This window comes from Rickettsia hoogstraalii (assembly GCF_000825685.1).
In the GTDB taxonomy this organism is placed as follows: domain Bacteria; phylum Pseudomonadota; class Alphaproteobacteria; order Rickettsiales; family Rickettsiaceae; genus Rickettsia; species Rickettsia hoogstraalii.
The window spans coordinates 1-115,343 of sequence record NZ_CCXM01000001.1; the positions used below are offsets into that span (position 1 = coordinate 1).

Consider the following 115,343-nt stretch of genomic DNA (forward strand, 5'->3'; position numbering starts at 1 on the left):
TTTAATTCTTTTATTTTTTTATCATTCTCTAGAAATTCTTCTTTTAACTCACTAAACGTTCGATAGCTTAGCTGACTTAAATCCCCTTCATCTAAAATTTCGGTTAATTTTGTCATAATCTTATTGATTCCTTGCGGAATAACAAAACCAAATTCATGTAATAATCCCCTGATCTCATTAACAAGAGCTGTACGATTTTTTACCAATCTCTGTCTTACCCTATGAATAAATAAAATATCTTGTTGCTCTACAGTTTTGATAGGCACAAACCTCATATTAGGTCTTGCTACTGCCTCACATATTGCTTCTGCATCAGCTTGATCATTTTTATTAGTTTTAACATAAGGCTTAACAAATTGTGGAGCCATTAGTTTTACATTATGACCTAATTTTGTTAATTCTCTTGCCCAATAGCTAGAACCACCGCAAGCTTCCATGCCTACTAGACATCTTCTTGGTAAATTAGCCATAAAAGTTATAACCTGCTCTCTCATTAATTTTTTTTTTAATATTGTCTTACCATTTTTATCTACACCGTGAATTTGAAAAATTCTTTTTGCAATATCTATACCAATTGTGGTAACTTCCATATGGACCTCCTTATTGTTGTTTAGGATTCATTTCCTATCCTAGAAGATTAGCTTCTGCTTCTCATTCTGTATATAGGGTAGGTCCATACCATTATTTTGGAACATAAAAGGAGCATATGGATTTTTTAGAAAACGAAGAGAAACCCCGAAACCCTGAAAGGGCTTGGCGAGAGTGACGGGACTCGAACCCGCGACCTTCTGCGTGACAGGCAGACGCTCTAACCAACTGAGCTACACCCCCTTATACATAAGAGATAACAATATATATAACAATTCTTCTATTTCTACAAGAGTAAAATTATCTTATTTTATCAAAAAATATACAGCACCTAAACCTCTAAACATTCCTGCTTATTATTAATCCAAATTAGTCACTATTAGTTGAAGCCTTGAAAATTATTATACTTTTTAAGGACTTTGTTAAAAAAGAAAAACCTATTGGTTACATTTATATTAACAAAATCTTATTTTATTAATAATTATTAGAGGTTTTATATGACTAAACCATATGTCATTAAATTAACTACTCCTTTTGAGCGTATTAAACTTTATAATCCTATACCCGATATTGCTCTTAGAAGTGCTATTATTATGCAGGCAATAATAGATGCAACTAATACTTCTACCAAGAAAGAGGCAACAAAAGCAGAATATAACGCTAAAAAATGGCTTTTTGAAAATAATGAAAATTTTAATGCTACTTGCTTAGAAATAGGCATTGAGCCTAATTATGTAAGAAAGACTGCTAAAAAACTAATTAAATCGCAACAAAATAAGGATAAGCGTCCTAAACTCTACGGCTAAAGTTTAAATTAAATTAATTTGTAATAAAACTTGAAATTACTCTAAATATAAATTAATTATATAGGTGTTACTTAGTAACGCCTATATATTAATTATTTCAGATTATAAAGGTTATTTATGATTATTTCAGTTTCAGCTCAACATATTTCGATCGGTAATAGCTTACAAGAATATTCCAAAGAGAGGGCTACGCAAGTCGTTAAAAAATATTTTACCGATATAATAAATATAGATATACATTTTTCAAAAGAGGGAATTAACTTTAAATGTGATATTATAGTAAAATATGGCTCAGGTAAACATAATATAGTCAAAAGTAATGATAGTTGTAGCGATATATATGTAGCTTTTGATAAAGCTATGTCAAAACTAGAAAAACAGCTTAGAAAATATAAATCAAAATTCAAAAATCATCATGCTGGTAAAGTAAAAATATCAGAAATTGCTTACGAAGGTACCAAATATATTATTAATCCGCAATCTGATAGTGACACCTCTAACTCCGAAGATAATGATAATCCGGCAATTATCGCTGAAAAGCCTGTAGAAATATTAAAATTATCAGTAAAAGAAGCGGTAATGAAAATGGATTTAGAAGATTTACCTGCGGTAGTATTTAAAAATATCAATAATGATCGTATCAATATAGTTTATTATCGTAAAGACGGTAATATTTCCTGGGTAGATTATAATTAATGATTATTATCCCTTATAAGGAGTTACGCCAAGAATCGATAAAACTGCATATATTGCCGAAAGCAGCTCTTTAATAGGAGATGTTGAAATAGGTAGTAATTCAAGTATTTGGTTTAATACGGTTCTTAGAGGCGACGTTGAATCGATAAAAATAGGAAATAATACTAACGTACAAGACGGTAGTGTAATTCATACTTCAAGATTTAACAGACCGGTAGAAATAGGCGATAATATAACTATCGGTCATCTCTCTCTTATTCATGCCTGTACAATACATAATAATACTTTTATCGGTATGAGTACTACAATAATGGATTATGCAGTAATAGAAGAATATGCTTTTATTGCAGCAGGAAGCCTAATCCCCCCAAAGAAGATAATTAAATCTAAAGAATTATGGATGGGATCCCCTGCAAAATTTGTTAGATATTTAACTGATCAAGATTTAGAATATATGCAAGATAATGTAAGAAATTATGTAGAACTTGCAAATGTTTATAAAACTGGATCTCACTACAAGCTTCATAGTACCAACAGTTTTTGAAAATTCCTCGTCATTGCGAGGAGTTGCGTTAGCAACGACGCAGCAATCTTATGAGATAATATAAAAAAACTCCTAAGATTGCCACGCCAGCATAAATGCTGGCTCGCAATGACGATTTAGAGAGCTATAGAATCCTTAAATGCCTTAACCGTATTTTTAAGTAAAAAAGCAATAGTCATCGGTCCGATACCGCCCGGAACAGGAGTAATATATTTTACTTTAGATTTAACATTTTCAAAATCAACATCACCGATAATCTTATTGCCGCTAATTCTATTAATTCCTACATCAATTACTATAGATTCAGGATTAAAATATTCGGTAGTGAATTTTAAAGGTGACCCAATAGCCGCAACAACTATATCGGCTTTAGAAGTGATAGAGCTTAGATTTTGCGATTTGGAATGGCAAATAGTAACACTGCAATCTTCTTTTAACAATAATGCACTTAAAGGTTTACCTACTATATTCGAGCGTCCGATGATTACGGCATTTTTACCGCTTAAATTCGGTTCATATTTTTTTATAACTGCAAGACAACCAAGGGCAGTGCAGGATATAAAACCTTGACTATAGTCAAATGATTTGAATTCACTTACATCGTCACTCGTCGCTCTCCTATTAGTTATAGGCTTCGCTCCTTGCTCCTTGTAATTAAATCCAACTGATTTGACTATAATCCCGCTATGTAAGTAACCGACATTTAAAGGATGAAAACCATCTATATCTTTAGAGGGTGATACTGCTGATAAAATTTTATTTTTATCTATGGAGCTTGGCAAAGGAAGCTGAACTATAATTCCCGAAATCTCGTTATCAAGGTTTAACTCATTGATTTTCAATATTAAATCATCAGTATGAATAGTAGTAGATAGATTTACTAATAAAGTATCAATTCCTATTTTATGTGCATTTTTTATTTTATTTTTTACATAAATAATGCTTGCTGGATTATCGCCTACTAGTACTATAGCAAGCTTTGGTGAAGCGTTGGTTTGACTTTTAAGTTCTTGAATTTCTAGCTTTAAGTCTGCTAGTATCTCATTTGCTAACGCTTTACCGTCAATTATATTGTTCACTCTTATTTTTTTCTCCGTTCAGTTTTAATGTCATTGCGAAAAAATTACGTAAGTAATTGACGAAGCAATCCAGTTAAAAATTCTGTAAATCAGAATTTTTTTAATTATTTTCTAGATTGCCGCGTCGCCTACGGCTCCTCGCAAGGCATTGTTGCGTGGACTGGTTTATCCGTCATTGCGAGGAAAAACTGTAAGTTTTGACGAAGCAATCTCAGGATATTTGACGAGATTGCCACGCTCCTTACAGTCGCTCGCAATGACGGCTCGGTGTCACCCCGTGGCTTGACTACGGGATGACAGAGGTGAAATTGATCCACACAACAATACCTCCTCGCAATGACGATCTGCTCCTACTTCCTTTCCCCATACTTAGTGGTAGAATACTCAAAATGTAGAGCCTTGCCGTCAAATACTCTACTATAAGCATGATGAAGGCTGCTTGCCGCTTCAGCAAAACCTGTAAGAATCAGCTTAAGTTTACCGGCATAATGAGCAATATCGCCAATAGCGTAAATACCTTCTATATTAGTTTGATAATAGGAATTATCTACCTCTATATGGTGAAGCTTAACATTTAAACCCCAATTTGCTAAGCTACCTAAATCTTGTTTTAAACCAAAAAACGGTAGTAATATATTGGCATCTAATTTGCGAGTATTATTTTGTAGATCTTTAACTATAACCGATTGAAGTTCACTATTATTACCATCTAAAGCATTTAATTGATAACCGATTACTAACTCGATTTTACCGGTTTCTGCAATATGCCTTAATTGCCTTACGCTTTCAGGAGCTGCCGTAAATTTATCCCGCCTATGTACTAAATATATTTTATTTGCAATCTCCGAAAGAGAAATAGCCCAGTCAACAGCCGAATCCCCGCCGCCTGCTATAACTATATTTTTACCTGCAAATTTGCTTTTATCATTGATGAAATAAAAAACCGACTTGCTTTCAAAATCTTCAATATTTGCAAGGGGAGGTTTGTTTGGACCGAATGAACCTGCTCCTGCTGCAATAATAATAACTTTGCTTTTAATAAGAGTGTTTTTTGAGGTTTTAATTTCAAAAAAATCATCTTGTTTATTTAGCTCTATAGCTTGCTGATTTAAGTGATATACAGGCTTAAAAGGAGCTGCTTGAAGCTCTAATTGTTTTATTAGCTCTTCTGCTGCAATTTTAGGATAAGCCGGTATATCGTAAATAGGTTTTTCGGGATATAAGGTAATACACTGACCGCCAATAACTTCTTGTGCATCAATAACATGACATTTCATGCCAAGCATTCCAGCTTGAAAAACTGCAAATAATCCAACCGGACCGGCACCTATTATTACAACATCAGTATTATACATTACTTTTTATATTTAAATTTTAAAAAGGATTTTATTGGATATTGAGGAAATAATCAAATAGATATTGATTTAATATGTCCTAACTTAGCCCAATTAAGAATTTTTTGATCTCTAGTAAGTAGGGTGACTCCAAGGCATTTTGCTGTTGCTACAATAATTCTATCAGCCGGATCACCATGAAAATCATCCATAAGAGAAACGCTTTCAGCAGCAACCTCCGGAGAAATATCTTTAATAGATAATCCGTTGATGTTTGTTATAGAATTTAGAAAATCCTTTATAGGTTCATAAACATTAATACGCTTTTTAAAGTTAAGCATAGCTATTTCCCATAATGAAATAGAACTTAGGAATAATTGTGAACTTTCTTGAGCTAAATTGATTTTGTGTTTCGTTTGTTCTGATAGCTCTTCAGGTTGTAATAATGACCACAATAAAACATGGGTATATAATACTAAACCATTATTAATGTTCTGCATTCCATTTTTTCTTCTATTTGTTCTAATATATCCGCTTTTATTTCGGCTTTGTTTTTTAGCATACCAAATATTGAGATCTTTTCAGTATTTATAGGTAATATTTGTGCTACTTCTCTATCTCTTTTGGTAATTATAATAGATTCTTTATCTGTTTGTAATTTTTCTATTATCTCAAGACAATGAGATTTAAATTGACTTATTGCTATTTTAACAGCCATTTTTATACTCTGAAAAAATAAAACTATCATTATACTATAAATAGTCAAATAAAATAGTCAATTATATTTCTATTTATAACAAGCTAATTTGGGTTAGTGATATTAATTTTTTTTGTGGGGAAAATAATATCATAAACTCATATTTAAATATGACTATTTCTTAAACTAGCCTTGTAAAATCGTTAAAATTTGTCAAAGATTAATAATGAATATTAATTATTTTTATTAAAATTATGAAAAATAACTTTAAAATTCTACGAAATATTATCGGTTTTATTATCTTAACTATAAGTGCAGGAAATAGCTTCGCTTCATCTGCTAATGCTTTTTTCCTTGTTAGTGCAACAGTTTTACCGTCTTGTATAGTCACGGCTACACCTTTAGCTTTTGGTACGTATGTTCCAACTGCTGATTCTTTGCAAACAAACACACTTACTATAACTTGTACTTTAGGTACTAATTATACTGTTTCATTAAACGCTGGTACTGCACCTGCCGCTACAACAAATACTCGCAAAATGACAGGCCTCGTTAACACTACTAGCTATTTACCTTATAATCTTTATTCTAATGCAGCAAGAACTCAAAATTGGGGAAATCAATCAAGCGACTGGGTACCGGGAACAGGTACGGGATTACCTCAAACGCTCACAATATACGGAAAAATACCTCAAGGGGCAAATGTTCCTTCTGATACTTATAACGATACAATTACAGTAACCGTAGCATATTGATATTATGAAAAAATATTTTTTAAGATTTCTACCTATTCTATTTATATTATTTACTTTTAATGTTTTTGCTAGTGCCACTATCGTGCCTGTCAATATAGAGATAAGTAAAAATAATAAAATAGCAACTATGACGGTACAAAATAATGATTATACACCTAAAAAGTTTCAGCTACTTCTTTTAAAAACGTGTGTATGAAAACGGTACAGAAGAATATAAAGAAACTACGGATTTAGTGGCAACTCCGGTAACATTTACCTTGCATGGCGGTAAAACGCAATTGATACGCAATTGATACGGTTAGCTTTAAAAAATACACAGAATTTTTCTACTAGAGAAAAAGACTATAGAATCATATTAAGAGAATTACCTCGTAGAGTGAAGATAGAAAATAATATTAGCTCTACAGTAAATCTTGTTGTTCAACATAGTATACCTATAACAATATCAAGGTAATATCAATAGCAAATTATCTTTAACTTTAAATAAATAAGCTAATGTGCTTTTTAAATAAAATAATATCGGTTTTTATAGGTATTATTTTATTTATACCGCTAAGCTTTGCAGATGAAATTATCTCCGAATCTCTTGAAGACAATTTACCTCAAACCACAGCGGATACAAACGTGCATGAAGATAAAATGTTAGGACCATTGCCTAAATTGCCTCTAGAAGTAGAATTTGAGAATAGCTCTAATGAAGTTGCGGGTGACAACGAATTGATTGTTTCGCTAAAAGTTAATTATACCGAAACTGATATATTCCCAACTATAGTGCAAAACGCTCAAGGTCATTATTTAATTCCTCTTGAAGATATAGAACATTTTAATGTTCAAGAAGATTATCTTAAACAGGGCCTCGTGAACTATCACGATACTGCATATATTAATCTAGATTTGCTCGAAGATACTAAATATGATTTAAACTTCGAGAATTTAGATTTAAACATTACTTTTCCAGCGGAAAAAATGCAACCTCAATCATTTGATGCTTCAGGTGGTCCTATGCAAAATGTCGATACTAAACTTATTAGCGGTGCATATCTTAATTATGACATAACTCTTAACCAAAATGATGATATTAATTATTTAGCCGGAGTAGAGGAACTTAATTATTTTACTGAAAACGGCGTATATAGCTATAGTTTTTTATTTCAAACCGAAGCCGTTAAATCAAATTTTTCTAAAGTCAAAAATACTGCAAGAAACCAAAATAAATTTACACGTTTAGAAACAAATTGGATATATGAGAATGTAGATAAAATGACTAATTGGCGGGTAGGGGATAGCATAACTAAAGCATCTTCTTGGTCTAATTCAACTAGATTTGCCGGTATTCAGTATACTACTAATTTTGCGGTTAGACCGAATTTAGTTACTTATCCGTTACTGGATTTTAGAGGGAAATCAGAACTTCCAAGCAGTATAGAAATATTTTCAAATAGTGTGCCTATATATAATGCTAAAGCTCATATGGGGGATTTTGACGTAACAAACATTCCGGTTATTACCGGTAGAGGTGACTTAATAGTTAAAACTCAAGATATAACCGGTAAAGTTCAAACAATCACCATTCCTTATTATGCCTCACCGAGTTTACTGCGCGAAGGGCTTTCAAATTTTTCTTATGAAGCAGGATTTCAAAGACAAGATTTTGCGATATATAGCAATGATTATAAATATTTAGTTCTAAATACCGATTATATGCTTGGTATGAATGATTATTTAACAAGCGGCGGACATTTTGAATTTTTAAAAAATAATGGAGCAGTAGGGGTAACTAATAACTTAAAAATCGGAAATTTTGGAATTATAGGCATTTCAGCTGCAAGTAATATCAAAAATTTCGGTCGTTCTCAAAGAATTAATTGCGGTTATACTTATGAATCGGAATATTTTGACATTAATAGTAATTTAGATTGGAATAATAAAAATTATAAAGATGTATATATTTATCCCGATAAAACTTTCTCAAGTTTAAATTATCAGATTTCAGTTAGCTGCGATAATACCGATTTTGGTAATATAAGTGTTAATTTTTTGTCTTTTGTCGTAAATAACACAATAACAACAAGGTAAACGTACAAATATAATATCATCGACTTATCAAAGGAATATTACTAAAAAAGGTTTCTTAAGTTTTACTATAGGTACTGATTTAAACAGTAAACGTAAAAATAATTTTGCCTATATGTCATTTAACTTCAATTTAGACGGTAACAAAAGTATTTCAATCAAAATAAATATCATACGAAGCAACTTGGTATTTCTTCACCGGTTACCTCAAATATGGGATGGGGATATATGCTAATATAATTAAAGCTAAAGCTACAAACTATAACGTACAGCTTAATCGTAACGGTAAAAATAACGATATTGGAATTTATCTGCAGAAAAATGATATCGAAACAATGAAACAGTTTAATATCAAAGGAGGTATTGTCTCTATTGATAAAAGCTATTATGTGACGAGACCGATTACCGGAGGTCTTGCTTTGATTAAAGTAAATAGTTTTAAAAATGTCGGAGTTTATAATAACAATCTATTAGCCGGCTATACTGATGATAAAGGTAAAATGCTTGTACCAAACGTAACACCCTATGTTCCTTCTGAAATAAGATTAGATGATGAAAATCTACCTCTTAATACCGAGTTTGAGGAAATTGCTTTGAAAGTTGCTCCAAAAACAAAATCAGCAGTATTATTAGACTTCAATGTTAGAATGATTAAAAGTGTTGAAATGACTATGTTTGATAGTAATAAACATTTTATTTTGTTTGATAGTACGGTTAATATTGAAGGTTTAGACGAGGAAATATTTGTAGGTTATGATGGTAAGGTTTATATCAATGATATTAAAAACCTTGAAGTATTAAACGGTTCTATTTGTGATGAGAATGAAGAGAATAATAGATGCTGTCATTTTAGTGTACCGGTTAATAGAGACTTAAACGACCCTGTAATTGATTTAGGCGAAGCGATATGCAAATGAAGACTTTGTTGTACGAATACCAAATCGTCATTGTGAGGAGGTGTTGTTGCGTGAACCTATTTATCCGTCATTGCGAGCGCCTGCAAGGAGCGTGGCAATCTCAGGACTTTAGCATGAGATTGCTTCGTCAATTACTTCGTAATTTCCTCGCAATGACGATGATGCTTATTATACCGGGAAATGCTACGGCTTTGCTTGCAACATGTAATCCGTCAGTTCCAACCGTAAATTTCGGTACTTTTAATGCAGGGGTAGTGCGAACAACTTCCGTTACTGCCTCAGTTACATGTAGTGCTTTATTATCGCTGCTTGTTAGCTATACCGTAACTTTTAGTACTGGTTCCGCTAATATTTATAATCCAAGAAATATGGTTAACGGGGTACGTAAGCTGAATTATAATTTATACAAAGATGCAGCTTTTACTCAAATACTCGGTAACGGGACTAGTAGTACGGTAACATTTACCGATAGCTATACGTTAGGTCTTGGACCGGTCACAAAAAACTATACCGTATATGCACGCCTGCCGTCACAACTTCTTGCCGCTGCTGGGACGTTTCAAGACACTATTACCGTAACCGTAACCCAACCATAGCTATATAATAAAAAATCTTTAAAATCAAAATTCTTCAGCCTAGATTCTAACTTTGTTGCTTGCACAAATTGATTCACAGGATGCTGGACATTACCATCCGGTATTAGGAAGTTGTATTTTTATTATAACATCAAAAACAATTTAAGTTTTATATTACATAATTATTAATTTTAATTAATAATTATAATAATGTTATTACTATAACTACATCTAGTATTTTGTAGTTACTTAGGCTCTGTACATTTTTGATAGAATAATCTTAATTATGGTTATTTTTTGCTGCAAATTATAAGGTTTTTTTGAAATATGAATAACTATTTCTGCAAAAAAAGCAAAAGTACACAGAACCAATATTTTTAACTTAAATAAAGGTCGAATTTATGAAAAATGAAAAACAACAAAATCAACCAGCTCCAAAACATGGTCGAATAATATTCCCTCTTTACACAATGGGAAAAGTTTGTGTAGATAAGAAGCTAATAAATGAAGAGTGGAAACTTAACGGATTTGAAACAGGGAAAGGAAGTAATGAGCGTTTTGGAAATGATGTTGTAGGGGAACCGCTACCATTAGATGGGCATATCCTTAATGGTGGGCGTACAGATGATACAGATTGGGTAAATGCTACCAATGAAGAAATAGAGCGGAATTAAAAGATTCAACGTTTAACTGGATAAACTTTGCTATACCATTAGAAGGTGAGAAAAAGCTTACAATAGAATGGGATTATACTGCATCACATAAAACTCGCGGTTATATAGTGCAAATGACAAAGGCAGAGTTTACCTTTGAAAATAGACTGAAACACGATGATTTAGAAGAAATTTATAGTGAACTTTCTGATAAATTCCCTTACTGAGATCACACATTAGCTCCTTCTAAAACGATTGAAGTAGCTTTTCCGGACAGAGACCCAGGATATTATGTTGTAGAAGTTGATTGGATAGTAGCCGATACACCACGTAAATTTGTTTCATCGTTTATTGTTGAATATAAGGATGAGGTTTCACCAATAGGTCTTAATACGAATGATGGAGAATGCCTTTAACGTTATTCCTGCGTAGATAAGGGCTTGTTGCATGGATACTCAAGTCGTCATTGCGAGGAAATTACGAAGTAATTGTACGTCCGCAATCTCAGGAGTTTGTTATTATTTCATGAGATTGCCACGCAAGTACTACGACTGCTCGCAAGGCATTGTTGCGTAGACCGATAAAACCCACTGTGTCACCCCGTGGCTTGACCACGGGGTCCATAAAAACAATAAAAAATACTAATAATTTTAGTATTTTTAACTGGATCCCGTGGTCAAGCCACGGGATGACAGAGGTGAAGTTGGTCCACGCAACAACGCCTGCTCGCAATGAAGGGGCGGTATCCACACAACGTTGCCTTACTTCCGCATGATAAGACTGCGTGTGCCTTAAGAAAGCATAAATAGTAATCAAGAGTGATTTGTGTCAAGTCAAAAATCTAAAAAAAAATAAATATTTATATTGAATAAATTATTATTCTCGTGTCTACTTAGGTGAAGATTCTATACACTAAATATGGTGTCATTTTTTCAAAATAAGCATTATAAATAACGCCTACAACCCCATTAGTACCTATAATGAACACGCTTAAAAAAAATAAATTTCAAATAACTATAAACAACAACCATAATAATTTACTTACTCCTTTCGGTAAAGCTATTCTGCGAGATCGATATCTTATGAAAGGTGAGGATTTTCAAGATTTATTTGCAAGAGTTTCTAGTTATTATGCCGAAAATAAACAGCATGCTCAGAAGCTATATGAATATATGAGTAAAATGTGGTTTATGCCGGCAACACCAATCTTAAGTAACGGCGGAACGGATAGGGGGCTTCCTATTTCATGCTTCTTAAATGAGACCGATGACAGCTTAGACGATATAGTAAATTTATGGACGGAAAATGTTTGGCTTGCTGCACGCGGCGGCGGGATTGGAAGTTATTGGGGTAATGTTCGTTCTATTAATGAAGGGATTCGTGATAAAGGTCATTCATCCGGTATTATACCGTTTATTAAAGTAATGGATTCTATGACTCTTGCTATTTCGCAAGGTTCTATTAGACGAGGTTCATCAGCTGTATATCTGCCTATTAATCACCCTGAAATTGAAGAATTTATTGATATAAGACGTCCGACAGGTGGGGATGTTAACCGAAAAGCTCTTAATATTCATCACGGTATAGCTATAACCGATGAATTTATGAAAGCCGTTGAAAACAATACAGATTTTGACCTTATTAGTCCTGCTACCAAAAAAGTCGTAAATAAAGTTAGAGCAAGAGATTTATGGGTTAAATTATTAACTACTAGAATAGAAACGGGTGAGCCTTACTTGTTATTTATCGATAGTGTTAACAAATCCGTACCTGAGCATCATAAAAAATTAGGGCTTCAAGTTAAAATGTCCAATCTTTGTAGCGAAATTACATTGCCGACGGGAATTGACCATTTAGGAAAGTCAAGAACTGCCGTTTGCTGCCTTTCTTCTTTAAATTTAGAGTATTATGAAGAGTGGAAAGATGATAAAGAATTTATCCATTCTATTATGTTGTTCCTTGATAATGTTTTAGAAGACTTTATTAATAAAGCACCGGATACTATGGCAAGAGCTAAATATTCGGCTTTGCGTGAGCGAAGCGTTGGACTTGGCGTAATGGGATTCCACTCATTTTTGCAAATGAAAAAAGTACCGATAGAATCGGTTATGGCAAAAGTTTGGAATAAAAAAATATTTGAATATATATCTGCTGAAGCTGATAAAGCCTCAATAGAAATCGGTAAAGAAAAAGGAGCATGTCCTGATGCTCTAGATGCAGGAAGTAATGAACGATTTAGCAATAAAACTGCAATAGCACCCACCGCTTCAATTTCGGTAATAGCAGGTAATGCCTCACCCGGAATAGAGCCGTTTGCCGCTAATAGCTTTGTACAAAAGACTTTAACCGGTTCTTTTAACGTGCGTAACAAACATTTAGAAAAGTTATTAGAAGAGAAAGGATTTAATAATGATCAAGTTTGGTCTTCGATTGCAACACATGAAGGATCAGTACAACATTTAACATTTTTATCCGAAGAAGAAAAACAGGTTTTCAAAACCGCTTACGAAATTGATCAGAATTGGCTAATTGAACTGGCAAGCGATCGTACTCCTTACATTACGCAGGCACAATCTTTAAACATCTTTTTACCGGGAAATGTTAGTAAGAAATATTTAAATAACATTCATTTTAAAGCCTGGAAAAAAGGAGTAAAAAGTTTATATTACTGTAGATCGACATCAATACAGCGAGCCGATAAAGTGTCGCATGATGTATTAAAAGCAGATTTTAAAGATTTAGAGAAACAAAACGATAAGTTAGCAGAAGCCGGTAATTACGAAGAATGCTTAGCTTGTCAGTAAGTATACTCGGTGAATTTCAAAAATTGGCTACGTCGTTCTACAAGAGCTGTGGCACTCACGTATTAAGTATACGCTCTGCTCCTCGCCTTGTGAACTCCTTGCTCTTTTTGAAATTGACCTTCGTCTACTTTTTACTTTGGAGTATATAATATAACTATGCAAAGATATTTAGACCCAACGAATGATGTAGCATTTAAAAAGTTGTTTACGGATAAAACAAGGTTAATAAGCTTTCTTAATAATATTATGAGGCTACCTGAAGAGTTAAATCAAAAAAGTAAGTATAAGCAGGGTAGAGAAGATGAAAAATTTGAAATAGCAAAAAGCTTATTAAATGAAGCAGTTGATATAAATATTATATCAAAAACAACAGGATTATCTGTAGAAGAAATTGAGCGATTAAAGGAGAACAATTTAAAATGACAGAGCAAACAATATTAGAAAAACATAAAGAAACAATTGAAAAAAATATAAACATATTATTGCTACAAAACAAGATTGATGATGAAACTGAAATAAATTCCTTTAGGGAAAAATATAAAAGAAATTTTGTTAAAGGCTTTATTGAAGGATATAAGGAAGAAGGAGAACGAATAGCAAAAAAAATGCTAATTAAAGGAATGTTGCTAGAAGATATTATTGAGCTTACAGAATTATCTCCAGAAGAAATAGAAAAAATAAAAGAATCAAAATAAAAGAAAAATTATGTCACTACTTGATGCAAGTCCAATTTATAAACCGTTTTCATATCCATGGGCGTATGAAGCTTGGCACACTCAACAAAAAATTCATTGGCTACCGGAAGAAGTACCGCTTGCCGACGATGTTAAAGATTGGAAATATAACTTAACTCCAGGGGAAAAACATCTATTAACGCAAATATTTCGTTTTTTTACACAGGCAGATATTGAAGTAAATAATTGCTATATGAAGCATTATTCACGAGTATTTAAACCGACTGAAATATTAATGATGTTATCGGCATTTTCTAATATGGAAACGGTACATATTGCAGCATATTCACATTTACTTGATACGGTAGGTATGCCGGAAGTAGAATATTCAGCATTTCTTAAATATAAGGAAATGAAAGACAAGTATGATTATATGCAGCAATTTGGAGTGGATACCAAAGAAGATATAGCAACTACACTCGCAGTATTTGGAGCTTTTACTGAAGGATTACAGCTATTTGCTTCTTTTGCGATTATGCTTAATTTCCCTCGTTTTAATAAAATGAAAGGTATGGGTCAGATTATTGCTTGGTCAGTGCGTGATGAAACACTTCATACTAATTCAATTATTACTCTGTTCAAGACTTTTGTAAGAGAGAATCCTGAAGTTTGGACGGAAACTTTACGTAAACGTATTTATGAAGCTTGTACGACTATTGTGCATTTTGAAGATGCCTTTATTGAACTTGCTTTTGAAGTCGGCGGTATTGAGGGGTTAACGGCATATGAAGTAAGACAATATATTCGTTATATTGCCGATCGTCGTTTAATGCAGCTAGGACTCAAAGATGTATATTTGGTAAATCATAACCCGCTTCCTTGGCTTGATGAAATGCTAAATGGAGTCGAGCATACGAACTTTTTTGAAAATAGAGCGACTGAATATTCAAAAGCAGCGACTACGGGTTTATGGGAAGAAGTATTCACTGATATGGACGCCAAAAGCGGAGGCTAAATAATATACTCAGATAGAACTTAAAAAAATTGGTAGCCATGTCTTCGTAAGTCCTCGGATGCTGAACATGTTGTGTCGAAGTATACATATTAACAACAAGAATAAAAAAAATTAAAATACCTAATCTTTATTTTTAAAAATTTCGAGTAATTTTATGGCTGTTATAAATAATAAAAACTATCAAAAAGTTGTAGAAAAAGTTTTATCTTCTTCTAAAGCTAATAAAGTATTAAAGAGTGCAATTAAGGACTTAACGTCTTCAAAGAGTATAAGTTTAAGAACGATGTTACTCGGAGCAAGGTTTGTTTTAACTAATCCTGTAAATAGTTATAATCTTATTAAGCTTGCTAAATCCTCTAATATATATCTTGATCCGGAATTTCAAAAATCACTTCTTGAAAAATCTCCAATATGGGAATTTTTAAAAAAACATTCAGATGATTTGCCTAAAATAGGTCAAATCTTAGCAAATGCGGGCTTTAGAGAATTTCAAGATAAGAGTGCTTTAGATGAAAAGGGACTCGAAATACTAAAAGAATGTTTTAAAAATGAAAAAGTACTTAAAAAACTTCAAGAAATTGCAGTTGAAGTAAAGCAAGAGCTACCGGACTGGAATAAAGTGACTTCTAGAACTTTAGATATGCTGGTTACCGATAAAAATTTCAAAAAATTCTTTAATGAAAAGAGCGAAGATATTACAAATTATATACGCACCGGAGCAACTGAAATACTTTCAAGCGATTATATAAAAACTTTTGATGATATATTACAAAAACCCGAAAAGAAAAATTTATATTCATTAGTTATCAAAATATTTAATGAACATCCTGATTTTAAACAAGAACTAGCTGAAAATATAAATAATACTCATTCTCTAAAAAGATTTAATAAGTTATCTCCTGAAAAACAAATAATTATTGAAAATTTCTTAGCAGAAGTAAAAGAACAAACTAAACCTTTCTTAAAACAACATTTTGAAAGCTACAAAATTGATCTTAAAATTTTAGATATTATTCCTACTTTATTAAATAAAATTCCTGAGACAAAAGAGATTTTTGATACTCTTAATGCTCCAAATCAAGGTGTAATGATATCTCTTGAAAAATCCTTAGAAATGGTAGCGGGTGATGATAAATTAAAAAGTTTTTTTGCTAATAATAAAACAATCTTACCAAATATTGCTTTAGGTATTATTGAAAATGCTCCTAGCGTACAAAGCATAACAAAAGAATATAATTTTGATAAACAAATGCTTAGTATAGTAGGCGAAGTTATGTCAAAGCCGGAAATTGCTCATGAGATTATTGCAGACTTAAATAAAGGCGATTATATGAGTTTAACCGGTAATATAATCTCTGCCCTTAATGATCATTCATTTAAATTAAAAGATATATTAGTAGAGCAAAGTAAAGAAGGTCTATTTGATAATTTAATTACAGGAGTTTTAGAACAAGATGAAAAAAATAGCCAAACTATAAAACAACAACTTATAAATTACGGTCTGGAAGCGAGTGATATTACAAAGCTAACGAGCATAATGCCTATATTACTTGATAAACCTGAGTCATTAAAAAAGGTTTTTCGAGATTTTATTAAAGGTGATTATACGGGAATGGCAAAAGAGTTAATAATTTTAACTAAAGACAATCCTGAAATTAAAGAATATTTAAACAATAATAGAGAAATATTTGCAAGTATTTTAGATAAAACTTTAGTGGACATACCCGGTATAAATAACCTTGATAAGAAAGAATTATATAATGTACTTCCATCAATGTTAAACCATCCTGATGAATTAGTTAAAGTTATAGAAGAGGTTGAACAAAGTAATTATCGTGGGGCCGCTAGTGCTATATATAATCTAGCTCAAAAAACCAATTATTTTGAAAGGCAATTGCCGAATATTATAAAAGCAGGTTTTAACTATTATGCTACTGAAAAAGTAAAAGACGTATTTAGTCCATCACAAGATTTTAAAGATAAAACTATAGATGAAATTACTCTTAGAAATAATTTAAATAAAATACAAAATGGAAAATTTAGCTTAGAGGGAGCTATATTAGTAGGTAATTTATCTAATATTGACTTCTCAGGCGTATCATTAAAAAATGCAGATTTAACTAAAGTAACTTCTTTAAAAGATTGTAATTTTAAAAATACTAATTTAGCAGAGGCTAAATTACCCGATAATTTAATACTACTTACTGATACTTACAATCTCGATAAGGCTATCCCTCCTTTAGCACCTGAACTAATTAAAGAACAACAAGCAAAATTAATTGATAAGGCAATTGATAAAGTATTTTTACAAGTACGAGCCGAAGAAAAAAGAAATTTACTTAGTAAAAAAGAATTTGCTCAACAGGTAAATATATTATGCGAAGAAAATCAAGCTGTTAAAGACTATATTATAGAAAAACTAAATTCGCTACCTATGAATATGGTTACTAACCTAGCTACTCCTAAAACAAATCAATATAAACATATTACAAATCATGTAAATTCTCCATTACAAATATTGAACCCTTTATATGAAAATATTGCAAATAAACAAGATATTAAGAGTAATTTATTGGCAAATATTTTAAGCGAGAAAATATCACAAAAACTTTTTGATAAAGGTGATAATAGAGGTGAAGATTTTTACATGATTAATCAGATGCTAAAACCTATCGTTTCTGAATATTCTAAAGAGAATCCCGATAATATAAATAATTTTTTAGAGCTGAAAAATCTCGAAAAGTTAGCAAGTAATATTGCCTCTACTTTAAATTCTAAATCTAAATATACTTGGGCAGGCACTATTACCGGTGGAATTTATTTACCAAAAGAAATCTTCAATGAACAGTTAAAAGATAATTTTAAAAATGAGTTTGAAAATATTAATAAATTAAACGTTTTAAAAGAAGCAAAAAATATAGTTTCAAATTTAGATAGTAAAGTGCATATAGTAGATAATCACGATAAATCACATACTTACGAATCATTACCTACAAAAAATAAAAAAAATACACAGATAACTCCATAAATCTTAGACCAAATTGATTTAATTATCATATTATGAAATAAAAATTAAACTATTTAAGTAGTTCTTAATTTATTTCTTTGAATCAATTTTAAGATAATTTAATGTTTATGTAATTAAATACATTTCATTATTTTTATGGCAGTTACAAATTCCATTAAAGATATTAAATTAAAGAATTTTAGTAAAACTGTTAAAAGGACATTATCTTCTCCTGATGCAGACAAGGCATTTACAAGCTTTATTTATGACCTCGCATCTCCAAAGAAAAAAATATTACCCGTTAGCATAGGAGCATTATTAAAAGGTGCGAAGTTTGCTTTAACTAATCCCGTAAATAGTTATAATCTTGTTAAACTTGCAAGCTCCTCTGATATATATCTTGATTCAAACTTTCAAAAATCCGTTCTTGAAAAATCTGAAATATGGGATTTTCTAAAAAAACATGCAGATGATTTACCAAAAATAGGGCAAATCGTAGCAAAAGCAGGTTTTAGAGAATTTCAAGAAGGTAGTTTTCTAGATCAAAAGGGCCTTACAACATTAAAAGAATGTTTTAAAAATGATAATGTACTTAAAAGCATTAAAGAAATTGCAATTGAGCTAAAGCAAGATGTACCTGACTATAATAAAGTGACTTCTAAAACATTAGAAATGTTATCTACCGATAAAAATTTCTTGAAATTTTTTAATGAAAAAGGAAAATATATCGCAGATTATATACGTACCGGAGCAACAGAAATACTTCCAAGCGACTATATAAAAGCTTTTGATGATATATTACAAAAACCTCAGGGTAAGGATACATATGCAAAAGTTATAAAAATATTTAATGAACATCCTGAGTTTAAACAAGAGCTGGCTGAAAATATAAACAATCCTACTGCTCTAAAAAGGTTTAATAAATTATCTCCTGAAAAACAAATAATTATAGAAGGTTTCTTAATAGAAACTAAAGAACAAGCTAAACCTTTCTTTCTTAAAAGAATATTTTGAAAGCTATAAAGTTGATCTTAGTATTGTAGATACTATTCCTACTTTATTAAATAAAATGCCTGAAACAAAAGAGATTTTTGATACTCTTAATGCTCCAAATCAAGGAGTAATGGTAGCTCTTGAGAAATCTTTAGAAATGGTAGCAGGCGACGATAAATTAAAAAGTTTTTTTGCTGATAATAAAACAGTCTTACCAGATATTGCCTCAGCTATTATTGAAAATACTCCGAATATACAAAGCATGACGAAAGAATATAATTTCGATAAACAAATGCTTAGTATAGTAGGCGAAGTTATGTCAAAACCGGAAATTGCACATGCTATTATTACAGATATAAATAAAGGCGATTATATGAACGTAACAAGCCGTGTAATTACTGCTTTTAACGAGCTTCATTTAAGTTAAAATATATATTAGTAGAGCAAAGTAAAGAAGGTTTATTCGATAATTTAATTAAAGGGGTTTTAGAACAAGATGAAAAAAATAGCAAAATATAAAACAACAGCTTGTAAATTATGGGTTAGAAACAAAAGATGTTACAAAACTTACGAATGTAATGCCTATATTACTTGATAATCCTGAATCATTAAAAAAGGTTTTTGATGGATTTGTTAAAGGTGATTATACGGGACTAGCTAAAGAATTGGTAATATTAACTAAAGATAATCCCGAAATCAAAAAATACTTAAACGATAATAAAGAAATATTTACAAGTATTTTAGATAAAACTTTAAAAGATGTACCCGGTATAAATAAGCTCGATAAGAAAGAATTATATAATATACTAACACCTATGCTCAATCAACCGGATAAGCTGGTTCAAATCTTAGAAAATATTGAAAATAAAAAATATATTAATGTCGTTACTAGTATAGGTAGTTTAGTTTAGAAAGAAGGTCAAACGCTGAATATTATAAAACAAATACCAAATGTCGTTAAAGCGGGAGTTGGTTATTTTAAATCTGATAAGGTACCTGTAGAATTAGAAAATAAAGTTCCGGCTGATGTATTAAAAGAAGCACAAAACATCGTCTCAAATTTAAATAGTAAGATTAATATTGTAGGATCTAAAACAAATACACTTTCCATTACTCCTATTTCTAATAATAAAAAGAAAGAAGAAATACATAGATAAACTATACTCGCTGAATTTGAAAAATTGGCTTCGTCTACCAACTCTTATAGTACCCTACGTTTTTTAAAAAGCCCTCGATGTCACCCCTGCGAAAGCAGGAATCCATGCTAAAAAAGCTTTATTTAAGTAGATTCCCGCTTCTAGCTAAGAATGACATAAAATGAAAATCGTAGGGTACTATAACCAACTCTTCATTTACCAAGAGTATATATATGAAAGTTTCCTAATATTTGTGCAAACTCTTCTTGGTTAGAATATTCTAATGTAGTTTTATCTTGTATCTGATTTTTAAACCAAGTAACTTGTCTTTTAGCATAATGACGGGTTCGTATTTGAGCTGCACTTAAAGCCTCATCTAAAGTAAGGTTACCGTCTAAATAAGCTAAAATTTCTTTTATCCCTACAGCTTTTAAATTCGCATAATCTTTAGGAGCAAATTGTTTTTTTATTAAAGCTATTTCGTCAATTGCTCCTTCTTTGAATATCTTTTGCAGACGCTCATCACATGTTTTATATAGAAATTTTCGCTCAGAATTTAAGAAAATAATTTTGAAATTAAAATCAGATAAGATTTGTTCTTTTGGTAAATTTTGAAAAGAAAAAATAGATTTACCGGTTTGCATGAATACTTCATAAGCTCTAATTAAACGCTGAGTATCATTTTGGTTTATTTTAGAGGCAGCAAGCGGGTCAAGCTTCTCTAATTTATTCCATAATTCTATATTGGCTATTTCAGCATGTAAGTTTCTTACTTGTTCTCGTAAATCTTCTGATATATCAGGAATATTATTATAGCCGAAAACTAAAGAATTGATATATAAACCAGTTCCACCTATTAATATAGGTAGCTTGCCCCTAGCAGCTATTTCTTTTATTTTTTCTGTCGCAAGTTTTAGATATTTTATTACTGAGAAATCTTCCGTAATTGATAGAAAATTATATAAATGGTAAGTAACTTCAGCTGTATAGCTTTTCGGAGGGGAGGCGGTAATAATAGGGATTTCTTTATAAACCTGCATTGAGTCGATATTAATAATTTCGCCATTACAAGCTTTAGCAAATTCATGCCCTAAATAAGACTTTCCGCTAGCAGTCGGTCCACATAATATAATTATTTCTTTCTTTGTCACTGATATATAGTTTAGTCTATAATTATTGGGTTGTTGCATGGCTCGGTTTTCCGTAATTGCGAGAAGAATTACGTAGTAATTCGACGAAGCAATCCAGTAAAAAATTCTGATTTACAGAATTTTTTTATTATTTTTCTGGATTGCCACGCAGCCTACAGCTGCTCGCAATGGCGGGGTGGTATCCACGCAACAACACCAGCTCATGACGATTCAGTATTTCCGCAGGAATGATATCGCACAATTAAACGTTTTCAGTTTCATCGGTATTAGCATTTCCTAAAGTCTCAGTATTAACATTACTATCTGCCGGTTCACTAAATGTTATGCTACCAAGTTGGTTATTATAACTAATAGTTGGACCACTAAATAAGCTGCATCACTGTAGTCAATGGTCAGACTATTTAAAACCGTTAGATGCTGCTACATCACTATCAAGTTCTAAAACATTAGGATTATTAGTAGGTTTCAGGTCTTCATACTTTATTACTAATGGTGCCTTGTTGTTAATGTTAATATTTAATGTATTTGCACCTGTTGGCATTACTGTAACTAATTTATTATCAGTATCAACAGGTGATATATTGACGGAGTCTATTTGATATGAGGTTTTTGACATATTATTTTTCCTTATATTAATTTAATGTGAGAAAAATATATAAAATAATATTTTAGAAAGCAATAATTTTTTAATAATTAATTAGGTATTGCTAACTAAAGATAGATATCGTCATTGCGAGCGACCGTAGGGAGTGCGGCAATCCAGTAAAAATAACAAAAAAAATGCTAATTTATAGCATTTTTTACTGGATTGCTTCGTCAATTACTTCGTAATTTTCCTCGCAATGACGTTAAATTCTTAATTAATCTACCTTTAGTTAAATTAATAGTCCATATTTTTCAAGATATTTATTAATTATAGCTATTATTTCCTCTAAACCTTCTTTACTAGCTGATTCAGCTCTTGCAACTATAATAGATTCGGTGTTAGAACTACGCAGTAACCACCAACCATGCTCAGTATTTACCCGTACACCGTCTATATCATTAAACTCTATTTTCTCTTCTAATAATTTTTCTTTAATCTCTTTAATAATTTGTAATTTTAACCTAGACGGAACAAAAATTTTAATTTCCGGTGTACTATAGCTTTTCGGTAAATCTTCTATTATTTCATCTAGCGTTTTATCCGATTTGCTAAGTAAATCTAAAAATCTAAGGGCTGCATAAATTGCATCATCAAAGCCAAAATATTTATCGGCAAAGAATATATGCCCGCTCATTTCACCGGCGAGTAAAGCTTTTGTCTCTAGCATTTTGCTTTTAATAAAAGGGTGACCTGTTCGCCATATTATAGGATTTCCGCCGAATGATTTTATTTTATCAACGATAAACTGACCGGCTTTTAAATCAACTATTATAGTTGCGTTTGGATTTTCCTTTAAAATATCCTCAGCAAATATACATAAAATTTGATCACCGAATAATATCTTGTCGTTCCCGCTTACAATACCGATTCTATCACCATCACCGTCAAAAGCTATACCAAGGTCACAATTTTGTTCTTTAACTAATTTAATTAGCTCTTGTAAATTAGCAGGGTTGGTAGGGTCAGGGTGATGGCTTGGAAAATTTCCGTCAATCCTACTATTTATGATTATGTTGTGATTAGTTAAATGCTTTTTTAACTCTTCAATAATATTGCCCGTTGCTCCATTGCCGCAGTCCCAAGCCACTTTTAACTTTGGATTAATATTTATTCCCTCTAAAATACGTTTTAGGTATTTATATTCTATATTATGTCCATAATCTATGTCATTCCCGCAAAAGCGGGAATCCATGTCTCCACTTGTATTAATCTGGATTCCTGCTTTCGCAGGAATGACATAAGGGGTGGTGGACATGACATGACTATTCAAAACCTTTGCTAATAAATCCTGTATCTGATCACCGAAAAAAGATTTACCGTTTTGTAGTATTTTAAAGCCGTTATCGTCACGAGGGTTATGCGATCCCGTAACCATAATACTACCGGCAGGCATAAATTGTTTATCGGCAAAATATAGTACGGGAGTCGGAACTACGCCAATATTTATGATTTCAGCCCCTGCATCAGTTAGTCCTAATTCTAAAGCTTTACAAAGGGTAGGGGAGCTGAGCCGACCGTCTAAACCAATACAGATTTTGCTATTATCTTTTGTTATAGTCATCTCGGCGAAACAAAAGCCGATTTTATAAGCTACTTCTTCTATTAAATCCTTAAGGCTATTGCCTCTTATATCATAAGCTCTAAAAATTTCTTTGTTAATTTGCATAAAAAAATTGTCTTAAGTGTTGTTGTATGAATCAAGTTTTCTGTCATTGCGAGGAAAAACTGTAAGTTTTGACGAAGCAATCTCAAGATATTTGACGAGATTGCCACGTCGCTTCGCTCCTCGCAATGACGACCTTCAGTATCCACGCAACAATACCTCCTCGCAATAACGGGTGGCGGTATCTATGCAACAATACCATATAGGAAGGACATCGGAATCTAAAAACTAAAGCTTTCACCTAAATACACTTCCTTAACTTTTTTGCTGTTTGCTATTTCCTTAGCACTTCCTTCTAATAATACTTTACCTTCAAAAATAACATAAGCACGGTCGACTATATCTAGAGTATCACGTACGTTATGGTCGGTAATTAATATGCCTATATTAAACTCACGTAAATAAGTAATTAGATTTTTGATATCGGAAATAGCAAGCGGATCAATACCGGCAAGCGGTTCATCAAGCATGATAAATTTAGGATCTATTGCAAGTGAACGTGCAATCTCAAGCCTACGCCTTTCACCGCCTGATAAGCTAGCAGCGGATAAATCTTTTAAATGTACTATCGAAAATTTCTCTAGTAAATTATGGGTTTTTTGTTCAATTACTTCTTTATCATTTTCAGATATCTCAACTACAGCCTTAATATTATCCTCAACCGATAATCCCCGAAATATCGAAGGTTCTTGAAGAAGGTAGCCGATTCCAAGCCTTGCTCGTAAATAAATAGGTAGGTTGGTAATATTTATATCGTTTAAAAGTAATTGTCCTGAGTCCGGTTTCATTAAACCGATAATAATGTTAAAACAAGTTGTTTTACCGGCTCCGTTAGGACCGAATAAACCAACTATCTCTCCTTGTTTTATATTCAGAGATATATCAGTTAATATATTCCTTTTTTTGTAGGATTTTGATATATTTTTAACTTGTAAGCTGTCCATCTTTTTTATTTGCATTTTTTTGTGTGGATTAATTCTCAACGTCATTGCGAGCAGCCGTAGGCTGCGTGGCAATCTCGTCAAATATCCTGAGATTGCTTCGTCAAAATTTTCAATTTTTCCTCGCAATGACGTATTAAAGAACTCTATTTCTTAACAATATCTACATAATAGATTAGTTTATTAGTTTTTAAGATATTATCATCACGCTGTAATATTACATTACCGAGTAGAATAAGTTGTTTGTCATCAAAAAAATATTTAGCACTATCTGCAAGTAATAATTCATTATTTATTTTTCTTTCTACAGTCAATTTGGTCGGAATAACTATATAATCAATAGTTTGTTTATCATCTATTGTTTTATAAAAAATATATAATTCTTTCGTTCTAAGTATCGCATTATCGAAGTAAACAACAACATTTCCAAGATATTCTGCTTTTTGTTTGATTCTATCAATAATTAAAGTATCAGATGTTATATGTAAATTTGAAATATTTTTATCATTAGCATATATAGATATACTAATAGTAAGAAATACTACAAGTTTAATAATCCGATAAATCGATGATTGTAGAGACATTGCCTTTAAAAATTATAATATTATTTTCATCCTTCGTATTAAAACTATCTGAAGTAATTGAAGAGTTTTTATAAAGTAATTTAGCAGAGGAGTTGCCGGTTATATTTTTATTTACTAAATCAATCCTTGCATCGTTAGTGTTAAATATGATCTCATCAAAAAAAAGTTTTACATCGTTTTTTAAATCTAATATGTTTGATTCTTCATCTAAAAAGCCTTCTTTCGCATTGATAATAAGAGTTTGGTCTTGATTTACGTTATAAATAGCATTTATTATGTCTAGTTTATATTTGTTATCCGACTCTTTTATAGCTCGCTCAGTTTTAATTTTATACGCATTTAAATTTTTATTTACTCCTTCAAAAATTGAATCTTTCAATATAATATTATATTTTAAATCAAAATTTTTAGTATCTTTTAAACTTTTTTTTGTAACATTAATATCGTTTTCTTCATTAATATAACCGCTTTTAATTAATATATATCCTATATACAAAATTCCAACTATTATTAAAAGATATACAGATTTCCAAATTTTTTTTCGCCGTTTATAAGAAGAGGGCATAGATTTTAGCTAACTCCCATGCGTAGTAAATCATGAATATGAATAATGCCCATAATAATATTATCATCAACAATCGGTATATTAGTGATATTTTTGGCTTTCATTAAATTTAAAGCCTCTTTTGCAAATATTTCCGATGAGATATGAATAGGGTTTTTGGTCATAATGCTTGATGCTGTTTTTAAGTGAATTTGATCGTTAATATGACGACGTAAATCCCCGTCGGTTATAATCCCTATCAAATTTTGGTTTTTATCCGTGACAAGTGTACAACCTAAACGTTTTTTATTCATAATAATTATAGTTTCGGCAAAGGAAGTATCTTCATATACTAAAGGTATTTCATCACCGCTACGCATTAGGTTTTTAATTTTTGTTAAATTAGCACCGATTGTACCTCCCGGATGATAAATTTTAAAATCATCTTTAGTAAAGCCTCGTTTTTCATGTATAACAGTCATTAAAGCATCACCTAGTGATAACATTATTAAAGATGATATAGTAGGAGCTCCAATTACAGAAGCTTCCGGGTATTCAGGTACTATTAATAAAAAATCGCTTCTTTTAGCTAAAGTGGAATTTTTATTCATTGTCATTGCAGCAATTTTTATGGAAGAGTTCTTACAATATTCAATTATATTAAATAGCTCTTTAGTTTCACCGGAATTAGATAGCATAATTACTAGATCATTTCTCGTCACCATACCTAAATCGCCGTGACTTGCCTCTGCCGGATGTAAATAAAAAGCAGGCATACCGGTTGAAGAAAAGCTAGCAGCTATTTTTCTTGCAATATAACCGCTTTTGCCTATGCCGGTTAGGATTATCCGTCCTTTGAAAGATAGTAAAAATTCTATAATTCTGTTAAAGTCTTCAGGGATATTTTCAGATAATTTTTCTAAAGCACTTGCTTCACTAGAAATAACCCTCTTTGCGATGATTTGGTAATTATTTATGTCGGTCATTTATTTACTCATTGTCATACCGTGACCCCGCCACGGGATCCAGTAAATTATTAGTATTATGAGTTATTTTGTGGATACCCGAACTGTCATTGCGAGCAGGTGTTGTTGCGTGAATACCTAATCGTCATTGCGAGGAGCCGTAGGCGACGCGGCAATCCAGAAAATAATTAAAAAAATTCTGATTTACAGAATTTTTACTGGATTGCTTCGTCAAAACTTACAGTTTTTCCTCGCAATAACAATTAAGCTTCATATCAATTAAAATACTTACGTTCTGTAATTACTTCAGCAGTTTCAGCATTATTATCTTCATTCCAAGCTCGTTTTTTACTAGAATCACGTCGCTCAGGTTCTGAATTTTCCTTAGCATTATTAACATTATTTTTTGGCTTTGGATTATTTGAAGATTTATCCTTATTGGCATTTTTAATAGTTAGTTTTGCTTTGCCTTTATTATCAAAGCCTATCAGTTTAACTTTTACTATATCGCCTTGTTTTAAAACACTGCTAACCGTTTCTATTCTTTCTTCTGAAATTTCACTAATATGAACAAAGCCGTCTTTATTACCTAAATAATTAATAAAAGCACCGGAATCTAAGACTTTCATTACCGTACCGTTAAATATTTCACCGATTTCAGGTTCAACGGCAATAGCTTTAATTTTATCTAAAGCGACTTTTAGCTTATCTCTATCTGAAGCATAAACAGAAACCGTACCGTCATCGCTTATATCTATTTTAACACCGCTAGTCTCACAAATTTCCTTTATTACTTTACCGCCCGGTCCTATAATATCTCTAATTTTATCCTTATCTATTTTTATAGTAGTAGTAGAAGGAGCATTTTTACTTAGTTCGCTATTTGGTTTACTAATAACTTTATTCATTTGCTCAAGTATATGCAAACGACCTAGTCGTGCTTGCTCTAAAGCTACTTTCATTATTTTAAAATCTACTCCGGATATTTTGATATCCATTTGTAATGCAGTAATCCCTTCACTAGTTCCTGCAACCTTAAAGTCCATATCACCGAAATAATCTTCATCTCCAAGAATGTCGGATAATACCGCAAATTTTTTGCCTTCCTTAACAAGCCCCATAGCAATACCCGCAACCGGTGCTTTTATCGGTACGCCGGCATACATTAAAGCAAGAGAACTACCGCAAACAGTTGCCATTGAAGAAGAACCGTTAGACTCCGTAGTTTCAGCAACTACTCTAATAGAATAAGGAAATTGTACCTTATTAGGTAATATTGGATTAATAGCACGCCATGCTAGTTTACCGTGTCCAACTTCACGACGACTAGGTGCTTTCATCGGCATTGCTTCATTTACAGAGTAGGGCGGAAAGATATAATTAAGCATAAAACACTCTTTATACTCACCCTCTAAACTGTCAACTATCTGCTCATCTAAACTAGTACCGAATGTAGTACTAACTAAGCTTTGCGTCTCGCCTCTAGTAAATAAAGCTGAACCGTGTGCGGAAGGTAATAAACCTATTTCACAAGCAATTTGTCTTATATCCGTGGTACTTCTTCCATCGATACGTCTATTTTTTTCTAAAATCTCGTTACGTAATATATCTGATTCAATAGATTTTAAAGCCGATTCGATTTGATAATTACTATATTTTTTATTTTCTATGTCGCTTACAAAATGTGTAAGAACTTTTTCAGGTATTAAATCTAAATTAGTACTACGTTCCTGTTTAGATTTAATCGCAAAAGCTTGTTCAATTTCTTTTACAAATAACTTCTCAATTTCTTTCTTTAATGAGGCAGGATATAAATCTTGCATTTCAAGCTTTGGTTTTTTAGCTTCTTCTGCTAGTTCTTTAATTATCTTTATTACCGGCTGGAAGCTTTCAAATCCAAATTTTACGGCTTCTAACATTTGTTCTTCAGCGAGTAAATGAGCTTCCGATTCAACCATCATTACTGAATCTGATGTTCCTGCAACTACTAAATCAAGCTGACTTGCTTTTAATAATTCAAGTGTCGGATTTAAAACAAATTCACCATTGATTAAACCGACTTTACTTGCAGCAACTATTTCTAGATAAGGAGCAGGGGATAGGCTAAGGGCAGCCGATGCACCAATAATTGCAAGTATATCTACCGGAGTTTCAGGATCATATGAAAGAACACTGCAAGTTACATGCGTTTCATTCACAAAAGCCGGATGAAATAATGGTCTAATCGGTCTATCTATTAAACGAGATACTAAAACTTCTCTATCTGATGCTTTTCCCTCACGTTTAAAAAATCCTCCGGGGATTTTACCAGCAGCATATGCCATTTCTCTATAATTAATCGTTAAAGGAAAAAAGCCGATACCTTCTTTTGCTTTTTTAGCTACTACTGCTGTACATAATAAAACGGAATTACCCATTTTTACCGTAACTGCTCCGTCAGCTTGCCTTGCTATCTTACCTGTACTAAGCTCAAGAACTTTCCTGTTCCATGTAACACTCTTAGTTATTTCGTTAAACATCTATTTATCTCATTTCATAATTTATATTTTTTGTATTCTATCCCGTCATTGCGAGAAGAATTACGTAGTAATTCGACGAAGCAATCTCAGGATATTTGACGAGATTGCCACGCAGCCTACGGCTGCTCGCAATGACGGTTATTTAGCTACTTAATCTTTCTAATTCCTAGCTTACTTATTAAATCTAAATATTCTCTAACATTATTCTTTTTAATATAGTTAAGTAATCTACGACGGCGTCCGACTAAAATTAATAATCCACGTCTTGAAGTATGATCTTTATGGTTAGATTTAAAATGCTCGGTTAAATTGTTGATTCTTTCAGTTAAGATAGCACATTGCACCGCACTTGAACCGGTATCATTTTCCGTTATAGCATATTCTTTAATTAATTGTTGTTTACGTTCTTGTGTAATCGACATCGATAATTTCTCCTTAAATTGTTATAATAAATTAAATACTCGTAAAGAATTAAAGCAACTCTTGTTTAAGCTACCTATTGCAAGCAGAGTGCCTTTATAGCGAACCCATAAAAGACTAACGTCTTCTTCATAATCGAATTGGCATTTCTGCCCATATCTGATTTTTTGTGCTTGGCTGTCAGTAGCATCAAGAACCAGGATGTCGTCCAGTATTGATTCTATCTTTATGCTTTTTTCCTCTAGGAAATTTTTGGTAATTTCGTCAGGTGATTCAATTTGGATAACATTTTCTTCTTTAAATATTCCAACCTGAGTACGGCGTAATTCTATCACAAATCCTAAACTTTGCAAGGACAATGCCAAATCTTCTGCTAAAGTCCTTATATAAGTACCTTTTGAGCATTCCGTATAGTATGTAGCGGTAGCATTTTTCTCATCAAAATTTAAACATTTTAGATTATAAATAGTTATATTTCTTGGCTTTAATTCTACTTCTTTCCCCTCTCTGGCCAATTTATAAGCTCTTACACCGTTAACTTTAAGAGCAGAAAAAGCCGGCGGTATTTGTGTTACGTTATCGATAAATTTAGAACATACGGTATAAGCCTCTTCTTGAGAAGGGATATAATCTTTCGTTGCTATTACTTTACCGGTATAATCGCCGCTATCGGTTTGTAGTCCGAATTTTACGGTAAAAATATAGGTTTTTCTAGCATCAATTAGCAGCTGTATCAGCTTTGTAGCTTCACCTACGGCAAGGGGTAGTATCCCTTCCGCTTCAACATCTAAAGTACCGGCATGTCCTATCTTAACTTCTTTACCGAGTATTTTTTTTACCATACTAACCAGTTTAGCAGAACTTATACCTCTTGGTTTATAAATATTTAACCAATAACTATTCATTAATATACTTCCATAAAATGAAGGGTTGATAACTTGAAACTTTTTCGTCATTGCGAGAAGAATTACGTAGTAATTTGACGAAGCAATCCAGTAAAAAAATGCTAATTTTAGCATTTTTTATTAATTTTTCTGGATTGCCACACGAACTAAAGTTCGCTCGCAATGACGATATCAACTCTTTTTAGTTAATACCTCAAATTAAACGAGTATATCCTTGACTTAAATTTAGAAAATCTTTAATATATAATTCTAGCCAATAGCAAGATATAGGTTAGACCAAATAATGACGATTAACTCCAGTAATATAGAAAATCCTCCCTCTAAAATCAATAGCCGTTTTTCCAAACTTACCGATTATATCTGGCCTATAAAACGCCACGAAGTTTCTAAATTTTTATTCATCACCTTATTAATGTTCTGTATTTTATTTATCCAAAATCTAATCAGAGCTTTAAAAGATAGTATTGTTACTACTATGATAGGTGCCGAGACTATCTCGTTTTTGAAGTTTTGGGGAGTGATGCCGTCAGCTTTCTTAATGACTGCTATATATGTAAAGCTTGTTAATAGGATGAAAGCAGAAAATATATTTTATCTTATTATATCAATTTTTTTAACATTCTTTGCTTTATTTGCCTACGTTATTTTTCCAAATCATGAAATGCTGCATTTAAGCCCTGTAACTGTTCAAAATTTAACGGCAAGCTTACCTAATTTAAAATGGTTTATATTGCTTTTATCAAAATGGAGTTTTTCGCTATTTTATATAATCGCCGAATTATGGCCAAACGTAGTTTTTGCATTACTTTTTTGGCAGTTTGTTAATAACATTACTACCGTGGAAGAATCTAAAAGATTTTATCCGTTATTCGGTTTACTTAGTCAAACAGGTATTTATTTAGCAGGGCAGTTTTTAGAAAATCTAAGTAATATTAATGATTACGTAACTAATAAATTTGCATTGCAATCGTCTTTTCATACACTTTCTATACAAATTATTCTAACTATAGTACTAATTTTAGGTATAATAGCTATTAAAACTTTTTGGCTACTTAATCATAAAGTACTAGATAAAGAGCATATGGCGTTACTCAAATTTAAAGCAAAGAAAAAATCTATGACTATTGCCGAAAGTTTTCAGATGATTCTATCGTCAAGGCATATTAGATTAATTGCAACTTTGCTTATCTGCTATGGCATTGCCATTAATTTAGTAGAAGGTCCTTGGAAAGCAGCAGCTACTAAAATTTATAAAACTCCAACCGAATATGCAGCTTTTATAGGAAGTTATTTGAGCTACACCGGAGTATTTACTATTTTATTTGTCGTACTTGGTTCAAATATAGTTAGAAGACTTGGCTGGTTTACGGCGGCTGTTATCACACCTTTAATAGTTTTTATTACCGGTATATTATTTTTTGCTGTTAATAACTTTGAAGGATTTGCCGGCTTAATAATAGCAAATTTTATTCTAACTGATCCTGCTTTAATTGCTATAACAATAGGTGCTATTCAAAATGTGCTTAGTAAATCAAGTAAATATACCTTATTTGATTCAACAAAAGAAATGGCTTATGTTCCTTTAGATCCGGAAATAAAAATAAAAGGTAAAGCTGCTGCCGACGTGATAGGTACAAAACTCGGTAAATCCGGTAGTGCATTTTTACAATCATTGGTATTTATAATATTACCTTCCGCTAGTTATCAATCTATTTCCATCTGTTTAATGATTATATTTATAATTACTTGCTTAACTTGGCTTTGGGCAACTAAAGAACTCAATAAAGAATATAAAAATTCTATTAAATTTTCTCAATAATAATATCAGTTTTTTCTTGATATTACTAAAATCTTTATATACTATCTTTTCTTTATATACTATCTTTGACAGTATAACACAAACTGTGAAAAGGACGGTGTTATTTGTTTTAACGTCATTGCGAGAAGAATTACGCAGTAATTCGACGAAGCAATCTCAGGAAAATTCCTGAGATTGCCACGCTCCTTTTAGTCGCTCGCAATGACGGCTCGGTATTCACGCGGGCAATGACATAATTATTTACAGTTTGTGCTAATTAATTTTTGGTTAAATTAGAGGTTTTATGAGTAAAGACGGTAATCCAGATACAAGTGAATTTGATCCTTTAAATAGAGAATTTACAGAAGAAGAAAAACAGCAACAAATGAAACAAGAACAAGAACTTTTTTCTCAACCTACACTAGATACAGCTGATGATGGTTTTAGCTTTACTCCTGCATCTTCTACTCAATCTACTCCTTTAATTAGTACTTTATCGGGCAGTATTTCCCCTGACGGTCAGACATCAGACCCAATAACTGAAGCTATCAGAAGAGAAATCCTAGAGAAACAAAGAGATATATTAAGAGAATATTTTGCTAATACAAATCCGGAATTAGCTGAACAAATAGCAAAGGAAGAAGAAGATAGAAAATTCCGTGCTTTTTTGAGTAACCAAGATAATCAAGGATTAATTAATAAGGCTTTTGAAGATTCGGAAACAAAAAAGCGGCTAGAAGCAGCTGAAATAGCCGGTTATAAAAATGTTCTCTCAACATATAGTGCCGCTAATGGATACCAGGGTGGATTTAAGCCGGTACAGTGGGAAAACCAAATAAGTGCAAGCGATCTTAGAGCCACGGTAGTTAGAAATGATGCAGGCGATGAACTCTGCACCTTAAATGAAACAACTGTTAAAACTAAGCCTTTTACTGTAGCTAAACAAGACGGTACTCAGGTTCAAATCAGTTCATATAGAGAAATAGATTTTCCTATAAAACTTGATAAAGCCGATGGGTCAATGCATTTGTCGATGGTAGCATTAAAAGCTGATGGCACAAAACCCTCTAAAGATAAAGCAGTATATTTTACCGCTCACTATGAAGAGGGCAAAGACAGTAAACCTCAACTTAAAGAAATAAGCTCGCCGCAACCTTTAAAATTTGCCGGAGACGGACCGGATGCGGTAGCTTATATTGAGCATGGCGGAGAAATTTATACACTTGCGGTAACACGCGGTAAATATCAAGAAATGATGCAAGAGGTAAAACTAAACCAAGGGCAGAGTGTTGATTTATCACAAACTATAGCTGAAGATTTAACAAAGGTACAAGGTCGATCTCAGGAAACACCGCAACCAATAATAACTCCGAATCAAGAATTAAAATCATCTATTGAAACGCCTACTACTACACAAGTACCGCCTGAGACTTCACAAATGCCACAGCCGCAACAAGTGAATCCAAACCTCCTTAATGCAGCTACAGCTTTATCAGGCAGCATACAAGATTTATTAAATTATGTAAATGCAGGTTTAACAAGAGAAAAAGACAGTAATAAACAAATTGATTTAATTAACGAAGCAGCCACGGCAATTCTTAATAATGAGAAAAGTGATATTGCTGAAAAGCAGAATAATATCATTGCTTTAACTAAAAATACGGTCAATAATAATGACCTCACACCGGACACAAAAGTAGGTGGAGTAAATGCGGTATTAGAAACCATAAAAAATGATCAGAATACCCCAGACCTAGAAAAATCAAAAATGCTTGAAGCTACAGTAGCTATAGCTTTAAATTCAGAGAATCTTGAACCGAAGCAAAAACAGCAGATGTTAGAAAAGGCAGTAGATGTCGGTTTAAGTCTTAAAGATGATGCAAGTAGAGCTGCGGCAATTGACAGTATTACGGATGCTGTAATAAAAAGTAACCTTTCTACTGAAGATAAAGGGACAATGCTTATAGCAGTAGGTGATAAGGTTAATGCCTCTGAATTAAGCAATGCGGAAAAACAAAAATTATTAGGTTCTGTATTAAAGAAAGGTGTAGAAGCCCAAGTTCTCAGTCCGGAACAACAACAATTGATGCAGCAGAATTTAGATAAGATTACAGCAGAACAAACTAAAAATGCCCAAATAACAGAGGTACAAGGTATTTTAGCTAACCCTGCATTTAATACTATCGCTAAAACTGAGGCAATACAAAATGTTACTACAAAGGTTTTAGATAGTCCGATTAAAGCAGAAATAAAAGGTGAAACGCTTGAAAGTATTACTAAGGTAGTTGCTGAGAGTCCTTTGAACGGTCAAGATAAAGCAGACATTGTTAAAGGTATGGGAGAAGCTATAGCTAGTCATAAAACTATGGCACCTACAGAAAAAATTTCTGCTATAGAATCCGTAGAAAAAGGGGTAGCCGAAAGTATAACAGATTTGGAAGATAAAAAGTTAATGACTAAAGGGTTAGTAGAGGGTATTTATGAAGGCAAAGCAAATCCTGAAATAACTAAAGCTGTTTCTAGAGGGATTGATAAGAGTACTGCTATACCGGAAGATAAACAAGCTCTTAAAGATGCAGCGAGTGAGGTAGCTTTAGATAGAGAAACTCAAAATTTAACTGAAGGGTTAAAAGGACAGGAATCTAAGCCTCGCGATGATATATATAACAAAGCCCAAGATGTAACTGATGCATTAAAAAATGTTATTACCCCTGTTTTAGATGCTCATCCTGAAAAACGTAAAGTCTCAGAAGAAGAAGTTGTGAAAAAAACTTCCAGTATATTAAATGATATCTCTAAGCTTGCAATTGAGAAAGTCAATAATTTTCGTGCTATGCTCTCTCCAGATGGTGATCTTAAAACTCTTGAAGAAAAAAAAGCTGAATCAACAAAAAAAGTAGATGAGCTGGTAAAGGAATTTGGTACTAAATCTTCTACTGAAGAACAGCAAAGTTTCATTAAAGCTAATTTAATTGATGATAAAACTTTATCTAAAGAAGTACGTTTACAAACTATAGATAAGTTATTACAAGAACAAGCACAAAAACGAGCAGAAGCAATTGAAAACCCTAGTGTTAAAACGGAAGATGTAAGGGTAGTATCAGGACAGTCTGAATTAAAACCTATAAGTAAAGATAAGCCGGATATTGAAAAAGCTAAAATGGTAGTAGGAAGAGATAGAGTTAATATTAAAGATAATATAAAAATTATGGGAGCATTAATGAATGCAAGAGATAGCATTATTCAGTCGGAAAATTTAAATAAATTAACACCTATTAAAAGAGAGTCTTCCTTTCCACCACGCTGATCAAGACTTGTATTCTGTATATTATAAAGGCAAGCGATGTCATTCCTGCGAAGCATTGTTACGTGGATCGGTTTTACCTCTGTCAATCCCGTGGACAAGCCACGGTATGACACCGAATGCGTTTTGTGGTCCACGCAACAATACCTTTCTGCGAAAGCAGGAAGCATGTTTTTTATATGGTTATTTTATCAATTAAGGTTGCTTTTTCTAGAGATTCCCGCTTTCGCGGGAGAATACATTGAGAGAGTTCCACAAAGCTGCTTTTAGCTAGGAAATAATTATAGGGACTATTTGGTCGAAGCTTGTTCCCTATAATGAGGGCCACAAAAGCATAAATTAAATATTTTACGAGCTAGCTTTTAGCTTATCTTTTCTGGCTAAACATTTTACTAGATTATTAACAGCTTGTTGTTCTTCCGTGCTATTAATTTTCATAAAATTTCTTGAAACTTCAATGCACATACGTTGATGTTGAGTATGTACAGGCTGCGGTTTATTAGCTTCTTCTAAACCTTCAAAGAAATAATCAATATTCCTATCTAAAGCTTCTGCGATTAGTACTAACCTTCCTACAGAAATTCTATTAATTGCTTTTTCGTATTTTTGTAATTGTTGATGAGTAACATCAATTACTTCAGCAAGTTGTTGACGAGACAACCCCTTAGCGAGTCTTAAAGAATAAATTTTCTTACCGATAAAACTATCGATTTTTTGTATAATATCGTTTTTTCTACCCATTATCTTCTCCTTAGTTACTAATTATGTCTATATTTAAAAATTTTCTTTGAACAAAAATGATATTATCCTATATTATTATAAAACATGTGGTTATTAATAATTTTATACCATTAAACTTATCCAATTGTAAGTAGAAATAATACCATAAATTAATATTATAAGCAACTATAAAATAACATTTTTTAAGTTTTTTGTAATCATTTGATAAATAATTATTAAAGAATCGTGCAAAATTATTTCTTATCAAATAAAAATATCATAAGAGCTTTAAAATTATTTTAAAGCTAAAATATGAATACCTTATGTTTTAAAAACTTATTTACTGAGATATAAATTACAATTTATAAAAAAATAAAATTTTGGTGTATTATAGAAAAATATAAAACTAATGCAAGGGAAAATTTCATTTCTATGTCAATATTTCAAATCAAAGATAAAATATAGTTTCATTTTAATTATAAATTAATTATTTACAGCGAACTTATTTAAGGTTAAATATAAAATTAATAATAACAACTAAAGCTTATAATGAGAAAAATTTTTAATTGTCTTTACGTAGCCTTATTTAGAACAATAGAAGATGATGGCGTTGAACATTCGGGATATATGTCATTCATGATACTTTTATCTATTTTCCCTTTCCTAGTATTCTTATTAGCTTTAACAAGCTTTTTAGGAGCTTCAGAACTCGGTCAAAATTTTATACAAATTTTTCTAGAGAGTCTTCCGGAACAAGCAACGGAATCAATAGAAAAGAGAATACGAGAATTACTAAGTGCTCCTCCTCAAAGTTTAATGAATCTTGCCATAGTAGGCAGTATTTGGACTGCTTCTTCTTTTGTAGAATGTTTAAGGACTATTTTAAATCGTGTATATCAAATAAAATCTCCCCCCCCTTATATAAGAAGAAGATTACTTAGTATTATACAGTTTCTTATAATTAGTGCCTTGATTACCTTTACTATGTTTCTTTTAGTGGTGATTCCAATAGTATTTACAAAAGTTCCAATAATATTAGAGACTATTGAAAAATATAAGATCATTTTAAATTTTATAAGATATTCTTTAATTTTAATTTTGTTATTTTTAGGTGCCTCATCTTTGTATTATATATTACCTAATGTAAAATTAAATTTTGTTGATGTATTTCCAGGAGCTTTATTAACTGTGATATTATGGATAATAAGCGGCTATTTACTTTCAACATATATAGTCTACTATAATCAACTAAATCTAATGTATGGTTCCCTTGGTAGTATAATAGTTACATTAATATTCTTCTATATTATAAATATGATATTTATTTATGGTGCGGAATTTAATTATCTAATGAAAAATTATGAAAATATAGAGTGAAGTGCGGCTTAAAGCACTTCATAAGTTATTTAGTTTTACAAAAATAAAATAATTAATTGAAACAATTTCGGCAGTTTTATATTTAAAACTTTATATCAATCTTTATTTTAGTTGTAAAAAAACAATTATTTTTTAGTTTTTAGGTTTTACGAACAAAATACAAATTATTTAAAAAACTCCGGTTTAAATAACATAAAGCTATCCTGAGATGATGTAGGTAATGGAGTTAAATCATATTGCGGATCGAAAGCGTTCCCATAAATTTTTTCTATTTTTTGGAGCGAACTTGGAGATTTTAAAGCCAACAATATTGATTTTAAAATAGTAAAAATTGCTATATACGGATCGGTTTCAGGAGAAGATAAGCGATGTTCTAAACGTTTGGGAAAAGAATTTGGAATTCGTACGGCTACGCTTCTATTATTTCCACCGTATGATATATGCGTAGGAGCCATAAATTTTTTATTTATCCGTGAATAATCTAGAGTAGTCGGCATAAAAGCGAGTAGGGTGTCTAACATATAGTGACATAGCCCTTGTGCTGCTAAAATTATATAATAATCATTAAACTCGGAATTAAAATTAATATGAAAATGCATACTATTACCATAATCATCCAAAAACGGCTTAGGAGAAAAATCTATATAACCGTTTAACTGCTGTGCCATTTTTTTTAAAATAGTTTTAACCTCTAATATATTTTTTATATATTGTATTAGGTTTACAGAAGGAGGAAGATCTATTTCAAATTGATTATTGCCTTTTTCTTTTTTTATTTTAGAAATTTTAAATCTAGCTAAGTATTTTCTTGAAAGTATTTCAAATTTAGCTATATCAATATTGTGACTTAAATAAAACTCTATTTCTACGCCGATAATAGGGATTAGGTTATAGTCTTGATGAAATTGTGCTATTATTTTTTCTAGCTGTTTATTTTTTTGTAAACGACCGGATAAAGTATTAATAAAACTATTATAATTAATATAGGGTATTTTCATGGAAGGATTAATAAACGGATCAGTTTATTATAAAATTTTTGATAAAACATTCAATAATTCAAGTCATAGATATATAAAAAAAAATAACTCTATAAATGAACCAGAAATAGTTGAAAACAAAAAATCTATTACTACTTATTTTAAAGCACAAGATATTTTAATTTTAAACCAAGTACATAGCAATCAAATTGTTAATGCTGATGAGTCCATAATAGCAGTACCTGAAGCAGATGGAAGCATTACAACTAAGAAAAATTTAGTATTAGCGGTACAATCGGCAGATTGTGTACCGGTATTACTTGCAAGCGGCGACGGTAAAATAATCGGAGCGGCACATGCGGGGTGGAAAGGAAGTATAAATAATATTATTAGTAATATAGTTACTAAAATGACAGAAAAAGGAGCAAAGAATTTAATAGCAGTGATAGGTCCTGCTATAGCTCAAAGTTCATATGAGGTTGATGATGAATATTATAAAGCTTTCTTAAGTAAAGATATTAACAATAAACAGTTTTTTATAAACTCGATAAAAGAAAATCATTATATGTTTGATTTACCTAGCTTTGTAGAATTAAAACTTAAAGAAGCAGGCGTTAAAGATATAAAAAATATTGCTGAAGATACTTACACAAATCCATTAAAATATCCAAGTAAAAGACGCTCATATCATTTGCAAGAACCTTATAATCAGAATATATTATCAGCTATCGTAATTAAATAACGGCATTGCTAAATAAATATTGATGGTTTAAAAAAATTACATCATTGCAAGCGGGTAGGCTACGTGGATACCACTCCGTCATTGCGAGAAGAAACTGCAAGTTTCGACGAAGCAATCCAGTAAAAAAATTCTGTAAATCAGAATTTTTTTAATTATTTTTCTGGATTGCCACGTCGCTTCGCTCCTCGCAATGACGATTCGGGTGTCCACGCGGGTAATGCCCTCTCACAATGACGATATCTATCTTTATTTAGCAATGCAAAAATAACTCTTCATTTATCCGGAGTATATTAATGAATCAAGAGAAACATTACTATCAAATAGTTTATGCACCAAACGATATTTTTAAAAAACAAGCAGAATATATAGACATTGTTGATGATAATATTCGTACTATTGTCGACAAAATGCTTCAGACTTTACATATAGAAAGGGCAGTGGGCTTGGGTGCTAATATGGTAGGAATATTAAAGCGTATAGCGGTAGTTGACCTACATGAAAATAATAAATCATCGCCTATAGTTTTTATTAATCCGGAAATAACTTATTTTTCGGAAGAAAAACAAACTTTTATTGAGGGTTCTTTATCATTTCCAGGCATTGAAGCCTCTATTACACGATCAAAAGCAATCAAGGTAAAATATCTCGATTATGACGGTAATAAACAAGAACTAGAAGCAGAAGGCTTTTTAGCAACTGTAATTCAGCATGAAATAGATTATTTAAACGGCAAAACTTTCTTAGATTATGTATCAAAACTTAAGCGTGATACGCTTGTTAAAAAGATGCTAAAGCATATCAAACTCCATCCTCCACATGTTCACGGTAGCAGTTGTCGGCATTAGATATATTTAGTTTGATATAACAGTTTAAAATGAAAAACAAAATTACAATCCTTAATACTAAAAAGTTAAAAGAGCAAGACAATAAAGTTAAAGAAATTAGAAAACTTGCAAAAGAAATTAATTTACAACCATCGGATTTAGAAGTATGGCTAAATTACAAAAATGGGTAAGAAGTAAAAAATATGTTATAGTACTCTATGATTTTCACTTGATGTCATTCCCGTAGGGCATTGGCGTTGTTGCATGGCTCGTTTATGTCATTCCCGCGTAGGCGGGAATCCAGTTCTTTGTCATACCGCGACTTGATCGCGGTATCTAATTTATTATTTTTAGATCCCGTGATCAAGCCACGGGATGACATCCCAAAGCCTTGGATTCCCACCGTTGCTAAGAATGACATTGTACGCTTTTTTCCGAGCCATGCAACAACGCCTCGCAGGGATGACATAAAGTGAAAATTGTCCGGTACTATAGTTGTGATTACATCTTTACAAGTCGTATCCAAGCTTCCCAGTCACGTTTGCCTAAATCTTCTTCAAACGATAATAAGTCTTTTACCGTCTGCTTACATATTTCTACGGAAGGGGTTATAATCTCTTGTTCTTTTGTGGAATTTAGCAAACATTGTGTTTTACAAGCTTGTTCTAAATGGTAAGTATAAAACATAGCTTCATGAATAGTTTTGCCGCAGGTAATAGCACCGTGATTACGAAGTAACATCACATAATTTTGTTTAAGGTCAGTAACAAGTCTACTACTCTGTTTGTCAGCATCTAGTACTAGAGAATTATAATCATGATATGATATTCTGTCGTAAAAATGTAATGCCCATTGACTGAGCGGTAAAAGCCCGCATTTTAAAGCAGAAACTGCTATGCTTGCGGGAGTATGATAATGAAAAACGGCAGAAATATCAGGGCGTACTTTATAAATGCTACCATGAATAAAGTAACCGGTTTTATTATATTGATATTCTTCCCCTTCTAAAATTTTTCCGTCTAAACTAACTTTTAAAAGATTCTCCGTAGTTACTTCTTCAAACCTTAGTCCAAAAGGATAAATATAGTAAAAATCGGCATTTTTAGGTCTTGCGGATAGATGCGTATAAGTATGATCATCCAAGGATAAATATGCCATTATTCGGTAAGCGGCAGCTAAATTATATTTTATATCCATAATTGTTAAAATCTATATTGGTTTTATGTCATTCTTGCGTGGATGGGTTTTCTATTGTCATCCCTCGACTTGATCGCGGGATCCAGTTAAAAATACTAAAATTATTAGTATTTTTATTGTTTTTTTGGATACCGTGGTCAAGCCACGATATGACACCGAACGGATTTTTGGGTTCACGCAACAATGCCTCCTCGCAATGACGATTCGATGCTATTTAAAGGGAGCGTATACCGTTTCTTCCTCTGTTTCTATAATCGCTTCTTTAGGAGCTTTTATACATTCTTGTAAGGATTTCTTACCTAAATACGGTGCTAGATTATAATTTAATATATAACATTGTAAATTATCTTTCTTACCGCCAAAATTAAATTCAATTTTATTGCCTTGCTCCAATAGCTTTTTAACTTCTGTCGTTTGCTGGATAAAATTCTTTTGTTCTAGGTTTAAGTGTTTGATTCTTAATATATTTTTTACTACGGAAAACGTAGAAACAGCAAGAAGCAGAAGGAATATAAATAATTCTTTATTACTTTGCTTATTTAAGAAAATACTATTTTTAACATATGAAGCTGCAATCATTCCGATAGCTATAACATAACACCCTAGATATCTAAGTAATGATGCTCCTCTAATTGCTTCCTCATAACTAAAATTAAAGAAATATAAATATAATCGCCACAAGGCAAAAATTATAAAACAAGCAAAAATACTTATCAGAAAAAATTTATATTCTTTCAGCAAATCCGGTTTATATTTACGAATTCCGTACCATGATGCTATACAAATAGTATATACAACTAAACTTCCTTCTTTTACTAAGAATAACAAGAGAAATTTACCGTAATTTAGTAATAATGCTCTATGCTGTTCATTAAAATTTTCAACAATATATATTAAATTGCTAAAACTATGTTCGCCTCTGTCAAAAAAATCATGAGTATTTTTAAAATAACTCATCCAAATAAAATTACACAAAATTGGTAAGGTAAGTAGTATCATATATACAATATAATCACTTGATTTTTTAGGTTTCTTATAGAAAATTGTATAATGAGCTATAAGAATTATCGAAGCAAAACTAGCAAACCATGTTCCAATTTCTCGGAAAGAGGCAAGCAATATCGTAATAGGTAAAATAAGCAATAATGCTTTTTTCTTGTCTTCCTCAAGTATATAAATCGTAAAAATAGCTCCGAACATCAAGCCGATAGTACTGTCATTATATATAGAGCGAATTCCGGTTGTATATAATACTACGCTGCAAAGTAAAAGTGAGAACAACACACCGGTTTGCCACAATTTCTTATTTGCGGCTAAAGGAGCTAGAAATGCTAAATGTAATAAGAAATGAGCAAATAATACATTACCGTCCGAATAACCTGAAAATGAAAGCATACAGTAATGATAAACGGCAGCACCTCTTGGATAATGGGCATGAGTAGTAATAATGGAAGTTAATGAAGACTGATTCTCAAAAACACCGAAATATAACAATTCTTTAGTAAATATCCCCCAGTGCGAAAAATCATCATAAGCATGCAGCGATGCCTCTCTTGTATAAAGAAAAAATATGAAGATTAGTAAAGCGAATATGATGATTTCAATTATATTTTTTCTAGATTCCTGCTTCCGAGAGGATGACATGAAGTAGGTATTATTACGTAGATCAAGAAATGCGCGCGGTGTCATACCGTGGCTTGACCACGGGGTCCAAAAATATAACTTAAAAATACTAAATATTTTTAACTGGATCCCGCGATCAAGTCGCGGGATGACAGGAGCGTAGCCAACTCCTGCAACAACGCCTATGAAATGCAGGAATGACCTGAGAGCTAAAAATATACCGATGAAATAACTTACATATGTTGCTGACGGTAATAGCTTTAACATAGCAAAACAATATAAAATCGGTACTAATATGCTGATTGTTACGGGAATAGTGAAGGTCAATTTTGTTTTGAAATATTTGGCAAAAAAAGACGAAAACCCAAAAATGCTTAATATAGGTATTATGATCATATTAATTTGTAAATAATTTTTTGGTCATTGCGTGGACCGGTAAAACCCACTGTGTCAGCTAGTTCGCTTGACCACGGGGTCCATAAAAACAATAAAAAATACTAATAATTTTAGTATTTTTTATTGGATCCCGTGGTCAAGCCACGGGATGAACAGAAGTGAAATTGATCCACGCGGGCAACGCCTACACGGGAATGACATAGAACGAAAATGCCTAGTACTATAGGTATTAATACCCGCTCGCAACAACGCCTTTATCACTCGTGTTTAATCTTAGCTTGTGCTGCGGCGATTCTTGCTATAGGGATACGGTATGGAGAACAAGAAACATAGTTTAAATTCATTCTATGAAAAAATTCTATAGAGGCAGGGTTTCCTGCATGTTCTCCGCAAGCTCCGAGTTTCAAATTAGCATTACTGCTTTTTCCTCGTTTTATAGCAATTTCAATTAATTCTCCTACACCTTCTTCATCTAGAGTAGTAAATGGATCGGATTCAAAAATCTTCTCTTCTAAATAATATGGGAGGAAAGATGCAATATCATCTCTAGAAATTCCGTATGTAGTCTGAGTTAAATCATTAGTCCCAAAACTAAAATAGTCAACTTCCTTAGCTATTTTCTTACTGCCGAGTGCTGCCCTTGGTAGTTCTATCATAGTACCGAGCGTAAAAGAAAATTTATATCTATAACGTTGCTCTAATTCCTCTATTACCTCATAAATATCCATTTTAAGCTTTTTTATTTCACCTACATTGCTAATTAAAGGAATCATTAGTTCTAAATTACATTCTATATGTTCTTTTTTATGTAGCTCAAAAATAGCCGTAAAAATTGCTTCAATTTGCATTTGGTAAATTTCCGGTGAACATATACCAAGTCTACATCCACGGTGACCGAGCATAGGATTTACTTCATGCATAGCATGAAGACGTTGATTAATCATGGATAACGGTAGATTTAAGCTATTTGCCAAATTCTTTTTATCTTCTTCGGTGGTAGGTAAAAACTCATGTAACGGCGGATCAAGTAATCTAATATTTACCGGTTTGTCTTTCATTACTCTAAATAAAGCTTTAAAATCCTCAGTTTGCAGAGGTAATAATTTCTGCACGGCAAGCTTTCTACGTTCTATATCAGGAGCAATAATCATTTCCCTTACTAAAGGAATTTTATTTTTATCAAAAAACATATGTTCGCTACGACACAAACCTATACCTTGAGCCCCAAATTTTATAGATACTAAAGCATCGTTAACTGTTTCGGCATTTGCACGAACTTTTAAGCTACTAATCTCGTCTGCCCAATCTAAAATTAATTTTGATTCCTCACTGAAAGTAGGTTGAATTAACGGCATTTCACCTAAGAAGATTTTGCCGCTACCTCCGTCAATCGTTATAATATCACCTTGTTTAATAACTATGTCGCCTGCTGTTAATATTTGCTTTTTCTCATCTATAGATAAATTACTTGTACCGCAAACACAAGGCTTCCCCATACCTCTTGCCACAACTGCGGCATGTGAAGTCATTCCCCCTCTAATAGTTAAAATACCTGAAGAAACATGCATTCCGTTAATATCCTCAGGGCTAGTATCATGGCGTACTAAAATTACTTTATGATGATGAGATAATTTTTCGGCATCATAAGGTGAGAATACCGCAATACCTGTTGCAGCCCCAGGAGAAGCAGGTAGGCCCTCGGCAATAGAAGTAAGCCCCTTACTGTAATCAATTCTTGTATGTAATAATTGATTTAATGATTCCGGATCGATTTGCATTAAGGCTTGTTCTTTAGAAATAAGCTTTTCTTCTACCATTTGTACGGCAATATTAATAGCAGCGATAGCTGTTCTTTTTGCAGTACGTGTTTGTAAGATATATAGCTTATTATTTTCTATAGTAAATTCTATATCCTGCATATCTAAGTAATGTTCTTCAAGCTTTTTCGCAATTTGTGATAATTCCTTAAACACTTCCGGCATCATTGCTTGCATAGAATTTGAATCATTTGCAATAATAGGCATAGGTGTTCTAGTTCCCGATACTATGTCTTCACCTTGAGCATTTATTAAAAACTCTCCAAAGAGCTTTTTTTCTCCTGTAGAAGGTGATCTAGTAAAAGCAACTCCCGTAGCTGAAGTTTTACCTAAATTACCGAAAACCATTGCTTGGATATTAATAGCCGTACCGAAACCCTCCGAAATATTATTGATTTTTCTATATATAACCGCTCTATTACTCATCCAAGAATGTAGCACCGCTTTAATTGCCGATTCTAACTGTTCATAAGGATCATTAATTAGTTGCTTAGTATACTTAATATGCAACCGTTTGAAATCCTCAATAATTTTTTCTAATAATTCTACGGTAATATCACTATCTTTATGAATATCGGCTTGAATCTTGTGCTTTTCGTAAATTTGTTCAAATAGATCACTAGGTATAGATAATACCGTTGAACCATACATTTCTAGAAATCTTTTGTAACTATCAAGAGCAAATCGTTTATCACCACAGGAATCCGCAAGAGCATTACACACTTCGTTATTCATTCCAAGATTAAGGATAGTATCCATCATTCCAGGCATTGAAACCGTAGAACCCGAACGCACCGATAATAATAGGGGATTGCTTGTGCTGCCGAAAATTTTACCGGTAGTTATTTCAAGTTCGGTGATAGCTTTTTTTAAGTCGTTTTGAAAATTTTTAGGAAAGTTATTATTGTGGGTGTAAAAGTAATTACATAGCTCTGTAGTTATTGTAAAGCCATCAGGAATAGGTAGTTTTAGATTAGACATTTCAGCAAGACCGGCACCTTTGTTACCAAGTACATTCTTCATGCTAGCGTTTCCGTCACTACCATTACTGCCAAAATAATAAATTAATTTTTTCATATCATATATCAAAATTTGCTAACAATTTATGTGTTTAGAAGCATTAAATACATATTTATACAGTATGAAAAAAATAGTAGCAATGTTAAATTAAGAATATCTTTAATAAAATAGTTGAAATTTTAAATTTGTTATTATACTTGTTAATTTAATTATATTCTGTGTACAAAAGTCAAATTTTCAAAAAAAATCTTATTAATTTTTGCTAAAAAATATCTCAAAATAGCAAATCAATTAGAAACTTTCACAGAACTTAATAAGTTAATTGAACTTTTTCTAAATGTTATTGACTAATTTAAGAAAATTGACCATAATTCTAAACGGTCGTGCAGTTGCGTGATGATATAGCAAAGCTATAGATCACGAGGAAAGTCCGGACTCTATAGAGGTATGGTGCCGGTTAACCTCCGGCAGAGTATTATTACTTTAGGGAAAGTACCACAGAAAATATACCGCCGAATTGTACGTAAGTACTCGGTAAGGGTGAAAAGGTACGGTAAGAGCGTACCGGTAAGTTGGTAACAAATTACGCATGGTAAACCCCACCAAGAGCAAGATCAAATAGGCGTTACAGAACTTATCAAGTTCCCGGGTTATCTCTAGCCGGCTTGTAATGCGGGTAGATCGCTTGAGGTAAACGGTAACGTTTATCCTAGATAAATAACTGCAATGAATTTATATTCATACAGAATCCGGCTTATAGACCTTATTGTTATCCCGTGGCTTGACTGGTGTTGCCCGTATGGCTCAAAAAGCATTCTATGTCATTCCCGCGTGGGATTATTGCGTGGATCCATTTCACCTCTGTCATCCCGCGACTTGATCGCGGGATCCAGTTAAAAATACTAAAATTATTAGTATTTTTTATTGTTTTTATGGACCCCGTGGTCAAGCCACGGGGTGACACAGTGGGTTTTACCGATCCACGCAGGAATGACATAAATGTGTTATGCAACAACCTCTGTCAAACCATTGGATGACCTAGAACTTACTATGACACAAATTTAATGAAAAAGTTATATCATTATCCTATTTGTCCTCTTTCAAGACAAGCTCGTGTCTTCTTAAAAGAATTAGACATAGAATTCACTACGATTAAAGAAGATTATTGGCAATTCAATAAAGATTTCTTAAAAATAAATCCTGCCGGAACTTTACCTATTTTAGAAGAGCAATACGGTTTATTTGTAGTAGGTATTTATCCTTTTGTTGAATATCTTAATAGCAAATATCCGAATTTTAATTTTTTAGATGAAGATATTGATATTTGTTGCGAAATTAGACGATTATTCTTTTGGTTTAACGATAAATTTTATCGTGAAGTTACTAAGATTATTATCGATGAAAAAGTTATAAGATCAATTGCTAAAATGAGCAGCCCACGAACCGAGTTTTTACGTGCTGCAAAAAATAATTTAAATTATCACTTAGAATATATAACTTCTTTACTCGAGAAAAGAAGTTATCTTGTATCGGATTCACTAACTATTGCCGATATTGCCGCAAGCTGTCACTTATCGGTACTTGATTATTTCGGTGAGATTTATTGGGATAAATGGACGCTTATCAAACATTGGTATTCACTAATTAAATCAAGACCGGCTTTTAGGTTATTATTACAAGATAGAATCCCTAGTTTTACCCCTCCAAGCTATTATACAGATTTAGATTTTTGAATATATAATTTAATAATTTGATTCTTTCCTTATCATGAGCTTTTAGTATTTTACGAATATTATTAAGAGATTGATTTTTTATGAGTGCAGGCTCATATTCAAGATGAACTCCACTTAAAATAGCTGTCCCGTCACCGCAAGTACATTTTATTATTGCAGGTTTATTATCTTCATAACTTGCTATTATTTCAGTATCTTTAGTATTTTCTGCATCAACAAAATATCCACCACCATTATAAAAAGCATAACAATCCTTAATATTTAAATTAAGTGTTGGATTTATTTTTAGGTAAGCGGCTCTTGCTCCTTTATTTGAATTATAGTAGTAAGGAGCAAGCAATGGTCCTCTAACCGTTCCATTGAAAATCTTTAATTCTCTTTCACCTATAACCTCTATATTTGTTCCTTTAGCAAATTCTAAATAATTGCCGCTATAATAACTACCGGCACATATTCCAAGAAAATTACCGCCATTTTTTAAATAATTTTTTATATTATCATTTCCTTTGCCTTGCAATTTTTGTACATAGTATAAATCTCTTCCACCGAGTAAAATAAGTAATAAGGTGTTTTGAAAACACTTTTCGTCTATAATTTCTTGTGCAGTAATATAATCTACCTCATACTTTGGAGCGTAAAGTTTTAAGGTATGCACGCAATGCTTAATACTTTCTTTTGAAACTCCTAAATCATTATAAATTTTTATTTTCATTTTTATATTATTGACAAGAACATTATATAATTCTATTTAGTGTAATTACTTAAAAATAAATTATGAGGTAATTTTATGCAACTTAATTCAATCTCACTACCGTTAACCAAAAGGCAAGCAATAGAAATAGTTTTAGGAGTGGCATTACTTACTATTTGTTCACAAATATTAATACCTATGAAGCCTATATTTATTTCATTGCAAACCGTTGCAGTGATGTTCATCGGACTTACATATAATAAGACTACAGCACCTTTAACTATACTATCTTACATAACTCTTGGAGCAATGGGAATCCCTGTGTTTGGAGAGTTTTCGAGCGGGTTACGAATATTATTCGGTCCTACCGCAGGATATCTAGCAGGTTTCATAGTTGCCGTATATATTATGGCTAGTTTAAAAGATAAAATTTTTACTTCTAATAAATGGTTAAATCAGATATCTTTATGTTTGATCGGTAATATAATTATTATGAGTTTTGGCTGGATGTGGCTTTCTAAACTTTTAGGACCAAGCGGTGCATTTTACGGTGGTGTATTACCTTTTATAATACCCGGAATAATTAAATCAGGCTTATTAATAGGACTTATCAATGTAGTAAAACCAAAAACTCGATGAACTTCAAAATTTGACTGTAGTGAAATACAAGTATAATATAGATTATAACATATTATGTTATAATCTATATTATCAATATTGTTGTGCAGGTATAAAATGACAAAAAACACTCCAACTATATATACTTAGAAACCAATTTAAGTGAAAAAATTACATTGATAGCTGCAGAATTACATTGTCGTCCAAACGATTTAATTAATGAAGCTGTACGTTTATTTGTCGAGGGACAGGAACGTATTAAACAATTAAAAGCAGAAGATGTTAAACGGCAATCTTTGTTATCTAGGGAACAAAAAAAATTAGAAGAAGAATGGGAAAAAAATCAAGATTACACAGATTGGATTTAATAAATGGACAAAATAGAAATTAAAAAAGGCGACATTGTAGTTTGTGTATTAAGGGAAATTACGGCAAACCTCGTCCTGCTGTTGTTATTCAATCTAACTCGTTAAATAAAACTCTTGCCAGCATATTAGTTTGTCCTATAACAACCTATTTAATAAATACTGCAATTTATCGTCTGCTATTGACTCCTACAGAGTTAAATGGTCTTAAATCACAATCTTGTATTATGGTTGATAAAATTAATGCTATATCAATTGATAAAATCGATACAAAAATTGGCAAACTATCCTTTGACGAAATAATAGAATTGAATAAAGCCTTAAAATATTGCCAAGATTTGGATTAATCGCTAAAAAAGATTTTCTATCCTAATTATTCATGAAAAAAACAGTAACAAATGCTAATGCCGCATTTTCCGGTGCCGACCTGGAAAAATAATATTAAATATGATCTTGAAAATATAGCAAGACTTTTAAAAGCCTTAGATAACCCTCATTTAAGGCTTCCTCCCGTCATACATATAGCAGGTACAAACGGTAAAGGTTCAAGCAGTGCTATGCTTAAAAGCATCTTTACGCTTACCGGTTATAAGGTACATTGCTATACATCTCCTCATTTATTAGAATTTAATGAACGAATCGTAGTAGCAGGTGAGAAAATCTCGGATAATGAATTATGGCAGGTTTGTGAGGAGGTGAGGGTAGCAAGCGAAAAATTTAATATCGAACCTAGCTTCTTTGAAGGTACTACGGCAGCAGCATTTGTAGCATTTGAGAAAACAAAAGCCGATATATTAATTTTAGAGACGGGACTAGGCGGTCGGTTAGACGCAACAAATATAGTAGAACGACCGTTAATTACTTTAATTACACCTATTTCATATGATCACATGCATATGCTGGGTAATACATTACCCCTAATAGCAGTTGAGAAAGCTGGTATTATGAAGCCTTGCGTTCCTTGTGTTATAAGTATGCAAGCTTTGGAAGTTTATGAAACATTATTTGCAAAGGCTGAAGAGTTAGAGGTACCGAGTTTTTGTTATGAATATGATTTCGGTATTAAAAAGACGGACAACGGATTTATTTATTCATCACGAAATTTTAGTTATGAGTTTCCGACTCCTTCGCTACTTGGTGATCATCAATTAATAAATGCTGCAAGCGTTATTGCTTTAATAAGTTTGATAAATAAACAATTTAATATTAGCAACGAAATTATCTCTAAAGGACTGCAAAATACTATTTGGCGGGCTAGAATCGAAAAAATAGAACCGAAAAAATATTCTAAATTAATAGGGGATAATGTTCAAATTTGGGTAGATGCAGCTCATAATAATAGCGGAGCTCAAGTTTTGGCAAATTGGATTCGTGATAACTTAAAATCACCGATATATTTAATACTCGGTATGACTAAAAATAGGAATATCGAGGAGTTTTGCTCCTACTTTAAGGGGTTGACAATTAAAGGTTACGGTGTTAAAGTTTTATCCGAACCACTAAGCCATAGTGCAGAAACAATAAACTTGGAAGGCAGAAAGAGCGGGATTGATTTTAGCGAAAGCGACTCACTCGAAGAAGCGATTAGTGATATAAAGAAGATAAACGGTGATAATAAAGCAAATATTATAATAACCGGATCGCTTTATTTAGCTTCCGATTTTTATAAGTTGTTACGTTAAACGTCATTGCGAGCAGCCATAGGCTGCGTGGCAATCTCATGAAATAGTACTCCTGAGATTGCTTCGTCAAAATTTTCAATTTTTCCTCGCAATGACGTATTGATTCTCGCTATAAATATATAAAACCAACCTAGGAGAAAATAACATGACCTATTGCAACAAATCTAATCAAACCTCATATCCTTTTATCTTACCTGATTTACCTTATGACAAAGAGAGTTTTAAACCACATTTTACTCCCGAGACTTTTGATTATCATCATGGTAAACATCATAATGCTTATGTACAAAATCTAAACAATTTACTCAAAGATAAAGAAGAATTGCAAAAAAAAGATTTAGAAGAAATAATAGAATGGTCATCTCAAAACTCAAATGCGGCTATTTTTAATAACGCAGCCCAAATATGGAATCATACCTTTTTTTGGCATTCAATAAAGCCGCAGGGCGGAGGTAAGCCAAGTGGTAAAATATTAGAACAAATTAATAAAGATTTCGGTAGTTTTGAAGGATTTTGTGAACAGTTTAAGCAAGAGGCAGTAGGGCAGTTCGGTAGCGGCTGGGCATGGCTTGTATATCACGATAATAGGTTACAAATTATAAAAACCGCTAATGCCGGTACACCTATAGCAAACGGTATGAAGCCGCTTCTTGCATGTGATGTATGGGAACATGCTTATTATATTGATTATCGTAACAAACGACCTGATTATGTTGACATATTTATTAAGCATATGATTAACTGGAAGTTTGTAGAAGATAACTTAATAAAATAAAACTATGGCTGATATAAAGGTAAGAAAACATCCTATTATTAATAATCTGAAGCAAGAGTCAAAAACTCCTGTAGTTAATGAGCAATCTGATATATTAGAGGAGTTAGAAGACCTAAAAAAAATTCAAAAGTCTTCTAGCAATCAAACAAAAACATTGCAGGAGTTAGAACAAGCACAGAAAGCTCCTATCGAATATATAGCTTTTAGTGGAGGGGGAGCTAAGGGAGCAATATATTCCGGAGCTTATGAGGCAGCAAAAAAAGCCGGTATTTTAGATAATGTCAAGGCGGTAGCAGGTTCTTCCGCCGGTGCTATAACTGCAGCAGTGGTAGCTCTTGGGACACCGCCTGAGCGATTTGAAGAAATTTCTAAAAATACAAATCTGCAAACATTGCTTGGAAAAAAAGGATTTTCTGCGGGTATAGTACAGTTAAATAAAGACGGTAAACCTTTATATGATTTATTAGAACTTATTATTAAAGAAAATATAGGAAATTTTTTACAGAGATCAGATATAGTAAATGTTAAAGATGATAAAGCTCTTGATGAATTAAGAGAAAGATACAACCAAAAAGACGGTAAAATATATTTTAAGGATATAGCGTTACTGCGAAAATACGATCCAGTGCAGTATAAGGATTTAGTAATTACGGCAACTCAGCAAGAGACAAGCGAACTAACTATTTTCAATAGCTTTGATACGCCAAATATTGAAATTGCTTTAGCTTGCCGTGCTTCTGCTTCTATACCGCTTGTTTTTGAACCGGTAGAAATTGACGGTAAAAAATATGTCGACGGCGGATATAGAGATAATATACCGACAAAATATTTTAAAGGCAATGAACCGGAATTTGATATAAAAGAAGTAACTGATAATATGGAAGAGATTACTTTAGCTAAAAAGCAAGGTAGAATTCTAGCTATGGCTTTTGGTACGGGCATGGAAGCTGATGCAAATATTGCTATATATAGTGCAAAAAAATTTGAAAGCCCAAGTGATATCGTAAAGTTTTTAGCTGATGTATTATTTAAGACTCTTGCAAAAGTAGGAGGAAAATTTAAATATACCGAAACTCTAAGAGAAACTAATGAGCAGTTACGTGAAAATGCTTTAAACATCGTTGTTTTAGATACTGCCGGAATAGATACTTTGGATTTCAAAGAAGCACAAAAATATTCTGATTATTTGCATATTAAAGGATATTGTCAAACTAGAGAACATTTGAATAATCATGACCTTGGCAAAGAAGCAGATAAAACATTTGACCATCAAAAATTTCTACTAAATGTTTATGAAGTTTATGATAATAAAAATCTACATAAAACATTTGGAACTAAATTATTAGAAATGTTTATTCCGTCAAAAGAAAATAATACTTCTAAATGGCAAGAAGGAATTATTGAAAATCATGATGATAAAGCAAAAATGCTATTATCATTTTGTAAAACCGGAGCATTAAACGAAAAAGAATTAAATGAAAAGCTTAAAGAATATGTAATTATTGCTGCAACTAGTCGTAATAATACATTAAAAGCCGATACAAACTCATTGAAAGCTTTGCTATATACCTTAAACGATCCTGCTGCTTCAAGTAAAATAAAAGATAGTTTCATTGAGGTACTTGGAATAGATAAAAATAAAGATGTACGATTTGATAAAACTAAAACCTTTGATGAAAATATTGCTAAGTTTAAATTTACTAAACAAGATTTAGAAAGCTTTATAACTAAAAGTAAAAGTGAAGCACCAAAAATTCAAAGCAAACATAGTGTAGCCAGAAGTCATGCAAGTAGGGGGTAATTATCGTCATTGCGAGCAGCCGTAGGCTGCGTGGCAATCTCATCAAATATCCTGAGATTGCTTCGTCAATTACTTCGTAATTTCCTCGCAATGACGGAAAATCAATCTACGCAACAATATCCGCTCGCAATGACAACTACTAAAAAAATGAATATCGGTAAATTTAAACTAATTGTTTTTGATGAAATAGACAGTACAAGCTCTGAGGCTATGAGAACTGCTAAAAGCGGAATAGTTGATTCAAACTATGCAGTACTTGCTAAATCTCAAACCAAAGCACGAGGAAGAAGCGGTAAAAACTGGCAGTCTAGGGTAGGTAACTTACATGTAAGTTTACTAATAAAGCCTGATAAAGAGCTAGAATTATTACCGCAATTATCTTTTGTTACAGCACTTGCCGTTTATGAGAGTATAACCTCTTTATGTCATCCCGATAGTTCCCTATGTCATTACCGCCCCTTATGTCATTACCGCGAAAGCGGGAATCCAAAAAAATTTTTAAAAGAAATGGATTCCCGCCTACGCGGGAATGACATAATTGGTAGAGGTGACATAAGGCTAAAATGGCCCAATGATGTTTTAGTTAACGGTCGGAAAATTGCCGGTATACTTCTTGAATCCGTTAAAGTAGAAAATAATTATTACCTTATTATCGGTATAGGGATTAATATCACCTACCACCCTGATAATATTGATCAGCCTACTACTTGTTTAGTGAGCGAAAATCTACCGCCTATAGAGCCGCAAGCTTTACTTGAAAAATTAATAGAGAATTTTGAAAAATATTATCAAATTTGGCATAATAACGGTTTTTCTTTTATTAGAAAAAAGTGGTTAGAACATGCTTATAAGTTACATGAAAATATTAGCGTTAAATATCAAAATGATATAGTAACCGGTCTTTTTAAAGATATAGATAGTACCGGCAGAATAATATTGCAACTACCTTCCAAAAAAATAATCTCTTTTTCCACTGCCGAACTTTTCTTTTAGCAAAAATATTACTAAATTTAAATTGTAGATTTAATTTTTGTTAACTTCTACTTAAGCTCCAATTTAACAAGGTAATATTAATATGCCCCAAGAGAAGTACTCCAAACTCTAGGTCTCAAGCATTTTTACAAAATGCATATGAGCAATTAAACGAATTTAAAAAACTTTCTTCTGATAATATCCGTACATTAATGCAAGATTTCCACAAAACCGAAAAAACTTTTAAATGTGCCTTATTTACCGGTAATAATAACGCATGTGAAGGATTATTAGAACTATATGACGCAGCAATAAAAAAAATTCCTAAGTATGAACTTCAAAATATAAATATAACACAATTGAGAGATATTATGGTCTTAGTCGGAAGAGAACTTAAGAATGAAAAATGTATGAATACCTCCTTATTGTCAGTAAAAATTAATGAAAAATTTTTTGAACCGAGTGTTGTTGCTCATGTAAAAGCTATTGAAATATGTCAAAAGCAAAATAGCAACAATCCTTTCGCAGTTAACGAGGATAAAATTATCGACGATTTTAATCTCACTCTTGATAGACTCCCATGTATATATGTACCAATAAAATATTCAAAACTTGTATGCTTAATGGACGACGAAAATGAGGTTAAAATAATAGCCTCAGAAGATAGCTGGTATAATATATTACAGGAATATGGATTATGAAAGAAACTCTTATTTCAGCTCAAAAATTTATACAACTAACTCCTGAGTATTTATATAAAAAAGGTAAAGAATCTTATCAGCAGGCTTTAGTGGAAGAAGTAATTTTTACACAACAAAAATTATATACAAACGCTATATTATATTTTCAAGGTGCTATGTTTTTAGGAAGCGAAGATGCTTGTGCATATTTATCTGAATTTTATAAAAATGGAAATCATCTTGGAATTAATAATGAACGACTAAGTAATTTAATAAAAATTGTAGCTAATATAGGAAAATTTTTACATTACAGTAAATTAACAAATTCTATGTGTTTAAAAGATTTTGGAATATCCGATTATTCTGAACTTATGGAACTAGCTATAATAGAAAAGGGATATATGAATGCAGTGCAGGGGGAATGGCATAAAATTCCCGTTCCTGAATATTTGAGCCTGACTAACTTAAAAACAATTATACAGGAGTTTAATAGCGAGTTACCGCCTGAATATCAATTAATTACCGATAGAAAGTATTTTTGAACATAAAGAAGAAATAAGAAAAGAAGAAATCAATAAAGAAGTAAATGAATTTACTCATCTAACCCAATCTCAACCTATAACTCCAGAACCAATAGAAGAATATAGAGAGAATACTAAGCACGATTATTCTACACTACTCGGGGCAGGAAACTGTACCATATCTTAAAAAAATAAAGGAATGAAATTTAATGATAAAAAAGAAAAATAAACAAATAGAAAAGAAACTACTAACTTCTTTGAAATGTTACAAGAAGCATTATCAGATTATTTACAAAATGTTGAAATGCCTCTTACAAATTCAGGAAGCAATATACTAATAATAACAAACGATAATATAGACATTATAATTGAATTGCATAAAGAATTAAAAGAGGCGTTAGTTTGTGGTCAAGGAGATGCAGCTTACTATTTTGCTCAGTTTTATTATAATGGCTGGTTGGTAGAAAAAAATTATACTAAAGGAGATTTTATCCTAGAAATAGGAAAGAAACTTGATTCTATTAAATGTACAAATACTTCCTATAAAAGTGATAATGCTTTATCAGAAGAGTTTAAAAAATTAACTACCGTTTGTGCTAATTCTATTTTAAATACCAAAGGTATATATCAAATGGGCATTAATGATATAATGAAAAGTAATGCTGAATTTGCTTTCAATAAACATCTAATGAATACTAATTTAACAGATATACTCTGTATTCCGGAATCAACATTTTCGCCTATCTCTACTGTTTCAGCACCACTGCCAAATACTAATATTAACCACACTACTAAAACACAAGATACTAATGGCGAAATAAAACGCTCAACTAGTTATATCCCTTCAAGCTCTATCATTCATGAAGCACCAAACGACCAAATTCTAACACTTGGTCAAGACAACTATTATAACAAACATGATAGCAGTGGATGTACTTGTTTAACAATGTAATATATTTGTGGTATATATCTTGAAAAACAATAAAATCTTTTATCTATCACCGGTAAATCAGTTGTTTAAGGAAGGTTTAAGACAACAAGAAATGTTTTTTGCTTTTCACGATAAATGGCCTTCCTATACTAAAAAAGCAGTTAATTTATTGTTTGAGTCGGCAGTAGAAAATTTAACCTGTGCGATGTTACTTGGTGAAGAAGAGACGATATTGCCTCTATCTCAGCTTTATTATAGTGGTACTATTTACGATATTTTACCGGATTTAGTTTTTGGTGATTATATTATTTTAATAGGTCAAAAACTTGGATATAAATCATGCCAAAATATTTCTTTAAGAATGATTACTAATACTAAATGTTTAGAAAAACAGCTAGATAGTATCGCTATTACTATTACTTCTAATATGTTATTTTATCATCGTCATTTTAAATACATAGGTGATGAGATTAAAAAAAATTTATTAAAGACTGCAATGAGCAATTTGATAAAGCATGGCATTTTTGTAAAATTGAATATTCCTATTCAACATTATTATCTTTTGAAATGCCGGAAGAAGAAGCCGAAAAACTTGAAGAAGTACCTTTGATGGGTACAAAATCTACTGATGATAGTAAATGTTTGATATCTTGAATGTTTTTTCTATGTCTAGTTTTTTCGTCATTGCGAAGAAAAATTGAAAATTTTGACGAAGCAATCTCAGGATATTTGATGAGATTGCCACGCAGCCTATGGCTGCTCGCAATGACGATTTAATGCCTTGCAGTAATGACATACAACACCCACCTCTTAGTGCTAGCATTTTTTCAGTTATATTATCTTAATGCACCGAGTGATTAAGTCATGGGGTGACAACGGAAAATAGGTAATAAATATATGAAAAAAGTAATCTACAGCAATCAAACTTTCGATAATATGGAAATAAAGTCCGTAACCGATAATGAGGTAGTAATTATCGGCTATGCGAGTGTTTATAATATTGCCGATCATCATAACGATTTAATTTCTAAAGGGGCTTTTGCAAATGCTTCTCATCATAACGTAAAATTTCTTTGGCAACATGACAGTAAAAAACCTATAGGAATTATTACTCATTTGGCTGAAGATGACCACGGTTTAAAAATGGAAGCGATGATAAATAATAAAGTCAAAGCAGGAGTAGAAGCGATAGAGCTAATAAAGCAAGGAGCAATAGATGGATTATCTATAGGCTTTTATATAAAAAACTCGGTTTATAATGATGCAAGGCAGAGAGTAATTACCGAAGCAGAGCTTTTAGAGATAAGTATTGTTACTTTTCCAGCTAATCAAAGTGCTAAAATCTTATATATCACTAAAGGGCAAGAAATAGAATATAACGATAAAATCAATGAGTTAGAAGAAAAACTATATAATATGCAAAATATTTTAGAAAGACCAAATAGTGTAAATATAGAAGAACAGGAACAGAAAACAGCTTTCATTAATTATGTACGTAAAGGCGAAGATTAATGAGCTTATGTAAAAGTCATCCCTAAATAGTAGTACTGAAGCAGGTGGCGTTTTAATATTACAGACTTTATATAACAGTATCATCACCGAAATAAATGCTAGATCGCCAATGAGGGGACTTGCTTCGATTGAAACGATTTCTACGAATGCCCTTGATATAATAAGCGAGGACGGTAAATTTAGTAGTGGCTGGATTGGAGAGGTAGAAGCAAGGGAAGAGACCACTGCAGCGAAGTTAAAGCAACAGCGTATTTTTGTTCATGAGCTATATGCACAGCCGAAAGCTAGCCAAGCACTACTTGATGATGCAACTATTAGGGTTGAAAATTGGTTGGGTGAAAGATTGCGTGATAGTTTCGTTAAAATGGAAAATAATACGTTTATAAACGGTGACGGCATAAAAAAACCTAGAGGTATTTTATCGCCTGACCATGATAAAATCGAAAAAGTTAAGATGGGTAATAAAATTACCGCCGATGGGTTACTTGACTTTATAAATTATATGAGTATTGCCATTGAAGAGGTAATTACAAAGCTTGCGAATTTTGTTTATTGTTTTCAAATTAAGCTAACTAGCGGTGAGGAATTAAACTTAACAAATAATGATCATGCTATAAAAAGTGAAGAGAGAGTTTTTTTACCAAATTCCGGTTTAGATTTAAAAGAAGCAGAATTTAACGATTCCGCACAAAACCATATAATCATTGAAGGTATTTTTGAAGAAAACGGCATCACGACGGCAATGGATTTAAATAATTCTATTGTTAAAATAATAATATATACTGACAAGCTTTTTGAGCATTTCGTTACATATTATTGCACTTTATATACAAAATATGATTTAAACTTTAAAATACATTTAAAACCCGAAACGGTAAAATATAATCAACAGTAAAGTTCTAAGTAATTTCGGTGATTTGATTATATTAGAGGATATTATACCGGATGCTGCCAAAGATGCCGAGGAAGTAAAAATTATTGCCGGATGTGATAAAAATTTTATAAGCTGTTGCAATAAATTTAATAATGCTATAAATTTTAGGGGCGAACCGCTAATACCAAAAAAAGATTTTATAAATTTAGTATAATCAATGAAACAAAGTTTTATAAAACTAGTATATGCAGAGCTAAAGAATATAATAAATATGAAAAGCTCCAAACAACAGAAAAAAAAAGAAACGCAATTAATTGATTATTTTAAAATAGTTGAAAGTAATATATTATATACATTTCAAAAAATAAAAAAGGAATATGAAAGAGACTAAACGTTTTTTTAACAAAAATAATAGATTAAATAAAGGTTATGCTAAGACTTTTAGTGTCAATGAGCCTGATAATAATTTTTACCGTAAAAAATTTGAACATATATTACCGCCAATTGATTTAATCAGTGAGTATGAGAGTATTTATCCCGGTACTTTACAGGAATTAATGCATATGGCACAAAAAGAACAGGCTCATAAGCATGCTATAGACCTAAAAAACTTGAAAATACAGGAAAGAGTCGCTAAATTAACACGAATCTGTTTATTAATATTTGGAATTTGCCTTGTAGTTTCAATTTTTTTTTAAACTTTCTAAATAAAATTAAAGATAAAATATTTTATTTACTTGTAATTTTAAATAAAATAAGTTAAATGCAATATATATTTATTTATAAACATAATACGGAGAAATTTTATTTCTAAAAATAATTTTCCTAAGGCTAATAGAGAAATCAGAGCTAGAGAAGTTCGTCTAGTAGGCAAAAACGGCGAAATGCACGGTGTCGTAAATATTAGAGAAGCATTAGATATGGCGGAAAGAGCCGGTCTTGACTTAGTCGAGATATCACCGAATGCTGTACCCCCTGTCTGTAAAATTCTAGATTTTGGTAAGTTTAAGTATGAAAGCAAAAAGCGTTTGCATGAAGCACGCAAAAAGCAAAAAATCGTCGTACTTAAAGAAATGAAATTCAAACCTAACATTAGTATAGGTGATTTTGAAACTAAACTACGAAAAATAAAAGAATTTTTGAAAGACGGTGATAAGGTAAAAATTTCTTTATGGTTTAAGGGGCGAGAGATTCTTCATAAAGAAGTCGGTCAAGAACTATTTAAACGTATAGAAGTAGGGCTCGAAGGACTCGTTAAAATCGATCAGCATGCTAAAATGGAAGGTAAGCAGATGATAATGATAGTTAGCCCTGATATTAAGGTGTGATAGCTACTCAAATCGTTATGAGCTACGTGGCTGTGTTGTTACATGAATCGGTAAAACCGACTCGATGTCATCCCCGCGTAGGCGGGGATCCAGAAAAATAACTTCAATATTAATATAGAAGTTACATATTTGATAAAACAAACATATAAAAAACTTGTTTTTTATATGTTTTACTGGATTCCGCCTACGCGGGAATGACATAAAATGAGCCATACAACAACGCCTCCTCGCAATGACGTTAAGAACAACAATAATAAAAAATCAAATCTAAATAAGTTATGCCGATTAAAATTTTAATGCCTGCTTTATCTCCAACTATGACGGAAGGAAATCTAGCTAGGTGGTTAAAAAAAGAAGGGGATAAAGTTAATCCCGGGGAAGTAATTGCCGAAATTGAAACCGATAAAGCAACGATGGAAGTAGAAGCAGTAGACGAAGGTATACTTGCCAAAATAGTTATCCCACAAAATAGTCAAAATGTACCTGTTAACTCTTTAATTGCCGTATTAAGTGAAGAAGGAGAAGAAAAAGCGGACATTGATGCGTTTATTGCAAAAAATAATAATGTATCACCGTCTGTAAATGTAGAAGAACAGGGGCAGCTAAATTCACAAAGCTTCAGACAAGATGAATTTAAGGACGAGTCTGCACAGCGTACATTAGTACGTGAGCACAGACGAGTTCCACAAAATTCGCTTGTATCAAGCTTTGTGAATTTAGCTGTAAATAGTAAAATATTCGCCTCACCACTAGCAAAAAGACTTGCAAAAATGGGAAATATTAGACTTGAGAGCGTGAAAGGTAGCGGTCCGCACGGTAGAATAGTCAAACAAGATATCTTATCATATACTCCTAACATTGTTCATAATAAAATAGTTAGTAGAAATCCTGAAGAATATCGTTTAGTATCAAATAATAATATCCGCAAGATTATAGCTAAGCGTCTGCTTGAATCTAAACAAACAGTACCACATTTTTATTTATCTATAGAATGTAATGTCGATAAATTGTTAGATATAAGAGAAGACATTAATAAATCTTTTTCTGAAGATAAATCAACAAGGATATCGGTTAATGATTTTATTATTTTAGCAGTAGCCAAAGCTTTACAAGAAGTACCAAATGCCAATGCTAGCTGGGGAGAAGATGCAATTAGGTATTACAATAATGTCGATATTTCAGTAGCGGTAGCGATTGAGAACGGGCTTGTTACGCCGATAGTTAAAAATGCCAATCAAAAAAACATTATAGAGCTATCTCGTGAAATGAAAGAATTAATAAAGAAAGCAAAAGATAGTAAATTAACCCCTGAAGAATTTCAGGGCGGAGGGTTTACCATTTCTAACCTCGGTATGTACGGTATTAAGAATTTCAATGCTATAATTAACCCGCCACAAAGTTGTATAATGGGCGTCGGAGCTAGTGCAAAACGTGCTATAGTCAAGAATGATCAAGTAACTATAGCAACAATTATGGACGTAACTCTTTCTGCCGATCACCGAGTAGTAGACGGAGCAGTCGGTGCTGAGTTTTTGGCAGCACTTAAGAAGTTTATAGAAAGTCCTGCTTTGATGCTGATATAAATGGTCATTGCGAGGAGGCATACCTAAACCGTCATTGCGAGCAGCCGTAGGCTGCGTGGCAATCTCATGAAGCAGTACAAAATTCCTGAGATTGCCACGTCAAGGCTCCGCCTTTCCTCGCAATGACGTTAAAACTAACCTCATCCCCAAATAAATCAAAAATAACATGAGTTTTTCAGATAATTTAGCAAAAATTTTAGATAAATATGAAAATTTAGGCAAAAAACTATCTTCCGGCATTATGGGAGACGAGTTTGTTAAAGCATCTAAAGAATATGCCGAACTTGAAGATGTTGTAACAAAAATTAAAGAATATAATAAAGCTAAATCTGAGCTTGAAGAAGCAAATAATTTTAAGCTAGAAGTGGGACTTGATAATGCCACTTTAGAAATGATTGAAGACGAAATACACACTCTTGAAAATTCGTTACCAAAACTTGAAAGAGCTGTAAAAATTGCTTTATTACCGAAGGATGATGCGGATAGTAAAAGTGCTATTATTGAAGTTAGAGCAGGAAGCGGCGGAGAAGAAGCTGCACTTTTTGCTGCCGTACTTTTCAATATGTACCAACGATACGCCGAGTTAAAAGGATGGCGTTTCGAGATATTAGCAATTTCCGATACGGGAATAGGCGGTTATAAAGAAGCATCGGCGTCGATAAAAGGCAAAGATGTATTCTCTAAGCTCAAATTTGAGTCAGGCGTTCATAGAGTGCAGAGAGTACCGGAAACGGAATCACAAGGACGTATTCACACTTCGGCAGCAACGGTTGCAGTACTTCCTGAAGCTGAAGAGGTTGATATTAAAATTGAAGATAAAGACTTAAGAATCGATACTTATAGAGCTTCAGGGGCTGGTGGGCAGCATGTTAATACTACCGATTCTGCCGTACGTATAACCCATATCCCTACCGGTATTACCGTAGCCTTGCAAGATGAGAAGTCACAGCATAAAAATAAGGCCAAGGCATTAAAAATTCTACGTGCTAGAATTTATGAGGAAGAACGCCGCAAAAAAGAACAAGAAAGAGCCGACAGTAGACGAGGGCAGGTAGGTTCGGGAGATCGTTCGGAACGGATACGTACTTATAATTTCCCACAGGGAAGAGTATCCGACCATAGAATAAACTTAACACTTTATAAGATAGACGAAGTAGTTAAAAACGGACAATTAGATGAGTTTGTTGAAGCTTTAATTGCAGATGATGAGGCTAAGAAACTTTCGGAGATATAAGTGTATACGTCATTGCGAGCAGCCATAGGCTGCGTGGCAATCTCATCAAATATCCTGAGATTGCTTCGTCAAAATTTTCAATTTTTCCTCGCAATGACGGGATACAGCAAAAAATAAAAAAATGAAACCACAAGCATCTATAAACGGTAAAATTTGGCAGCAGAAACTGATTAACGAAGATATAGTCACCGAGTTATGTCGTAGTTTCAAAATTAGTGATTTACTTGCTAGGATAGTATCATTAAGAGTAAATAATCTAGAGGAAGTAGAAAATTTTTTGATACCGAAAATCAAAAATTTATTACCTGATCCTTTTCATCTACTCGATATGAAAAAGGCTGTAGATAGAACCGTTAAAGCTATTTTAAATAACCAAAAAATATGTATCTTTGCCGATTATGATGTGGACGGTGCTACTTCAGCCGCTTTACTTAAAAATATTTTTAGAGATTTAAATATAATATGTGATATTTATGTTCCCGATCGTATAGCTGAAGGATACGGCCCAACTCCTTTTGCTATGCAAAAAATTAAAGATAACGGCACAGAATTATTAATTACGGTTGACTGCGGTGCTATGGCACACGAAGCCCTAAAATACGCAAAAGACCTTAACCTTGATGTTATAGTAATCGATCATCATATAGCTACAGAAATATTACCAGATGCAGTAGCTATAGTAAATCCAAATCGTATTGATGAAAAAAGCGAATATAAACATTTGGCAGCCGTAGGAGTTGCTTTCTTATTTGCAACTGCAATATTATCGAATTTAAAGAAGCAAAATTATTTTACGCAAACACTGCTTCAACCTAACCTAATGAAGTATCTAGATTTAGTGGCTCTTGGTACTGTTTGCGATATGATGAAATTAACAGGCTTAAATCGTGCATTTGTCGCAAGCGGTTTGAAAGTAATGCAACAAAGACAAAATATCGGTATTAAAACATTATATGATATGGCAGGGCTTAATGAAATACCGAAATGTTATCATTTAGGTTTTATTCTAGGTCCACGTATCAATGCAGGCGGTAGAGTAGGAAAGTCAAGTTTAGGGGCTAATCTCCTATCTACTAGTTGTTCTAATGAAGCAAGTAAATTAGCTGAAGAACTTGAAAAACATAATAATGAGCGTAAAGTAATTGAGTTATTAATGATAGAAGAGGCAACAGAAATTGCTTTAACTCAACAAGATAGTAGTTTATTATTTATCGTAAAAGAAGGATGGCATCCAGGCGTTATAGGAATCGTTGCCGGCAGATTAAAAGAAAAATTTGATAAGCCGGTAGCGGTTGTGGCTTTAAATGACGGGATTGGTAAAGCTTCATGCCGTTCTATTTTAGGTATTGATTTCGGTGCTGAGATTATCAATGCTAAAAGCAAAGATTTGCTAATAGCAGGCGGAGGTCATGCTATGGCGGCAGGTTTTACCGTAACTGCTGAAAAATTACAAGAATTGCAGAATTTTTTTAATAATGCTTTTAGAATTAGTATAAATAAACTAGAAAATTATAAGCATGCAGAATATGATATTGATTTAACGGTTAATGGTGTGAATTTCCCTTTAATGGAGGAATTAAACACTTTAGAGCCTTTCGGTCAAGGAAATCATGAGCCTATATTTAAATTCGATGATTTATTTGTATTAAAAGCGGATATCGTTGGAAGTAAACATATTAAATGTATGCTTGCTCCAAATAAGCGAGGCTTTGGTAATAAAGCCTTGTCTGCTATTGCTTTTAATTCGGTAGGTACTTCATTTGAAGAGGTTCTATTAAGCCCTAAAGCAAAGAATATTGCCGCAATAGGAACGTTAAAAACAAATAATTGGCAAGATAATTATACTATTCAGTTAATTATAAAAGATATACTTCTTAAAGAGTAGATAACGTTGCCCGCATGGATACCTGAATCGTCATTGCGAGGCATTGTTGCGTGGATACTGAAGGTCGTCATTGCGAGCAGCCGTAGGCGACGCGGCAATCTAGAAAAAATAATAAAAAAATTCTGTAAATCAGAATTTTTTACTGGATTGCTTCGTCAATTGCTATGCAATTTCCTCGCAATGACGATTTGGGTTGACAATGTGCTATTACGTTGTTAGTATGCTTTTACATACATAAAACAGCTCTTATAAGCTAACAAGATAAATAATTCTTCAAACCGCAAGAATAAATAAAATTTTCTAAAAATCTAATTTGATTCCTAATTTTAAATAAGTATATTACTTACCTTTAAACTTAATTTCTAACTCAACTTTTCAATTATAATCTATTAATAATAAAATAATGAACACAACTAATAAAGAATCTACAGAAGAACTTAACAATACCGAATCCAATAACAATCATAATAATTTTGCAGAAAACGGTAATATTATTAATTTAAAACAATTAAAACGTAAATTACCGGAGGAACTACAAGCTCAAGCAGAAGAATTAAAAATCGAAAATATTAATTCATTACTTAAACAAGAATTAGTTTTTGCAATTTTGAAAAAATCCGTAGAGCAGGGAGGTTTAATAGTGGGAGAAGGGGTACTTGAAGTACTACCTGACGGATTTGGTTTTTTACGTTCGCCAGAAGTAAACTATTTAGCAGGTCCTGATGATATTTATATTTCTCCTAGTCAAGTTCGTCGTTTTGGTCTGCGTACCGGTGATACGGTAGAAGGTCAGATCAGAGCTCCAAAAGCCGGAGAACGTTATTTTGCTTTACTGAAAGTCAATAGAGTAAATTTTGAAGACCCTTCTAAAGCTTATCATCGTGTTCATTTTGATAATTTAACTCCCTTATATCCTGATGAAAAACTAGGATTAGAACTTGAAAATAATAGTAAAGATAGTAAGGATTTTAGTACACGAGTTATTGAACTTGTTGCCCCTATGGGTAAAGGACAACGTGCATTAATAGTAGCACCGCCTCGTACAGGTAAAACCGTATTATTACAAAATATAGCACATGCAATTACAACTAATAATCCGGAAGTATTTTTAATAGTACTGTTAATAGACGAAAGACCTGAAGAAGTAACCGATATGCAACGTTCCGTGCGTGGAGAGGTTGTTAGCTCTACTTTCGATGAACCAGCAAGTAGGCACGTGCAGCTTGCAGAAATGGTTATTGAAAAAGCAAAGCGTTTAGTAGAACATAAAAAAGACGTGGTAATTTTAGTAGATGCGATAACACGTTTAGCTCGTGCTTATAATACCGTAGTGCCGTCATCAGGGAAAGTATTAACGGGCGGTGTTGATGCTAATGCACTACAAAGACCGAAAAGATTTTTCGGAGCAGCAAGAAATATCGAAAATGGCGGCTCGCTTACTATAATCGGTACGGCTTTAATTGAAACCGGTTCTCGTATGGATGAGGTAATTTTTGAGGAGTTTAAAGGTACAGGTAATTCCGAGATAGTTCTAGATCGTAAGATTGCCGATAAGCGTATTTATCCGGCTATTGATATAACTAGATCAGGAACTAGAAAAGAAGATTTATTAGTAGATAAAATAATATTAAATAAAATGTGGGTTCTTCGTCGTATTATCGATCCGATGGGTAGCAGTGAGGCAATAGAATTTTTACTCAAAAAACTTGAAAATACTAAAACCAACAATGAGTTTTTTGAGATGATGAAGAGTCCTGAACGCCCTAAAAACGGTTTATAGTCGTATCGTCATTGCGAGGAAAAATTGAAAATTTTGACGAAGCAATCTCAGGAGTTTGTTATTATTTCATGAGATTGCCACGCAGCCTACGGCTGCTCGCAATGACGTTGATTGTGCTAATTAAAAACATAAAAAATCATGAGTATAACGCCTGATTATTTAATTGAAAGAAGACAAATAAAATCTCGTTTGTTAATTTGGAAACTAGCAGCTATTATTTTAATTGCTATCGTATTCTTACTAGTCGGTAAAGATTTTGCTCCAAAAGAGGTTTTACCTATTAATAGTAATGAAGACTATATAGCTTCCGTATTAATAGATGAAATAATTCTTGAAGACGAAAAGCGTGACAAAAAGCTCAAAGAAATAATCGATGATTCTCATATTAACGCGTTAATAGTTAACGTAAATTCTCCCGGCGGTACGGTAGTCGGCTCTGAAAAAATTTATAATATCTTACGTAAAATATCTGAGAAAAAGCCGGTAGTAATCGTTATGGGAACAATGGCTACAAGCGGCGGTTATTTAATCTCTCTCGGAGGTGATTATATTATTAGCCATAACGGAACTATTACGGGTTCAATCGGTGTAATACTACAAACAGCCGAGGTAACAGAGCTTGCTCAAAAATTGGGAATTAAGTTTAATAATTTCAAATCGAGTGAATTAAAAGCTGTCCCAAATCCTACCGAAAAACTGACGGAAGCAGTGCGGGTAGCCATTATGGAAAATATAGAAGATACTTATAATTTTTTCCTTGAACTTGTTTCAGAGAGGCGTAATCTTCCTATAGAAGAAGTAAAAAAGCTCGCAGACGGACGAGTATATTCAGGTCGTCAGGCTTTAAAGTTAAAGCTTGTGGATGCTATAGGCTCGGAAGATACTGCATTAAAATGGTTACAGGAAGTTAAGAAAATTAATGCTAATCTACTAGTTAAAGATTATCAATTAAAACCAAAACCAAAATTAATGGACATAATACTTGAAGATTTTGATAGTATAGCACCTAGTTTTTTTAAAAATAGTTTTAACGGAATCAAAGCGATTTTTTAATAATGGTTACTAAGAATTATTTAATAGATAAAGTACATGATAAGCTGAATTATCTTTCCAAAGAAGATGTTAAAGATTCAGTAGATTTAATCTTAGATTATTTAAGTCGGTCTCTCAAAGAACAAGAGCGTATCGAAATTAGAAATTTTGGTAACTTCTCCATCCGCAAACGCAAATTCCCTGAAAGCAATAAATTCTATAATATTGTTTATTACAGAATGCCTAAAAATTTATTTAAGGAGTAGATAAGTTATGGAATGGTCTAATATATAGTGTTATAGAGAAGTGGAAAATAATAAAAAACATGGTACTACATAATAATATTTTTTCCATGGCTCTTCATATTGAAGATTTAGAACTCTTCAAAAAAATATTATCGATAGACGGAAAGCTGGTTATTCAAGCACTTAATATAGACTCTCTCATGTATCACGATATTATAGGTAATGGAAAATATGATTCTTTTTTTGAAGCATTATATAATTACTTAAATGATAGTAAACCAGCAATCATGCCTTTAGTATCTAATAAGAAAGAATATTATCCTATTTTTGAAGAAGTATGTAATGAATCTTTAAAGGAAAAAATATCATCAATAATGACATATTTAGAAAAAGAATCTGATGATCACCCTAGATGGGAATATGAAGAAACTTTAGAATATTATTTAGAAACTAGAAAAAATTATGATAATCCTAAACCTGAACCCGAAATAGAAAAAAGCAAAGAGGAACCTAATTTAAATTATGCAGAATTAGATTTAAAATATTATGAAGAATCTTTAGATTATTACTTAAATGTTATAGGGTAGGGTAATAAAATTTTCCTCTCACTTGACATTATAATAATAGACAACTATCTTAAGTGTAAAATTAAAACAGGGTATTTATGATAAGATATTTAATAATTTTATTTGCTTCTATAGCTTTAATTGGTTGTACGGGTCAAAAAACAACGAAATCAAAAGAAGTAGTAGAACTTGACGGTGATCCAAGTTATGCAATTATGAAAACAATTGATAATACTAACAGAAATATCGCTAATACCACCTCATCTCTTCCGAGTACTCCGGTTAGATAGGAATGCTTGTTATTATTTCTTCCGCTAAAACTCTTAATTTTGAGAAGCTAGCTCCCATTATATGGTATTTAAAACAGTCAAGTAATGATAGAATATATTAAACATAATGAAGGAACATTTACTTCATTAACAACAGAACAAAAAAAAGCTGTAGGATTATTATCTTTTGTTCCACTTATGTGATGAGACCTGTTGGAGCCATAATTTTTGGCTTAGTTGGTGACATAATTGGTCGTAAAGCAACTGTAATTATTACTACATTCTTAATGTCGTCTTCATGTCTTGCAATGGCCCTTGTCCCAACTTATGCTGAGAAAGGACTCATTGCTACTGTAATAGTTATAACATGTCGTATTATTCAAGGTCTATCTTCTATGAGTGAAATAGTTGGAGCACAACTATACTTACTAGAAATAACAAAACCTCCTATACAATATCCTATTGTTTTAATGACATCAGTATTTGCTAATTTAGGAGGAATGATAGCCTTAGCTGTTGCATCTTTAGTCACCTCATTTGGATTTAATTGGCGTATAGCGTTTTTGCTTGGAACTATAATAGCAATTGTTGGAGCAGTTGCCAGAACTGCTTTACGGGAAACTCCTGAATTTGCTGATGCAAGACGTCGTGTTAAGAAAAATATCACTTTAATACAAAAAACTATAGATAATCCATTAAAAGATAATCTTATTTATAATGAAAGGGTCAATCTAAAAACAGTCTTTTTTTTATTTTATTATTAATATCATGTGGTTGGCCAATATGTTTTTATTTTACTTATATTTATTGTGGTGAAATTTTAAAAAATTCAATTTTACAGCAGAACAGATTATTCATCACAATTTCATTGTCACAATAGTAAATTTTTGTGCTTACTTAATATTAACTTATTTAAGTTATATTATATACCCATTAAAAATTCTTAAGATTAAATTAGTAATATTTTTTATTTTTGCTCTAATTTGCCCTTATTTACTAAATAATATTACTACTTCTGTTCATTTATTCTTAATTCAATCATTTGTAATGTTATTTTTTCTTAGTGCCAATCCAGCTATGCCAATTTTTCTAAAGTATTTTCCAGTTTTTAAACGATTTAGAACAGCAAGTATAATTTTTGCTTTATCGACTGTTTCCATGAATATTATTATATCTTTTGGTCTTGTATATTTAACAAAATATTTTGGCCATTGGGGAATACAAATGATACTATTTCCAATAATAATAGGATTTACACTTGGATTAAATTATTTCAATAATTTAGAAAAAAATAAAACATCATGTTTATTTTAGAAACAAAAATAGAAGAATTTATTTTAGATAATTCAGATCTAAAAGATGTTCATGCTGCGACCATATTTGCTTTTGATGATAAAAAATTAACAACATCATTTTTTGGTAAAACACGATCTGAATCAGGTAAATCAGAAGAAAATAATAGCATTTGGATCAGTTTAGGATTTAAAAGTAATAATCATTATCAATGGACTACTCCAGAAAGAATCGTTTCACCGCAATATTTCCGTGATCATCATATCCCTCTAAAGCAAGATAATGGGATAATCAGTTGTGGAAATCCAGTAATTACTTTCTTGAATAATCAGTTACTCATTTTTAGTAAAATTGGACCTTATCCAAGAACATGGAGTGGAATATTATCTCGTTCTTATGATCAGGGATTAACATGGCAAAAACCAGAACTATTACATGGTATTCTAGGACCAGCACGTAATAAGCCACTAATTTATGAAAATAATATTTTATCTCCGTGTTCTCGAGAAAGTTGTATTGATGATTTTTCATATATAGAATATTCATCAGATTTACATACATGGAATTTAAGTAATCCTATATCTTTTAATTATATGATTATATATAACAGCTGTGATTTCTCCACCAGCATATGATCCAACAAAAAAGCCAGTTTTTCATACCTACCACTATGCTCGTTCAGCAACATTGTTATCAATCTCTATTTTACCATTATCTAAAAACCTCATTACAGAGTTGCCTCATTATTTAGAGAACATAAGCAATAGCTCTATTCTTGGCACTTTTTTAAGTAGTATATGATACAATATCTCCTGTTAACTCTGTTGGTTTTATAAAAAAGTTATCTTGTTGAACCGTAAAAACAAATTCATTATTAACAAAACAGTTATTTTATTGTTGTTTATCTTGTATACCAACATCATAATTATTGAGTCTTGTTAAACCATCTATTGGTATAACAGCATCAAAGGATTTTATTATTATTAGATCTCTTGCGAAACTGGAGTTTAAAGAATAAAAGTTAGTTGTAACTTCATATACTTTGATCTTACATTATAACTATGTCTATAAATCACACATTTTTTCCATTTAACTGATACGTAAATCACCGCACAAATTGATTATACTGTCTGTCTGATCATCTGGTAACATTGTTTCTAAATTAATGTCTGCACCGCCTAATATGAAAGATTTTAAAATATTACAATTGTTAAACTCCATAATACTGTTTAATACTGTTTCACCACTATTATTTTTAGTATTGACATCAGCACCACTGTGAATTAGCAATGGTACTAAATCTAAGCTATCAAACATAATAGCATAGTGTAATGGTGTTTCACCACTATTAGTTTTAGCATTGACATCAGCACCATAGACTATTAGCAATGATACTAACGCTAAGTTACCAGACTCAACAGCATAGTGTAATGCTGTTAGACCATTATCGGTTTTAGCATTAACATCAGCACCATAGGCAATTAGTAAGTATACTAAATCTGAGCTACCAACACTAACAGCATAGTGTAATACTGTTTCACCATTATCGGTTTTAGCATGAATATTAGCTTGATTTTCAATCAACCACTTTACTAAGTATAAGTTACCAGACTTAACAGCATAGTGCAATGGTGTTTCGATACGATCAGTTTTAGCATTAACATCAGCACCATTTTTAGCTAATAATTTCGCTAAATCTAAGTTACCATTCTTAGCAGCACAGTGTAATGATATTACACCATGACAATTTGTAGCATTAGGATTAGCACCATGTGTGATTAACTAATGGCACTGATTCTACACAGCCAAGTTGAAGTCCAAGATGTAATAACTGGTCCTTATTACTATCTGATATATCATTTATTCTCTTATTCAGCTCTGATGGATCTACTAATAAGGTTATTATAGGAAGCATTTGAGTAATGTTTGTGTTTATAGTAGTTGATAAAAATTCCTTTTGACCAATATTGTTCCAAAACAACTTTATCGTTTATGGTAGCCAATAATGTATTGTATGTTGTGTTAATTATATCTGTTTTTGGTGAGGGTGGCTTAAATATTGATCTGATATTGGAATCTTCATGTCTCTTTGTATAAGTTATAGTTGCCGGAAAAGCACATTCAGCTAATATTGGTTTGTAAGTGATGTTAATAAAAACACTATTATGTTCGAATAATAGATTACTTACCGGAATCTGTACTACTGCTAAAGGTACTAATTTATATTCTAAAATATTATGCAAATTGAGATTTATATTTAGAGAAAAGTTGTAAGGTATAGTATTAGTGTCTTTTATCAAAAGTGATAAATTATTATTATAATACGTTATATATTCTGGGGTGGTGGTCCGAGACAATGTACATGTTGTAGTGTTATTGACAACAAAATGAGTACTATGTTGAGTGTGGGTAAATGAAGCAAAAGTATTATAAGTACTCACGTTATTGATTATTTTACTGGTAATAGTTACGATGCTTATATCAATATTGAGTATCCTATTACTATAACTTAATGTAATATTACACTGACATTATTATTAGTACGAGATACATAATACTTATTTGCTTTATAAGTGTGATGTGCACTACCGCATTGTGTTTGCCTATGCATAGTGGTAGAGCGTATTTGAAGTTCAATATTACCTTTATTACTACCACCTGATATGACTAAATGTATTGATTGATATCCATTATTCTTAGGATATCTAATATAATCAACAAACTGTGATGTTATGGTATTATAATGTAGATGAATTAATTTAGAAAAATTGTAACATGCTTTTTTATTTGGTACAATTGCTCTAAAAGCCAAAATATCATTAAGTGCTGTAATATGGATATCTTTAACAAGTGTTTTTATCCATATAGAATATGGGGACTTAATTCTGTAGCTTAGGCTTGCTTTTATATTTAGTTTTCTAAATATATTTCTGAATTGCTGTTCTATATTGTGAATTATATTATCTATGTCAGGATATAGCCAATGCATATAATGAAGAATTCTATTACGTTCTTCAGGATATTGAATCTTAAAACATAAATCTTGTAAAAGATAAGCAAGGTCATTGTGTGCTGTATATGATAAAAGATAAGGGATATAACAATTAGTGATGATCTTTGATATATGCTGAGCATCGATATTATTATACTCAAGGTTAAAGATACTAACCTTATGTAATAATGGAACAAGCGAAGTTAATATTGCCGTTTCCTGTAGTTTGGGATTAATAGTTAGTAACAGCTCATGAAAATGAATATATTGCTCAGCATATGGTTTATAGTTAATAGTAGATAATTTATTAATAACATCAACTAGATATATAATAATATTATTAAAATGATTATAATCTTCTAGATTAAGATGTTGTATATTTTCATGTAATAGTACTGCTATGAATGAGGAAGAATCTAGTTGTAATGCTTTTGTAATGGTATGTATTTGGTCAGGATAGGTTGTTTTATCAGAGCAGTATTGATGGTATAACTCTAAAGCTTGATTAATGCATGAATTATTGGTGATATTTTGATATAACATATTTTCATTCTGAAATAAAAGTTTTATCTTGCAACATTCTCAGTACATTTAATTTTTTGTAATTTGCAGCTATATTAAAGCAATATGTATATAATTGCCTTGCAACTCTCGGTACCTTGAGATAAGTAGCAATAGTTAAGAAAAATTGTAAAGTCTCTAAAATTATTTTCCATCCTTTCTCAGGAATTTTAGCTCCGATTGTTTGTAGTATATTATGTAATCGATCAAATAATTTAATTAATAGCAACTCTTTTTTCTTCTGCTGATATAATATTTTAACTATTTCTGCTGAACTAATTTTTTTATCATTTTTAACTCGTGTTAAATCTTCAACTTGATTAGCAATCTTATGGCCAAATTCTTGTATAATCATTTCTTTAGTAAGTAACGTATCTTCAATACAATCATGTAATATGCTAGTTACTATAACATCTGTCCTAAATAAATAATCAGAAACCATGTATGCTACTTCTAAAGGATGTGAGTAATAGAATTCTCCTGTTTCTCTCTTTTGCCTGCCATGATACTTTTTAGCAAAATAAATTGCTTTTTTAATTTTATTAAGATCAACCATGTTCTTAGAGATCTTATTAATAAGCATGATCTTCGTTAATAGCCTTTTACTATATCGGCAATTTGATAGAGCTGTAATTTTTACTTTTTCTAATTCAAGATATATACCCTTAGGTTTTAACTTTCCTATAATAGGATCTATAGTTTTTTGATGATTTTCTTGACTTCTTGCCATATATCTATCCCTACTATAATTTTATTTAAGTGTAGCAAGTGAAGCACAATAATCAAGAAAATCATCATTATTAATTAATACATAATCATCAAAACCTTATCAATATCAACATTATGTATCATAAATCAGATCATCAAGAAGAGGTAACTTAATTGGTATATTACAGACAATAATAGTACTTTTACCTTTTTCACTTGTTACTTCAATCTCTCCATTTAACTCACCAATTAGACGCTTTACAAAACTTAATCCTGATCCAAGTCCATGATATTGCATAGCAACATCAAATTTATCAATCTTTTCATGAAGATGTTGCCTGATTTCTTTAGACAGACCAATACCACTATCATGCACCATAAATTGGAATACCATTTCTCTGTGTTGTTGTTCTGATTCTGAAACGGCTGGACTAATAGCAAACATGTTCACTGTTACCACAACTTTACCTTCTTTAGTAAATTTAATAGCGTTATCTATTAACTGCTCTAATATTGCCCCTATTCGATAAGTATCACTAATTATAGCATTTGTTAAATCATACTGAAAATTACAAGATAAATTTAATCCCTTACGTTGAGCTATTGGCATCGCTTTATCAATAATCTTATTTACCAACTGTTTTGGATCAAACTTATTTAAAACTATAGGAGGTAATCCAGAATTGTTCTGTAGATAACTAAGTATATTGTTATAATAATCCAGTAATTCTTCAGCACAACTTACCACACTAGCTAAATAATCCTTTTTTTCAGGATTATCTTCTATTTCATAAAGAGCTGTTACTAATGAAAAAATCCCATTACATGGAATCTTTAATCCATGTACCATATTTTGCACCACATCTCTTTTAAATAACTCAGATTCTTTCAATTTATTATTTGCTTCTTGTAATTCTAATTTATATTTAATTATATCAGTATAATTTGTGATCGTCGAGTTAATGATATTCTCTTCTTGCTGATATGGTATTAATGTGACAGATATGGGAGATAATTGAAGATTCCAATTTGTTTTAGTAAGATTATGATTATCTTTTTGTTGATTTTGGTTATTAATTGTCATAGCATTTCCTTGCTGTTAAAGTTAAGAAAACAGCTCAGAGGTTAAAGAGATAAAATTTTGCAGTTTTAACTTAACCTCTGAACTAGAGTTGCACCACGGCCGCTCTTAACAAGGACAGATATCACCACAATTCTTTGAAGTACAGAGGATTTAAGAGCTTTTTTGACAAATTTTGCATAATCTAACAAAGAGCTGTAAAAAAGAGACAGAGCTAAATTGTATTGTTTGTTAGCTCAACTCTTTATCTATTACATACAAATCAAAACTAGCATTAATGATGCTAGAGAAAAATCAAGAATTCCTTGAAAATCTCTTGTAATACAGTATTTTGCTGGCATTTAAGCCTATTTTATACTATAATTATAGTATAAATATTTTAATCATAATTTCATGTCAGTAAATAACTCAAATAAGGCACAACCATTTCTGCAATGGGTTGGTGGTAAAAGAAAAATAGTTGATCAATTAGTTAAATTTATTCCTGCAAAATTAAATAACTACTATGAACCATTCCTTGGAGGCGGTGCTTTATTTTTTCAAGTTAGAGATAAATTTAAACATTGCTATTTATCTGATATTAATCTGGAGCTAGTAACTAGCTATAACGCGGTTAAGAAGAATCCAGATAAAGTTAGTAAATTACTAGACTCCTATAAAGAAAAACACTCTAAAGAACATTATTATCAAGTTAAAAGTAATAATGACAGTAATGACCCAGCAAAGATTACTGCAAGATTTATCTATCTTAATAGATATTCATTTAAAGGCATTTACCGGATTAATATTGATGGCAAACCAGCTCAAACTTTCTCTGGTAGGAATTATAGTAAATCTGATATTGCTTCTCGATTAAAACAATGTAGCAGCTTGCTTGCTGGCACATCTATTTGTGCTATGGATTTTTCTTTCATTGAACCACAAAAAGATGATTTTGTTTATTTTGATCCGCCTTATCATAAATCAGGTGAGAAATTTTATACCAGATTACCCTTTGATGAAAATGAGCAAATGAGACTTAAAGATTTTGCAACAGAGCTCAATGATAAAAATGTTAAAATAATGATTTCTAACAGTGACACTCCCTTTATTAGAAACTTATACAAAAATTTTAATATTAGTACTATTAAGGTTAAATATTCTATCCTTAAGCACAATAAAATATCTGATGAGGTAGTTATTACCAATTATTAAAAGAGCACTAAAAACTAAATTTCTATAATTAATCTGTACTAAAAATACCTGTTCTTTATCCTCTATTTGAATCAAAACCTTGATTATTTTGAAATCTCATTAATTCAAAAGTAAAGTTCTGAGCTTTAAAAGCTTCTTCTAGATCTTGCATATGACGATTCCTCACATAATAATCATTAAAAGCTGATATTGATTTAAGGATTACCCTTTTGTTGACTATATCTTCCTCGACCACTACTAATTTACTTAATACCCCAAAATCAATATGTTGGTTATAACATTCAATAAGAAATTTCCTCACTTTATACCATATTGAATTAGGATTTAATTGCTTGCTAAGCTGCAATAGATAATTTTGTTGTTCATCTTCAGTATTATTCTGCTTCGCTTCAAGCTCAGCAAATTGTATGATTTTCAACTTCTCAATACTACTGCCATAAATCGTTTGTACTTGCTGCAATATTTTATCTTGTGCATTTTCTGAAAGCGTAATATTTTTAAGCAATTTTATTTGATAGCTATTACCTACTACCCCAATAAAGGAGAGCAAGAGTTTAGTAATTCATAAGCTGTATCAGGATCAAAAATACCGGCGATTTTACGTTTTAACTGAGCTTGTTTGCTAGTATCAGTACTACGTTCTATTTTATCTAAATATTGTTCCTGAATTTTATGCACATTGCTAGATTTAAACTGAAACTGCTGACAATTAGCTTGAGTAGTTTCTCTTAGCTCATTAGCTAAAGCTTTAGCCATATAATTTAAAAACACTTTTTTATGACCAAAATGATGTTCTGGGTATTGTTCTGCTAGTTTCAATAAGAGCTTGTTAATGAAATTAAGATTAAATTCTCGATTTGATTTTACCTGTAATAAATCAGCCTCTTCTTGGGTTAAGGGATGGAAATCTGTTAATTTTTTTCTTTTGAACCAGCTTTTATGATTAACGGCATTAATTGCTGCATTATTGCTATTTGATGGTGTAGAGTCATATTTTTTAGAGATTTTATTAATAACTGCTTGTAGTACAGTATTAATCCGTGTAGCACCTGTTGTGATATTAGCACTAGAGAAATTAGTATTATCATCTTGTTGTTGATCATTGATTGAGCTTGTTGCCTTGAATTGTGAATCTGCTGCAAGTTTTTGTTGTTGTAACTGTTGTTGGTTATTGTGGATAGATGCATTTTTTTCATTTTGAAAAATTGTAGATTCGCTAGATCTAGATTTATTAGATATATTTTTATTATTATCTATATATATGTACTGGTCCAAACTTTTTTGGGGTTGAGGCAAAATTTCTTTGGGTTTGACCCCAAAGTTTTTTGGAGTTGGTAGAAAATTTTTTTCATGTTCATGGGTAATTTTCTGAGAAAATGGTTGGAAATTTCTAGCCAACTTAATACAAGGAGTATTGCGGCATTTAATGCCATATTTCACGACTGTTGCGTTGTAAACTTGAATAAAGCCACTTTTTTGTAACTCAAGTAGGCACTGTCTTACACGTTCTTGACAAACTCCCAAGTGTTGTTCAAAGAAATGATAGGTTTCTTGAAGTTCGTCAATGCTGTTGTTATAGTAGATTTGCATGCGAAAGACTATTAGAGATAGCAGTTGTCTTGAGGTTTTACTTAATATCCTACCATTATGAGAGGAAAGAGTACTCCATTCAGGAGGGATAAAATTACCAACAAAATTGTAGAAGATAGTGGAATTATTATCTTCATTATTAATATCTATTTTACTAGAGGTGGAAAAAGAGGAGAATATATTATGCATAATATTCCTCCTGAATCTCAGTTATAGAAGAAATTTGAAAGCAGTTATAGCTCTGATAACTTAATCTCAAAGGAGAATATAAGGAACATATAAATTTTTTGTTAAAAATACTAAACTGTGAAAAGCTAGGAGTTAGTGTGGTGGGTGATAGTGGACTCGAACCACCGACCTTTACGATGTCAACCTAAAAGCCACTCTTACCATGCTTTTTTGCTTTTTTCTCATATACTAATTTATTGCTTATAATCCCTATTGTTATAGTACTTTCTTTAAATACCAATAAATTATGGTCTAACTGTAGTAGAGTTACAATTATTTGTCAATATCTAAAAAATATTACAAATTTGAAAAAAATATGTGGATATGATGAGCATATAGTTAGTGCAAATTCATGACCATTTTTCATCTTGTAAGTATATTTGGACCTTTTGAATTTGATAAAAAATATAGCAACTATTGGTTATTGAATTGTATATAGTTAGGATAAATCATCATTTTTTAAAGTATAATTCTATTTAACATAAGATTTGTTTTTCTGAGTAAAGCATACTACAGTTTAATTATATATGAATTAAGCTGGGGGAGGATTTATGTCAGTTAAATCACTAGTTTTTACTAAAGAAGTATTACATGAGATTAAGGCTCCACAGGTAAAACGAGATGTATATAAAGATACTAAAGAAAAAGGATTATTGCTAATTGTATCATATGGTGGTAGTAAAATATTTTACTTGGGCACAGTACTGAGTAAAAAGTATCATAGAATTAAAATAGGTGTATTCCCTGATGTATCAATTATTGATGCTAGAGCCAAAGCATCTGAATTAAAGGGCGAGATTGTCAAAGGATATAATCCTATCGAAGAAAAGGTTAGATTATCCAAGGAACTTACATTTAAGGAGCTTTATGATAAATACCTTAATGAATATAGTAAAATTAATAATAAAAGATGGATGGATTATGCTGCTTCTGTAGATAGATATGCCAAACATTTATACCCTAGGAAAATATCTACTATTCACAAAACAGATATTCAAGAGTTATTTAATAATTTAACTAAAACCGGTAAATATGGAGCTAATAGATTTCTTGAAGTTTTAAGTCCTGTATTTAGTAAAGCAATCGAATGGGAATTATTAACAGTAAATCCAGTTATTGGCATAAAGAAGCATAAGGAACAATCCAGAGACAGGTATTTAACTAGAGAAGAAATACCACGATTTTTTACAGCAATAGCAGCTGAGGAAAACCAAGTAATGAAGGATTTTTTCTTAATAGCTTTGTATACATCAGTTCGTAAGGATAATTTACTTACTATGCGTTGGGAACAGGTGAGTTTTGCTGATAAATAGTTATATCTTCCAGATACTAAGAATGGTGATCCTCACCGTTTACCCTTACTAGATCAAGCAGTAGAAATATTAAAAGCACGAAAAGAGCAATCTACAAGCGAATGGGTATTTCCAAGTGAGACCAGCAGTAGTGGTCACCTGCAAGAACCAAAGAAAGCATGGAAGAGGATTTGTAAGAAGGCAGAAATAGAAAATTTAAGGATCCATGATTTAAGAAGAACAATATCAAGCTGGATGGCAATGACCGGAGTAAATCAATATGTGATAGGACAGCTTCTAAATCATAGAGATCCAAGATCAACAGCAGTGTATGCTAGACTTACCACTGATACTGCTCGAGAATATATGCAAAAAGCTATAAATGCCATTATAAATACAAAATCTTAAATATATATTAATTAATATGTTTATGTTATAATAACTCCTGTATTAAGTGAGTTCTATAAAAACAGAGATGCTAGAGAGGAAAGTGGTAAAGCAATATTACAACAAGCTCGGAAGTTCCTCTATCTGGACTATTATCATAGAAATAATTTAATACAAAATTATAGCTTATTAAAAATGTAATGAGTTATTAAAAAAACATAATTAAAGAATTATAAATTTATGAATATTAAAGAAAAAGATAAAGATAAAGTACTTAGCTGTTTTGATGTAGCTAATTATTTTTTAGTATTAGTTGATAGAGAAGCGGGGGATAGTATAACCCAGTTAAAGCTGCAGAAGTTAATATATTTTGCTCAAGGCATTCATCTTGCTTTATTTGATAAAGTATTATTTGAAGAAGAGATCAAGGCTTGGAAACATGGACCAGTAGTACCGGCTTTACGCTCAATATTTGGTAGCTTTAGAGATAATGTAATTCCTTTGCCTGGCGAAATAGATTTTGCTATTTATACCGAGCAACAAAAAAAATTAATTCATAAAGTATATTCTTTTTATGGTGAACATTCAGCTGCTTATTTACGTAATCTAACGCATAGACATTCTATTTGGTATGAAGCTATAGAGAATGCAGATACTACTATTACTAAAGAAAAGATACAGGAATTTTTTAAAGCTAATATAATAAATGATATTAAAGATTATATTTTATCAATTACTAAAGAAGATATTGCTCAAATAGAAAATGCTGAAGATGGCTGGTGGATGAATTATGATAGTGGTATACCTGCCGAAGATATTACAGAATATCTTTTAAAGGTAAAGAAGAAAAAAGAAGGTAATAAAAGTTGAAAGTCACTTGGTCTGATAAAGCCCTAGAGCAGTTGCAATTTTGGAAACGTACCAACCCCAAAATGAGTAAACGTATTAGGCTTTTAATAGATAATATTAGTCTCACCCCTTACACCGGAATAGGGAAACCCGAACCTTTAAAATATGAATTAAGTGGTTTTTGGTCTAGAAGGATAGATCAAGAACATAGATTGATATATTTTGTTAATGAAAAAAATCAAACTATAGAAATAGAAAGTTGTAAAGGACATTACTAATTTAGTTTATGCCTTAAAATAAAAGGCTAAAGCTCTATTTTTGATACTAACTTATCTTAAAAAAATGTCAATTTTAATTAGCTTTATTATTCAAAAAGAATTGCAGCGGCATATTTTCACTATTTTCTATAAGGAAATGATAATATTGTCTTGCAATATCTACAGCATCATAACTACAGCAGGACTGGATAGCAAGTTTTAAACATTCTAGTTTTAATTCCATATCACTTCTAAACATATACATTTCATCAATAATTTATTTCATTAATGCTAGCAAATTTACTACTAATTATCAACAAATGCATTTATATAGCTATAGAATTCATCTCCAGATAGATGCACTTTTATATGAATTACAGTTTTTTTTGTTATGGCTTAAAACTCCACTGGCAATGTAAAAATTGGGATGTTAATGTCATGACTAACAAAACTTATCTATTAATGGAAATATCACTTAATTAATATGGACAATAATTGTGCTAATCAAAGATTATATTGGTCACTCTCTACTCCACTAAAAATATATGGCCTTAAGCTTAGATGAGTGGTTTGTTATCTTACTTGGTATAGTACCTGGGATAGTGTTACTGAATAGCGGACATGCTAATCTTGGGGTAATATGCATTATAGCTGGTATTGTACTTTGCTATATATTTAAAAAGTTTAAGAAACTATCAGAATATTTTGTACTTAAGAGTTATTTAGTCGCTAAGAAATGGCTATATGCTCCTACTTCTTATCCTAATTTGCTTGGTAAAAAGGTAGGCAAGTAATGGATATTTTATTTAAGCAAAGCTCCATACAAGAACTAGTAAGATATAATAAGAGATTATTGCTTATCACATTGCTGCTTGCGTTTACGAGTCTTTTGGGGATGATTAAAACAGTTAGCATGGAAGAAAAATGGTTATTAATTCCGGCAATAGAGCCGGATCGTCGGATGATAGTATCATCTAGAATCTATCATGAGACTTATCTTAAAGAATGGGCGGTGTTTGTAATGAAGGAATTATTTACTACTTCACCAGAAGGAGTAGAGAGGCAAATAGCAGATATGAAGGTGGTGTCTAGTAATACAGAGCAATTAGATAAGTTTTTTAAAGAACATTTAGATTTTGTTAAGGGCTCTGGAATTTGCTCAGTATTTTTTCCTAAAAAAGTAAAAGTCATTGAGGATGGAGTATTAATTAATGGAACATTTCGTTATTGGTTTTCCGAGAATAAGCATATAGCAGCTGATAAAACTTATTTGTTAACCTACAAGCGAGGAGTAAATCATTTATTATTACTTACAGGTATTAAGGAAGAAGAGGCAAATAAGCAATGAAAAGTTTGAAGTCAGAGTTACAGATATTAGTAGTTTTTGTTGGCATAATGCTTGCAAGCTTTAGTAGTAATACTTACGCTATAGGTTATATGTTACATGCTGATTCTTTGTTAGAGCTGCAAATAGCTAAAGACGGTCCTACTAGAATTAATATCGAAGGAGAAAAGATTAACGATATCTTTATTCATCCGCAGGAAGCTGCAGAAGTAGTAGTACATGATTCAGGCTGTTTATTCATTTTGCCGCAGCAGACCCAAGCTAAGCTTTACTTAAGCCTAATTGGAGAAAATGGTACGATCCAAGATTTTATGCTGAATTTTACTAAAAGCAAACCAGCACCGATTAGACTTATGAAGTTTGATTTAGAAAAAGAAGTAATAAAGTTAACTAATAACAAGGAAGAGCAGCATCATGAATGTAAAAAACAAAGATGTACGAGAAAAAGAAAATAATAAACAGTGTTTAAGAATAATATATAATTTATTACCAGTATTATTAATTTTTTGTGTAAATGTGATCCTATCTGAAGTAGCTTTAGGAGAAACGTTAGAAGGACAATTAGACCGCATTGGTGGGCTCTCTACCGGTAAACTGAAAACTATCGGGATATCAGGGGCAACGATTTTGTCCTCAATCTGGGCAGTAGTCAGGGGTAATTTAAGGCTTGCTGGAGCAATTGTAGCTATTGGTATTATTTTAGGATTTTATTTAGAGTGGGTCTCTAGTGGTATGAAAATCAGTTAGGTAATTAGGATATTGATTAAAAGCGATGGATCAAGATTTCAATAAGCAGGAAGAAATAAAAGGTAAAGTAGAGAATCATAAATTATATTCTACATTTAGTAAAAGATTATCAGGACTTATAGAGATAATTAAAAATAGACCATTAGTTATACTAGCTTGCATAGGAGTAATAATGGTTTTGGTATTTTATGGATTGTCAGAAAGTGAAGAAAAAACTTCTATGGTTTTAGCTGAAGATAGACAATCAAGGGAAATATCCGGAATAGAAGAGGCCATAGATCCAAGGGCTAAATGGACGGCAGAAATATTAAATGAAGTTAAAAATATGCAGAATCATTTAGAGAAGCTAATAGAGAATAAATATTTAGAAACTAAAGCTAAAATTGATGATTTTAGTCAAAAGTTAGAATCCTTAGAGAATTCTCATGAAGAAACTATATTATATGATGGTAATGATTTTAACAATAATCAAAAGATAGAAGATTTATTAGATAGTAACCTTGAGCAAAGCACTGCTTCTTCTACTGCTCCAGCAAAAAGATTACTTGGCTATGTAAAAAGAGCTGACTTGGAGTCCCAAAAAGACTTTAAAGATTATATTACTACTGGCAGCTTTGCACGGGGGTTGCTGCTTACTGGAGTAGTGGTTGGAACCGGCACTAATAATGCAGCTTCACCTGAACCAATAATGGTAAGGCTTGTTGATACAGCTATTTTTTCTAAAGGATATAAAACGGAGTAAATCAAAGAAGCAATTTTAATTGGTTCTTGCAGCGGGGATATTTCATCAGAGCGGGCTAAATGCCGGTTAGAGACAGTATCTTTAATAAATAGTCATGGCAAGATAATTGAAAAACCGGTAGAAGGATGGTTAATAGGTGAGGATGGTAGGCCTGGAATTAAAGGGATAGTTGTTGATAGATCATCAGACGTCGCAAGGATGGCGGTGCTTAACGGCGTACTTGGCGGGATAGCACAATTTTTTCAGAACCAGGCGACAAATAGCATATTTCCGGTGTCACCGATTACTGGGCAACAAAATGCCTTAAAAGCTCAGGATTCTCTAAAATCCGGTGTTTATGCCGGCACTGGTAATGCTTTAGAAAAGCTTGATGATTTTGCAATTAAACGAGCAGAAAGTATGAGTCCGGTAATTGTTGTAGCTTCAGGTAGAGTAATAGATGTAGTATTTAAAAAAGGTTTTGATTTAAGGGATAATAAAGCATCAGGTAAAGTAGATAGATTACTACCACCAACTACTACTGATTATTCTCAAAATAGAATAAATTATAGTAATAATCAAAATTATTCTAGGAATAAAGTGACAAGTTTTACTAAGGCAAAAACTAAATTGCAAGAACGTTTTACTCCGGATAATGATAATTATGAAATGACAGAGATTGATTTGCAGTCAGAACAACAATATCCGGGTAATTTTTAATGAATTAATAAAATAATTAATCTGCTTTTGTTATTAATGTTAAGCTTTATCGTTTCTGGTTGTAAATTGATGCCATATAGGAATGATTTTGATTGCCCGCTGCCCCAAGGACTAAAATGTCATTCTTTATATGAAGTAAATAAAATGGCTGATTTTGATATGTTTAATCCAAATAATAATAATGATAAGCCTAATTTTAAATCGAGATGCTCTACTAGATGCTTTGGAAGGTATAATAATGACATCAGGAATTGATAAAGATTTTGCTCGGGAAAGACTATCTAAACATTTTATTTATGAATCATATGATGAGGAGAGTAGCTTGTTTTTTAATAGGGCTTCAGTAGGATTTGTACTGCTTGGCTGGTCGCTGGTTGGAACAAGCTTGCAAGCTCAAGGGGAAATAGCAGAATTTCTTAAAAGTGATGAAAATTTACCGGCAGGAAGTAGTTTTCAAATATTGATGATTGGCTCTGATCATATAAGAGAATATCTAGATAATTGGCAATTACATAGAAAAGGCAGCATCTTTGCTGAGCTTGCAGGTAGAAGAACAAAATTTTTAGAGCAAAAAGCAAAGGCAGAGGGAAATATCAAAGATGTAGTTTTATTAATTTCAGTCACTATTCCGACGCTGACGATTGATATTAATGAGATGATACGAAGAAGAGAAATATTGCAAGATACATTTAAATCAATTGGTCTTACTACTTAATAATGTTGAGGCAACATTGCTATTAAAATTTGTCCGTTTAATATTTGGTTGGATGGAAGAAGAACATCCTGAACTTAATCCTTATGAAATATTATCTGAGCAGATTTTACCTGGTAATTTTTCTTTATATGAAAAGGAAGATTATGTAAGTCTTAATGACAATCAAATATTTATCGCTCTAGAGGCAGGAAAAAGACCGCTTGAGTGGCGATTATCAGCAATGGATTTGTTTTTAGGTAACGAGCTAAGACGAGATGAATATATTAGATCAAATTTTCTGATTCATGTATGGACATATTTGCTTTTCTGGATTGCCATTAGTTAAAAATAGTGAAAGAAGACATATTCTTATTACCGGTACTACGGGTAGTGGTAAAACTAATATGTTAAATGAGTTATTACCTCAGATTAGAAAAGAGTGTGGTAGAGCAATCATTGTTGATTTAACAGGTAGCTTTACTGATCGATTTTTTGATCCCACATGTGATAAGATACTTAATCCCTTGCAAGAGAATAGTTCAGCATGGCTACCATGGAATGATTGTCATGAAATTTGGGATTTTAATGATATAGCCAGTAGTGATATAGCCAGTAGTTTTAGTAATTATAATCCCAAATTAGATGATTTTTTTGCTAAAAGTGCTGAGTTAGTGTTAGCTGAAGGATTAAGATTATATCAGGATAGTAAAGACATCAAAAAGCTAATAAATACTATTCTTTATGCAAATAATAAGGAATTTGTTAGGATCTTTAAAAATAGTGCAGTAGCTGGTATCATTAGCAGTAGTGCACCTGAGACTTCTTCAGGTATTCAAGCAACTGTTAGTAAAAATATTGAAGTATTGCAACATTTAAAGCCTGATGGTAGTTTTAGTATTAGAAAGTGGTTTACTGCGGACAAAGGTTGGTTATTTATAACTAGTACTCCTAATCAAAGAGTAATGCTGCGACCACTTATTGCTGCATGGATTAGCATAGCGATAAAAACATTAATGAATAGGAACATCAATAATACTCATAGTAATATGTGGTTTGTAATTGATGAGCTGCCAGCTTTACAAAAGATATCTTCACTTCCTATAGCTTTAGCTGAAAGTAGGAAATATGGTGGCTGCGTTGTTACAGGCATGCAGAATATTCATCATTAGAGGAGATATATGGTTCTGCAGGAGCAGCTTCAATGCTTGATCTATTTGGCAGTAAATTTATTTTTCGAGTAAGTGATCAGCAGACAGCACATAAATCAGCTTTAATGCTTGGTGAGCAAGAAATTATTGAAACTCAAGGAAGTCTCTCATACGGAGCTAACTCCATGCGTGATGGAGTAAATATGAACCACCTAGAAAGAAGAAAATTATTAGTAATGCCATCTGAAATTATGAATCTAGAAGATCTTACCTGTTATGTAAAACTTGCTGGTAACCTCCCAATTACTAAATTACAAATGAATTTACAAACTTAATTTAAATCTAAAAAGATAAAACCATTTTAATGGCATTTTTAAAAGATTTTAATTGTTTGATAGTACTTTACCTTATAAAGAAAATCCTATTATAATGCCCCTTTAAATCGCTAATTTAATATTATGAATTTTAGAGGTAAGCCGTGTATAAAAAAACTTTTTCATTATTTCAGAATTTTTATAGAGTAAATTTTACAAGAAATATATTTACTCCAAAGAACTAATAAAAGCTTCATCAAGACCGGTTACACTAGAGATTAAAGTAATATTGCAACCTTGGGATAATAGTTTTTTTGCTATTTCAACTCTTTCCTCAGCTTTTCCTTCAGCTTTTCCAATTTGGATACCTTTAGCTTCACCAACTTGTAAGCCTTCAAGAATACCTATTTCTTTCCCTTCTTGTTGCCAATGCTCTGCTAAACTTCTCATAAGCCTTGTCCCTATTTCTGGATTTAACTTTGTTGATAATAAATTCTCTAGTTTTATTTTATCAGCTTGCTCTATCTTCGTCAATGTATAATATAGTATCATTTCTAGATAATCATAGCCTATCGTTATTTTAGTTAATTCCGGTAATATATCTGATATTTCTTGCCATCTCTTTAATAATTCTCTCTCATGTATATGCTTGAGAAAAAATTCTAATATCCCTGACCATATCCTTTGTTTAAACTCTTCATCAGGAATTTCATGGACATTCACTAACTGGTAATCATTAATCCATAATTCTTTTGCTAATTTGTTATTGGCAAACAAATTCCACAAATTCCTTGCAACATTATATTTCTCCTGACCATTGAAGAATATCATGGGGTATATTAATGGTAAAGTCTTAGCTTTAGGATTTTGTATTAAATATCGCTCACAAATATTAATCATATATTTAAAAAGCCTAAACGCCATAAAATGATCTGCTTTTGATTGATGTTCGACAAGCAAAAATAAATATCCATCTTGTTTATCAAATTTGCATGAGAATAAAACATCAGAGATAGAATCTTTTAAAGAGCTTTCTACAAAAGTGGTATTTTCCATTGCTAAACTAGGAAATCTATTAAACTTTTAATATCTGGGGGCAAGTGTGCATTAAAGAACTCATGGGCAACTAGAGGATTCTCCAGTACCTTACGAAATATCTTATCATGCTTAGCTTTCTTCTTATCCTTATCTGGATCACCCAGCAGGTTTCCTTGTTCACTCATATATTTACATTTTTTAAACTTGATAAATATTATTACACTACACTCTAAACTCTTATTCCTTGATTTAGTTTGATCTCAGATACTTGCTTTACTGCACTTCTTATTTCTTGAGCTATTTCTGAGCTTGGACTTACATATTGCATTACTTGTTTATCTTTTCCTATGGCATTTAAGTAATCTTCAGGGATAAGATGGCTTTTGCCTTGAAAATCATATATTACTATATCAGAAAATTTTTTATCACCAAGATTATAATTAGGATCAAATTTATTCTTCATAATTTGTAAATCTTTCTGTATCTTCTGCTCTATTGCTGCTATGCAAATCTTGTTACTGTAGAGCATACAAGAATCTATACCTTTTTCTCTGTAGATTTGTATTGCGGTATTGATATTTTCTTCTGTGCCAAACTTTGCTAGAGCTATTATTTGCTGTTGCTGCAAATTATTTAGTTCGTTATTATCGTTATTTGCAAATTTTGAACATAGTAATTCTATAGATTTAATTTGTGATTTTCTATTATCATTTGTTTTCAATGATGATTTAAGTTCAGCTACATTACTAGCTGCTGTTAATTTTGCTATTTCAGGCTCTAGAAGATTTCTAATAGATTCTGCTCCTTGAGATTTTAACATATCATTAAAATCGCCTTTTTCTGGTGGTCGTATTATTGATACAGTCGCTCCTTTGCTAATTAATTCTTCTTGAGCCTTAATTACAGTATTAACTGATACTGCTTCTTTACCATCATTATCGGCAGCAATTATTATTCTTTCTCCTTTGATAGGCTCATAGTTCCTGATGTTACTTATACCTAAACTACAAAGAATTTTGCCTTTAATACCAGCTTCCGCAATGCTTAAAGCCGTCTCTACCACTTCTGCTATAACCGTTACATTACTTGCTAAATTATTGCCATCTTTACTGCTTTGTACGTTCTGCTGTTCGTTATTTTTATTAATCTCAACAAAAGAACCTCTGATTCTACCAAATGAACGTTTATTAACCTCAATATCAGCTTTATTATTTGTGTCTTTGTTTAAATAAATTGATTGTCCACCAGTAATATTGCCATCTTTATTTCTAGCAAAAACAATTAATGCAGGATAATATTGTTTACTATTACTATCCCACATCATATCAGTTCTAAGATCAAAGCTTAGTTGGTATCTTGTTAATACTTCTTTAATTCCACGATGTTCTGATAAATATCTTTTTGCTACATTATTTGGCATGACATATTTTACAGAGTCTGATTTTTCATATAATCCTATAGCTCTCTTAATTTTTACTGTTTCAGCCTCTTGTTCTGTTTGAGTTTTAATTTGTTGATTTTTATTTGCTGCTAGATCTTTACTGTTTGTTGACACACCAACCATATTTTGTAAATATTTCTTAGCTTCTACAAAATCACAATTTTTTTCTCTTTGTACTAAGGTAAATAAATCTCCTCCCTCTCCTTTACTAAAATCATACCAGATGCCGGCTTTACTGCCATGTATCTTCATCACTATTTTGCCATCTTTCTCCCAGCGGAGTAACTGGCTATTTGATAAATGCTTATTTGGACTACCAAGTAAGCTTCGTCCTATTTCTTCAGCTTTAAATGATAATTTTTGTTTTAATTCCAGTGCTTTTTGTTTATTAATAGAATTATAATCTATTTTATTCTTTGCCATAATATCCTCTTGTAACTTAACACTGATTGTTGTATCTTGTTTATTACAATTCTTGAGATTATAAGAAGAGCTTTTCCGCTCTTCTTGGGCTTTATGGCTTGCGGTAAGATTTGTGCTAGTGCTTCTTAGGATTTCTGCTACTTTAGCAGGTGGTCTTGAGCTTATTCTTAAGTGATAATAGTTATCATTACTGTGTAATCTATCCTTAATATCTTCTACTACCCCTTTAAACCAATCACCTACTTTATCTATAATATTAGGACTCTTATTTTCTTGATCTTGAATCGCTACTAATTCTTCTAAAGTTTTTAAATTAATGCTAGATAGCCTATTATCTATTTTGCTAAGTTGCGATATTAAACTGGTCATATTCCTGGTAGCTTTCCTATTATAGTAAAGTTTTACCTCTTCTATATGTCTAGTCATGGCTACATAAGAATTTCTGCTATTTCCTGCTAGATTATGTAATACATAGACATCTTTAATTGAGGCTCCTTGTGCTTTATACACTGTAGAAGCATAGCCATGTTTAAAGCTTACATCTTGAGGATTAAATTCTATTTCTTTCCCTATATCGAGTTTAGTAAAAATAGCTTGATGACGAATAATACGATTTAATACTCCATCGCTATTCTTAACAATCTCAAGATGGGCTAGCTTACATATTTTATTTTGCTCTGCTATTTCATTGATAATACTTCTCATTCTAGTAGGGCCAACATGCTGCTCAGGGCTAAAGCTTATCGGGTCTACTCTGATTTCTAAACCTAATTTAGCAAAATATTTATTGATTACTTCTTTAGCTCTCTCATGAATTATCTGATCTTCTGAGATAATGAATGCTTTGCCTTTAACTCTGGCAAATTTAGGATTTAAATCTACTGCCTTAGCTCCCAATGTTTTTCCGTCTTTTGCAAATCTTCTGGTAGTAACAAGCACGTGGGCATGCCAATTCTTTTCGTACGTCTGTGGCTGATGAATATCAACTTGAACTCCTAGACCATTTTTGACCCACCCCATCTCTTCAATGATTTCATGAGTAATGGCTATCCTATCATTTAAATCTAGTTCTTTATCATCAGGTAGAGCTATAACTACATCTTTTAATAATTGACTATTTTTTCTTTTTTCACTCCTTTCCACTTCATTCATCAAGATACTTGGATTTTTGAATTTCTGGTCTACGTGGCTAGGTAATAATACTGCATGGTAAACATTATCGCCTTTTGTGCTAAAATTATAAGTAATGTTAGTTCTCTCATCTTTAATAATCAGCCTTGCATTATAGGCAGCTTTAAGGCAAGCATTTTTACCTTCACTCCTACTTACTATTTCTATTCTTGCAAACTGTATCGCCATAGTTTGTTAATTCTAATAATGTTCAATCTATCATTGACATTACCATGCAATCTTAAAATCATCCACTGAAATCCAGAAACATATGAACCAGCAAGCAAATAATAAACCTTTAGGTTTATATATTGCGTGGTACTTTGTTTATGCAACAAGTACCAACCTCCTATTCATTCCTTTTGTACATAGTTGATGAATAATCATCATCTTTAATTTGTTTTTGTTGATCTTAGTTTTGCTGGTTCGGTTAGGTATAGGGATTATCTTAATTTTGAATGGCTTGTTATTCTACCAATATGTCAGACTTTACAAGCTTACAAGTTGTATCAAACATTAGTCTGTTTTAGAAAAAGTTTATAGAATTTCCTAGCACTTATAGTTATGAAGTTGACTTCCATAATTTATTGATGATTCATAATGATTATAATAATCATGAAAAAACTATCTATATGGATAATGTCATAAAACGTAGATTAAAATTAGAACAAAAAAAGCTCAAATTATTACTGAAGAAGCAAGACTTAAAATTCAAGGTTTAATTGAAATCGGCGGCTTAGTTGTTAAAGCTAAACTTGATGATTTACCCACTAACAGTTTACTAGGAGCTTTTGTTTCTTTAAAAGAAAAATTAATACAAAATCCTAATATCCAAGATCACTGGACTAAAATCGGCAAAAATATTTTTGATAATCACGAATTAAGATAATTTAATATTAATATCATATATAAAAATTTTTAATATTTAAATTAAGGAGTAGATAAATTGTATATTATCTGATACCATTATATGGTATTTAAAACAGTCAAGTAATGATAGAATATATTAAACATAATGAAGGAACATTTACTTCATTAACAACAGAACAAAAAAAAGCTGTAGGATTATTATCAATTGGAACATTTTTAGAATATTTTGATCTGATGCTATATGTTCATATGACAGTTTTATTAAATGAATTATTTTTTCCTAAGGCAGACCCTCATACTCAAGCTATTTACTCTGCTTTTGCATTTTGTTCTACTTATGTGATGAGGCCTGTTGGAGCCATAGTTTTTGGCTTAGTTGGTGACATAATTGGTCGTAAAGCAACTGTAATTATTACTACATTCTTAATGTCGTCTTCATGTCTTGCAATGGCGCTTGTCCCAACTTATGCTGAGAAAGGACTCATTGCTACTGTGATAGTTATAACATGTCGTATTATTCAAGGTCTATCTTCTATGGGTGAAATAGTTGGAGCACAACTATACTTACTAGAAATAACAAAACCTCCTATACAATATCCTATTGTTCTAATGACATCAGTATTTGCTAATTTAGGAGGAATGATAGCCTTAGCTGTTGCATCTTTAGTCACCTCATTTGGATTTAATTGGCGTATAGCGTTTTTGCTTGGAACTATAATAGCAATTGTTGGAGCAGTTGCTAGAACTGCACTTCGAGAAACTCCTGAATTTGCTGATGCAAAACGCCGCGTTAAGAAAAATATTACTTTAATACAAAAAACTACAGATAATCCATTAAAAGATAATCTTATTTACAATGAAAGGGTCAATCTAAAAACAGCCTTCTTTTTATTATTAATATCATGTGGTTGGCCAATATGTTTTTATTTTACTTATATTTATTGTGGTGAAATTTTAAAAAATTCTTTTAATTTTACAGCAGGAGCAGTTATTCATCACAATTTTATTGTAGCAATAGTAAATTTTTGTGCTTATTTAATATTAACTTATTTAAGTTATATTATATACCCATTAAAAATTCTTAAGATTAAATTAGTAATATTTTTTATTTTTGCTCTCATTTGTCCTTATTTACTAAATAATATTACTACTTCTGTTCATTTGTTCTTAATTCAATCATTTGTAATGTTATTTTTTCTTAGTGCCAATCCAGCTATGCCAATTTTTCTAAAGTATTTTCCAGTTTTTAAACGTTTTAGAACAGCAAGTATAATTTTTGCTTTATCGACTGTTTCCATGAATATTATTATATCTTTTGGTCTTGTATATTTAACAAAATATTTTGGCCATTGGGGAATACAAATGATACTATTTCCAATAATAATAGGATTTACACTTGGATTAAATTATTTCAATAATTTAGAAAAAAATAAAACATCATGTTTATTTTAGAAACAAAAATAGAAGAATTTATTTTAGATAATTCAGATCTAAAAGATGTTCATGCTGCGACCATATTTGCTTTTGATGATAAAAAATTAACAACATCATTTTTTGGTAAAACACGATCTGAATCAGGTAAATCAGAAGAAAATAATAGCATTTGGATCAGTTTAGGATTTAAAAGTAATAATCATTATCAATGGACTACTCCAGAAAGAATCGTTTCACCGCAATATTTCCGTGATCATCATATCCCTCTAAAGCAAGATAATGGGATAATCAGTTGTGGAAATCCAGTAATTACTTTCTTGAATAATCAGTTACTCATTTTTAGTAAAATTGGACCTTATCCAAGAACATGGAGTGGAATATTATCTCGTTCTTATGATCAGGGATTAACATGGCAAAAACCAGAACTATTACATGGTATTCTAGGACCAGCACGTAATAAGCCACTAATTTATGAAAATAATATTTTATCTCCGTGTTCTCGAGAAAGTTGTATTGATGATTTTTCATATATAGAATATTCATCAGATTTACATACATGGAATTTAAGTAATCCTATATTACCATCCAACCCTCAAATTTTTCAAAAAGGTTACAGAGGTTTTATACAACCAACTTTAGTTAGTAGTAATTTACCAAATAAAATCATAATGTTAGTAAGACCTAGAAAAACTGATTCCTTAATTTCTACTTACATACACAGATCAATATCTATAAATAAAGGAATATATTGGAGCAATTTAGAACCAGTAAATTTATTAAATCCTGATAGTGCTATTGATGCTATTAATTTAAGTAGTGACGCATTGCTACTTGCATATAATCGAGTAATCAATAATCATAAATCACGAAATATATTAAGTGTAGCTACATCCTATGATGAGGGGTTAAATTGGCACCCTATCACCATTAGAAATTCTATCTATCCTGAAGGGGATATAGAATATAGTAACATCCTGTCTGAAGAATATTCATATCCTGCTATTATTATGAGTCCTGATAACAATGAAATTCATGTAATATATACATTTAATAGAATTAACCTAAAGCATAAAGTATTTCAATTACTACCAAAAAATCTACTCTATAAATAATCAAGTAGTACGCTAAATTATATTTATAGCTTCAGTGTTGTGTTTAAAATAACTCCAAAATTTTCTAAGATTATTAGTGAATAATGTATTTTCCTTTACTCTATTGTTATGTGTAGCATTTAAACATAATCGATAAAAGTGTTTTTCTAATGATGAAATGCCCAAGTAAGGCATCAAAACAATAAAACTCATTAAAGTTTCATTTACAATTTTCTGAGCTTTTTCAGGAGATTTAGCACCTATTGTCTGTATATTATGCAGTCTATCAAATAACTTTATCAGAAGTACATCATGTTTCTTCTCTTTGTATAACATTTCTACCATTTCAGCAGAACTAATCTTTATACCATTCTCCTTAATCCTCGTCAAATCCATTACTTGATTGGCTATATCCTCTCCAAATTCTTGTAATATTTTCTCCTTGGTAAGTTCTGTATCCTCTATAGTATCATGCAATATACTAGTAACTAGTATATCTGTTCTAAATAAGTAATCTGATATCATATATGCTACTTCTATCGGATGTGAATAAAATGGTTCTCCTGATTGACGCATCTGACTACCATGATATTTCTTAGCATAGTATATAGCTTTCTTTACCTCCAATACACCCACTGGTGGTACTTTTACTACACTATTTAAATATATTACTTTATCTAATAACTTCTTAGCATAAATACATATCTCAAAATTTGTTTGATAACCTTCTATCTTTTTCATTAATGCTTATTAATTATTTTTAATACTTTTTACCTCAGTACAGGACAAAGAGATTAACAAACCCGAGTTGCTAATTAATTTATAAGAGCAGAGCTAGATTTTATGAACGTTTGAGGTTAATTTTAACATTAAAACACTCAATAAAAACTATATTTTTAGAAATATTTTTGTATTAAAAATGTTTTAGTATCGAGTCTCACATGGAATCAGCTTTAAATATAGCTTTTGCCAGTATAATTAATTGGCAACTCGGGTTTGTTAATCTCTTTGTCCTGTACTGAGCTTTTTACCTAACTTTTCCAATCCTATACTTTTTGTATCGCTTGTTATATATACAATATTATTAATTTGTAATAATATAACCTACCTTTAGATATACACTCGCTACATACAAAATCCTGAGCGTCCTCACAATCGTGATCATTGTTTACTATACTAGGAGATAAGGTGGTGGGTGATAGAGGGATCGAACCTCTGACCTTTACGATGTCAACGTAATGCTCTAACCAACTGAGCTAATCACCCTTAGAGCCTATCAGTAAATAAATTTTAATTAGTAATTAAAGAGCTTTTTTAGCGAAAATTAATAAGATTTTTGTAGGAATAGTTATTCATATTTCAAAAAAATCTTATAATTTGCAGCAAAAAAGAATTAAATTATCGGTTAAAATTTATTTACTGATAGGCTCTAATAATTTTAAATTCTATATTTATTGCATAATGTACTAGATTTCAAGCTTTATTTCCATTATTTATAATATTTTATTATTTAGTCTATAATTTTATGGTGGATTTAAAAACTAAAGCATTTGATATTTCTAAAAATTTTACTATTTCTCTTGACGGTCCTGCTGCTTCAGGTAAAGGGACTATCGGTTTAATATTGGCAAAAAATTTTTCTCTTAAATATTTTCAGTCAAGTATTGTTTATAGGCAGCTTGCTTTTGACTGTATTAATCAAAAAATAGATGTCACTGATATAGATGAGGTGATTGCTTTATCTAAAGAATTAAAGCTCGATAATAATTTTGACTTAGAAAATGAGGATATAGGGAATATAGCCTCGCAAATTGCCGTAATAAGCGAAGTTAGAAATAATCTAAATAAATATCTGATTAATCTAGTAAAAACAACGCCAAGAATCATTATGGAGGGTAGGGATATAGGTACCGTTGTTGCACCTGACGCCGATTTAAAGATTTTTATCACTGCAAATCCTCAAATTAGGGCTGAAAGACGATATAAGCAGTTGCAAGCAAAAGGAAAAACATGTATACTCGATGAGATTTTACGGCAAATAATTTTGCGAGATAAAAGAGATAAAGAGCGAAAAGCCGCACCGTTATTACCGGCTTCAGGTGCTTTAATTATCGATACTTCAGAGCTTTCGGCTATAGAAGTCGTAGAAGAAGTAACAAATTACATAAAGAATAAAATAACTTGAAAAAGTGCTAAGTTATTTTATTCGATTTTATGGCGTTGTTGCGTGGCTAGTATGTTTATTGCCGCTTTTAGCGGCGTTGTTGCATAGCTCGTTTATGTCATTCCCGCGAAAGCGGGAATCCAGTAAAACATATAAAAAACTTATTTTTTTATTAAATATGTAACTTCTATATCAATATTGAAGTTATTTTTCGGATTCCCGCCTACGCGGGAATGACATCGAGCGGTTTTTTTGAGTCAGACAACAACGCCCTTTTAGCTAGGAATGACATAAAACGCTTTTTTTAGCCATGCAGCAGCATCCAATTTTATTAACCCTTTAAAAAATCTTATTAGCCTAAGCACTTTAGCTAATATTACGAGAAAAATATGTCAATAAAACTAAAACAACGATTTGTTCCACAACTTGCAGCAATTAATCACGAATTTGAAGAAGATTTTTCTAAAATGCTTGAAACCGTTGATACAAGTCATATAAAAGAAAAAACGGTAGTTAAAGGTCAAGTAATCGAAATAAAAAACGATATGGTTATTGTTGACGTTGGATTAAAAAATGAAGGTAGAATACCTAAGTCTGAATTTTTAGCTTTACCTGAAGTTGGGGACGTAGTTGAAGTTTTCATCGAGAAAATTGAGGGACGTAACGGCAGAACGATATTGAGCCGTGAAAAAGCAGTTAAAGAAGAATTATGGGGACAACTAGAAATCATGTACTCCAAGGGTGAATTTGTCGACGGTACGATTTTCGGTCGTGTGAAAGGAGGCTTTACCGTGGATTTATCCGGTGTAGTAGCATTCTTACCGGGAAGCCAAGTTGACATTAGACCTATTAAAGATCCTACTTCTATAATGAATATTAAGCAACCGTTTAAAATTTTAAGCATGGATAAAAAGCTTGGTAATATAGTAGTTTCAAGAAGAGCTATTTTAGAAGAATCACGTTCCGAAGCTAGAGATGAGATGCTATCTAAAATTAAAGAGGGCATGGTGTTAAAAGGAACCGTAAAAAACATTACTGATTACGGTGCATTTATCGATCTTGGAAGTGTTGACGGTTTATTACATTTAACCGATATTTCTTGGGGAAGAGTTAACCATCCTTCAGAAGTATTAGAATTTAACCAAAAGGTTAAAGTAATGGTTATTAAATTTGATGAAAAAACCAAAAGAATATCTCTTGGTATAAAACAACTTGATTCTAACCCATGGGAAGCAATTAAAGAAGAATTCCCCGTCGGCAAAAAAATGACCGGTAAAGTTACAAATTTTGCTGATTACGGCGTATTTATAGAATTAAGAGACGGACTTGAGGGACTTGTTCATTCAAGCGAAATTAGTTGGTTAAAATCTAATCAAAACCCTAGAAAAACGCTAACTATAGGGCAAGAAGTAGAATTCGTAGTTTTAGAGGTCGATACTGAAAAGCATCGTGTTTCCTTAAGTATTAAACAATGCCAAGAAAATCCTTTAATAAAGTTCGCTGAAAATAATCCTGTCGGTACTATAATTAAAGCACCGATTAGAAATATTACGGATTTCAGTATTTTTGTTGCACTCGGTAATAATATCGACGGCATGATTCATGAAGGTGATATTAGCTGGGAAGATAAGGGAACAGATCTATTAAAATCATACAAGAAAGGTGACGAAATAGAATGCAAAGTTCTAGCCATTAATATTGAAAAAGAACAAGTTAGCTTAGGTATAAAACAATTGTCGCCTAATCCATATCAAGAAATCAGTGACGAATATAAAAAAGGCACAATAGTTAAAGCCCTTATAACTGAAATTAAAGATGATGGACTCGAAGTACTATTAAACAATAAAGTAGCAGGTTTTATTAAAAAAGCTGAATTATCTGATGAAAAAGACGAGCAGAAACCTGAAATGTTTAAAATAGAAGAAGAAATAGAAGCAAAAGTTACTTCTATTGAGAAATCCGGTAGAATTTTATTATCGGTAAAAGCTCATAAAATAGCAGAACGTCAAAAAGCTCTCAAAGAATATGGTTCTAGTGATAATACCACCAATATGGGAGATATACTTGCTAATGCTTTAGAAGATAAGAAGTAAGCAATCATCACTGCGAGCAGGCTTTGCCCGCGTGGATATATCATCGTCATTGCGAGCGACCGTAGGGAGCGTGGCAATCCAGTAAAAATAATTAAAAAAATTCTGTAAATCAGAATTTTTAACTGGATTGCTTCGTCAAAACTTACAGTTTTTCCTCGCAATGACGAAACATCATATAATCAATTTCAGGAGAAAATATTAATGTCGTATGTACCGATAGTAATTGAACAAACATCATGCGGTGAACGTGCTTATGATATATATTCAAGATTGCTAAAAGAACGTATAATCTTTGTATGTAGTACTGTTGAAGATAATATGGCAAACTTAATCGTTGCACAATTATTGTTTCTTGAAGCAGAAAATCCTAAAAAAGATATATATATATATATAAATTCTCCTGGAGGAGTTGTAACTGCAGGGCTTGCTATTTATGATACAATGCAATATATAAAACCTAAAGTAGCTACATTATGTATAGGTCAAGCTTGTTCTATGGGTTCACTTTTACTTTGCGGAGGCGAGAAGGGAATGCGTTATAGTTTACCTCATAGCCGTATTATGATCCATCAACCGTCAGGAGGTTATAAAGGACAAGCTACCGATATAGAAATTCACGCTCAAGAAACCCTAAAAATCAAAAGGTTACTTAACGAATTGTATAGTAAACATACTGGACAAGAGTTAAAACATATCGAAAAAAGTATGGAACGTGATAATTTCATGTCACCGGAAGAAGCAAAGAAATTTGGAATAATCGATAATATAATTTCTTCTAGAGATGCTATGACAATGTCAGCAAAATAAAGAATTGGTATTGCTAACTAAATATAGATTCGTCATTGCGAAGCCACGAAGTGGCTGTGGTAATCCAGAAAAATAATAAAAAGTGCTAATTCTAATATTTTCTTACTGGATTGCTTAGTCAAAAATTTTAATTTTTTCGTAGCTCAGACGTTAATTGCTAATTAATCTATACTTAGTTAGCAATGCTTAAAGAATTTTATAAAAAAATCTTATAGATTTAGTTTTATTATTATAGTATAAGAGAATTAATTTGTTATTGGGGTCATAGCTCAGTTGGTAGAGTGCTTGAATGGCATTCAAGAGGTCGAGGGTTCGATTCCCTCTGGCTCCACCATGTCTTATTTCTATTTCAATTTATAAACACTTCAAACAGTAAACATATTATACACTAAGGACTTTATTCCTTTTTAGATTAGCTTTAACTTACTTAGTGAATTAATTAAGAGGCTATAAAATGAATAAAGTAATTACACAATTATCAGAAATTAAATTAGTCGGTATTACAGCCCGCGCACCTCAAACGCCGCAGAAATGAACGCTGATACTGCAAAAATAGGGACAACAATGCAGCAATTTTTTGCAGGCAAATTACAAGATAAAATCCTAAATAGAAAAACTCCGGAAAAAATTTTTGCAGTTTATACAAATTATGAGAGCGATGTTACCGGGGAATATACTTACTTTCTTGGAGAAGAAGTTACTTCTTTTGAGAATATAGATAAAGAATTTTCAACTCTTACTATTCCAATGCAAACTTATGCAAAATTTACATCAGGTCCCGATCAAATGCCTAAAGTCGTTATTGATATGTGGCAAAAAATATGGAATATGAATACGGCAATGTTAGAAGGTGAAAGAGCTTACATAGCTGACTTTGAAATATATGATGAAAGAAGTAGTGATTTAAAAATGCTATAGTTGATATTTATATTGGTATTAAAAATACTTAACAGTTAAACTAGGCTATATGCTTTATCGGCAAGTTTCAAAAATAACTCATTTTCTATTCTATCCTCAAGATTCCAACAGATAGCTAACATAAGCTGGACAAAATACCAGCTTCTAACCTCTTGTAATTTAAAGACAAAATAATTTGCTACAAATTCGGTATCTTTCTCTATATCCATAATAAATGCACATACTTCATTTATAGGATATCCAATTACTCCTTTAGGGTCAATTACTACCCAATGCTTACCATTTTGTAATATATTCTCATGATGTAAATCACCGTGAAGTAAAATTTGAGGCTCAGTATTTTGAAGAAGCTCATCTCTCAATTTTCTTGCCTTTTGTAAGTAAGTTTTAGGCAAATCCCATTCTTTATCCAAAGCTTTCAGCTGATCCTTGATATTAGGGAAGTGATGAATTTCTGGTATAGATGCTCTGTGCAGCTTGCTCATAACAGAACAAGCTATAGCAATTTTGTTATCTGATGAATATTCTTTTGAAATACCAGGAACGGCTCGCTCAAGCAGTAAAACTTTATCTTTTTGGGCTAGAATAGTTGCAGCACCAAACCCTGAAAAAACTTTTAAAGCCTCCGCTTCGTTTGTTAGGTCTTTAGCAGTAAAGCTTAGCTTCAGTATAATAGGCTTATTATTTTGATAACCAGATAAAACATAATTGAAAGATAAATTATCTATAGGCTTAAGGTTAGACAAGTTCTATTCTTGAGCTAATTTTGATACAATTTTCGGTAGTTTTTCAAGCCAGATTTCCCCTTGCTCTTTATATATACTAATTATATTATTTCTAAATCTATCCATGTTATAGATTATATATGAATATACATTTTTAACTGGTTAGAAGAACCGCATATAAAAGAGTTTTGGGATAATAGTAAAGAGCATAAAGAGGATATACTGAATTTTATTACCAGCAGAAAACAGCATTATTTTTATGGAACAACTAATTACTGGATTGGTTTCATAAATAATGAACCGTTTTGTTTCATTTTGTCGGACATTCTTCAAAAGGATCAAGATTTATCAGATATTCAACGGAAATATTTGTCTAAATCAGGTCATACAATAACTCTTGATTTCGGCATAGGTAATAAAAACTTTTTAGGCAAAGGGCTAGCTAGCTCTACTTTAGAATTGTTTGTAAAATTTTACCATAAATCCGTTGATTCGCTAAGCAGAACTTTTTTTATTGATCCTGATGAAAATAATCCGCGAGCTATACATGTTTATAGTAAAGCCGGTTTTAAACAAGTCGGAGAGTATAAAGCACAAAGCGGAGCATTTAAAGACAATACAAGTTATTTAATGGTAAAAAATATATGAGTACAAATTATATTTTAATTCGTGATGCTAATAATAACGATATTTCTGCTATGGTTTCTTTATCTTACGCTAAACGCCGTAGCTATGAGAAAGCACAACCGCAATTTTGGCGATATAAAGAGGGGGCTGAAGAATCGCAAAGTAAATGGTTTAAGGAATTATTATTACAAGATGATTATATAATACTGGTTGCAGAAGATGAAAATAAAATGCTTGGTTTTATTATAGGAAGATTAATAGAAGCCCCGGAAGTTTATGACCCGAAAGGACTAACTCTAATGATTGATGATTTTTGTGTTGAAACCGAAAATGATTGGTCTTTTGTAGGAGGACACTTAATTGAAAAAATTAAGCCCAAAGCTAAGAGCAAAGGGGCTAGTCAAATATTAGTAGTTTGCGGAGTACATGATGAACCTAAACGCCAATTTCTAAAAGCACTTGGACTAAATGTCGCTTCAGAATGGTATAATGCTACTATATGATATTATTGTAATTTATTGAAGAGTTTCTTAAAATTATGCTCTTCTAAGATAAAATTAGGATATTAGCAGGATAAATTATTTATTATATACTATTTTAAGGATAATTTAGTAATATTCATCCAAAGTTTTTTAAATAATATAGATATAAAATGAACATGCAGTAAAGATATATCTATATGACTATACAATTATATTTAAACAATACATATCTATTTGAGTCTAAGACCTCTATTTTAAATTATGGTGAAGATGAAAAGGGGAAATTTATAATATTGGATCAAACTATATTTTATCCGCAGGGCGGTGGGCAACCTTCAGATCAAGGAGTGATTCAAAATGATTACTTTGAGGCAAGTGTTACTTTAGTACGTCAAGTTGATACAGAGATTCGTCATTATATAGGTGCAGCATCAAACGAAATTCTGATAAATTCTATAATTAATTGTTTGGTGGATAAAAATAGACGAATGTTAAATAGTAGGTATCATACTGCTGCACATTTACTTGGAAATATTGTTGAAATACTTTATCCTATGCTTAAAGCCGTTAAAGGTCATTTTTTTCCGGGAGAGGCTTATGTTGAATTTCAAGGTGATGTGCCGGTGGATGTAACGCAAATTCAAAATACAGTTGATCAAACTATAGCTAAAAATAATAAAACAGAAATTTTTGAAACTGATCCTGCTTCTTTTGAGCGACAATTTTATAAGCTTCCTTATATCATTCCGGAAAATAAAAAGTTCCGGGTTATACGAATAGGTGATATGGCACCGGTGCCTTGCGGTGGTACGCATTTATCTTCTATTACTGAAATTGGTAAGATACTTATTGGTAAAGTTAAACTTAAAAATAATATTGTTCGTATTTCATATGAGGTGACATGAAGTTCATATCGCTTGTAGATACTAAAAATCAAAACGTCATAACGATTGATGAGGATAGTCTTATCTTACGCATTTGAAATAAATGAGCAAGTAAAAGAAACAAGACTTAAGCCTTATATGGCCTCGGTACTATATGAAATGTTTAGCAAACACCCTATACCGTTACCTTATGAACAAATTACTGAAATTCTAAGGCAGCACCATCTCATTGTTTCTGACTTAATGCGTATGCATCGTAGATTATCAGAAATCAGATTGTTTATTGCACAATTTCATCCAAATTTAGATGATATAATATTGAACACAAGAGGGGTAGGGTATAGTCTACCGTTACGTTTTAAAAACTTACATCAAATAGAACCTAAAGAAAATATTAAGTTCAAAAATCAGGAAATCAATAAAGCTATAGAAGCTTTGCATGGTTTAATCCTTGATGCAATTGACATGACTTCCAAAAGCAAAATCATATACTCTCCGCTAGGCTATATTATGAATCGTGAGCCTGTAAAACAGATTATCGTAGAAAAAATCTCTATATTTAATGAATGTGAGCAAATCATACTAAAAGAAATACGCACGCATGAAGCAGAGTTTATTAGTTTAAGAATTGCTTATCTTCTTGTAAAACTAAAAACTTTTATAGGTCTTGCTCGCATTTCCGAATATCCCATCTCAGAAGCACAATGGTTAGATTGGTTTAAACAAGAAGTATGGTTGTTTTTTGATCAACTAAAAAATTTAATAAGATCAGTAGAGAATTTATAACTAACTATATAGTAAAGCAGCAAAACTTCATAGAACCTAGATTCTTGTGTATGTTTTCTAATTGATTTACTATTTTGAAGTATTTTTTAGCAAAAATTAATAAGATTTTTGCAGGAATAGTTATTCATATTTCAAAAAAATCTTATAATTGCTAGCTGCAAATAACCAAAATTAAATCTTTTTAGAAAACATACGCAAGAACCTAATATGCATATAAATTTTACCCCGCTTTCTACTTCTCATTTTTCGCTTCTTTTAAAATGGCTAGAAATGCCGCATGTAAAGCTATGGTGGGATGAGGATATAAAGTGGAGTTTAGAACTAATCGAACAAAAATATTCAAGCTATGTCAGAGGGTATAAGCTAGAAAATAATAGATATCTTTCCAAACCAGCTTATAGAGAGGAATTTAAAGGATACACGGAACACAGCACCGCAGCGTATATAGACAATCGTGCAGATGCGAGTACCGGATTGACGTCTAAATTACCTCTAGAAGCGAAGTTTGAAAAGATATCTAATGAGCCTAAAAATATACAAGCTTATATTATAGAAGCAGACCGTATTCCTATAGGATACATCCAAATTTATAATGCCTATGATTTTGAGCGTTCAAAGCCCCTTAATAAACTTACCTTCAAAACTTGCAGCAATCGATTTCTTTTTAGGCGAAGTTGAATACTTAAACAAAGGAATTGGGCTACTTGCTTTAAAAAATTTTTTAGAAAATTTTATAGATAAGCAATATACTCATATTTTAGTTGATCCCGATAGAAAAAATATCGCTGCTATTAAAACTTATGAGAAAGCAGGATTTAAAATAATTCAAAATAATAAAAATGAAACCTTAATGCTTAAAGAATTATTTATCTAATTCCTATCATCTTTAACTAAAAATCTCTTCTTTTTTGCTTACAAAAGGACGGGCATCATAAAATAATTCTATACGAGAAATAAGCCCATCATTAAATGATAATAATGAAGCACCTCGAAAAATACCGATAGGCTCCGGGCAGTCAAATTCAAGCGCTAGCATCACTTTATCATTAGAAGAAAATTTTTCGCTGATTTGTGAGATTTTTAAAAAACATAGCAAAATTTTTAGCAGCTCCTACAACTGATTCTTTACCATCCATAACTGATAATGGTCCTATAAAATGAATATTAGGATGCAAGCATGTGGCCATCTCTTCAAACTTCTTAGCACGCATAGAAGTATAGTAAGATACTGCTGTGTTTAGATTTTTATCAGTCATATTATTCTCTACTAGTTTTTATACTTATGATATATTATTTTAAATACAATGTTAAGAGTAAAAAATGATTACTAATATTAAATATGAAATAGTCAAAGAAATATATTTTGCAAAGCTAGGTCCTGTGAAGGAAAATTAAATTAATCTATTTTTGCTATTTTTTGCTGCAAATTATAAGATTTTTTTGAAATAGGAACAACTATTACTACAAAAATCTTATTAATTTTCGCTTAAAAATATCTAAAAATATAAATAATTTAATTTTCCTTCACAGGACCTAGAAATATTGTTATAGATTATCTATAAAAAGAATTAGTGAGTAAAATGTCAAAAGATCAAAATTTAGATATAGAAAGAAAACAAGATCATATTGAAATTAACCTTACGAAAAACGTTGAATCTACGCTTACAAGCGGTTTTGAATCTATTCAATTTATTCACAACGCATTACCGGAAATTAACTACGATAGCATAGATACTACTACTACTTTCCTTGGAAAATCTTTGCAAGCACCTATTCTCATTTCTAGTATGACCGGAGGCACGACTAGAGCCGGAGATATTAACTATCGACTTGCACAGGCCGCTCAAAAAGCCGGAATTGCTATGGGAATTGGCTCTATGCGGGTTTTGTTAACGAAGCCGGATGCGATCAAGACATTTGCGGTAAGGGATGTTGCTCCCGATATCCCATTACTCGCCAATATCGGTGCAGTGCAGCTTAATTACGGAGTGACACCAAAAGAATGTCAGTATTTAGTTGATGCTATTAAAGCCGATGCTTTAATTTTACATTTGAATGTATTGCAGGAGCTGACTCAGCCGGAAGGTAATAGAAACTGGGAAAATCTGCTACCTAAGATAAGAGAAGTGGTTAATTACCTCTCTGTCCCTGTAATTGTTAAAGAAGTAGGATACGGTTTGTCTGAAAAAGTTGCTGAAAACCTCATAAGGGTAGAGGTTAAGGTTCTTGATATTGCAGGGAGCGGTGGAACATCTTGGAGTCAAGTAGAGGCTTATCGTGCTACAAATTCGTTGCAAAATCGTATAGCTAGTAGCTTTATTAACTGGGGAATCCCGACTTTAGATTCTCTAAAAATGGTGAGAGAAGTTTCGGGGGACATTCCGATTATTGCTAGCGGTGGGTTAAAGTCCGGTATTGACGGAGCAAAAGCAATCCGTATGGGAGCTAGTATTTTTGGACTTGCCGGTCAATTATTAAAAGCGGCAGATACTTCAGAAAACTTAGTTTCCGAAGAGATACAATTGATAATCGAGCAGCTTAAAATTACCATGATATGTACTGGATCACGTACTTTAAAAGATTTAGCAAAAGCAGAGATTAGGTTGTAGTAATTACTACACATTAAAAAACCTCTACATATTTTAAATTAGTGATTAATAAGTAAGCGTGGCAGGAATTTAATTATCTTTTTATAAAACCGTTACTTGTCACATACATCATTCCATCAACTGTATGATCACCTAAATAATATTCAATAGGTGGATATCCAATACTCCAATCACTAGCATCAAGGGTAATAGGCACAAGAATTTTTTTGAAAGAGATTTTAGAAAAATCTTCGACTTCTACAGGTGAAAAAGGAGAATTGAACTCCTGAATACTATAATTATCTCCTTGAACTACTCCGCAACTTTGACATGCGGACATAAAATATCGTGCATTTACTATAGCAGAGTAATTTATAGCATAATTATTAGTATATTTTAATATTTCTGAATAAGCAGGCGAAGAAATATCTTGTATATAGGAAATAATTGAAACATAATCCATACAATCAAATACCAGTTTACTTACCTTATTACTATCTTCTGCTATTTCACTTTCTTCATATTTAATACTTCAAAATCTTCAGGCAATACAATAGCATTAATTTTAGTATTTTTACCGCACTTAAAACATTGACGTTGTGTTTGTGCTAAGTAAAAATATGGAGCTTTTAAGTTAAATAATGATGTGAGAGGTAACCATCTTGCAAAAAAATCTATATTTACACCGTTAGGTACAAACCAGCTCTTCTTTGCCGAATCCCATTTAGCTCCCAAGCGTTTTGCTTGGTCTTTTTCATGATAAGGAACATTTAAATATGTTTTTTGATTAGAAGTTAGAATTTTACTTTTTTTAAATAATCTTTCACAACATTTTATAAATATTTTACCTAAAAAAGTTAAAAACTTTATAAGCAAAAAGCAGAACTTAGCCAAGAGTTCTACTATAGTCATCATAATATATATTTTAATAATTTCAGTATTTACGTTTTATACTATTCTTAAATATATTCAATTATTAATTACTGTTTTTAGGATTTATAATTAAGGGAAAAAATATTCTTGAAATATTTTTTACATTCATAACTCTTTTCTTAAATATAATTTAGCCATTTCTCCGGAATTATGATAACCTAGCACTTCATAAAATATATGTGTTCCATCCTTAGCACGCCGATAACCAGAAGTAAGATCAACGATTACGGGGCTATATTTTTTTGCTATTTCTTCTAAATATTCCATAAGCTTTTTACCTATTTGCTTCCCACGATAATTTTCATCAACAATTAATGCTTCAATATGAATTCTAGTTTTGTCTAAAACAAAAAGCAGTGATTTAGACCAAGCAATAAGCCCAACTATTTTATTATCTAAACTAGCTATGGCAATACCATACCCATCACTATTTATAAAATTCTTAAAACGTGCTGTTAATTCTTCTGAACTAGAAGAATAGCCAAGCTGAGCCATCAAAGGTAAAATATTTGTAATATTATCAAGAGTTGCCTTATGAATATTTATATTGTTCATAGTTTACTTTTTTTATTAATATTACATGCTCTAAAATTCTCTCAGCTACAACATTTGCTGTTAGATCACTAACATCTATTTCTAACAAATGAGGATGTGAGATATTAATTAACTCTGCATTACTTTCAATTCGTAGGGATTTATAACGCAAAGCTCTATCGAGGCTTTGTACTCGTTTATTATTTTCTTCTTTTGAAATCACTAGCTTTACCGGCACAAAAATAGAACCACGCTGCAAAGCCATATTCTCTACTTGTTTAAACAACTTACGATCTCCTTCGTTTTCTTCTAAGACATTAGTTAATACGTAATTATTCAAAGGTTCTTTCGTGATAAAATCAAAAACATTATCACGAATGCAACCTATTGCATCCCAAGCAAATTTTGGAATATCCTTAAAGCCGTCATATTCAAGTAAAACAAAAATAGGATTATTAATTAACTGATTATCACATATAATACTTTTGCTAAGCTCTTTCGCTATAGTATATTTACCCGTTCCGGGCTTTCCTATTAAATAGATAATGGTGGTCATGTTATTATTTCAATTTTGGCACTGGAAAATTGCGTATTCTAGGATGCATGTGAGTATGTAGTGCTCTTATAACCATTATACCTTTTTCTTGTTTTATATAATAAATAATATGTTTTCTTATAGGAAAGCTAAGTAAATTTGGGTATATATCAGAACGTAACACGCCTATATTAGGATTAATACTTAGATCAAGCGTTTTTCTATATATTTCATCTAAATATTTTAGAGTTTGTTGTCTTCCCCAATTCTTTAAACTATAATCCGCAATGTCTTCGATGTCACGTTTGGCACTATCGGTAAAATCACATTTAACCATTAATCTTTCTATTTATACTATCAAAAACACTTTTATATGAATGAGTTTTCCCCTTTCTTAAATCGTCCACTCCTTCTGCAATAGCCATTTTTAATATTTGATCTTTAAAGGCTTCAAGTTCACTAAATTCTTTATTAGAAATAATTACTGCTATAGGCTTACCGTTTTTAATAATACTTATCGGCTCTGACTGAGCTTTAATAAGTAGTTCACCAAATTCACGTTTTGCTTCAGTTGCGTTTAATTGTTCCATAAAATGATTATTTTAATTATTTTAATCAATTAAATCATAAATTTTTAATATAATCAACTTAAATTAATGTAGTTTACTTACTTCTAAATCTTTCTTCTAGCTCTTTATCTAAAAGCCAAATATGTTCTTTTTCGAGTATCTCATAACGTAATTGTTCTTTTTCTTTATCAAGAATAGGTAAGGGGGCTATTTTAGCAGCTCCGTAATGAATGCCTTGAAAATCAATATTTAGCTCGAGGCAAATTTTTTCAACCGATTTAAGATATTCTAAATCATCATCAATAAAAATAATCTTTTTAAAATGTAAAAAGTACCAAACCTTTATCTGCAAGGGCCGTTAAAATAACCCCTGATTTTAACATAGGGATACCGATTTTATTTTTAAGTTCTGGAAAAATCATATCTTCTTTAAAGGGTGAGGTAGCAATAAAGGAAATATCCACTTGTTTTAAACCGATAAACCTAAGATTTTCCATTTCGGCTATTTTACAGTACTTTCCTGTCCACCACCCACTTAAAGCAATTGCCGGAATATTTCGTTGTTCTAAGTTTTTGATTAATCCTTTCATATTTGAATTAATCGGCTGAACTGTCCGCCTTTCAAAAACGCAGCTATATAAATATGTAAGTTCATCTTTTGAATATCGCTCTTTTAGTTTTTGTGTTAGTTCTTTTCTAATCGGAGCATTAAAAGCAAATTCATCCGTTGGCATCATTAACACGTCATCTACATCAAAAATAACTAATGTATCTTTGTCAGCTTTGTTCACATACTCCTCTATTACTTTAAAGTCATTAGTAGGAATGATTTCAGCAAAACAGTTATAAGATAAACATATTAAGCTTAAGAGTAGAATTTTTAAAAGTTTCATTGTTTTTAATTTGAGGAGTGAAAAAAATCTTAAAATCTACATATATTATAAATTATTGCTTAAATAGCATAAAATTATCTTATAATCAATTGTAAATAGTTTTTTATTACTATATTTTTATATCAAAATAGAGAAATAATTATGAAAAAATATTATTTATTTTTTAGCCTATTATTAATTATTTGCCAAGCTAGTACAGTTTCGGCATTAAATAACAAAGCTGACAATTATTATAATGAAGGGGTACGTCTTTATAAGATAGGTAAATATGAGCAAGCTCTTGAGGCATACAATAAAGCTATTGAATTAAATCCCAATGATTCAGAAACGTATGTTAATAAAGGAGGTGTATTATAAAGCTAGGTGAATATAAACAAGCTCCTGAAGCTTCTAACAAAGCAATTGAATTAAATCCTAATAGTATAGGTGCATATTACAACAAAGGAATTGCATTAAAGGAATTAGGTAAATATGAGCAGGCACTTGAAGCTGTTGATAAAACTCTTGAACTGAAACCTGATATTCCAAATATGTTTTATCTTAAAGGAGTTATATTAGAAAGATTGGGTAAAAACGAATTAGCTCTTAAAGCTTTTAATAAAGTAATTGAACTAAACCCTAATTATTCAATTGTATATAATGACAAGGGACTTTTATTGGAAAGATTAGGTGAAAATGAATTAGCCCTAGAAGCATATAATAAAGCTACCGCATTAGACCATAATAATTCAGAAATATATAATAATAAAGGAGTTGTGTTGCAAAAATTAGGTAAAAGTGTATTAGCTTTGGAATCTTTTAATAAAGCGATTGACTCAGATTCTCAAAACTCAAAAGTATATTACAATAAAGGACTTTTATTAGCTAATACAGGTCTGTATAAACTAGCTCTTGAAGCATATAATAAAGCTATTGAATTAAAACCTGATGATCCTGTTTTTCAACATAATAAACAATCTTTATTAGATCGTATGAATTAAAATTTGTTATAAATCCGTCTTAAATTTCTTCCATAAAGCCTCTACATTTGAGTCACGTAACAATGATAAATTTTGCTTTATCTTATCGTCGTTCCAATCCCACCATTTAATCTGTAATAATTTTGCTATATCATTATCGGAAAAACGTTTTTTAATTAATTTGGCAGGATTACCGCCCCAAATTTCATAAGCTCCGATATTTTTTATTACTAAACTTCTTGCTCCTACTATCGCACCATCGGCAATTTTAACCCCCGGCATAATCATACTTTCAGCACCTATCCAAACATCATTACCAAGAACAGTATCACCTTTAAGTCTATAAGCTTTAGGCGGGATAGTTTCATAATTGTCAAAATCTTCGTCAAAAGAATCAAGGGGGTAAGATGCTATCCAATTATAATTATGTCCTTGCGTTCCACCCATCATAAATTTAACGCCGGTAGCAATTGAGCAAAATTTACCGATAATAAGCTTATCAATTTCATCGAGCTTATAACGATTATCCTCTGCATCTAAGTACATAACGCAATCATCAAATGTAGTGCCGTGATAATAACCTGAATAATAAGAATAATCGCCTGCTATAATATGCTTTGATTTAACATGATCTTTGATAAAAATTGAATCACGATAACTATTAAATATTTTCATAAAATTATTTTAAATTTTAACTTCAATATATATTATAGTTAATGGTTGAACAAATATATTTTATGAACTTAATCGCTAACTCCATTAGACTTATGCATTGCACGCATTATAACGAGTGGGAAGAATATCATCGTATACGAACTGAGCAAATCTTTGATACAATAAACGTAAAATATGATTCTAACCATCCAACTATAACGGCAAAAAATCATTATCATTTTGTGCTATATAAAGGAGTTAAAATCGTTGCAACTGCTCATATAGAATTTTTAAATGAAAATGAATCGGCACTAAGGTCACTTGCAGTAGATAAGCCTTATCAAAACCAAGGATTCGGTAAATATACAATGAAACTTCTAGAGAAATGGTTAAAACAAAGAAATATCAAAATACTAAAAATGCATGCAAGATTAAATGCTGAATCTTTTTATCGTAAATTAGGATATATTGATATGAAATTTAGCGATGTTTCGGTACAGAAAAATTATATAGATTTAGGGAAAATATTGTAGAGTATGAAAATAGAAAAAATACCGCTGGAACTTGCTGAAGATTTATGCCGCAAGCTTACAGCTGATTTACCTGAGTATTTCGGTTTACCTGAATGTAATGAGCAATATACTTTAGAGGGATTCGTTCTCGTACCAATTTTGCAATAAAAATAGAAGAAAAATATGTAGGCTTACTAAGTTTAGAATTTCCATATCTTAGTAATGGAAATATTTATTGGATGGCTATTTTACGAGATTATCAAAATTTGGGACTTGGCAAAAAGCTTATTGAGGTAGCAAGCATCTATGCACAAGAAAAGAAAGCAGAAACTTTAACTATTGAGACGCTTGCTTTAAAAGAAGCAGATGAGAATTATTTTAAAACTTATAAATTTTATGAAGCTTGCGGTTTTAAACCTTTATTTAATCTAAAGCCACAAAACTATAAGTGGAATATGGTTTATATGGTTAAAGATTTAAATAATAAAAATCCTCTGCAAACTTTAATTCTGCTTGAGAAAGACGCACAGGGCTATGGCTTTGATTGGCCAAATCATGAGATGATTTTAGAGCAGGCTATAGATGAATGTAGAGAGATAAAAGAAGCTATTGATGATGACGAACCACCGGAAAGAGTGCAGGAAGAAATAGGGGATTTGCTCCATACGGCAATTTCGTTGTGTATTTTTTCAGGGTTTGATGTTGAGGAAACACTTAGCAAAACAAATGAGAAATTTGAGAAACGTATGAAAGCAATAAAAATGCTTACTGAAAAGCATAATTTGCCGAATCTGCAAGGACAATCCGTAGAATTTATGCTGAAACTTTGGAAAGAAGCAAAAGAGATAACTAAAAAAAGATAATAAACATATGAAGAATTTGAACAAGTGGAGTTACGTTCCGGTACAATCACCAAAGTAGAAGAGTTTCCAAGAGCTAAAAAACCGGCTTTTAAAGTTTGGGCTGATTTTGGGAAAGAAATCGGAATACTACAAACTTCAGCACAAATAACAAAACATTACACACCTGAAATCTTAATAGGTAAGTCCATTGTCGGCTAATTTGCTACATCAAAACAGCTAAGTGCTTGTTCTTTTTGTTTAGTATTCATAATTATAAAATTCTTATTAATTCCTATAAATAACTCATTAAACTTCTTGTAAAATTAAACTTATAGGGAGAAATTTGAAGGATACACGGAACACAGCACCGCAGCGTATATAGACATACGTGAGGATGCGAGTACCGGATTGACGTACAAATTACCCATAGAAGTTAATTTTGCAAGAAGTCTATTATATTTAAGTAACTTTATAACATAAATATATACTAATTACAAATAGCATATAACTGATATCTATCTTTGGAAATAATATATAACAGTAACAGCAAAAAAATCGAATGCAGTCATGTATCCGGCTTATAGTTAATAAATCACTTTAAATTTACCCTATAGCCCTGATGGAATTCGCTGGCTTACAAACTATATTACTTATCATTTTGTCGACTTCTAAAGAGTCATTGTCCAGTTCAGTTTTTTTGTAAGCTAAGGTTCGTCTTATTTACCATCAATATTATCATTCTTTCGCATATTCCGGATTAGAATCTATTAAATTTCTACTTACCTATAATATTATCTCGTCAACTATTTGTACCAATTCTTTAGCTACAAACTTTACTCTCAGTATAATCATTACCTGAACTGTGTACTGCAAACACCACTCTTGCTAGTTTATTAGCTACTGCAACAGTTGTTTTATTATGCCCATTTCGTTCAGATAAATTAAACATCCACTTGGTAAACTTGCTATAATCTTTTTTAGATTTTTGCTCTTCCGTGGTAAATCTTATCTTACTATTCAGTACTGCTCTTGCTCCTTGAATCAACAAAGTGCGTAAATAGATATCACCTCTTTTACTAATACCAAGCAACTTATCTTTGCCACCACTAGAATGTTGCCTTGGCACTAATCCTAGCCATGCTGATAATTGCCTGCCATTTTTAAAACAACTAGCATTACCTATTGACGCTATTAAGGCTGTAGCAGTTATTAAACCTATACCTGGTATCGTCATTAGTCGTTGGTGATTACTATACTGGCTAGCTATAATTTTTAATCTTTGTTTTAATTCTTTTATTTTTTTATCATTCTCTAGAAATTCTTCTTTTAACTCACTAAACGTTCGATAGCTTAGCTGACTTAAATCCCCTTCATCTAAAATTTCGGTTAATTTTGTCATAATCTTATTGATTCCTTGCGGAATAACAAAACCAAATTCATGTAATAATCCCCTGATCTCATTAACAAGAGCTGTACGATTTTTTACCAATCTCTGTCTTACCCTATGAATAAATAAAATATCTTGTTGCTCTACAGTTTTGATAGGCACAAACCTCATATTAGGTCTTGCTACTGCCTCACATATTGCTTCTGCATCAGCTTGATCATTTTTATTAGTTTTAACATAAGGCTTAACAAATTGTGGAGCCATTAGTTTTACATTATGACCTAATTTTGTTAATTCTCTTGCCCAA

The 115,343-nt window shown here is 31.7% G+C and carries 121 protein-coding genes, 3 tRNA genes, 1 other RNA gene and 23 pseudogenes (1 of these 148 running past the window's edge); 96 read left to right on the forward strand and 52 right to left on the reverse strand.

Going from position 1 to position 115,343, the window contains the following annotated elements; all coding sequences use genetic code 11:
* On the reverse strand, positions 1 to 590 hold a 590-nt coding region (locus BN1174_RS00005), incomplete at its 3' end, for an IS110 family RNA-guided transposase (protein WP_040255589.1).
* Positions 591 to 754: 164 nt separating this feature from the next.
* Positions 755 to 831: transfer RNA gene (locus tag BN1174_RS00010), tRNA-Asp, on the reverse strand.
* 254 nt (positions 832 to 1,085) lie between these two features.
* Between BN1174_RS00010 and BN1174_RS00015 the strand changes: the two genes are divergently transcribed.
* The 3 genes and pseudogenes from BN1174_RS00015 (at position 1,086) to BN1174_RS08040 (ending at position 2,634) form a co-directional block, all read left to right on the forward strand.
* Positions 1,086 to 1,394, forward strand: coding sequence for a hypothetical protein (locus BN1174_RS00015; RefSeq protein ID WP_040255591.1), 309 nt, complete (start codon positions 1,086 to 1,088; stop codon positions 1,392 to 1,394).
* A gap of 117 nt (positions 1,395 to 1,511) precedes the next feature.
* Positions 1,512 to 2,090: a ribosome hibernation-promoting factor, HPF/YfiA family gene (gene hpf, locus BN1174_RS00020; protein ID WP_040255593.1), complete on the forward strand. Its 579-nt coding sequence runs from the start codon at positions 1,512 to 1,514 to the stop codon at positions 2,088 to 2,090.
* Positions 2,090 to 2,634 (forward strand): annotated as a pseudogene (locus BN1174_RS08040) (gamma carbonic anhydrase family protein). The gene hpf and the pseudogene BN1174_RS08040 overlap by 1 nt, the downstream one beginning before the upstream one ends.
* Positions 2,635 to 2,750: 116 nt before the next feature.
* Here the strand turns inward: BN1174_RS08040 and BN1174_RS12465 are convergent.
* From BN1174_RS12465 to BN1174_RS00045, 5 genes and pseudogenes are all read right to left on the reverse strand, one after another.
* A pseudogene (locus tag BN1174_RS12465) lies at positions 2,751 to 3,206 on the reverse strand (bifunctional methylenetetrahydrofolate dehydrogenase/methenyltetrahydrofolate cyclohydrolase); the annotation flags it as partial.
* 105 nt (positions 3,207 to 3,311) lie between these two features.
* A pseudogene (locus BN1174_RS12475) lies at positions 3,312 to 3,713 on the reverse strand (tetrahydrofolate dehydrogenase/cyclohydrolase catalytic domain-containing protein); the annotation flags it as partial.
* A 350-nt stretch (positions 3,714 to 4,063) separates the two neighbouring features.
* Positions 4,064 to 5,068, reverse strand: a complete 1,005-nt coding sequence (locus BN1174_RS00035) for an NAD(P)/FAD-dependent oxidoreductase (RefSeq protein WP_040255597.1) — start codon at positions 5,066 to 5,068, stop codon at positions 4,064 to 4,066.
* Between the two features lie 53 nt (positions 5,069 to 5,121).
* On the reverse strand, positions 5,122 to 5,547 hold the full coding sequence (locus tag BN1174_RS00040; protein WP_040255600.1) for a type II toxin-antitoxin system VapC family toxin: 426 nt from the start codon (positions 5,545 to 5,547) through the stop codon (positions 5,122 to 5,124).
* Complete coding sequence (locus tag BN1174_RS00045; RefSeq protein WP_156138401.1) at positions 5,523 to 5,765, reverse strand: type II toxin-antitoxin system Phd/YefM family antitoxin; 243 nt, start codon at positions 5,763 to 5,765, stop codon at positions 5,523 to 5,525. Before BN1174_RS00045 ends, BN1174_RS00040 begins: the two co-directional genes overlap by 25 nt.
* 233 nt (positions 5,766 to 5,998) lie before the next feature.
* Here BN1174_RS00045 and BN1174_RS00050 point away from each other — a divergent pair, with 233 nt between their 5' ends.
* The 7 genes and pseudogenes from BN1174_RS00050 to BN1174_RS11115 all read left to right on the forward strand — a co-directional run bounded on the left by BN1174_RS00050 (position 5,999) and on the right by BN1174_RS11115 (position 10,944).
* Complete coding sequence (locus BN1174_RS00050; RefSeq protein ID WP_040255602.1) at positions 5,999 to 6,499, forward strand: Csu type fimbrial protein; 501 nt, start codon at positions 5,999 to 6,001, stop codon at positions 6,497 to 6,499.
* A gap of 127 nt (positions 6,500 to 6,626) precedes the next feature.
* Positions 6,627 to 6,953 (forward strand): annotated as a pseudogene (locus BN1174_RS12480) (fimbria/pilus periplasmic chaperone).
* A 41-nt stretch (positions 6,954 to 6,994) separates the two neighbouring features.
* Complete coding sequence (locus BN1174_RS11110; protein WP_231555682.1) at positions 6,995 to 8,575, forward strand: fimbria/pilus outer membrane usher protein; 1,581 nt, start codon at positions 6,995 to 6,997, stop codon at positions 8,573 to 8,575.
* 215 nt (positions 8,576 to 8,790) lie between these two features.
* Complete coding sequence (locus tag BN1174_RS08055; RefSeq protein WP_082022229.1) at positions 8,791 to 9,489, forward strand: fimbria/pilus outer membrane usher protein; 699 nt, start codon at positions 8,791 to 8,793, stop codon at positions 9,487 to 9,489.
* A 161-nt stretch (positions 9,490 to 9,650) separates the two neighbouring features.
* Positions 9,651 to 10,157: pseudogene (locus BN1174_RS00085) on the forward strand (spore coat protein U domain-containing protein).
* Positions 10,158 to 10,465: 308 nt separating this feature from the next.
* Positions 10,466 to 10,738 carry a hypothetical protein gene (locus tag BN1174_RS00090; protein WP_040255604.1) on the forward strand — a complete coding sequence of 91 codons (273 nt, stop codon included), beginning with the start codon at positions 10,466 to 10,468 and terminating at the stop codon, positions 10,736 to 10,738.
* 62 nt (positions 10,739 to 10,800) lie between these two features.
* Positions 10,801 to 10,944, forward strand: a complete 144-nt coding sequence (locus tag BN1174_RS11115; RefSeq protein WP_156138551.1) for a lytic polysaccharide monooxygenase auxiliary activity family 9 protein — start codon at positions 10,801 to 10,803, stop codon at positions 10,942 to 10,944.
* 277 nt (positions 10,945 to 11,221) lie between these two features.
* Here the strand turns inward: BN1174_RS11115 and BN1174_RS10455 are convergent, their stop codons facing one another.
* Positions 11,222 to 11,533: a hypothetical protein gene (locus tag BN1174_RS10455; RefSeq protein WP_197062011.1), complete on the reverse strand. Its 312-nt coding sequence runs from the start codon at positions 11,531 to 11,533 to the stop codon at positions 11,222 to 11,224.
* Between the two features lie 164 nt (positions 11,534 to 11,697).
* On the opposite strand from BN1174_RS10455, the gene BN1174_RS00100 reads away from it, so the two are divergent.
* The 8 genes and pseudogenes from BN1174_RS00100 to BN1174_RS12820 all read left to right on the forward strand — a co-directional run bounded on the left by BN1174_RS00100 (position 11,698) and on the right by BN1174_RS12820 (position 20,367).
* Positions 11,698 to 13,521, forward strand: coding sequence for a ribonucleoside-diphosphate reductase subunit alpha (locus tag BN1174_RS00100; protein WP_040255606.1), 1,824 nt, complete (start codon positions 11,698 to 11,700; stop codon positions 13,519 to 13,521).
* Positions 13,522 to 13,677: 156 nt separating this feature from the next.
* A pseudogene (locus BN1174_RS13310) lies at positions 13,678 to 13,788 on the forward strand (Rpn family recombination-promoting nuclease/putative transposase); the annotation flags it as partial.
* Positions 13,789 to 13,940: 152 nt separating this feature from the next.
* Positions 13,941 to 14,216 (forward strand): hypothetical protein, encoded by a 276-nt coding sequence (locus BN1174_RS00110; protein WP_040255610.1) that lies wholly within the window; start codon positions 13,941 to 13,943, stop codon positions 14,214 to 14,216.
* A gap of 10 nt (positions 14,217 to 14,226) precedes the next feature.
* On the forward strand, positions 14,227 to 15,210 hold the full coding sequence (locus BN1174_RS00115; protein ID WP_040255612.1) for a ribonucleotide-diphosphate reductase subunit beta: 984 nt from the start codon (positions 14,227 to 14,229) through the stop codon (positions 15,208 to 15,210).
* Positions 15,211 to 15,364: 154 nt separating this feature from the next.
* Positions 15,365 to 18,238, forward strand: a complete 2,874-nt coding sequence (locus BN1174_RS00120; protein ID WP_040255614.1) for a pentapeptide repeat-containing protein — start codon at positions 15,365 to 15,367, stop codon at positions 18,236 to 18,238.
* A 135-nt stretch (positions 18,239 to 18,373) separates the two neighbouring features.
* Positions 18,374 to 19,231 (forward strand): hypothetical protein, encoded by an 858-nt coding sequence (locus tag BN1174_RS12810; RefSeq protein ID WP_040255616.1) that lies wholly within the window; start codon positions 18,374 to 18,376, stop codon positions 19,229 to 19,231.
* A gap of 55 nt (positions 19,232 to 19,286) precedes the next feature.
* On the forward strand, positions 19,287 to 19,637 hold the full coding sequence (locus tag BN1174_RS12815; protein WP_040255618.1) for a hypothetical protein: 351 nt from the start codon (positions 19,287 to 19,289) through the stop codon (positions 19,635 to 19,637).
* A gap of 244 nt (positions 19,638 to 19,881) precedes the next feature.
* Positions 19,882 to 20,367 (forward strand): annotated as a pseudogene (locus tag BN1174_RS12820) (hypothetical protein).
* 191 nt (positions 20,368 to 20,558) lie between these two features.
* Here the strand turns inward: BN1174_RS12820 and miaA are convergent.
* From miaA to BN1174_RS00150, 4 genes and pseudogenes are all read right to left on the reverse strand, one after another.
* Complete coding sequence (gene miaA / locus BN1174_RS00140) at positions 20,559 to 21,497, reverse strand: tRNA (adenosine(37)-N6)-dimethylallyltransferase MiaA (RefSeq protein WP_040257739.1); 939 nt, start codon at positions 21,495 to 21,497, stop codon at positions 20,559 to 20,561.
* A 55-nt stretch (positions 21,498 to 21,552) separates the two neighbouring features.
* Positions 21,553 to 21,679 (reverse strand): annotated as a pseudogene (locus BN1174_RS12825) (lytic transglycosylase domain-containing protein); the annotation flags it as partial.
* 215 nt (positions 21,680 to 21,894) lie between these two features.
* The gene (locus tag BN1174_RS11130; RefSeq protein WP_156138402.1) at positions 21,895 to 22,113 is read right to left on the reverse strand and encodes a hypothetical protein; all 219 of its coding nucleotides are present in this window, start codon (positions 22,111 to 22,113) and stop codon (positions 21,895 to 21,897) included.
* Between the two features lie 259 nt (positions 22,114 to 22,372).
* Positions 22,373 to 23,809 carry a phosphomannomutase/phosphoglucomutase gene (locus tag BN1174_RS00150; RefSeq protein WP_040255620.1) on the reverse strand — a complete coding sequence of 479 codons (1,437 nt, stop codon included), beginning with the start codon at positions 23,807 to 23,809 and terminating at the stop codon, positions 22,373 to 22,375.
* A gap of 46 nt (positions 23,810 to 23,855) precedes the next feature.
* Between BN1174_RS00150 and BN1174_RS12140 the strand changes: the two genes are divergently transcribed.
* Positions 23,856 to 23,978: a hypothetical protein gene (locus tag BN1174_RS12140; RefSeq protein ID WP_269378651.1), complete on the forward strand. Its 123-nt coding sequence runs from the start codon at positions 23,856 to 23,858 to the stop codon at positions 23,976 to 23,978.
* Between the two features lie 49 nt (positions 23,979 to 24,027).
* Here BN1174_RS12140 and lptB read toward each other — a convergent pair whose 3' ends face one another.
* From lptB to truB, 7 genes are all read right to left on the reverse strand, one after another.
* Entirely contained in the window at positions 24,028 to 24,750 is a 723-nt protein-coding gene (lptB, locus tag BN1174_RS00155) for an LPS export ABC transporter ATP-binding protein (RefSeq protein ID WP_040257742.1), read from the reverse strand.
* Between the two features lie 143 nt (positions 24,751 to 24,893).
* Complete coding sequence (locus tag BN1174_RS00160; protein WP_040255622.1) at positions 24,894 to 25,331, reverse strand: LptA/OstA family protein; 438 nt, start codon at positions 25,329 to 25,331, stop codon at positions 24,894 to 24,896.
* Positions 25,297 to 25,896: an LPS export ABC transporter periplasmic protein LptC gene (lptC, locus tag BN1174_RS00165; RefSeq protein ID WP_040255623.1), complete on the reverse strand. Its 600-nt coding sequence runs from the start codon at positions 25,894 to 25,896 to the stop codon at positions 25,297 to 25,299. Before lptC ends, BN1174_RS00160 begins: the two co-directional genes overlap by 35 nt.
* A 5-nt stretch (positions 25,897 to 25,901) precedes the next feature.
* Complete coding sequence (locus BN1174_RS00170; protein WP_040255625.1) at positions 25,902 to 26,861, reverse strand: KpsF/GutQ family sugar-phosphate isomerase; 960 nt, start codon at positions 26,859 to 26,861, stop codon at positions 25,902 to 25,904.
* 254 nt (positions 26,862 to 27,115) lie between these two features.
* Positions 27,116 to 29,359 carry a polyribonucleotide nucleotidyltransferase gene (gene pnp / locus BN1174_RS00175; protein ID WP_040255627.1) on the reverse strand — a complete coding sequence of 748 codons (2,244 nt, stop codon included), beginning with the start codon at positions 29,357 to 29,359 and terminating at the stop codon, positions 27,116 to 27,118.
* A 146-nt stretch (positions 29,360 to 29,505) separates the two neighbouring features.
* Positions 29,506 to 29,781, reverse strand: a complete 276-nt coding sequence (gene rpsO / locus BN1174_RS00180; RefSeq protein ID WP_040255629.1) for a 30S ribosomal protein S15 — start codon at positions 29,779 to 29,781, stop codon at positions 29,506 to 29,508.
* Positions 29,782 to 29,802: 21 nt separating this feature from the next.
* Complete coding sequence (gene truB, locus BN1174_RS00185) at positions 29,803 to 30,684, reverse strand: tRNA pseudouridine(55) synthase TruB (RefSeq protein ID WP_040255631.1); 882 nt, start codon at positions 30,682 to 30,684, stop codon at positions 29,803 to 29,805.
* A 50-nt stretch (positions 30,685 to 30,734) separates the two neighbouring features.
* On the opposite strand from truB, the gene BN1174_RS12145 reads away from it, so the two are divergent.
* From BN1174_RS12145 to BN1174_RS00195, 4 genes are all read left to right on the forward strand, one after another.
* The gene (locus BN1174_RS12145) at positions 30,735 to 30,869 is read left to right on the forward strand and encodes a hypothetical protein (protein ID WP_269378657.1); all 135 of its coding nucleotides are present in this window, start codon (positions 30,735 to 30,737) and stop codon (positions 30,867 to 30,869) included.
* Between the two features lie 98 nt (positions 30,870 to 30,967).
* A complete protein-coding gene (gene tlc4, locus BN1174_RS00190; protein WP_040255633.1) occupies positions 30,968 to 32,503 on the forward strand; it encodes an NTP/NDP exchange transporter Tlc4 in 1,536 nt (511 codons plus the stop codon).
* Between the two features lie 16 nt (positions 32,504 to 32,519).
* Positions 32,520 to 32,675: a hypothetical protein gene (locus BN1174_RS09400; protein WP_156138403.1), complete on the forward strand. Its 156-nt coding sequence runs from the start codon at positions 32,520 to 32,522 to the stop codon at positions 32,673 to 32,675.
* A 111-nt stretch (positions 32,676 to 32,786) separates the two neighbouring features.
* The gene (locus BN1174_RS00195; RefSeq protein ID WP_040255634.1) at positions 32,787 to 35,789 is read left to right on the forward strand and encodes a Sca4 family spreading effector; all 3,003 of its coding nucleotides are present in this window, start codon (positions 32,787 to 32,789) and stop codon (positions 35,787 to 35,789) included.
* 345 nt (positions 35,790 to 36,134) lie between these two features.
* Here the strand turns inward: BN1174_RS00195 and BN1174_RS00200 are convergent, their stop codons facing one another.
* The gene (locus BN1174_RS00200) at positions 36,135 to 36,527 is read right to left on the reverse strand and encodes a helix-turn-helix domain-containing protein (protein WP_040255636.1); all 393 of its coding nucleotides are present in this window, start codon (positions 36,525 to 36,527) and stop codon (positions 36,135 to 36,137) included.
* Positions 36,528 to 37,055: 528 nt separating this feature from the next.
* On the opposite strand from BN1174_RS00200, the gene BN1174_RS00205 reads away from it, so the two are divergent.
* Positions 37,056 to 37,883: a YihY/virulence factor BrkB family protein gene (locus BN1174_RS00205; protein WP_040255638.1), complete on the forward strand. Its 828-nt coding sequence runs from the start codon at positions 37,056 to 37,058 to the stop codon at positions 37,881 to 37,883.
* A 164-nt stretch (positions 37,884 to 38,047) separates the two neighbouring features.
* Here BN1174_RS00205 and BN1174_RS00210 read toward each other — a convergent pair whose 3' ends face one another.
* A complete protein-coding gene (locus tag BN1174_RS00210) occupies positions 38,048 to 38,881 on the reverse strand; it encodes a type I glutamate--ammonia ligase (protein ID WP_040255640.1) in 834 nt (277 codons plus the stop codon).
* Here BN1174_RS00210 and pgeF point away from each other — a divergent pair.
* The 3 genes and pseudogenes from pgeF to BN1174_RS09405 all read left to right on the forward strand — a co-directional run.
* On the forward strand, positions 38,880 to 39,602 hold the full coding sequence (gene pgeF, locus BN1174_RS00215) for a peptidoglycan editing factor PgeF (protein WP_040255642.1): 723 nt from the start codon (positions 38,880 to 38,882) through the stop codon (positions 39,600 to 39,602). The genes BN1174_RS00210 and pgeF overlap by 2 nt on opposite strands.
* 293 nt (positions 39,603 to 39,895) lie before the next feature.
* Positions 39,896 to 40,447 (forward strand): peptide deformylase, encoded by a 552-nt coding sequence (def, locus tag BN1174_RS00220; protein ID WP_040255644.1) that lies wholly within the window; start codon positions 39,896 to 39,898, stop codon positions 40,445 to 40,447.
* 95 nt (positions 40,448 to 40,542) lie between these two features.
* Positions 40,543 to 40,617: pseudogene (locus tag BN1174_RS09405) on the forward strand (type II toxin-antitoxin system Phd/YefM family antitoxin); the annotation flags it as partial.
* Between the two features lie 310 nt (positions 40,618 to 40,927).
* Here the strand turns inward: BN1174_RS09405 and BN1174_RS00225 are convergent.
* A complete protein-coding gene (locus tag BN1174_RS00225; RefSeq protein ID WP_040255646.1) occupies positions 40,928 to 41,623 on the reverse strand; it encodes a class II aldolase/adducin family protein in 696 nt (231 codons plus the stop codon).
* Positions 41,624 to 41,833: 210 nt separating this feature from the next.
* Positions 41,834 to 43,513 carry a hypothetical protein gene (locus BN1174_RS13270; RefSeq protein ID WP_331370570.1) on the reverse strand — a complete coding sequence of 560 codons (1,680 nt, stop codon included), beginning with the start codon at positions 43,511 to 43,513 and terminating at the stop codon, positions 41,834 to 41,836.
* A gap of 28 nt (positions 43,514 to 43,541) precedes the next feature.
* Between BN1174_RS13270 and BN1174_RS12485 the strand changes: the two genes are divergently transcribed.
* Positions 43,542 to 43,658 carry a pyruvate phosphate dikinase gene (locus BN1174_RS12485; RefSeq protein ID WP_156138404.1) on the forward strand — a complete coding sequence of 39 codons (117 nt, stop codon included), beginning with the start codon at positions 43,542 to 43,544 and terminating at the stop codon, positions 43,656 to 43,658.
* Between the two features lie 241 nt (positions 43,659 to 43,899).
* Here BN1174_RS12485 and ppdK read toward each other — a convergent pair whose 3' ends face one another.
* A complete protein-coding gene (ppdK, locus tag BN1174_RS00235; protein WP_040255650.1) occupies positions 43,900 to 46,536 on the reverse strand; it encodes a pyruvate, phosphate dikinase in 2,637 nt (878 codons plus the stop codon).
* A gap of 316 nt (positions 46,537 to 46,852) precedes the next feature.
* Here ppdK and rnpB point away from each other — a divergent pair.
* From rnpB to BN1174_RS00240, 3 genes are all read left to right on the forward strand, one after another.
* Positions 46,853 to 47,252, forward strand: an RNA gene (gene rnpB, locus BN1174_RS07985) — RNase P RNA component class A.
* 45 nt (positions 47,253 to 47,297) lie between these two features.
* Complete coding sequence (locus tag BN1174_RS10465) at positions 47,298 to 47,516, forward strand: hypothetical protein (protein ID WP_082022233.1); 219 nt, start codon at positions 47,298 to 47,300, stop codon at positions 47,514 to 47,516.
* 27 nt (positions 47,517 to 47,543) lie between these two features.
* A complete protein-coding gene (locus BN1174_RS00240) occupies positions 47,544 to 48,212 on the forward strand; it encodes a glutathione S-transferase family protein (RefSeq protein WP_040255652.1) in 669 nt (222 codons plus the stop codon).
* Here BN1174_RS00240 and BN1174_RS00245 read toward each other — a convergent pair.
* Positions 48,175 to 48,924: a BPL-N domain-containing protein gene (locus tag BN1174_RS00245; protein ID WP_040255653.1), complete on the reverse strand. Its 750-nt coding sequence runs from the start codon at positions 48,922 to 48,924 to the stop codon at positions 48,175 to 48,177. The two genes, BN1174_RS00240 and BN1174_RS00245, sit on opposite strands and share 38 nt — an antisense overlap.
* Positions 48,925 to 48,999: 75 nt before the next feature.
* Between BN1174_RS00245 and BN1174_RS00250 the strand changes: the two genes are divergently transcribed.
* The 19 genes and pseudogenes from BN1174_RS00250 to infC all read left to right on the forward strand — a co-directional run bounded on the left by BN1174_RS00250 (position 49,000) and on the right by infC (position 60,962).
* Positions 49,000 to 49,542, forward strand: coding sequence for a biotin transporter BioY (locus BN1174_RS00250; protein ID WP_040255655.1), 543 nt, complete (start codon positions 49,000 to 49,002; stop codon positions 49,540 to 49,542).
* 155 nt (positions 49,543 to 49,697) lie between these two features.
* Entirely contained in the window at positions 49,698 to 49,889 is a 192-nt protein-coding gene (locus tag BN1174_RS00255) for a hypothetical protein (RefSeq protein ID WP_040255657.1), read from the forward strand.
* A 41-nt stretch (positions 49,890 to 49,930) separates the two neighbouring features.
* A complete protein-coding gene (locus BN1174_RS00260; RefSeq protein ID WP_197062012.1) occupies positions 49,931 to 50,233 on the forward strand; it encodes a type II toxin-antitoxin system PemK/MazF family toxin in 303 nt (100 codons plus the stop codon).
* 51 nt (positions 50,234 to 50,284) lie between these two features.
* Positions 50,285 to 51,568: a folylpolyglutamate synthase/dihydrofolate synthase family protein gene (locus tag BN1174_RS00265; RefSeq protein ID WP_040255659.1), complete on the forward strand. Its 1,284-nt coding sequence runs from the start codon at positions 50,285 to 50,287 to the stop codon at positions 51,566 to 51,568.
* 145 nt (positions 51,569 to 51,713) lie between these two features.
* Positions 51,714 to 52,343 (forward strand): superoxide dismutase, encoded by a 630-nt coding sequence (locus BN1174_RS00270; RefSeq protein ID WP_040255661.1) that lies wholly within the window; start codon positions 51,714 to 51,716, stop codon positions 52,341 to 52,343.
* Between the two features lie 4 nt (positions 52,344 to 52,347).
* Positions 52,348 to 54,144 carry a patatin-like phospholipase family protein gene (locus tag BN1174_RS00275; RefSeq protein WP_040255663.1) on the forward strand — a complete coding sequence of 599 codons (1,797 nt, stop codon included), beginning with the start codon at positions 52,348 to 52,350 and terminating at the stop codon, positions 54,142 to 54,144.
* A gap of 147 nt (positions 54,145 to 54,291) precedes the next feature.
* Entirely contained in the window at positions 54,292 to 55,137 is an 846-nt protein-coding gene (locus BN1174_RS00280) for a biotin--[acetyl-CoA-carboxylase] ligase (RefSeq protein ID WP_156138555.1), read from the forward strand.
* A gap of 191 nt (positions 55,138 to 55,328) precedes the next feature.
* Entirely contained in the window at positions 55,329 to 55,817 is a 489-nt protein-coding gene (locus BN1174_RS07685; protein WP_231555685.1) for a hypothetical protein, read from the forward strand.
* The gene (locus BN1174_RS00295) at positions 55,814 to 56,338 is read left to right on the forward strand and encodes a hypothetical protein (RefSeq protein ID WP_040255665.1); all 525 of its coding nucleotides are present in this window, start codon (positions 55,814 to 55,816) and stop codon (positions 56,336 to 56,338) included. Before BN1174_RS07685 ends, BN1174_RS00295 begins: the two co-directional genes overlap by 4 nt.
* Before the next feature lie 241 nt (positions 56,339 to 56,579).
* The gene (locus BN1174_RS00300) at positions 56,580 to 57,269 is read left to right on the forward strand and encodes a hypothetical protein (RefSeq protein WP_052454699.1); all 690 of its coding nucleotides are present in this window, start codon (positions 56,580 to 56,582) and stop codon (positions 57,267 to 57,269) included.
* Positions 57,270 to 57,288: 19 nt separating this feature from the next.
* Positions 57,289 to 57,858 carry a hypothetical protein gene (locus tag BN1174_RS11140; RefSeq protein WP_231555686.1) on the forward strand — a complete coding sequence of 190 codons (570 nt, stop codon included), beginning with the start codon at positions 57,289 to 57,291 and terminating at the stop codon, positions 57,856 to 57,858.
* Between the two features lie 74 nt (positions 57,859 to 57,932).
* On the forward strand, positions 57,933 to 58,025 hold the full coding sequence (locus tag BN1174_RS10470) for an RND transporter (protein ID WP_231555687.1): 93 nt from the start codon (positions 57,933 to 57,935) through the stop codon (positions 58,023 to 58,025).
* A 120-nt stretch (positions 58,026 to 58,145) separates the two neighbouring features.
* Positions 58,146 to 58,760, forward strand: a complete 615-nt coding sequence (locus tag BN1174_RS11145; RefSeq protein ID WP_231555688.1) for an HK97 family phage prohead protease — start codon at positions 58,146 to 58,148, stop codon at positions 58,758 to 58,760.
* Between the two features lie 79 nt (positions 58,761 to 58,839).
* A pseudogene (locus BN1174_RS11150) lies at positions 58,840 to 59,205 on the forward strand (phage major capsid protein); the annotation flags it as partial.
* Between the two features lie 57 nt (positions 59,206 to 59,262).
* Positions 59,263 to 59,490: pseudogene (locus BN1174_RS10475) on the forward strand (baseplate hub domain-containing protein); the annotation flags it as partial.
* Between the two features lie 187 nt (positions 59,491 to 59,677).
* Positions 59,678 to 59,848, forward strand: coding sequence for a phage BR0599 family protein (locus BN1174_RS08090; RefSeq protein WP_082022234.1), 171 nt, complete (start codon positions 59,678 to 59,680; stop codon positions 59,846 to 59,848).
* Positions 59,849 to 59,851: 3 nt separating this feature from the next.
* The gene (locus BN1174_RS10480) at positions 59,852 to 60,025 is read left to right on the forward strand and encodes a hypothetical protein (RefSeq protein ID WP_197062014.1); all 174 of its coding nucleotides are present in this window, start codon (positions 59,852 to 59,854) and stop codon (positions 60,023 to 60,025) included.
* Positions 60,012 to 60,332 carry a DUF2335 domain-containing protein gene (locus BN1174_RS00320; RefSeq protein WP_040255667.1) on the forward strand — a complete coding sequence of 107 codons (321 nt, stop codon included), beginning with the start codon at positions 60,012 to 60,014 and terminating at the stop codon, positions 60,330 to 60,332. Before BN1174_RS10480 ends, BN1174_RS00320 begins: the two co-directional genes overlap by 14 nt.
* Positions 60,333 to 60,476: 144 nt before the next feature.
* A complete protein-coding gene (infC, locus tag BN1174_RS00325; RefSeq protein WP_231555859.1) occupies positions 60,477 to 60,962 on the forward strand; it encodes a translation initiation factor IF-3 in 486 nt (161 codons plus the stop codon).
* A 15-nt stretch (positions 60,963 to 60,977) separates the two neighbouring features.
* Here the strand turns inward: infC and BN1174_RS09440 are convergent, their stop codons facing one another.
* The gene (locus BN1174_RS09440; protein WP_156138407.1) at positions 60,978 to 61,163 is read right to left on the reverse strand and encodes a hypothetical protein; all 186 of its coding nucleotides are present in this window, start codon (positions 61,161 to 61,163) and stop codon (positions 60,978 to 60,980) included.
* 77 nt (positions 61,164 to 61,240) lie between these two features.
* Here BN1174_RS09440 and BN1174_RS00330 point away from each other — a divergent pair, with 77 nt between their 5' ends.
* Together BN1174_RS00330 and prfA are read left to right on the forward strand one after the other, a co-directional pair.
* Positions 61,241 to 62,545 (forward strand): pyruvate dehydrogenase complex dihydrolipoamide acetyltransferase, encoded by a 1,305-nt coding sequence (locus BN1174_RS00330; RefSeq protein WP_040255671.1) that lies wholly within the window; start codon positions 61,241 to 61,243, stop codon positions 62,543 to 62,545.
* Positions 62,546 to 62,711: 166 nt separating this feature from the next.
* The gene (prfA, locus tag BN1174_RS00335; RefSeq protein ID WP_040255673.1) at positions 62,712 to 63,779 is read left to right on the forward strand and encodes a peptide chain release factor 1; all 1,068 of its coding nucleotides are present in this window, start codon (positions 62,712 to 62,714) and stop codon (positions 63,777 to 63,779) included.
* Here the strand turns inward: prfA and BN1174_RS12845 are convergent.
* Positions 63,757 to 63,873, reverse strand: coding sequence for an RND transporter (locus BN1174_RS12845; protein ID WP_408005864.1), 117 nt, complete (start codon positions 63,871 to 63,873; stop codon positions 63,757 to 63,759). The genes prfA and BN1174_RS12845 overlap by 23 nt on opposite strands.
* A gap of 27 nt (positions 63,874 to 63,900) precedes the next feature.
* Here BN1174_RS12845 and recJ point away from each other — a divergent pair, with 27 nt between their 5' ends.
* The 10 genes and pseudogenes from recJ (at position 63,901) to BN1174_RS00380 (ending at position 71,484) form a co-directional block, all read left to right on the forward strand.
* A complete protein-coding gene (gene recJ, locus BN1174_RS00340; RefSeq protein WP_040255675.1) occupies positions 63,901 to 65,664 on the forward strand; it encodes a single-stranded-DNA-specific exonuclease RecJ in 1,764 nt (587 codons plus the stop codon).
* Positions 65,665 to 65,670: 6 nt separating this feature from the next.
* Positions 65,671 to 65,883 (forward strand): hypothetical protein, encoded by a 213-nt coding sequence (locus tag BN1174_RS09445; RefSeq protein ID WP_156138408.1) that lies wholly within the window; start codon positions 65,671 to 65,673, stop codon positions 65,881 to 65,883.
* Positions 65,884 to 66,067: 184 nt separating this feature from the next.
* Entirely contained in the window at positions 66,068 to 67,444 is a 1,377-nt protein-coding gene (rho, locus tag BN1174_RS00345) for a transcription termination factor Rho (RefSeq protein WP_040255677.1), read from the forward strand.
* An 11-nt stretch (positions 67,445 to 67,455) separates the two neighbouring features.
* Complete coding sequence (locus BN1174_RS08095) at positions 67,456 to 67,599, forward strand: RND transporter (RefSeq protein ID WP_082022236.1); 144 nt, start codon at positions 67,456 to 67,458, stop codon at positions 67,597 to 67,599.
* Positions 67,583 to 68,497 carry a signal peptide peptidase SppA gene (gene sppA, locus BN1174_RS00350; RefSeq protein WP_040255679.1) on the forward strand — a complete coding sequence of 305 codons (915 nt, stop codon included), beginning with the start codon at positions 67,583 to 67,585 and terminating at the stop codon, positions 68,495 to 68,497. Before BN1174_RS08095 ends, sppA begins: the two co-directional genes overlap by 17 nt.
* 2 nt (positions 68,498 to 68,499) lie before the next feature.
* Positions 68,500 to 68,742, forward strand: coding sequence for an HU family DNA-binding protein (locus tag BN1174_RS00355; RefSeq protein ID WP_011271096.1), 243 nt, complete (start codon positions 68,500 to 68,502; stop codon positions 68,740 to 68,742).
* Positions 68,743 to 68,828: 86 nt separating this feature from the next.
* Positions 68,829 to 69,023, forward strand: a pseudogene (locus tag BN1174_RS12490) (hypothetical protein); the annotation flags it as partial.
* Between the two features lie 362 nt (positions 69,024 to 69,385).
* Positions 69,386 to 69,577 (forward strand): hypothetical protein, encoded by a 192-nt coding sequence (locus BN1174_RS00370; protein ID WP_039594994.1) that lies wholly within the window; start codon positions 69,386 to 69,388, stop codon positions 69,575 to 69,577.
* A 182-nt stretch (positions 69,578 to 69,759) separates the two neighbouring features.
* The gene (locus BN1174_RS11160; RefSeq protein ID WP_231555690.1) at positions 69,760 to 70,320 is read left to right on the forward strand and encodes an MFS transporter; all 561 of its coding nucleotides are present in this window, start codon (positions 69,760 to 69,762) and stop codon (positions 70,318 to 70,320) included.
* A 537-nt stretch (positions 70,321 to 70,857) separates the two neighbouring features.
* Positions 70,858 to 71,484, forward strand: coding sequence for an exo-alpha-sialidase (locus tag BN1174_RS00380; RefSeq protein ID WP_231555691.1), 627 nt, complete (start codon positions 70,858 to 70,860; stop codon positions 71,482 to 71,484).
* 33 nt (positions 71,485 to 71,517) lie between these two features.
* Here BN1174_RS00380 and BN1174_RS12850 read toward each other — a convergent pair.
* From BN1174_RS12850 to BN1174_RS00395, 6 genes and pseudogenes are all read right to left on the reverse strand, one after another.
* Positions 71,518 to 71,580, reverse strand: a pseudogene (locus tag BN1174_RS12850) (hypothetical protein); the annotation flags it as partial.
* A 358-nt stretch (positions 71,581 to 71,938) separates the two neighbouring features.
* Positions 71,939 to 72,628 carry an ankyrin repeat domain-containing protein gene (locus BN1174_RS11165; protein WP_408005878.1) on the reverse strand — a complete coding sequence of 230 codons (690 nt, stop codon included), beginning with the start codon at positions 72,626 to 72,628 and terminating at the stop codon, positions 71,939 to 71,941.
* An 89-nt stretch (positions 72,629 to 72,717) separates the two neighbouring features.
* A complete protein-coding gene (locus BN1174_RS11170; protein ID WP_231555692.1) occupies positions 72,718 to 73,149 on the reverse strand; it encodes a hypothetical protein in 432 nt (143 codons plus the stop codon).
* Positions 73,150 to 73,358: 209 nt separating this feature from the next.
* Positions 73,359 to 74,384: an HD domain-containing protein gene (locus BN1174_RS11175; protein ID WP_231555693.1), complete on the reverse strand. Its 1,026-nt coding sequence runs from the start codon at positions 74,382 to 74,384 to the stop codon at positions 73,359 to 73,361.
* 4 nt (positions 74,385 to 74,388) lie between these two features.
* Positions 74,389 to 75,132, reverse strand: a complete 744-nt coding sequence (locus tag BN1174_RS00390) for an HD domain-containing protein (protein WP_040255691.1) — start codon at positions 75,130 to 75,132, stop codon at positions 74,389 to 74,391.
* Between the two features lie 111 nt (positions 75,133 to 75,243).
* On the reverse strand, positions 75,244 to 76,194 hold the full coding sequence (locus BN1174_RS00395; protein ID WP_040255693.1) for a sensor histidine kinase: 951 nt from the start codon (positions 76,192 to 76,194) through the stop codon (positions 75,244 to 75,246).
* Between the two features lie 390 nt (positions 76,195 to 76,584).
* Here BN1174_RS00395 and BN1174_RS00400 point away from each other — a divergent pair, with 390 nt between their 5' ends.
* On the forward strand, positions 76,585 to 77,385 hold the full coding sequence (locus BN1174_RS00400; protein WP_040255695.1) for a DNA adenine methylase: 801 nt from the start codon (positions 76,585 to 76,587) through the stop codon (positions 77,383 to 77,385).
* A 55-nt stretch (positions 77,386 to 77,440) separates the two neighbouring features.
* Here the strand turns inward: BN1174_RS00400 and BN1174_RS00405 are convergent.
* Positions 77,441 to 79,164 (reverse strand): annotated as a pseudogene (locus BN1174_RS00405) (hypothetical protein).
* Positions 79,165 to 79,754: 590 nt separating this feature from the next.
* On the opposite strand from BN1174_RS00405, the pseudogene BN1174_RS00410 reads away from it, so the two are divergent.
* From BN1174_RS00410 to BN1174_RS00420, 3 genes and pseudogenes are all read left to right on the forward strand, one after another.
* A pseudogene (locus BN1174_RS00410) lies at positions 79,755 to 80,903 on the forward strand (tyrosine-type recombinase/integrase).
* A gap of 219 nt (positions 80,904 to 81,122) precedes the next feature.
* Positions 81,123 to 81,752: a Panacea domain-containing protein gene (locus BN1174_RS00415; protein ID WP_040255696.1), complete on the forward strand. Its 630-nt coding sequence runs from the start codon at positions 81,123 to 81,125 to the stop codon at positions 81,750 to 81,752.
* Positions 81,749 to 82,009: a Txe/YoeB family addiction module toxin gene (locus BN1174_RS00420; RefSeq protein ID WP_040255698.1), complete on the forward strand. Its 261-nt coding sequence runs from the start codon at positions 81,749 to 81,751 to the stop codon at positions 82,007 to 82,009. Before BN1174_RS00415 ends, BN1174_RS00420 begins: the two co-directional genes overlap by 4 nt.
* A gap of 73 nt (positions 82,010 to 82,082) precedes the next feature.
* Here BN1174_RS00420 and BN1174_RS10485 read toward each other — a convergent pair whose 3' ends face one another.
* On the reverse strand, positions 82,083 to 82,247 hold the full coding sequence (locus BN1174_RS10485; protein WP_197062015.1) for a hypothetical protein: 165 nt from the start codon (positions 82,245 to 82,247) through the stop codon (positions 82,083 to 82,085).
* Between the two features lie 286 nt (positions 82,248 to 82,533).
* On the opposite strand from BN1174_RS10485, the gene BN1174_RS00425 reads away from it, so the two are divergent.
* From BN1174_RS00425 to BN1174_RS00460, 8 genes and pseudogenes are all read left to right on the forward strand, one after another.
* Positions 82,534 to 82,782 (forward strand): hypothetical protein, encoded by a 249-nt coding sequence (locus BN1174_RS00425; protein ID WP_408005865.1) that lies wholly within the window; start codon positions 82,534 to 82,536, stop codon positions 82,780 to 82,782.
* Positions 82,782 to 83,336, forward strand: a complete 555-nt coding sequence (locus BN1174_RS00430; RefSeq protein ID WP_040255700.1) for a TraE/TraK family type IV conjugative transfer system protein — start codon at positions 82,782 to 82,784, stop codon at positions 83,334 to 83,336. Before BN1174_RS00425 ends, BN1174_RS00430 begins: the two co-directional genes overlap by 1 nt.
* Positions 83,333 to 83,788, forward strand: coding sequence for a hypothetical protein (locus BN1174_RS00435; protein WP_040255702.1), 456 nt, complete (start codon positions 83,333 to 83,335; stop codon positions 83,786 to 83,788). Before BN1174_RS00430 ends, BN1174_RS00435 begins: the two co-directional genes overlap by 4 nt.
* Positions 83,748 to 84,080 carry a hypothetical protein gene (locus tag BN1174_RS00440; protein ID WP_040255704.1) on the forward strand — a complete coding sequence of 111 codons (333 nt, stop codon included), beginning with the start codon at positions 83,748 to 83,750 and terminating at the stop codon, positions 84,078 to 84,080. Before BN1174_RS00435 ends, BN1174_RS00440 begins: the two co-directional genes overlap by 41 nt.
* 25 nt (positions 84,081 to 84,105) lie before the next feature.
* Positions 84,106 to 85,521, forward strand: a pseudogene (locus BN1174_RS12855) (TraB/VirB10 family protein).
* A 36-nt stretch (positions 85,522 to 85,557) separates the two neighbouring features.
* Entirely contained in the window at positions 85,558 to 85,776 is a 219-nt protein-coding gene (locus BN1174_RS12500; protein ID WP_082022237.1) for a conjugal transfer protein TraV, read from the forward strand.
* Positions 85,760 to 86,522: pseudogene (locus BN1174_RS08105) on the forward strand (TraC family protein); the annotation flags it as partial. The gene BN1174_RS12500 and the pseudogene BN1174_RS08105, both read left to right, overlap by 17 nt.
* A 7-nt stretch (positions 86,523 to 86,529) precedes the next feature.
* Positions 86,530 to 87,698 (forward strand): annotated as a pseudogene (locus BN1174_RS00460) (type IV secretion system DNA-binding domain-containing protein); the annotation flags it as partial.
* Positions 87,699 to 87,905: 207 nt separating this feature from the next.
* Here the strand turns inward: BN1174_RS00460 and BN1174_RS00465 are convergent.
* A pseudogene (locus BN1174_RS00465) lies at positions 87,906 to 88,900 on the reverse strand (Rpn family recombination-promoting nuclease/putative transposase).
* 44 nt (positions 88,901 to 88,944) lie between these two features.
* Entirely contained in the window at positions 88,945 to 91,938 is a 2,994-nt protein-coding gene (locus BN1174_RS00470; protein WP_040255710.1) for a MobA/MobL family protein, read from the reverse strand.
* A 443-nt stretch (positions 91,939 to 92,381) separates the two neighbouring features.
* Here BN1174_RS00470 and BN1174_RS08110 point away from each other — a divergent pair.
* The 3 genes and pseudogenes from BN1174_RS08110 to BN1174_RS00480 all read left to right on the forward strand — a co-directional run bounded on the left by BN1174_RS08110 (position 92,382) and on the right by BN1174_RS00480 (position 95,165).
* Positions 92,382 to 92,638: pseudogene (locus BN1174_RS08110) on the forward strand (conjugal transfer protein TraD).
* A 104-nt stretch (positions 92,639 to 92,742) separates the two neighbouring features.
* Entirely contained in the window at positions 92,743 to 94,071 is a 1,329-nt protein-coding gene (locus BN1174_RS00475; RefSeq protein WP_040255712.1) for an MFS transporter, read from the forward strand.
* A complete protein-coding gene (locus BN1174_RS00480) occupies positions 94,059 to 95,165 on the forward strand; it encodes an exo-alpha-sialidase (RefSeq protein WP_040255714.1) in 1,107 nt (368 codons plus the stop codon). The genes BN1174_RS00475 and BN1174_RS00480 overlap by 13 nt, the downstream gene beginning before the upstream one ends.
* A gap of 12 nt (positions 95,166 to 95,177) precedes the next feature.
* Here BN1174_RS00480 and BN1174_RS00485 read toward each other — a convergent pair whose 3' ends face one another.
* Together BN1174_RS00485 and BN1174_RS00490 are read right to left on the reverse strand one after the other, a co-directional pair.
* The gene (locus tag BN1174_RS00485; RefSeq protein WP_040255716.1) at positions 95,178 to 95,885 is read right to left on the reverse strand and encodes an HD domain-containing protein; all 708 of its coding nucleotides are present in this window, start codon (positions 95,883 to 95,885) and stop codon (positions 95,178 to 95,180) included.
* Between the two features lie 448 nt (positions 95,886 to 96,333).
* Positions 96,334 to 96,410, reverse strand: a tRNA-Val gene (locus BN1174_RS00490).
* Positions 96,411 to 96,669: 259 nt separating this feature from the next.
* Here BN1174_RS00490 and cmk point away from each other — a divergent pair.
* Entirely contained in the window at positions 96,670 to 97,329 is a 660-nt protein-coding gene (gene cmk, locus BN1174_RS00495) for a (d)CMP kinase (protein WP_040255718.1), read from the forward strand.
* 368 nt (positions 97,330 to 97,697) lie between these two features.
* The gene (locus BN1174_RS00500) at positions 97,698 to 99,401 is read left to right on the forward strand and encodes a 30S ribosomal protein S1 (RefSeq protein ID WP_040255720.1); all 1,704 of its coding nucleotides are present in this window, start codon (positions 97,698 to 97,700) and stop codon (positions 99,399 to 99,401) included.
* Here the strand turns inward: BN1174_RS00500 and BN1174_RS09460 are convergent.
* Positions 99,314 to 99,562, reverse strand: a complete 249-nt coding sequence (locus BN1174_RS09460; protein ID WP_156138409.1) for a hypothetical protein — start codon at positions 99,560 to 99,562, stop codon at positions 99,314 to 99,316. The two genes, BN1174_RS00500 and BN1174_RS09460, sit on opposite strands and share 88 nt — an antisense overlap.
* Before the next feature lie 40 nt (positions 99,563 to 99,602).
* Here BN1174_RS09460 and clpP point away from each other — a divergent pair, with 40 nt between their 5' ends.
* The 3 genes from clpP (at position 99,603) to BN1174_RS00515 (ending at position 101,126) form a co-directional block, all read left to right on the forward strand.
* The gene (clpP, locus tag BN1174_RS00505; protein ID WP_040255722.1) at positions 99,603 to 100,208 is read left to right on the forward strand and encodes an ATP-dependent Clp endopeptidase proteolytic subunit ClpP; all 606 of its coding nucleotides are present in this window, start codon (positions 99,603 to 99,605) and stop codon (positions 100,206 to 100,208) included.
* A gap of 258 nt (positions 100,209 to 100,466) precedes the next feature.
* A tRNA-Ala gene (locus BN1174_RS00510) sits at positions 100,467 to 100,542 on the forward strand.
* A 197-nt stretch (positions 100,543 to 100,739) separates the two neighbouring features.
* Positions 100,740 to 101,126, forward strand: coding sequence for a GyrI-like domain-containing protein (locus BN1174_RS00515; protein ID WP_231555697.1), 387 nt, complete (start codon positions 100,740 to 100,742; stop codon positions 101,124 to 101,126).
* 35 nt (positions 101,127 to 101,161) lie between these two features.
* Here BN1174_RS00515 and BN1174_RS08115 read toward each other — a convergent pair whose 3' ends face one another.
* Complete coding sequence (locus BN1174_RS08115) at positions 101,162 to 101,872, reverse strand: aminoglycoside phosphotransferase family protein (RefSeq protein ID WP_231555698.1); 711 nt, start codon at positions 101,870 to 101,872, stop codon at positions 101,162 to 101,164.
* A gap of 129 nt (positions 101,873 to 102,001) precedes the next feature.
* Between BN1174_RS08115 and BN1174_RS00530 the strand changes: the two genes are divergently transcribed.
* From BN1174_RS00530 to BN1174_RS11200, 6 genes and pseudogenes are all read left to right on the forward strand, one after another.
* Positions 102,002 to 102,499, forward strand: a complete 498-nt coding sequence (locus tag BN1174_RS00530) for a GNAT family N-acetyltransferase (protein ID WP_408005879.1) — start codon at positions 102,002 to 102,004, stop codon at positions 102,497 to 102,499.
* Entirely contained in the window at positions 102,496 to 102,981 is a 486-nt protein-coding gene (locus tag BN1174_RS00535) for a GNAT family N-acetyltransferase (RefSeq protein WP_040255724.1), read from the forward strand. Before BN1174_RS00530 ends, BN1174_RS00535 begins: the two co-directional genes overlap by 4 nt.
* 176 nt (positions 102,982 to 103,157) lie before the next feature.
* Complete coding sequence (locus BN1174_RS00540; RefSeq protein WP_040255726.1) at positions 103,158 to 103,865, forward strand: alanine--tRNA ligase-related protein; 708 nt, start codon at positions 103,158 to 103,160, stop codon at positions 103,863 to 103,865.
* A 48-nt stretch (positions 103,866 to 103,913) separates the two neighbouring features.
* On the forward strand, positions 103,914 to 104,630 hold the full coding sequence (locus tag BN1174_RS00545) for a hypothetical protein (RefSeq protein WP_040255728.1): 717 nt from the start codon (positions 103,914 to 103,916) through the stop codon (positions 104,628 to 104,630).
* Between the two features lie 207 nt (positions 104,631 to 104,837).
* Positions 104,838 to 104,993: pseudogene (locus tag BN1174_RS13315) on the forward strand (GNAT family N-acetyltransferase); the annotation flags it as partial.
* Between the two features lie 241 nt (positions 104,994 to 105,234).
* Positions 105,235 to 105,504, forward strand: coding sequence for a GNAT family N-acetyltransferase (locus tag BN1174_RS11200; RefSeq protein ID WP_231555700.1), 270 nt, complete (start codon positions 105,235 to 105,237; stop codon positions 105,502 to 105,504).
* A gap of 12 nt (positions 105,505 to 105,516) precedes the next feature.
* Here the strand turns inward: BN1174_RS11200 and BN1174_RS09465 are convergent, their stop codons facing one another.
* Together BN1174_RS09465 and BN1174_RS00555 are read right to left on the reverse strand one after the other, a co-directional pair.
* Positions 105,517 to 105,666 (reverse strand): hypothetical protein, encoded by a 150-nt coding sequence (locus BN1174_RS09465; protein WP_156138410.1) that lies wholly within the window; start codon positions 105,664 to 105,666, stop codon positions 105,517 to 105,519.
* A gap of 10 nt (positions 105,667 to 105,676) precedes the next feature.
* Positions 105,677 to 105,886: a nuclear transport factor 2 family protein gene (locus BN1174_RS00555; RefSeq protein WP_040255730.1), complete on the reverse strand. Its 210-nt coding sequence runs from the start codon at positions 105,884 to 105,886 to the stop codon at positions 105,677 to 105,679.
* A 324-nt stretch (positions 105,887 to 106,210) separates the two neighbouring features.
* On the opposite strand from BN1174_RS00555, the gene fni reads away from it, so the two are divergent.
* Positions 106,211 to 107,239 carry a type 2 isopentenyl-diphosphate Delta-isomerase gene (fni, locus tag BN1174_RS00560; RefSeq protein ID WP_040255732.1) on the forward strand — a complete coding sequence of 343 codons (1,029 nt, stop codon included), beginning with the start codon at positions 106,211 to 106,213 and terminating at the stop codon, positions 107,237 to 107,239.
* A gap of 73 nt (positions 107,240 to 107,312) precedes the next feature.
* On the opposite strand, the gene BN1174_RS00565 is transcribed toward fni, so the two are convergent.
* The 7 genes and pseudogenes from BN1174_RS00565 to BN1174_RS00595 form a co-directional block, all read right to left on the reverse strand.
* A complete protein-coding gene (locus BN1174_RS00565; protein WP_040255733.1) occupies positions 107,313 to 107,681 on the reverse strand; it encodes a hypothetical protein in 369 nt (122 codons plus the stop codon).
* A gap of 41 nt (positions 107,682 to 107,722) precedes the next feature.
* Entirely contained in the window at positions 107,723 to 108,133 is a 411-nt protein-coding gene (locus BN1174_RS00570; RefSeq protein ID WP_197062016.1) for a DUF5710 domain-containing protein, read from the reverse strand.
* A 123-nt stretch (positions 108,134 to 108,256) separates the two neighbouring features.
* Positions 108,257 to 108,706 (reverse strand): GNAT family N-acetyltransferase, encoded by a 450-nt coding sequence (locus BN1174_RS00575; RefSeq protein ID WP_040255737.1) that lies wholly within the window; start codon positions 108,704 to 108,706, stop codon positions 108,257 to 108,259.
* Positions 108,684 to 108,950 carry a hypothetical protein gene (locus tag BN1174_RS12860; protein ID WP_040257768.1) on the reverse strand — a complete coding sequence of 89 codons (267 nt, stop codon included), beginning with the start codon at positions 108,948 to 108,950 and terminating at the stop codon, positions 108,684 to 108,686. The genes BN1174_RS00575 and BN1174_RS12860 overlap by 23 nt, the downstream gene beginning before the upstream one ends.
* A gap of 295 nt (positions 108,951 to 109,245) precedes the next feature.
* The gene (locus BN1174_RS00585) at positions 109,246 to 109,557 is read right to left on the reverse strand and encodes a type II toxin-antitoxin system RelE/ParE family toxin (protein WP_052454703.1); all 312 of its coding nucleotides are present in this window, start codon (positions 109,555 to 109,557) and stop codon (positions 109,246 to 109,248) included.
* Positions 109,550 to 109,810 carry a type II toxin-antitoxin system Phd/YefM family antitoxin gene (locus BN1174_RS00590; protein WP_040255738.1) on the reverse strand — a complete coding sequence of 87 codons (261 nt, stop codon included), beginning with the start codon at positions 109,808 to 109,810 and terminating at the stop codon, positions 109,550 to 109,552. The genes BN1174_RS00585 and BN1174_RS00590 overlap by 8 nt, the downstream gene beginning before the upstream one ends.
* Before the next feature lie 73 nt (positions 109,811 to 109,883).
* Positions 109,884 to 110,682: pseudogene (locus BN1174_RS00595) on the reverse strand (DUF2608 domain-containing protein).
* Positions 110,683 to 110,823: 141 nt separating this feature from the next.
* Between BN1174_RS00595 and BN1174_RS00600 the strand changes: the two are divergent.
* Both BN1174_RS00600 and BN1174_RS00605 read left to right on the forward strand, forming a co-directional pair.
* Complete coding sequence (locus BN1174_RS00600) at positions 110,824 to 111,039, forward strand: tetratricopeptide repeat protein (RefSeq protein WP_040255740.1); 216 nt, start codon at positions 110,824 to 110,826, stop codon at positions 111,037 to 111,039.
* The gene (locus tag BN1174_RS00605) at positions 111,036 to 111,662 is read left to right on the forward strand and encodes a tetratricopeptide repeat protein (RefSeq protein WP_408005880.1); all 627 of its coding nucleotides are present in this window, start codon (positions 111,036 to 111,038) and stop codon (positions 111,660 to 111,662) included. Before BN1174_RS00600 ends, BN1174_RS00605 begins: the two co-directional genes overlap by 4 nt.
* Positions 111,663 to 111,668: 6 nt before the next feature.
* On the opposite strand, the gene BN1174_RS00610 is transcribed toward BN1174_RS00605, so the two are convergent.
* Positions 111,669 to 112,316 carry a CatB-related O-acetyltransferase gene (locus BN1174_RS00610; protein ID WP_040255742.1) on the reverse strand — a complete coding sequence of 216 codons (648 nt, stop codon included), beginning with the start codon at positions 112,314 to 112,316 and terminating at the stop codon, positions 111,669 to 111,671.
* 92 nt (positions 112,317 to 112,408) lie between these two features.
* On the opposite strand from BN1174_RS00610, the gene BN1174_RS00615 reads away from it, so the two are divergent.
* The 5 genes and pseudogenes from BN1174_RS00615 to BN1174_RS00630 all read left to right on the forward strand — a co-directional run bounded on the left by BN1174_RS00615 (position 112,409) and on the right by BN1174_RS00630 (position 113,868).
* Positions 112,409 to 112,828 carry a GNAT family N-acetyltransferase gene (locus tag BN1174_RS00615; RefSeq protein ID WP_040257774.1) on the forward strand — a complete coding sequence of 140 codons (420 nt, stop codon included), beginning with the start codon at positions 112,409 to 112,411 and terminating at the stop codon, positions 112,826 to 112,828.
* Between the two features lie 3 nt (positions 112,829 to 112,831).
* Entirely contained in the window at positions 112,832 to 112,975 is a 144-nt protein-coding gene (locus BN1174_RS09470) for a hypothetical protein (protein WP_156138412.1), read from the forward strand.
* A 2-nt stretch (positions 112,976 to 112,977) separates the two neighbouring features.
* Positions 112,978 to 113,166 (forward strand): annotated as a pseudogene (locus tag BN1174_RS12505) (GNAT family N-acetyltransferase); the annotation flags it as partial.
* A gap of 201 nt (positions 113,167 to 113,367) precedes the next feature.
* On the forward strand, positions 113,368 to 113,670 hold the full coding sequence (locus BN1174_RS12510; protein ID WP_045813118.1) for a MazG nucleotide pyrophosphohydrolase domain-containing protein: 303 nt from the start codon (positions 113,368 to 113,370) through the stop codon (positions 113,668 to 113,670).
* A 24-nt stretch (positions 113,671 to 113,694) separates the two neighbouring features.
* On the forward strand, positions 113,695 to 113,868 hold the full coding sequence (locus BN1174_RS00630; protein ID WP_040257777.1) for a tRNA-binding protein: 174 nt from the start codon (positions 113,695 to 113,697) through the stop codon (positions 113,866 to 113,868).
* A 601-nt stretch (positions 113,869 to 114,469) separates the two neighbouring features.
* Here BN1174_RS00630 and BN1174_RS00635 read toward each other — a convergent pair.
* Positions 114,470 to 115,343: the 3' portion of an IS110 family RNA-guided transposase gene (locus tag BN1174_RS00635; RefSeq protein ID WP_040255744.1), read on the reverse strand. 179 nt of this gene lie beyond the right edge of the window; only the last 874 of its 1,053 coding nucleotides appear in the window; its start codon lies beyond the right edge, outside the window; it ends in the stop codon at positions 114,470 to 114,472.

Coding starts and splice junctions, on each gene's coding strand:
- BN1174_RS00265 (WP_040255659.1), top strand. CDS start 50,285: ATGCTAATGCCGCATTTTCCGGTGCCGACCTGGAAAAATAATATTAAA.
- BN1174_RS00115 (WP_040255612.1), top strand. CDS start 14,227: ATGTCACTACTTGATGCAAGTCCAATTTATAAACCGTTTTCATATCCA.
- BN1174_RS00430 (WP_040255700.1), top strand. CDS start 82,782: ATGGATATTTTATTTAAGCAAAGCTCCATACAAGAACTAGTAAGATAT.
- hpf (WP_040255593.1), top strand. CDS start 1,512: ATGATTATTTCAGTTTCAGCTCAACATATTTCGATCGGTAATAGCTTA.
- BN1174_RS00045 (WP_156138401.1), bottom strand. CDS start 5,765: ATGGCTGTTAAAATAGCAATAAGTCAATTTAAATCTCATTGTCTTGAG.
- lptC (WP_040255623.1), bottom strand. CDS start 25,896: ATGCCCTCTTCTTATAAACGGCGAAAAAAAATTTGGAAATCTGTATAT.
- BN1174_RS00435 (WP_040255702.1), top strand. CDS start 83,333: ATGAAAAGTTTGAAGTCAGAGTTACAGATATTAGTAGTTTTTGTTGGC.
- BN1174_RS00485 (WP_040255716.1), bottom strand. CDS start 95,885: ATGAAAAAGATAGAAGGTTATCAAACAAATTTTGAGATATGTATTTAT.
- BN1174_RS00390 (WP_040255691.1), bottom strand. CDS start 75,132: ATGGCAAGAAGTCAAGAAAATCATCAAAAAACTATAGATCCTATTATA.
- BN1174_RS00195 (WP_040255634.1), top strand. CDS start 32,787: ATGAGTAAAGACGGTAATCCAGATACAAGTGAATTTGATCCTTTAAAT.
- BN1174_RS07685 (WP_231555685.1), top strand. CDS start 55,329: ATGCAAGATTTCCACAAAACCGAAAAAACTTTTAAATGTGCCTTATTT.
- BN1174_RS00425 (WP_408005865.1), top strand. CDS start 82,534: ATGGCCTTAAGCTTAGATGAGTGGTTTGTTATCTTACTTGGTATAGTA.
- BN1174_RS08055 (WP_082022229.1), top strand. CDS start 8,791: ATGGGGATATATGCTAATATAATTAAAGCTAAAGCTACAAACTATAAC.
- pnp (WP_040255627.1), bottom strand. CDS start 29,359: ATGTTTAACGAAATAACTAAGAGTGTTACATGGAACAGGAAAGTTCTT.
- BN1174_RS00280 (WP_156138555.1), top strand. CDS start 54,292: ATGAATATCGGTAAATTTAAACTAATTGTTTTTGATGAAATAGACAGT.
- BN1174_RS00515 (WP_231555697.1), top strand. CDS start 100,740: ATGAACGCTGATACTGCAAAAATAGGGACAACAATGCAGCAATTTTTT.
- BN1174_RS00210 (WP_040255640.1), bottom strand. CDS start 38,881: ATGAAAATACCCTATATTAATTATAATAGTTTTATTAATACTTTATCC.
- BN1174_RS00250 (WP_040255655.1), top strand. CDS start 49,000: ATGCAACTTAATTCAATCTCACTACCGTTAACCAAAAGGCAAGCAATA.
- BN1174_RS11130 (WP_156138402.1), bottom strand. CDS start 22,113: ATGTCAAAAACCTCATATCAAATAGACTCCGTCAATATATCACCTGTT.
- BN1174_RS09470 (WP_156138412.1), top strand. CDS start 112,832: ATGAAAATAGAAAAAATACCGCTGGAACTTGCTGAAGATTTATGCCGC.
- pgeF (WP_040255642.1), top strand. CDS start 38,880: ATGGAAGGATTAATAAACGGATCAGTTTATTATAAAATTTTTGATAAA.
- BN1174_RS00545 (WP_040255728.1), top strand. CDS start 103,914: ATGAGGATAGTCTTATCTTACGCATTTGAAATAAATGAGCAAGTAAAA.
- BN1174_RS11145 (WP_231555688.1), top strand. CDS start 58,146: ATGAAAAAAGTAATCTACAGCAATCAAACTTTCGATAATATGGAAATA.
- BN1174_RS00040 (WP_040255600.1), bottom strand. CDS start 5,547: ATGCAGAACATTAATAATGGTTTAGTATTATATACCCATGTTTTATTG.
- def (WP_040255644.1), top strand. CDS start 39,896: ATGAATCAAGAGAAACATTACTATCAAATAGTTTATGCACCAAACGAT.
- BN1174_RS09465 (WP_156138410.1), bottom strand. CDS start 105,666: ATGCTAGCGCTTGAATTTGACTGCCCGGAGCCTATCGGTATTTTTCGA.
- BN1174_RS09440 (WP_156138407.1), bottom strand. CDS start 61,163: ATGTCATTCCCGCGTAGGCGGAATCCAGTAAAACATATAAAAAACAAG.
- BN1174_RS00610 (WP_040255742.1), bottom strand. CDS start 112,316: ATGAAAATATTTAATAGTTATCGTGATTCAATTTTTATCAAAGATCAT.
- BN1174_RS10465 (WP_082022233.1), top strand. CDS start 47,298: ATGTCATTCCCGCGTGGGATTATTGCGTGGATCCATTTCACCTCTGTC.
- BN1174_RS00120 (WP_040255614.1), top strand. CDS start 15,365: ATGGCTGTTATAAATAATAAAAACTATCAAAAAGTTGTAGAAAAAGTT.
- BN1174_RS00540 (WP_040255726.1), top strand. CDS start 103,158: ATGACTATACAATTATATTTAAACAATACATATCTATTTGAGTCTAAG.
- BN1174_RS00225 (WP_040255646.1), bottom strand. CDS start 41,623: ATGGATATAAAATATAATTTAGCTGCCGCTTACCGAATAATGGCATAT.
- BN1174_RS00090 (WP_040255604.1), top strand. CDS start 10,466: ATGAAAAATGAAAAACAACAAAATCAACCAGCTCCAAAACATGGTCGA.
- BN1174_RS00245 (WP_040255653.1), bottom strand. CDS start 48,924: ATGAAAATAAAAATTTATAATGATTTAGGAGTTTCAAAAGAAAGTATT.
- BN1174_RS00400 (WP_040255695.1), top strand. CDS start 76,585: ATGTCAGTAAATAACTCAAATAAGGCACAACCATTTCTGCAATGGGTT.
- BN1174_RS00575 (WP_040255737.1), bottom strand. CDS start 108,706: ATGAACAATATAAATATTCATAAGGCAACTCTTGATAATATTACAAAT.
- BN1174_RS11175 (WP_231555693.1), bottom strand. CDS start 74,384: ATGTTATATCAAAATATCACCAATAATTCATGCATTAATCAAGCTTTA.
- BN1174_RS13270 (WP_331370570.1), bottom strand. CDS start 43,513: ATGTTAAAGCTATTACCGTCAGCAACATATGTAAGTTATTTCATCGGT.
- BN1174_RS00565 (WP_040255733.1), bottom strand. CDS start 107,681: ATGGATTATGTTTCAATTATTTCCTATATACAAGATATTTCTTCGCCT.
- BN1174_RS12500 (WP_082022237.1), top strand. CDS start 85,558: ATGTTAAGCTTTATCGTTTCTGGTTGTAAATTGATGCCATATAGGAAT.
- BN1174_RS00035 (WP_040255597.1), bottom strand. CDS start 5,068: ATGTATAATACTGATGTTGTAATAATAGGTGCCGGTCCGGTTGGATTA.
- BN1174_RS00395 (WP_040255693.1), bottom strand. CDS start 76,194: ATGACAATTAATAACCAAAATCAACAAAAAGATAATCATAATCTTACT.
- BN1174_RS00270 (WP_040255661.1), top strand. CDS start 51,714: ATGACCTATTGCAACAAATCTAATCAAACCTCATATCCTTTTATCTTA.
- BN1174_RS12815 (WP_040255618.1), top strand. CDS start 19,287: ATGCCTGAAACAAAAGAGATTTTTGATACTCTTAATGCTCCAAATCAA.
- BN1174_RS10480 (WP_197062014.1), top strand. CDS start 59,852: ATGAAACAAAGTTTTATAAAACTAGTATATGCAGAGCTAAAGAATATA.
- truB (WP_040255631.1), bottom strand. CDS start 30,684: ATGAATAGTTATTGGTTAAATATTTATAAACCAAGAGGTATAAGTTCT.
- BN1174_RS10485 (WP_197062015.1), bottom strand. CDS start 82,247: ATGTTTAGAAGTGATATGGAATTAAAACTAGAATGTTTAAAACTTGCT.
- BN1174_RS12860 (WP_040257768.1), bottom strand. CDS start 108,950: ATGGCTTTGCAGCGTGGTTCTATTTTTGTGCCGGTAAAGCTAGTGATT.
- clpP (WP_040255722.1), top strand. CDS start 99,603: ATGTCGTATGTACCGATAGTAATTGAACAAACATCATGCGGTGAACGT.
- BN1174_RS00240 (WP_040255652.1), top strand. CDS start 47,544: ATGAAAAAGTTATATCATTATCCTATTTGTCCTCTTTCAAGACAAGCT.
- sppA (WP_040255679.1), top strand. CDS start 67,583: ATGAGTATAACGCCTGATTATTTAATTGAAAGAAGACAAATAAAATCT.
- BN1174_RS00300 (WP_052454699.1), top strand. CDS start 56,580: ATGTTACAAGAAGCATTATCAGATTATTTACAAAATGTTGAAATGCCT.
- BN1174_RS00320 (WP_040255667.1), top strand. CDS start 60,012: ATGAAAGAGACTAAACGTTTTTTTAACAAAAATAATAGATTAAATAAA.
- BN1174_RS00295 (WP_040255665.1), top strand. CDS start 55,814: ATGAAAGAAACTCTTATTTCAGCTCAAAAATTTATACAACTAACTCCT.
- rpsO (WP_040255629.1), bottom strand. CDS start 29,781: ATGTCGATTACACAAGAACGTAAACAACAATTAATTAAAGAATATGCT.
- BN1174_RS11110 (WP_231555682.1), top strand. CDS start 6,995: ATGTGCTTTTTAAATAAAATAATATCGGTTTTTATAGGTATTATTTTA.
- BN1174_RS00015 (WP_040255591.1), top strand. CDS start 1,086: ATGACTAAACCATATGTCATTAAATTAACTACTCCTTTTGAGCGTATT.
- prfA (WP_040255673.1), top strand. CDS start 62,712: ATGAGTTTTTCAGATAATTTAGCAAAAATTTTAGATAAATATGAAAAT.
- fni (WP_040255732.1), top strand. CDS start 106,211: ATGTCAAAAGATCAAAATTTAGATATAGAAAGAAAACAAGATCATATT.
- BN1174_RS00050 (WP_040255602.1), top strand. CDS start 5,999: ATGAAAAATAACTTTAAAATTCTACGAAATATTATCGGTTTTATTATC.
- BN1174_RS00150 (WP_040255620.1), bottom strand. CDS start 23,809: ATGCAAATTAACAAAGAAATTTTTAGAGCTTATGATATAAGAGGCAAT.
- BN1174_RS00475 (WP_040255712.1), top strand. CDS start 92,743: ATGATAGAATATATTAAACATAATGAAGGAACATTTACTTCATTAACA.
- tlc4 (WP_040255633.1), top strand. CDS start 30,968: ATGACGATTAACTCCAGTAATATAGAAAATCCTCCCTCTAAAATCAAT.
- BN1174_RS00500 (WP_040255720.1), top strand. CDS start 97,698: ATGTCAATAAAACTAAAACAACGATTTGTTCCACAACTTGCAGCAATT.
- BN1174_RS00585 (WP_052454703.1), bottom strand. CDS start 109,557: ATGGTTAAATGTGATTTTACCGATAGTGCCAAACGTGACATCGAAGAC.
- BN1174_RS00470 (WP_040255710.1), bottom strand. CDS start 91,938: ATGGCGATACAGTTTGCAAGAATAGAAATAGTAAGTAGGAGTGAAGGT.
- BN1174_RS00160 (WP_040255622.1), bottom strand. CDS start 25,331: ATGTCTCTACAATCATCGATTTATCGGATTATTAAACTTGTAGTATTT.
- BN1174_RS00100 (WP_040255606.1), top strand. CDS start 11,698: ATGAACACGCTTAAAAAAAATAAATTTCAAATAACTATAAACAACAAC.
- BN1174_RS00200 (WP_040255636.1), bottom strand. CDS start 36,527: ATGGGTAGAAAAAACGATATTATACAAAAAATCGATAGTTTTATCGGT.
- BN1174_RS00110 (WP_040255610.1), top strand. CDS start 13,941: ATGACAGAGCAAACAATATTAGAAAAACATAAAGAAACAATTGAAAAA.
- BN1174_RS00370 (WP_039594994.1), top strand. CDS start 69,386: ATGATAAGATATTTAATAATTTTATTTGCTTCTATAGCTTTAATTGGT.
- BN1174_RS00480 (WP_040255714.1), top strand. CDS start 94,059: ATGTTTATTTTAGAAACAAAAATAGAAGAATTTATTTTAGATAATTCA.
- BN1174_RS00205 (WP_040255638.1), top strand. CDS start 37,056: ATGAGAAAAATTTTTAATTGTCTTTACGTAGCCTTATTTAGAACAATA.
- ppdK (WP_040255650.1), bottom strand. CDS start 46,536: ATGAAAAAATTAATTTATTATTTTGGCAGTAATGGTAGTGACGGAAAC.
- BN1174_RS00440 (WP_040255704.1), top strand. CDS start 83,748: ATGAATGTAAAAAACAAAGATGTACGAGAAAAAGAAAATAATAAACAG.
- BN1174_RS00170 (WP_040255625.1), bottom strand. CDS start 26,861: ATGACCGACATAAATAATTACCAAATCATCGCAAAGAGGGTTATTTCT.
- BN1174_RS00355 (WP_011271096.1), top strand. CDS start 68,500: ATGGTTACTAAGAATTATTTAATAGATAAAGTACATGATAAGCTGAAT.
- lptB (WP_040257742.1), bottom strand. CDS start 24,750: ATGGACAGCTTACAAGTTAAAAATATATCAAAATCCTACAAAAAAAGG.
- BN1174_RS12485 (WP_156138404.1), top strand. CDS start 43,542: ATGCTGATTGTTACGGGAATAGTGAAGGTCAATTTTGTTTTGAAATAT.
- BN1174_RS00600 (WP_040255740.1), top strand. CDS start 110,824: ATGAAAAAATATTATTTATTTTTTAGCCTATTATTAATTATTTGCCAA.
- BN1174_RS00570 (WP_197062016.1), bottom strand. CDS start 108,133: ATGATGACTATAGTAGAACTCTTGGCTAAGTTCTGCTTTTTGCTTATA.
- BN1174_RS11160 (WP_231555690.1), top strand. CDS start 69,760: ATGAGACCTGTTGGAGCCATAATTTTTGGCTTAGTTGGTGACATAATT.
- BN1174_RS00415 (WP_040255696.1), top strand. CDS start 81,123: ATGAATATTAAAGAAAAAGATAAAGATAAAGTACTTAGCTGTTTTGAT.
- BN1174_RS00535 (WP_040255724.1), top strand. CDS start 102,496: ATGAGTACAAATTATATTTTAATTCGTGATGCTAATAATAACGATATT.
- BN1174_RS00380 (WP_231555691.1), top strand. CDS start 70,858: ATGTTTATTTTAGAAACAAAAATAGAAGAATTTATTTTAGATAATTCA.
- cmk (WP_040255718.1), top strand. CDS start 96,670: ATGGTGGATTTAAAAACTAAAGCATTTGATATTTCTAAAAATTTTACT.
- BN1174_RS00590 (WP_040255738.1), bottom strand. CDS start 109,810: ATGGAACAATTAAACGCAACTGAAGCAAAACGTGAATTTGGTGAACTA.
- BN1174_RS12510 (WP_045813118.1), top strand. CDS start 113,368: ATGATTTTAGAGCAGGCTATAGATGAATGTAGAGAGATAAAAGAAGCT.
- BN1174_RS12810 (WP_040255616.1), top strand. CDS start 18,374: ATGGCAGTTACAAATTCCATTAAAGATATTAAATTAAAGAATTTTAGT.
- recJ (WP_040255675.1), top strand. CDS start 63,901: ATGAAACCACAAGCATCTATAAACGGTAAAATTTGGCAGCAGAAACTG.
- BN1174_RS00330 (WP_040255671.1), top strand. CDS start 61,241: ATGCCGATTAAAATTTTAATGCCTGCTTTATCTCCAACTATGACGGAA.
- BN1174_RS00615 (WP_040257774.1), top strand. CDS start 112,409: ATGCATTGCACGCATTATAACGAGTGGGAAGAATATCATCGTATACGA.
- BN1174_RS00555 (WP_040255730.1), bottom strand. CDS start 105,886: ATGACTGATAAAAATCTAAACACAGCAGTATCTTACTATACTTCTATG.
- rho (WP_040255677.1), top strand. CDS start 66,068: ATGAACACAACTAATAAAGAATCTACAGAAGAACTTAACAATACCGAA.
- BN1174_RS00275 (WP_040255663.1), top strand. CDS start 52,348: ATGGCTGATATAAAGGTAAGAAAACATCCTATTATTAATAATCTGAAG.